Annotated in this window: 92 protein-coding genes and 1 tRNA gene (1 of these 93 running past the window's edge); 41 read left to right on the forward strand and 52 right to left on the reverse strand. The window is 59.1% G+C overall.

The features are described 5' to 3' along the window. The first annotated feature begins 63 nt into the window (after positions 1–63). The 3 genes from D1224_RS12375 to D1224_RS16875 all read left to right on the forward strand — a co-directional run bounded on the left by D1224_RS12375 (position 64) and on the right by D1224_RS16875 (position 2,121). A protein-coding gene (locus D1224_RS12375) for an IS3 family transposase (RefSeq protein ID WP_119377970.1) occupies positions 64–1,244 on the forward strand; the annotation gives its coding sequence in 2 pieces (ribosomal slippage) (positions 64–313 and positions 313–1,244; 1,182 coding nt in all). Between the two features lie 421 nt (positions 1,245–1,665). Continuing rightward, complete coding sequence (locus D1224_RS12380; RefSeq protein ID WP_119380280.1) at positions 1,666–1,920, forward strand: DUF1902 domain-containing protein; 255 nt, start codon at positions 1,666–1,668, stop codon at positions 1,918–1,920. Positions 1,921–1,923: 3 nt separating this feature from the next. Then, positions 1,924–2,121 carry a type II toxin-antitoxin system HicA family toxin gene (locus D1224_RS16875; RefSeq protein WP_119380281.1) on the forward strand — a complete coding sequence of 66 codons (198 nt, stop codon included), beginning with the start codon at positions 1,924–1,926 and terminating at the stop codon, positions 2,119–2,121. On the opposite strand, the gene D1224_RS16515 is transcribed toward D1224_RS16875, so the two are convergent. From D1224_RS16515 to D1224_RS12460, 16 genes are all read right to left on the reverse strand, one after another. Then, positions 2,118–2,267, reverse strand: a complete 150-nt coding sequence (locus tag D1224_RS16515; protein WP_182482284.1) for a hypothetical protein — start codon at positions 2,265–2,267, stop codon at positions 2,118–2,120. The two genes, D1224_RS16875 and D1224_RS16515, sit on opposite strands and share 4 nt — an antisense overlap. Before the next feature lie 5 nt (positions 2,268–2,272). Beyond that, positions 2,273–3,226 (reverse strand): IS1595 family transposase, encoded by a 954-nt coding sequence (locus tag D1224_RS12390; protein WP_119380282.1) that lies wholly within the window; start codon positions 3,224–3,226, stop codon positions 2,273–2,275. A 100-nt stretch (positions 3,227–3,326) separates the two neighbouring features. Next, positions 3,327–3,845, reverse strand: a complete 519-nt coding sequence (locus tag D1224_RS12395; RefSeq protein WP_119380283.1) for a PAS domain-containing protein — start codon at positions 3,843–3,845, stop codon at positions 3,327–3,329. Between the two features lie 151 nt (positions 3,846–3,996). Next, on the reverse strand, positions 3,997–4,410 hold the full coding sequence (locus D1224_RS12400; protein ID WP_119380377.1) for a MucR family transcriptional regulator: 414 nt from the start codon (positions 4,408–4,410) through the stop codon (positions 3,997–3,999). Between the two features lie 165 nt (positions 4,411–4,575). Beyond that, positions 4,576–6,324, reverse strand: coding sequence for a Na(+)/H(+) antiporter subunit D (locus tag D1224_RS12405; protein ID WP_119380284.1), 1,749 nt, complete (start codon positions 6,322–6,324; stop codon positions 4,576–4,578). Next, positions 6,321–6,704 carry a hypothetical protein gene (locus D1224_RS12410; protein ID WP_119380285.1) on the reverse strand — a complete coding sequence of 128 codons (384 nt, stop codon included), beginning with the start codon at positions 6,702–6,704 and terminating at the stop codon, positions 6,321–6,323. The genes D1224_RS12405 and D1224_RS12410 overlap by 4 nt, the downstream gene beginning before the upstream one ends. Further along, the gene (locus D1224_RS12415; protein ID WP_119380286.1) at positions 6,701–8,182 is read right to left on the reverse strand and encodes a proton-conducting transporter transmembrane domain-containing protein; all 1,482 of its coding nucleotides are present in this window, start codon (positions 8,180–8,182) and stop codon (positions 6,701–6,703) included. The genes D1224_RS12410 and D1224_RS12415 overlap by 4 nt, the downstream gene beginning before the upstream one ends. Beyond that, positions 8,179–9,711 (reverse strand): monovalent cation/H+ antiporter subunit D family protein, encoded by a 1,533-nt coding sequence (locus D1224_RS12420; RefSeq protein ID WP_119380378.1) that lies wholly within the window; start codon positions 9,709–9,711, stop codon positions 8,179–8,181. The genes D1224_RS12415 and D1224_RS12420 overlap by 4 nt, the downstream gene beginning before the upstream one ends. Then, positions 9,711–10,253, reverse strand: coding sequence for a cation:proton antiporter subunit C (locus D1224_RS12425; RefSeq protein WP_119380287.1), 543 nt, complete (start codon positions 10,251–10,253; stop codon positions 9,711–9,713). The genes D1224_RS12420 and D1224_RS12425 overlap by 1 nt, the downstream gene beginning before the upstream one ends. Further along, positions 10,253–10,714, reverse strand: coding sequence for a Na(+)/H(+) antiporter subunit B (locus D1224_RS12430; protein ID WP_119380288.1), 462 nt, complete (start codon positions 10,712–10,714; stop codon positions 10,253–10,255). Before D1224_RS12430 ends, D1224_RS12425 begins: the two co-directional genes overlap by 1 nt. Then, on the reverse strand, positions 10,714–11,310 hold the full coding sequence (locus D1224_RS12435; RefSeq protein ID WP_119380289.1) for a DUF4040 domain-containing protein: 597 nt from the start codon (positions 11,308–11,310) through the stop codon (positions 10,714–10,716). The genes D1224_RS12430 and D1224_RS12435 overlap by 1 nt, the downstream gene beginning before the upstream one ends. Further along, on the reverse strand, positions 11,307–11,669 hold the full coding sequence (gene mnhG / locus D1224_RS12440; protein ID WP_119380290.1) for a monovalent cation/H(+) antiporter subunit G: 363 nt from the start codon (positions 11,667–11,669) through the stop codon (positions 11,307–11,309). Before mnhG ends, D1224_RS12435 begins: the two co-directional genes overlap by 4 nt. After that, a complete protein-coding gene (locus D1224_RS12445) occupies positions 11,662–11,976 on the reverse strand; it encodes a monovalent cation/H+ antiporter complex subunit F (protein WP_119380291.1) in 315 nt (104 codons plus the stop codon). The genes mnhG and D1224_RS12445 overlap by 8 nt, the downstream gene beginning before the upstream one ends. After that, positions 11,973–12,470: a Na+/H+ antiporter subunit E gene (locus D1224_RS12450; RefSeq protein WP_119380292.1), complete on the reverse strand. Its 498-nt coding sequence runs from the start codon at positions 12,468–12,470 to the stop codon at positions 11,973–11,975. Before D1224_RS12450 ends, D1224_RS12445 begins: the two co-directional genes overlap by 4 nt. Before the next feature lie 85 nt (positions 12,471–12,555). Beyond that, positions 12,556–13,776 carry a DUF2336 domain-containing protein gene (locus D1224_RS12455; protein ID WP_119380293.1) on the reverse strand — a complete coding sequence of 407 codons (1,221 nt, stop codon included), beginning with the start codon at positions 13,774–13,776 and terminating at the stop codon, positions 12,556–12,558. A 71-nt stretch (positions 13,777–13,847) separates the two neighbouring features. Continuing rightward, positions 13,848–14,324 carry a hypothetical protein gene (locus D1224_RS12460; RefSeq protein WP_119380294.1) on the reverse strand — a complete coding sequence of 159 codons (477 nt, stop codon included), beginning with the start codon at positions 14,322–14,324 and terminating at the stop codon, positions 13,848–13,850. A gap of 181 nt (positions 14,325–14,505) precedes the next feature. Between D1224_RS12460 and D1224_RS12465 the strand changes: the two genes are divergently transcribed. Both D1224_RS12465 and D1224_RS12470 read left to right on the forward strand, forming a co-directional pair. Then, complete coding sequence (locus D1224_RS12465; protein WP_119380295.1) at positions 14,506–15,942, forward strand: MFS transporter; 1,437 nt, start codon at positions 14,506–14,508, stop codon at positions 15,940–15,942. A 329-nt stretch (positions 15,943–16,271) separates the two neighbouring features. Then, a complete protein-coding gene (locus D1224_RS12470; protein ID WP_147372385.1) occupies positions 16,272–16,625 on the forward strand; it encodes a hypothetical protein in 354 nt (117 codons plus the stop codon). An 81-nt stretch (positions 16,626–16,706) separates the two neighbouring features. Here D1224_RS12470 and D1224_RS12475 read toward each other — a convergent pair whose 3' ends face one another. Further along, on the reverse strand, positions 16,707–17,627 hold the full coding sequence (locus D1224_RS12475; RefSeq protein ID WP_119380379.1) for a crotonase/enoyl-CoA hydratase family protein: 921 nt from the start codon (positions 17,625–17,627) through the stop codon (positions 16,707–16,709). A gap of 189 nt (positions 17,628–17,816) precedes the next feature. On the opposite strand from D1224_RS12475, the gene D1224_RS12480 reads away from it, so the two are divergent. Both D1224_RS12480 and D1224_RS12485 read left to right on the forward strand, forming a co-directional pair. Next, positions 17,817–18,533, forward strand: a complete 717-nt coding sequence (locus tag D1224_RS12480; protein WP_147372386.1) for an SH3 domain-containing protein — start codon at positions 17,817–17,819, stop codon at positions 18,531–18,533. A 156-nt stretch (positions 18,534–18,689) separates the two neighbouring features. Further along, a complete protein-coding gene (locus tag D1224_RS12485) occupies positions 18,690–19,607 on the forward strand; it encodes a sterol desaturase family protein (protein WP_119380298.1) in 918 nt (305 codons plus the stop codon). 36 nt (positions 19,608–19,643) lie between these two features. Here D1224_RS12485 and D1224_RS16335 read toward each other — a convergent pair whose 3' ends face one another. Then, positions 19,644–20,012, reverse strand: coding sequence for a hypothetical protein (locus D1224_RS16335; protein ID WP_147372387.1), 369 nt, complete (start codon positions 20,010–20,012; stop codon positions 19,644–19,646). Positions 20,013–20,209: 197 nt separating this feature from the next. Between D1224_RS16335 and D1224_RS12495 the strand changes: the two genes are divergently transcribed. Continuing rightward, complete coding sequence (locus tag D1224_RS12495; protein WP_119380300.1) at positions 20,210–21,760, forward strand: acyl-CoA synthetase; 1,551 nt, start codon at positions 20,210–20,212, stop codon at positions 21,758–21,760. A gap of 21 nt (positions 21,761–21,781) precedes the next feature. Here the strand turns inward: D1224_RS12495 and D1224_RS12500 are convergent, their stop codons facing one another. Then, positions 21,782–22,135 (reverse strand): DUF4870 family protein, encoded by a 354-nt coding sequence (locus D1224_RS12500; protein ID WP_119380301.1) that lies wholly within the window; start codon positions 22,133–22,135, stop codon positions 21,782–21,784. 199 nt (positions 22,136–22,334) lie between these two features. Between D1224_RS12500 and D1224_RS12505 the strand changes: the two genes are divergently transcribed. From D1224_RS12505 to D1224_RS12520, 4 genes are all read left to right on the forward strand, one after another. Next, the gene (locus D1224_RS12505; protein ID WP_119380302.1) at positions 22,335–22,790 is read left to right on the forward strand and encodes a MaoC family dehydratase; all 456 of its coding nucleotides are present in this window, start codon (positions 22,335–22,337) and stop codon (positions 22,788–22,790) included. 224 nt (positions 22,791–23,014) lie between these two features. Further along, complete coding sequence (locus D1224_RS12510; RefSeq protein ID WP_119380303.1) at positions 23,015–25,054, forward strand: hypothetical protein; 2,040 nt, start codon at positions 23,015–23,017, stop codon at positions 25,052–25,054. 92 nt (positions 25,055–25,146) lie between these two features. Beyond that, positions 25,147–25,569, forward strand: coding sequence for a peptide-methionine (R)-S-oxide reductase MsrB (gene msrB / locus D1224_RS12515; protein ID WP_119380304.1), 423 nt, complete (start codon positions 25,147–25,149; stop codon positions 25,567–25,569). Positions 25,570–25,741: 172 nt separating this feature from the next. After that, positions 25,742–27,910: a S9 family peptidase gene (locus D1224_RS12520; RefSeq protein ID WP_119380305.1), complete on the forward strand. Its 2,169-nt coding sequence runs from the start codon at positions 25,742–25,744 to the stop codon at positions 27,908–27,910. Positions 27,911–28,094: 184 nt separating this feature from the next. Here D1224_RS12520 and D1224_RS12525 read toward each other — a convergent pair whose 3' ends face one another. From D1224_RS12525 to D1224_RS12550, 6 genes are all read right to left on the reverse strand, one after another. Next, a complete protein-coding gene (locus D1224_RS12525) occupies positions 28,095–29,306 on the reverse strand; it encodes an OmpA family protein (RefSeq protein WP_233350537.1) in 1,212 nt (403 codons plus the stop codon). Between the two features lie 267 nt (positions 29,307–29,573). Further along, positions 29,574–29,650, reverse strand: a tRNA-His gene (locus tag D1224_RS12530). A 74-nt stretch (positions 29,651–29,724) separates the two neighbouring features. Further along, the gene (locus tag D1224_RS12535) at positions 29,725–31,236 is read right to left on the reverse strand and encodes a flavin-containing monooxygenase (protein ID WP_119380307.1); all 1,512 of its coding nucleotides are present in this window, start codon (positions 31,234–31,236) and stop codon (positions 29,725–29,727) included. Between the two features lie 39 nt (positions 31,237–31,275). After that, complete coding sequence (locus D1224_RS12540) at positions 31,276–32,706, reverse strand: efflux transporter outer membrane subunit (RefSeq protein ID WP_119380308.1); 1,431 nt, start codon at positions 32,704–32,706, stop codon at positions 31,276–31,278. Then, positions 32,703–35,843, reverse strand: a complete 3,141-nt coding sequence (locus D1224_RS12545; RefSeq protein ID WP_119380309.1) for an efflux RND transporter permease subunit — start codon at positions 35,841–35,843, stop codon at positions 32,703–32,705. Before D1224_RS12545 ends, D1224_RS12540 begins: the two co-directional genes overlap by 4 nt. Positions 35,844–35,855: 12 nt before the next feature. Continuing rightward, a complete protein-coding gene (locus tag D1224_RS12550) occupies positions 35,856–37,115 on the reverse strand; it encodes an efflux RND transporter periplasmic adaptor subunit (RefSeq protein WP_182482285.1) in 1,260 nt (419 codons plus the stop codon). 115 nt (positions 37,116–37,230) lie between these two features. On the opposite strand from D1224_RS12550, the gene D1224_RS12555 reads away from it, so the two are divergent. Both D1224_RS12555 and D1224_RS12560 read left to right on the forward strand, forming a co-directional pair. Further along, a complete protein-coding gene (locus tag D1224_RS12555) occupies positions 37,231–37,851 on the forward strand; it encodes a TetR/AcrR family transcriptional regulator (protein ID WP_147372388.1) in 621 nt (206 codons plus the stop codon). Positions 37,852–37,912: 61 nt separating this feature from the next. Continuing rightward, positions 37,913–38,539, forward strand: coding sequence for an exopolysaccharide biosynthesis protein (locus D1224_RS12560; protein WP_119380312.1), 627 nt, complete (start codon positions 37,913–37,915; stop codon positions 38,537–38,539). Positions 38,540–38,542: 3 nt separating this feature from the next. Here D1224_RS12560 and D1224_RS12565 read toward each other — a convergent pair whose 3' ends face one another. After that, positions 38,543–40,000, reverse strand: coding sequence for a UdgX family uracil-DNA binding protein (locus tag D1224_RS12565; protein ID WP_119380313.1), 1,458 nt, complete (start codon positions 39,998–40,000; stop codon positions 38,543–38,545). After that, the gene (locus tag D1224_RS12570; RefSeq protein WP_119380314.1) at positions 40,000–41,241 is read right to left on the reverse strand and encodes a putative DNA modification/repair radical SAM protein; all 1,242 of its coding nucleotides are present in this window, start codon (positions 41,239–41,241) and stop codon (positions 40,000–40,002) included. The genes D1224_RS12565 and D1224_RS12570 overlap by 1 nt, the downstream gene beginning before the upstream one ends. Positions 41,242–41,457: 216 nt before the next feature. On the opposite strand from D1224_RS12570, the gene D1224_RS12575 reads away from it, so the two are divergent. The 10 genes from D1224_RS12575 (at position 41,458) to D1224_RS12620 (ending at position 53,024) form a co-directional block, all read left to right on the forward strand. Next, positions 41,458–41,646, forward strand: coding sequence for a NepR family anti-sigma factor (locus tag D1224_RS12575; protein WP_119380315.1), 189 nt, complete (start codon positions 41,458–41,460; stop codon positions 41,644–41,646). Between the two features lie 89 nt (positions 41,647–41,735). After that, positions 41,736–42,950 carry a N(2)-acetyl-L-2,4-diaminobutanoate deacetylase DoeB2 gene (gene doeB2 / locus D1224_RS12580; RefSeq protein ID WP_119380316.1) on the forward strand — a complete coding sequence of 405 codons (1,215 nt, stop codon included), beginning with the start codon at positions 41,736–41,738 and terminating at the stop codon, positions 42,948–42,950. A 30-nt stretch (positions 42,951–42,980) separates the two neighbouring features. Continuing rightward, the gene (locus tag D1224_RS12585) at positions 42,981–44,204 is read left to right on the forward strand and encodes an aspartate aminotransferase family protein (protein WP_119380317.1); all 1,224 of its coding nucleotides are present in this window, start codon (positions 42,981–42,983) and stop codon (positions 44,202–44,204) included. Next, complete coding sequence (gene doeA / locus D1224_RS12590) at positions 44,201–45,433, forward strand: ectoine hydrolase (RefSeq protein ID WP_119380318.1); 1,233 nt, start codon at positions 44,201–44,203, stop codon at positions 45,431–45,433. Before D1224_RS12585 ends, doeA begins: the two co-directional genes overlap by 4 nt. Before the next feature lie 33 nt (positions 45,434–45,466). After that, positions 45,467–46,840 (forward strand): NAD-dependent succinate-semialdehyde dehydrogenase, encoded by a 1,374-nt coding sequence (locus tag D1224_RS12595; protein ID WP_119380319.1) that lies wholly within the window; start codon positions 45,467–45,469, stop codon positions 46,838–46,840. A gap of 162 nt (positions 46,841–47,002) precedes the next feature. Continuing rightward, on the forward strand, positions 47,003–48,451 hold the full coding sequence (locus D1224_RS12600) for a type II and III secretion system protein family protein (RefSeq protein ID WP_119380320.1): 1,449 nt from the start codon (positions 47,003–47,005) through the stop codon (positions 48,449–48,451). A 2-nt stretch (positions 48,452–48,453) separates the two neighbouring features. Beyond that, on the forward strand, positions 48,454–49,641 hold the full coding sequence (locus D1224_RS12605) for an AAA family ATPase (protein WP_119380321.1): 1,188 nt from the start codon (positions 48,454–48,456) through the stop codon (positions 49,639–49,641). Beyond that, entirely contained in the window at positions 49,642–51,108 is a 1,467-nt protein-coding gene (locus tag D1224_RS12610) for a CpaF family protein (protein WP_233350538.1), read from the forward strand. Then, positions 51,109–52,062 carry a type II secretion system F family protein gene (locus D1224_RS12615; protein ID WP_119380322.1) on the forward strand — a complete coding sequence of 318 codons (954 nt, stop codon included), beginning with the start codon at positions 51,109–51,111 and terminating at the stop codon, positions 52,060–52,062. It begins immediately after the preceding gene. Positions 52,063–52,067: 5 nt separating this feature from the next. After that, entirely contained in the window at positions 52,068–53,024 is a 957-nt protein-coding gene (locus D1224_RS12620) for a type II secretion system F family protein (RefSeq protein WP_233350539.1), read from the forward strand. Positions 53,025–53,049: 25 nt separating this feature from the next. Here D1224_RS12620 and D1224_RS12625 read toward each other — a convergent pair whose 3' ends face one another. From D1224_RS12625 to D1224_RS16520, 7 genes are all read right to left on the reverse strand, one after another. Next, the gene (locus tag D1224_RS12625) at positions 53,050–53,409 is read right to left on the reverse strand and encodes a hypothetical protein (RefSeq protein WP_119380323.1); all 360 of its coding nucleotides are present in this window, start codon (positions 53,407–53,409) and stop codon (positions 53,050–53,052) included. Between the two features lie 90 nt (positions 53,410–53,499). Next, positions 53,500–54,378, reverse strand: coding sequence for a Flp pilus assembly protein CpaB (gene cpaB / locus D1224_RS12630; protein WP_119380324.1), 879 nt, complete (start codon positions 54,376–54,378; stop codon positions 53,500–53,502). A gap of 100 nt (positions 54,379–54,478) precedes the next feature. After that, positions 54,479–55,384: a transglutaminase family protein gene (locus D1224_RS12635; RefSeq protein WP_119380325.1), complete on the reverse strand. Its 906-nt coding sequence runs from the start codon at positions 55,382–55,384 to the stop codon at positions 54,479–54,481. Between the two features lie 14 nt (positions 55,385–55,398). Further along, positions 55,399–57,804 carry a circularly permuted type 2 ATP-grasp protein gene (locus D1224_RS12640; protein ID WP_119380326.1) on the reverse strand — a complete coding sequence of 802 codons (2,406 nt, stop codon included), beginning with the start codon at positions 57,802–57,804 and terminating at the stop codon, positions 55,399–55,401. Positions 57,805–57,807: 3 nt separating this feature from the next. Continuing rightward, complete coding sequence (locus tag D1224_RS12645) at positions 57,808–61,161, reverse strand: transglutaminase family protein (RefSeq protein WP_119380327.1); 3,354 nt, start codon at positions 61,159–61,161, stop codon at positions 57,808–57,810. Between the two features lie 134 nt (positions 61,162–61,295). After that, complete coding sequence (locus D1224_RS12650) at positions 61,296–62,474, reverse strand: alanine racemase (protein ID WP_119380328.1); 1,179 nt, start codon at positions 62,472–62,474, stop codon at positions 61,296–61,298. Continuing rightward, on the reverse strand, positions 62,474–63,781 hold the full coding sequence (locus tag D1224_RS16520) for a D-arabinono-1,4-lactone oxidase (protein WP_182482286.1): 1,308 nt from the start codon (positions 63,779–63,781) through the stop codon (positions 62,474–62,476). Before D1224_RS16520 ends, D1224_RS12650 begins: the two co-directional genes overlap by 1 nt. Positions 63,782–63,941: 160 nt before the next feature. Here D1224_RS16520 and D1224_RS16525 point away from each other — a divergent pair, with 160 nt between their 5' ends. The 5 genes from D1224_RS16525 (at position 63,942) to D1224_RS12675 (ending at position 74,159) form a co-directional block, all read left to right on the forward strand. Continuing rightward, positions 63,942–64,685: an ImuA family protein gene (locus D1224_RS16525; protein ID WP_182482287.1), complete on the forward strand. Its 744-nt coding sequence runs from the start codon at positions 63,942–63,944 to the stop codon at positions 64,683–64,685. Further along, positions 64,570–66,294, forward strand: coding sequence for a Y-family DNA polymerase (locus D1224_RS12660; RefSeq protein WP_233350540.1), 1,725 nt, complete (start codon positions 64,570–64,572; stop codon positions 66,292–66,294). Before D1224_RS16525 ends, D1224_RS12660 begins: the two co-directional genes overlap by 116 nt. After that, complete coding sequence (locus D1224_RS12665) at positions 66,291–69,773, forward strand: error-prone DNA polymerase (protein ID WP_119380330.1); 3,483 nt, start codon at positions 66,291–66,293, stop codon at positions 69,771–69,773. Before D1224_RS12660 ends, D1224_RS12665 begins: the two co-directional genes overlap by 4 nt. 133 nt (positions 69,774–69,906) lie before the next feature. Continuing rightward, a complete protein-coding gene (locus tag D1224_RS12670; protein WP_233350541.1) occupies positions 69,907–71,043 on the forward strand; it encodes an efflux RND transporter periplasmic adaptor subunit in 1,137 nt (378 codons plus the stop codon). Continuing rightward, positions 71,040–74,159, forward strand: a complete 3,120-nt coding sequence (locus D1224_RS12675; RefSeq protein ID WP_119380331.1) for an efflux RND transporter permease subunit — start codon at positions 71,040–71,042, stop codon at positions 74,157–74,159. Before D1224_RS12670 ends, D1224_RS12675 begins: the two co-directional genes overlap by 4 nt. Before the next feature lies 1 nt (position 74,160). On the opposite strand, the gene D1224_RS12680 is transcribed toward D1224_RS12675, so the two are convergent. Further along, positions 74,161–75,777, reverse strand: coding sequence for an alpha-glucosidase family protein (locus D1224_RS12680; RefSeq protein WP_119380383.1), 1,617 nt, complete (start codon positions 75,775–75,777; stop codon positions 74,161–74,163). A 184-nt stretch (positions 75,778–75,961) separates the two neighbouring features. Here D1224_RS12680 and D1224_RS12685 point away from each other — a divergent pair, with 184 nt between their 5' ends. From D1224_RS12685 to D1224_RS12695, 3 genes are all read left to right on the forward strand, one after another. Further along, positions 75,962–77,296 (forward strand): cytochrome P450, encoded by a 1,335-nt coding sequence (locus D1224_RS12685; RefSeq protein ID WP_119380332.1) that lies wholly within the window; start codon positions 75,962–75,964, stop codon positions 77,294–77,296. Positions 77,297–77,398: 102 nt separating this feature from the next. Next, positions 77,399–78,628, forward strand: a complete 1,230-nt coding sequence (locus tag D1224_RS12690; protein ID WP_119380333.1) for a GGDEF domain-containing protein — start codon at positions 77,399–77,401, stop codon at positions 78,626–78,628. Positions 78,629–78,729: 101 nt separating this feature from the next. Continuing rightward, positions 78,730–79,524: an enoyl-CoA hydratase-related protein gene (locus D1224_RS12695; RefSeq protein ID WP_119380334.1), complete on the forward strand. Its 795-nt coding sequence runs from the start codon at positions 78,730–78,732 to the stop codon at positions 79,522–79,524. 94 nt (positions 79,525–79,618) lie between these two features. On the opposite strand, the gene D1224_RS12700 is transcribed toward D1224_RS12695, so the two are convergent. Further along, positions 79,619–81,100: a YadA-like family protein gene (locus D1224_RS12700; RefSeq protein WP_119380335.1), complete on the reverse strand. Its 1,482-nt coding sequence runs from the start codon at positions 81,098–81,100 to the stop codon at positions 79,619–79,621. A gap of 281 nt (positions 81,101–81,381) precedes the next feature. Here D1224_RS12700 and D1224_RS12705 point away from each other — a divergent pair, with 281 nt between their 5' ends. Beyond that, complete coding sequence (locus tag D1224_RS12705; protein WP_119380336.1) at positions 81,382–81,963, forward strand: RNA polymerase sigma factor; 582 nt, start codon at positions 81,382–81,384, stop codon at positions 81,961–81,963. Between the two features lie 21 nt (positions 81,964–81,984). Here the strand turns inward: D1224_RS12705 and D1224_RS12710 are convergent, their stop codons facing one another. The 6 genes from D1224_RS12710 to D1224_RS12730 all read right to left on the reverse strand — a co-directional run bounded on the left by D1224_RS12710 (position 81,985) and on the right by D1224_RS12730 (position 87,523). Then, complete coding sequence (locus tag D1224_RS12710; RefSeq protein WP_119380337.1) at positions 81,985–82,773, reverse strand: anti-sigma factor; 789 nt, start codon at positions 82,771–82,773, stop codon at positions 81,985–81,987. Beyond that, the gene (locus tag D1224_RS12715; protein WP_147372390.1) at positions 82,770–83,246 is read right to left on the reverse strand and encodes an RNA polymerase sigma factor; all 477 of its coding nucleotides are present in this window, start codon (positions 83,244–83,246) and stop codon (positions 82,770–82,772) included. The genes D1224_RS12710 and D1224_RS12715 overlap by 4 nt, the downstream gene beginning before the upstream one ends. Positions 83,247–83,457: 211 nt before the next feature. Further along, on the reverse strand, positions 83,458–85,191 hold the full coding sequence (locus D1224_RS12720) for a sodium:solute symporter family protein (protein WP_119380339.1): 1,734 nt from the start codon (positions 85,189–85,191) through the stop codon (positions 83,458–83,460). 1 nt (position 85,192) lies between these two features. Further along, the gene (locus D1224_RS12725; RefSeq protein ID WP_119380340.1) at positions 85,193–85,459 is read right to left on the reverse strand and encodes a DUF4212 domain-containing protein; all 267 of its coding nucleotides are present in this window, start codon (positions 85,457–85,459) and stop codon (positions 85,193–85,195) included. A 159-nt stretch (positions 85,460–85,618) separates the two neighbouring features. After that, entirely contained in the window at positions 85,619–85,954 is a 336-nt protein-coding gene (locus D1224_RS16340; RefSeq protein ID WP_147372391.1) for a hypothetical protein, read from the reverse strand. Positions 85,955–85,966: 12 nt separating this feature from the next. Then, positions 85,967–87,523, reverse strand: coding sequence for a DUF4331 domain-containing protein (locus D1224_RS12730; RefSeq protein ID WP_119380341.1), 1,557 nt, complete (start codon positions 87,521–87,523; stop codon positions 85,967–85,969). A gap of 196 nt (positions 87,524–87,719) precedes the next feature. On the opposite strand from D1224_RS12730, the gene D1224_RS12735 reads away from it, so the two are divergent. Next, entirely contained in the window at positions 87,720–88,544 is an 825-nt protein-coding gene (locus D1224_RS12735; protein WP_119380342.1) for a DUF4198 domain-containing protein, read from the forward strand. A 15-nt stretch (positions 88,545–88,559) separates the two neighbouring features. Here the strand turns inward: D1224_RS12735 and D1224_RS12740 are convergent, their stop codons facing one another. Continuing rightward, positions 88,560–90,155: a BCCT family transporter gene (locus tag D1224_RS12740; RefSeq protein WP_119380343.1), complete on the reverse strand. Its 1,596-nt coding sequence runs from the start codon at positions 90,153–90,155 to the stop codon at positions 88,560–88,562. Positions 90,156–90,497: 342 nt separating this feature from the next. Here D1224_RS12740 and D1224_RS12745 point away from each other — a divergent pair, with 342 nt between their 5' ends. Together D1224_RS12745 and D1224_RS12750 are read left to right on the forward strand one after the other, a co-directional pair. Then, positions 90,498–93,077, forward strand: coding sequence for a TonB-dependent receptor (locus D1224_RS12745; protein WP_119380384.1), 2,580 nt, complete (start codon positions 90,498–90,500; stop codon positions 93,075–93,077). Between the two features lie 77 nt (positions 93,078–93,154). Next, the gene (locus tag D1224_RS12750; RefSeq protein ID WP_119380385.1) at positions 93,155–95,146 is read left to right on the forward strand and encodes a tetratricopeptide repeat-containing sulfotransferase family protein; all 1,992 of its coding nucleotides are present in this window, start codon (positions 93,155–93,157) and stop codon (positions 95,144–95,146) included. A 3-nt stretch (positions 95,147–95,149) separates the two neighbouring features. On the opposite strand, the gene D1224_RS12755 is transcribed toward D1224_RS12750, so the two are convergent. After that, positions 95,150–96,367: an alpha/beta fold hydrolase gene (locus D1224_RS12755; RefSeq protein ID WP_119380344.1), complete on the reverse strand. Its 1,218-nt coding sequence runs from the start codon at positions 96,365–96,367 to the stop codon at positions 95,150–95,152. Between the two features lie 223 nt (positions 96,368–96,590). Here D1224_RS12755 and D1224_RS12760 point away from each other — a divergent pair, with 223 nt between their 5' ends. Beyond that, positions 96,591–97,085, forward strand: a complete 495-nt coding sequence (locus D1224_RS12760; RefSeq protein WP_147372392.1) for a hypothetical protein — start codon at positions 96,591–96,593, stop codon at positions 97,083–97,085. Positions 97,086–97,101: 16 nt separating this feature from the next. Here D1224_RS12760 and D1224_RS12765 read toward each other — a convergent pair whose 3' ends face one another. Both D1224_RS12765 and D1224_RS12770 read right to left on the reverse strand, forming a co-directional pair. Then, on the reverse strand, positions 97,102–100,269 hold the full coding sequence (locus D1224_RS12765; RefSeq protein WP_119380346.1) for an efflux RND transporter permease subunit: 3,168 nt from the start codon (positions 100,267–100,269) through the stop codon (positions 97,102–97,104). Positions 100,270–100,274: 5 nt separating this feature from the next. Further along, entirely contained in the window at positions 100,275–101,465 is a 1,191-nt protein-coding gene (locus D1224_RS12770) for an efflux RND transporter periplasmic adaptor subunit (protein WP_119380347.1), read from the reverse strand. Positions 101,466–101,563: 98 nt separating this feature from the next. On the opposite strand from D1224_RS12770, the gene D1224_RS12775 reads away from it, so the two are divergent. Continuing rightward, positions 101,564–102,994: a TolC family protein gene (locus D1224_RS12775; RefSeq protein ID WP_182482288.1), complete on the forward strand. Its 1,431-nt coding sequence runs from the start codon at positions 101,564–101,566 to the stop codon at positions 102,992–102,994. 71 nt (positions 102,995–103,065) lie between these two features. Then, positions 103,066–104,757 (forward strand): class I adenylate-forming enzyme family protein, encoded by a 1,692-nt coding sequence (locus D1224_RS12780; RefSeq protein ID WP_119380349.1) that lies wholly within the window; start codon positions 103,066–103,068, stop codon positions 104,755–104,757. 38 nt (positions 104,758–104,795) lie between these two features. On the opposite strand, the gene D1224_RS12785 is transcribed toward D1224_RS12780, so the two are convergent. After that, positions 104,796–105,542, reverse strand: a complete 747-nt coding sequence (locus tag D1224_RS12785) for a helix-turn-helix transcriptional regulator (RefSeq protein ID WP_119380350.1) — start codon at positions 105,540–105,542, stop codon at positions 104,796–104,798. A gap of 104 nt (positions 105,543–105,646) precedes the next feature. Here D1224_RS12785 and D1224_RS12790 point away from each other — a divergent pair, with 104 nt between their 5' ends. Both D1224_RS12790 and D1224_RS12795 read left to right on the forward strand, forming a co-directional pair. Beyond that, on the forward strand, positions 105,647–106,849 hold the full coding sequence (locus D1224_RS12790; RefSeq protein ID WP_119380351.1) for an acyl-CoA dehydrogenase family protein: 1,203 nt from the start codon (positions 105,647–105,649) through the stop codon (positions 106,847–106,849). A 282-nt stretch (positions 106,850–107,131) separates the two neighbouring features. Further along, positions 107,132–109,603, forward strand: coding sequence for a TonB-dependent receptor (locus D1224_RS12795; protein WP_233350542.1), 2,472 nt, complete (start codon positions 107,132–107,134; stop codon positions 109,601–109,603). 114 nt (positions 109,604–109,717) lie between these two features. On the opposite strand, the gene D1224_RS12800 is transcribed toward D1224_RS12795, so the two are convergent. From D1224_RS12800 to D1224_RS12820, 5 genes are all read right to left on the reverse strand, one after another. Continuing rightward, positions 109,718–109,966 (reverse strand): hypothetical protein, encoded by a 249-nt coding sequence (locus D1224_RS12800; RefSeq protein ID WP_147372393.1) that lies wholly within the window; start codon positions 109,964–109,966, stop codon positions 109,718–109,720. Between the two features lie 97 nt (positions 109,967–110,063). After that, positions 110,064–111,365, reverse strand: a complete 1,302-nt coding sequence (locus D1224_RS12805; RefSeq protein ID WP_119380353.1) for a spinster family MFS transporter — start codon at positions 111,363–111,365, stop codon at positions 110,064–110,066. Next, the gene (locus tag D1224_RS12810) at positions 111,365–112,225 is read right to left on the reverse strand and encodes an alpha/beta fold hydrolase (RefSeq protein WP_119380354.1); all 861 of its coding nucleotides are present in this window, start codon (positions 112,223–112,225) and stop codon (positions 111,365–111,367) included. Before D1224_RS12810 ends, D1224_RS12805 begins: the two co-directional genes overlap by 1 nt. Positions 112,226–112,304: 79 nt before the next feature. Beyond that, positions 112,305–114,659 carry a TonB-dependent receptor gene (locus D1224_RS12815; protein ID WP_119380355.1) on the reverse strand — a complete coding sequence of 785 codons (2,355 nt, stop codon included), beginning with the start codon at positions 114,657–114,659 and terminating at the stop codon, positions 112,305–112,307. Between the two features lie 114 nt (positions 114,660–114,773). Continuing rightward, positions 114,774–115,343: the 3' portion of a helix-turn-helix domain-containing protein gene (locus tag D1224_RS12820; protein WP_119380356.1), read on the reverse strand. 453 nt of this gene lie beyond the right edge of the window; 570 of the gene's 1,023 nt are visible here — the last part of the coding sequence; its start codon lies off the right edge, out of view — the gene reads right to left on this strand; its stop codon occupies positions 114,774–114,776.

Raw genomic sequence — 115,343 nt, forward strand, 5'->3', positions numbered from 1 at the left:
TGACCCAGCCCCGTAATTTCCGGCCATGAATTTGCAGAGTCCTCGACACGAAGAGGATGACAGATGCGCAAATCACGATTTTCCGAAGAACAGATCATTGGGATGATCCGGGAGCACGAAGCTGGTGTGAAGACGGCCGATATCTGCCGCAAGTACGGCATCTCGGATGCGACCTTCTACAAGTACAAGGCGAAGTTCGGCGGCATGACGGTGTCGGACGCCCGGCGGTTGAAGACGCTGGAGGAGGAGAACTCGAAGCTGAAGCGCCTCCTGGCCGATGCCATGCTGGACAATGCCGCCCTGAAGGACCTGGCGACAAAAAACTTCTGACGCCCGATGCGAAGCGGAAGGCCGTGCACCACGTGATGGAAACGCATGGCCTGTCGGAGCGTCGGGCCTGCCTGCTGGCCGATCTCGATCGGTCCACCTTCCAGTATGAGAAACGCGATGGCGGTGACGAGAAGCTGCGCCAGAGGCTACGGGAGCTGGCTGGTGAACGCCGCCGGTTCGGCTATCGCAGGCTCGGCATCCTGCTGGACCGCGAGGGCCTCAGTGCCAATCACAAGAAGATCTACCGCATCTATGCCGAGGAGGGGTTGGCCGTGAAACGACGACGCGGGCGAAAGCGGGCGACAGGCACGCGTTCGCCCATGCTCCTGCCGGAACAGGCGAATGAGCGATGGAGCCTGGACTTCGTGTCGGATGCCCTCAGCGATGGCCGCCGGTTCCGCACGCTCTGTGTTGTCGACGACTTCTCCCGGGAAGCCCTGGCTGTGGTCGTCGATGTCTCCTTGTCCGGCGTGCGGGTCGCGAGGGAGCTGTCCCGCCTCATCGCCCAGCGGGGCGCTCCGAAGATGATCGTCTCCGACAATGGCACTGAGCTCACCAGTCATGCGATCCTGAAATGGGTCCGCGAGGTCGGCATCGAGTGGCATTACATCGCGCCGGGAAAGCCGACACAGAATGCCTTCGTCGAAAGCTTCAACGGCCGGCTGCGCGACGAGTGCCTGAACGAGCATCTCTTCGACAGTCTCGGTGACGCCCGGCGCATCATCGAAGCCTGGCGGATCGATTACAACACGACACGGCCGCACACCGCACTCGGCGGACTTGCTCCGTTGACCTATGCCGCTCAGCACCGCAGACACCGGCCCGGCTCGCTTGAGCGTCGCGGTGGCTCCGCTCGCCGGGCCTTGACCTCAAACCAACCAACAGAAAGAAAGGCGAACAGACTCTCCGAATGAACGGCCCGGATCACGGGGCTGGGTCAGATCAAGCATCCATGGCGCAATGGCACGATGCATGTGGAGGGGTTCTATACCTACCCAGAGGCCTACCAGCTTCTTACCTATGCGGCGTTCCTGATGCGCAAACTTGGCGCGTACTGCCAGCCTAACGAGGTTAGTGAAGAGCCTTCGGATGGAGTGCTGCAAGAGCAGTCCTGATGTTCGCAGATGTTTGCGAGAGCTACCAAAGGCCACAATTGCAACAAACTGCCGCGCTAAAAAGTTACATGTGGTGGAAGAAACTTCTTGCTACGACTAAGTTGGTAGTTAACTTATGACATATAGGAATCGGCGCGTTGACTCAGGCTGGCCTTCACGCTAGGGGCCGCCGCGCCTGATTCGGGTCTCTTCAGGGGCTGGAGGAACGAAGGGATTAATAATGCTGCAACGCTCATTCTTTGTACGCGCTTGCTGGGATGAGGAGGCGAAAGTCTTCTACTCGGAAAGCGATATAGAAGGGCTTCACATCGAGACCGAGACCATCGCAGAGTTTGAAGAGATTATGCGAGCGTCAGCTATTGAGCTGATTATTGCAAATCACGTATCTCCGCAGGAGATGTCATCAACTCCGATGAAAGATCTTGTGCCAAGCATCTTCTGGCAGCCGCCTCAAGGCGAACTCGTCTGCGCTTAACCAATGGCAGTAGGGTTTTATCGAGAGGTCACCAAGCACATAAAAAAAGCTGGTTACGCCTACGATGGAAACTTCAAAGGCTCTCACGAGCGCTGGAAACATAAAAAGACAGGGCACCTCGTTGAGGTGCCCTTTAATTTGAAAAGCCGTCATACAGCTAACGGCATTCTCAGCAGTGCTGGCGTAAAAAAGAAGCTCTAGTCGCCGTTCTCTTTCCTCTTAACGATCTTCCTAAACGCTCGTTCAAACTCTTCGCCAGACTCATCAGCCTCCGCCTCTTTAGCAGCGTCGACAAATCTTTGGCTTTGCGGCTTCTCGTCTTTCGACGGCTCTTTCTTTTTCGGCATACCACCTAGCCTCTTGCACGAGTTGTTTCGTAAGTGAGGCGCTTGCCCACGATACCGCAAATGAGATTGTCGGCGCGGGTCTTGTCGTCAATGCCTAGCCTCAAGCGGTTGTTGTGGCGGAAGTCGAACTCAGCGAGATAGCGGTGCAGGTGCTTCTCAGCGCAGTGCTGATAGGTGCCACGCATGCCGCGCTTGAACACCGAGAAGTAGCCCTCAGCGCTGTTGTTGTGAACGTCGCCGCGAACATACTCGCCAGCGGCATGGTCAACGGTTTCGTGGGTTGCGAAATGCTCGTCGCTGCCTTTGTAGAGGCGCGAGCCATCGGTGTGCAGGCGGCTTTCGCGGTCGATGTTCTCGCGCACGATTTTGGTCACAGTTACCTTGTCGGCGCGCGGGACATGGAAGCTACGAACCCGACCGCCACGCTCGACCAGAGAGACGATAGCGCGCTTGTTTGCGGGACCACGGCCACCCTTGGAGCCTTTGAACTTGCGGCCACTGGTGCGCTCTTTAAGCGGGTTTTCGACCTTGCCGTAATAGGTTTCGTCAGCCTCAACGACTTTGCCGCCGCCACCCATGGGAGCCAGCGCACCGGAGCGCATGGCTTCACGAATGCGGTGCGACATGAACCATGCGGTTTTCAGGGTCACGCCAAGGATGCGCGAAAGCTGGTTGGAGCTGACGCCCTTTTTGCTGGAAGCCATCAGATGAATGGCTTGAAGCCAGAGGTGCATCTTGACCTTCGATGCCTCAAAGATGGTGCCGACTTTCACGGTGAAAGGCTTGCGGCAGGCATAGCACTTGTAGACGCCGATGCGGGTAGACTTGCCCTTGAGCGCGCCGGAATTATCGACCACGCCGCAGTGTGGACATACGCGACCATCAGCCCAGACGCGGGCTTCCACAAATTTGTAAGCGGCCTTCTCGTCGTGGAAGTGGGGCGAAGAAAGGTAAGACATGGCTGAAACTCCTATGGTTATTAGGATACAGCCCGAATTGGGTACGTCAAGTATAATATTAGGATATTTTTCCTATTTCAGGAAATCAATCTCTTGTGGATCAAGCCGCTACGGCGCGCGATGCCAATGGATGCAGGGAAAAGACCGGCCGCGATATGCGAGTTTTTTTCCGCCGCAAAATATCGTGGCATAGCACCATGGACGGTGCCTCATCCGAGGCCATCTGGCGCAATGGCAGGCGGAGCCAGGCATGATGACCCTCGCCGAGATCGGTAACGCCCTGGTCCGGCCGGCAGGTTTCTGGCAGCGGCAGCCCGCCGCCCATGCGCCAGATTGAGGCGTACTCGTCAGGCAAATCGTCAACATGATAACCGCGCATATCGGCGCCAATCAGGTTTCTAAGCTGCGTTCCCATAAGGCGGAAGGTTGCGCCCCCCTGCCCGTCGAGTTCCAGAATTGAGATACAATGGAGATGCGCGCGCAGGGCGCCGGGGTCCAAGTCGCCTCGCAAAGGTACGGCGCCACTCTGCCTTCTGGAATTCCAGTAATCGACAATCTCTTTTTGAGCATCGATCAGGCTAAAAATATCTGATTGACTCGTCATCGTCAGCCACCCCAAGCGATTCGATAGAATCAGGTGTGTCTGAATTCGATTCGCGCGGCAAGAGTCAATCTAAGAAAAAATTAACCTAGATTGCCAAAGTATTTCATTTCGGAAACGCAACGACTTTGAATGTCAGTATTCGGTCGGCAGACTGAAAAGAACCGGCTTATTTCTTACCGGTCCCAAGACCCATCTTCTTTGCAAGCTGTGAACGTTTCCGTGCGTAACTTGGCGCGACCATCGGATAGTCGAACGGCAGGCCCCATTTTTCACGGTATTCATCCGGGGTCATGTCGTACTTGGCGCGAAGGTGGCGTTTCAGAGATTTGAACTTCTTCCCGTCTTCAAGACAGATCAGATAGTCGTCGGTGACAGACTTCTTCACCGGAATGGCCGGCTTGGCTTCCGGCACCTGGACTTCCTCAGTAGAGAGGTTGGTCAACGCATCGTGGACATTGCGAATCAGATTGGCGAGGTCGCTGCTTTGGACGGGATTGTTGCCGACATACGCTGCCACGATCTCTGTGGTCAGTTCCAGTGTGTCGACGCCAGGGGCTTTCTTGTCTGTGCCGGTATCCACATTGCTCTCCTTTACGCTCAAGCCCAATCAATTCATCTGAATGGGCTTGGTTCCAAGTACATTTCAATAAGTACAGCGACTTCCAGTAGAATACACTCACGGAGATTGCACTGATCTATATCAAGATCAGTGCATAGAATTTCGTTTCAGTAGTGGCGGATGTTCCTAGCGAATGAAGAACGCGATCAGCAGGGCGAGGCCCAGCAATACCGCTGTCCAGATCGCCATCCCGTTGAAGAGCCCGCCAGAAGCCAGCGTCCCCCGCGGGCTGAACGCCGCTTCAAGCCGTGAGAATGTCCGCGCGCTGATGCCGCCAAACACGCCGCTCATCGCCGGGCCGACCTTGGTCCAGACAAGACCCGCCCAGGTCGCAAGGCCGTAACCAGCCTTGCGGTAGATGATGTCGGTATCGATGATGATACCGCGTTTCTCTGGCGGATAGGCACCGAGGCGCTGCAGCAGGGCAAAAGCAAAGACCGCCAGCACGAGGAGCTGCATCTGTGTCAGGATATGATCGCCGGTATATGGCTCATACCGCACCGTATAAGGGTCGTTGGCGAATGGCAGGATCGAATAGAGCCAGTTGAAGCCAAAGCCCGGGAAGAAGGCTGGCAAGCCAACGGCTATACAGATGAAGGCGGCAAGCCCCATCGCGACGAGCATGTTGAACGGCGCTTCCTTGGGCCGCTTGCCGCTATCATGGCCAAAGAAGGCAAAGTACGGGATCTTGATGCCCGAATGCTCCAGCACACCAGCCGACGCGAAGAGAAGCATCAGCCATGGAATGAGGAACGCCCCGCCAGCGACCGCACTCATGGTCAGCGATTTCGACACGAAGCCAGAGAAGAGCGGGAAAGCCGAAATGGATGCCGCGCCGATCAGACAGAAAACCGTCGTCCACGGCATGGTCCGGAACAGGCCGCCCAGCTCAGTCGCCTTGGCCGTACCCGTCCTGTAGAGGACAGCGCCCATGCTCATGAAGAGCAGCGACTTGTACATGATGTGGCAGAAGGCGTGGGCCGCTGCGCCGTTCAGCGCCAGCGGCGTGCCGACACCGATTGCACAGACCATGAAGCCGAGCTGGTTGTTCAGTGAGAAGGACAGGACCTTGCGCAGGTCATTCTCGACGACGGCGAAGAAGACCGGGTAGATCGTCATGATCGCACCAATCCAGATAAGGCTCTGCTCGCCCGCAAAGGTGCGCGCCAGCGCATAGATGGCGAGCTTCGTGGTGAAGGCAGAGAGAATGACGGTGCCAACCACGGTCGCCTTTGGATAGGCATCGGCGATCCAGGTATGAAGGAACGGGAAGCCCGCCTTGATGCCGAAGGCGAGGAAGACCAGAAGCACGCCCGGATTACCAAGCTCCAGCGCGCGGATGCTCATATCGCCGGTATCGAAATAGATCTGCATCGCGCCGAACAGCAGCAACACGCCCGAAAGGACGTGCAGCCCAAGATAGCGCATGCCGGCCTTGTAGGCGGCCTGTGTCCCCGACCGGAAAATCAGGAAGACTGAGGTGATCGCCGTCAGTTCCCAGAAGACGAACAGGCTGATGAAGTCGCCGCAGAAAGCCGCCGCCACGGCCGCGCCCATATAGGTCAGCCCCATCGTGTCTTCGAACTGGCTATCCTGGTGCAGTGCGTAGACCGCATTGATGAAAGCCGCGATCAGGAAGGCGAGACCGAAGATGAAAGAAAGCGAGTCGACCCGGTAAAGCACCATGTCGAAGCCCATCATGGACAAGCTTGCGAGATCGGTCTCACGCGGCGCCGCAAGAAGGAGTGCAGTCGCGATAACCGGCGCCAGCAAGGCGAGCCCCTGCCGGATGCGCTGAACTGGAGTCACAGCGGCCAGCATCCCTGCAAGGATGAGCACCAGCCCCGGATTGATGGTTGCAAGAAGCCCGTTCATGGATGCGGCTCCGTTCCGGCAGGTTCCTGCTCATCCTCGTAATAGTCTTCTGAGCGGCGCATAAGGCGGCCAAGGGGCCAACCCGCAAGCACCACGAGCGTGAAGGCGCCGAAGCCCCAAAAGGCATTGAAGCCAAGCGTGCCGTCGATGCTGAAATAGGGATGGCGGAAATGCTCACCTTCCGGCGCCAGCATTTCGAGCACCGGCTCAATCGCGATCAGCAGGACCGATACGACGAGCAGCCCCCAGAAGATGGCCTTTCCTATCCACGGTTTGGTCGTCCAGCCGAACAAGGCACGTGCTGCTGGAACCGTCTGGCTCTCATCCGGCGCGTGTTCTCCGTGATCGCTCAGATGAGGCGGGGTTGCATGATCGCTCATGGCTGGCCTCCAATCGCTGGCAGAAGGAAATCGTAGAGCTCGCCCATGAAGAAGAACAGCACAAGCGTACCGACCGCCGTGAAGACAGGCGCAGCAACAGCAAGGGCCGGAGCTCCTTCTGGGCGTTTGTAGGGTGCAGGCTCTGGCGTACCGCGCGGCGGCATCAGGGCGAGGAACGCTATGGGCAGCAGATATGCGATGTTCAAAAGCGAGGAGATGATCAGCACCCAGGCGACATATGAATCGCCGCTTTCAGATGCGCCAAGCATCAGGAGGACTTTTGGCCAGCCCCCTGCAAGCGGCGGAAGACCGATGATCGACAGCGACCCGATAAGGAAGGCGGTGAACACCAGGGGCATACGCCGCCCAAGCCCGCGCATTTCCGAGATCGCCTTCTTGCCCGTCGCGACATAGATCGCGCCAGCGCACATGAAGAGCGTCATCTTGCCGAAGGCGTGTGCCGGGATCTGCAGTGCGCCGCCCATCATGCCAGCCTCATTCGCCAGCATCACGCCCGCCGTCACATAGGCCAGCTGCCCAACGGTCGAATAGGCGAGCCGGGCCTTCAGGTCGTCCTTCGTGAGAGCGATCAGCGAAGCCACAACAATGGTGAAACACGCCACGAAGAGGACGAAGTCACGCGCGGGGGTGTCAGCCAGAAGGTCTATGCCAAAGACGTAGATACCGACCTTGGCCATTGTGAAAACGCCTGCCTTCACGACTGCCACGGCATGGAGCAATGCGGAAACCGGCGTTGGCGCGACCATCGCATTCGGCAACCAGAAATGGACAGGCATCAAGGCTGCCTTGCCAATACCAAAGGCAAAGAGGATCAGAAGCGCGCTGGCGATCACCGGCGTTACACCCTCTACCCCGGCAAGTAGGCCGCCCGGCACGAAGTCCATGCTGCCAGCCAGCGTCGCCGTCCAGATAATGGCCACGAGAAGCAGGCCGATGGAGGTCGCGAGCAGCGTCATCAGATAGATACGGCCGCCGCGCAGCGCATTGGCGTCGCCCTTGTGCGCAACCAGCGGGAAGGTCGACAGGGTCAGCACTTCGTAGAAAACGAACAGCGTGAAAAGGTTTCCGGCCATGGCAACGCCCATGGCGCCCATCAGCGCAATGGCAAAGCACATGTAGAAGCGCGTCTGGTGGCGCTCCTTGTTCCCGCGCATATAACCGATGGAATAGAAGCTGTTCACGATCCAGAGGCCGCTGGCTACGAGCGCAAACATCGCGCCAAGCGGCTCTAGCTTGAATGCCAGATCAAGGCCCGGAACGACCGTACCGAGAACGTATTCTGCAGGCTCTCCGCCATTGATGGTCCCGGTCAGCAGGCAAGCGACAACAAAGAGCGCACCTGCGCCAACCAGCGTGACACCTTCGCGCACGTCAGGCAGTCGGCCGGTAAGGTAGATACCGGCCATGGTAACGAGCGGCAGGATAAGCGCCGCGAGGATCAGGAATTCACCGCTCATGACGCGCCTCCGATAAAGAGCGCCTCAGCTGCATCCGTTGCGAGGCCATAGACGAAGCCGCCATCGACACCGATCCAGATGTTCGCGATCGCGAGAATCCAGAGCGGAACGAGAATGAGGAGCGGCGCTTCGCCGTGTTCCTTGTGCGGATTGGCAGGCGCGCGGAAGAAGACCGCCTCGAGAATGCGGCCCATATAGATGACGGCCAGTACGCTGGAGAAGACCACGAGCAGCGCAGCCCACCACCAGCCGCTTTCGAGCAGCGCGGAGACGAGTGCGAACTTGGACTGGAAGCCTGCGGTCAGCGGCACGCCGATCAGCGAAAGACCTGCGATGGCAAAGGCCGTCATGGTCCAGGGGGCGCGGCGGCCGAGACCCGCAAAGTCGTGGATGCGCGTTCCCTGATAGGTCAGGACAGCGCCGGCGACGGCCATGAACAGCGCACCCTTCATCAGCGCGTGATTGACCAGATGGAACATGCCAGCGGAAACGCCCGCGGCGGTACCCAGCGAAATGCCGAGCAGCATGTAGCCGACCTGGGCAACCGATGAGTAAGCAAGCGTGCGGCGTATATCGGCCTGGAAGATCGCCTGGAAGGAACAGGCGAGCATGGCTGCAATGCCCATTGGCGCGAGGATCAGCGCGAGGCTCATGCCTTCAAAGGCAAAGTCGAGCGAGAAGACGCTGAACAGGAAGCGCACCATTGCGTAGATCGCGACTTTTGTCGCGGTCGCGGCAAGGAACGCGGTCACAAAGCTCGGGCTGTAGGAATAGGCGTTCGGCAGCCACTGATGCAGCGGAAACATCGCGGCTTTCAGGCCAAGCCCCACGAGGATGAAGGCAAAGCCAACCTGTACCGCACGGTTGCCGCCAACATCCTGAAGCTGGACCGCGAGGTCCGCCATGTTGAGCGTGCCGGTTGCCGCATAGAGGAAGCCTACACCAACGACATAGAAGCTCGCCCCGATTGTGCCCATCAGCAGGTAGTTGATCGCCGCTGGAAGCGCGCGCCGGTCGCGGCCTGACCCGAGCGCAACAAGGACATAGGTCGCGATGGACGAAAGCTCGAGGAAGACGAAGAGGTTAAACGCGTCGCCCGTCGCGGCCACGCCAAGCAGGCCCATGAAGCAGACCTGGAACGCGCCGAAGAACATGGCGCGCTTGCCGTCGGCGATCTCAGCTTTGATCGTCGGCCAGCCAAAGATGCTGGTCAGGAAGGCAATCACGCTGACGAGCAGCAGAATGAGCACATTGAGCGCATCTATTCGGAACTCGATACCATGCGGCGGCGCCCAGCCACCCATGGCATATGAGATGATCGCGCCGCCCTCGATGGAGCGGACCTGCGCCAGCAGGATCAGCGATAGCAGCGTACAGAGACCTGTGACGATAACCGTCATGCCCCATGCGACGCGGCCACCGCCCGGCAGGAATGCCGCAATCGGTCCGGCCAGCATCGGCAGCAGGATAAGCAGCGCGGGTGCGTGCGCTTCAGCGAATGCTGGCGCGATTTGAAGGATCCAGTCCATCATGCCGGGTTCGCCTCATCAGCCTGGTCGACAGCGTACTCGGCGCGTGCGACCTCAAGGTCAGTCTCGCGGATCTCGTCGCTTTCGATCGTACCGTACGCTTCCCTGATGCGCACCACGATGGCGAGGCCGACGGCAAGCGTCGCGACACCCACCACAATGGCTGTCAGCATAAGGACGTGCGGGAGCGGGTTGGAATAGACGTGCTCAAGCCCATGGCTGGCCGCGCCATGTGCAGCGTCGGCAGCCCCATGTGCTGCATCTGATGCGGCGTGAGCCGCTTCGCTGGCGGCACCGTGCGCGCCAGCTGCCTCATCATGACCGCCGCTATGTCCCTTGGCATCCTTGCCGTAGAGGATCGGCGCGGTACCGCCATCAATGCGGCTGAGCGAAATGTAGAAAAGGATGATCGATGTCTGGAAGATCGAAAGACCGACCAACTTCTTGATCAGGTTCGTTGCGGCGAAAAGCGTATAGAGGCCGATCATCATCAAACCGATGATCGCCCAGTAATTGCCGCGCTCGAGAACGAATTCCAGCATTACCAGTCCTCGTCCTTGATCTCTGTGACGCGGCCCGCAAACGCGTAGAAAATCGACAGCATCGACCCGGCAACGGCGAATAGCACGCCAACCTCAACAGCGATGATGCCGTAGTGCTGGCCCATATGGCCGCCCGGCTCTTCGTTGAACAGAACGTCGTAGTCCAGGAAGTTGCCGCCCATGATCAGCGCCCAGACACCAACGCCGGCGAAGATGATGAAGCCGAGCGCCGCAAGCGATCTTGCGAACACCGGCGGGACCGCGCGCATCGCAGGTGTGATCCCGAAGACCAGTGCGTAGAGCACGACGGCGACAACGATAATGACGCCCGCCTGGAACCCGCCGCCCGGGCTGTAGTCACCATGGAAATGAACATAGAGCGCAAACAGGGCGATGATCGGAATCAGCGGCTTTGCGACAACGCGCAGGATGACGTGATGATCTGAACGCGGGCCCGCCATTATTTCTTGTCCTTCTTGCGGTTGAAGGTCGCAGAAAGCGAGCGCTCACCGAAACCAAGCAGGAGGATCACAGCAAGCGCCGCAGTAAACACAACGCCCGTCTCACCCAGCGTATCGAAACCACGATAGCTTGCGAGAACGGCTGTCACGATGTTCGGAACGGCGATTTCCCTGGGCGTGCGCTCAAGATAATCGGTGCCGACATATGTATTGGCCGGACTGTCCGGGTCACCGAAGGCTGGCAAGTCAATCGTTGCATAGACGAGCATCGCGCCTGTCGCGAGGACGACCAGGATCGGTACGATCTGCATGGCGCCTTTTTCAGGCTTGGCCGTACGGGCGGTAAGCAGCATCGCGCCGAGAAGGAGCGCGGTGGAAATACCAGCGCCAACGGCAGCTTCGGTGAATGCCACATCGACCGCATCGAGCGCGACGAACCATGTCGCAGAGATGAGTGAGTAGATACCCGACAGCATCACGATGGCGAACAGGCTGCGCATACGCGCAATCGCTACGCCAACAACGAAAAGAAGGCCGAGCAAAAGAACGTTGATGAGAGCGATGGCGAGATCTGCGCCAGAATAACCAGCGATCATGCCTCCTCCTCTCTATTGTCTGGGCGCCTCAGGTCGCGGCCGAGGACGGGCTGAAGCCCTGCCGTATGGGCCGCGTTCGCGAGCGCGTGAGAACCAGTCGGGCTGGTCAGGAAAATGAAGAGCCAGATTGCTGCCAGCTTGAAGACGACCAGCCAGTTCGGCGCAAGAATTGCCATCCCGAGAAGGGAGAGCGTGACAGCGCTCGTGTCAGTGATACTGGCTGCATGCAAGCGGGTGAAGAAATCAGGAAAACGCAGCACGCCGATCGAGCCGATCAGGGCAAGCAGCGCGCCAATCACGCAAAGGATACCACCGACCCACGGTTTGAGAAACATGAGGATGTCGAGAAGCTCAGACACTATCGCCCCCCTGCTCTGTCGGCGTCTTCGTGACTGGCCTGCGATGGAGAGGTACCTGGAAGGAGCGGTAGCGGAAGAATTTCAGGATCGCGATCGTCGAGACGAAGTTGATGAGCGCATAAAGCACAGCAATATCAAGCCAGTCCGGACGACCCAGCACAAAGCCGAGAAAGCCGATGAAAAGCACGGTCTTGGTGCCGAGCGAGTTGACGGCCAGCACGCGGTCATAGAGCGTTGGCCCTAATAGCGCGCGGACAAGCGTCAGCCCGATCGCGATAATAATTGCGACAGCAGCGATCTCGGTCATGCGGCCAGCTCCTCCTCACGCTTGCCATCGGCAGCGCGATAGGAACGCAGATCCATCTCGTCAAACGAGTCCGGCGTGGCGTCTTCTTCGAAGAGCGCGTGGATCAGAAGCTTGTTACCCTCAACCTCAACCGTCACCGTTCCCGGCGTCAGCGTGATCGAGTTTGCAAAGATCGTTTTAGCGAGGTCACTTTCGCAGCGCGTCTTCACTCGCACAAAAGCCGGATTGATGTTCAGATTTGCACTGACGCATGCCTTGATGACCGGCCAGTTCGCCTTGAATATCTCAACCATGAGCCAGGCCCAGTAGGACAAAATCGGGATGGAACGGCCATATGGTGAGCCTTCCCGGTCAACAGTTTCGAGGCGAGAAGCCAGAACAACCGAGATGAGAATCGAAATGCCGGCAAGAATGAGCAGTAAAGGCTTGTAGATCCCCGAAAGGCCAAGCCAAAGTGCGGCAAGCACAAAGATCAGGCCTGCAAAATAACCCACGAGTTAGCCGCTCCCATTACGCCACAAGACAAGTATGGGTCGCTGTTACTCGCTCGACAGGAGTTTGGCCAGACCCTGTTCCAGTCTATGCGCCGAAAACGAGCTGAGCCGTCCGTCGAGACGTTGAGAAACGGGTTTCATTGGGCGATTCTGTCGCATCTTCAGCAGCTGCGCCAGTGCGTGGTGAGTAGGAAGAAGAGAGTGACCAGTTCCAGTAACGGAGCGTTGTCTGCGCCTTGGCCACCGCAAGAAGTTCATAGGTCTCGGACAGATACGCGAACTGTGGATGAAGTTTGCCGTCATCCAGTTTGAGTGGCCGGCGCAGCGCATGCCAGAGACGCGCCAGGTAAGGTCGTTTAAGCCCCGTTGCTTTGCAAAGGACAGCGAGACCTTCACCGCCCGCATCGCTCAAGATCTTCGCGATCGTTACTGGCTTCACGCCAGCCAGAAAACCGATTTCCTGCGCGAGTTCAGGCGTAAGCCCCTTCTCTGCCGCGACTTCGACAGCGTGCTCCAAGCTATCATAGGGGCTTTTTTCGATGGCGGCGCGGTTTCTCTGGCGCCGCTCAATCAGCTGAAGTGTCTTGCGGGCGACCGGGTCTGACCAGTTTTCCTGGGCAGCCACAGCAAAGACGTCCGAGCAAAGGTCGACAAGTTCGAGACGATCGGCGGCCTGCCTTTGCAGGATTATGCGACGGGTCGCGCCATCTGCCCACCAGAACATTGCCATGGCCTGACTTGGAATAAGCTCAAGACGCTTGATCAGCAGTGTTGTCAGGCCTTCCACAGTGCGCGAGTGCTGGACGAGAAGGTCCATACCGCGTTCTGAAATCTCGGCGCCCTTGTTCTGAAGAAGTGCCTTCAGGACCGCCGGCTCCTCGCGCTGGCAGAGGGCTTCGGCAGCGCAAGGGTCGATACGTTTGCGCTGGGCGATCAAAAGTCTGTGATCAAGTGAGGTTTCGTCTGCGATGGTCGCGAGGTCGGCCGCGTCGAAACCCTCATTCACCTCGAGAATCGGACGCGCGACCTCAAGGTCGGACATGGCGAGGTAACGCATCAGGCGACGCGGGGCTTCCTTGTTGACCTGTAGACGCTCTGCGCAGAACCGACGGTCATCCGGCGACGCGTGAAACAGCATTTCAAGAAGGATGTCGCCGCCCATTGAGCGGTCCTGCGGCGCCACCGCGGTCGCCGGCAGCGCCACGAAGTCGATAAGCCGCCGTAGCAGCAGCCGTCTGGCGCGCCCGTTCAATGCACCTTCGGGCTTGCGCGGTTCGTCTTCCGAAATCTCTTCCAATGCTGACATTGCCGCCTGTTCGCTCAGTGTCGTTCAAGCTCTCAGATTGCCAGCCTCAGGTTAACAGCGCGTTTGACGTATCAGACGTCTTCGATCTCCGGCGCCTTGCGCACGGGATGGGAGAAGAAAAGCAGTATGGAAACGGCCAGCATCGCAACCGCCAGCATGAAGACACGGCCGAAATCGGTGCCGCTTTCGAAAACAGCCATTGATGCGGGGAGCTCGCGGCCAAGTATGTCCGGCATGAGATGTACTGTTACGGCACCCATCATGAGCAGCGCCGAAAGCGCCGCACCGAACCGCCTCGAGGCTGGAATCAGCAGGAAGACGCAGAGCAGAAGCTCGAACACAGCAACGACGACCCGCCCGGTCGGCTCAAGCAGCGCGACCCCTGTCTTGTTCGCCATGGTCTGGAAAATAACATTATCCCCCGGCCGGTCGAACAGTTTGACAAAGCCCTCGGGCGGGTCTGGCAATGGGTGCACGGTCGCGTTGACGTAAACAAAGATCAGGAAAACCGCGAACAGCCAGCTGAGAAGCAGGCGCAAGGCAAACATCAGATTCTCCCGGAGGGTGGCGATAGTGCCGAAGCATAGTCAGCGTTCGCCTTACCTCAATGACAGGTCTGACGTAAGGCGACATTGAAACTGCGAATGCAGCCAACAGGGGAAAAACGCTTTTCTGAGGGGCCGCAGACAGTAAGGTCGCCCCTTCGCCGACAGGGAAACGGTATCACGTATGAATGAAGACGAGCGCCAGCTGGAAAGTCGCGGCGAAGACCGCACCGGTCAGGTGAAGTCGCCGGTCAGCGGCCTGGATAGCGCCACAACGGCGGGCGCCTCGGTCGAGTTCACAGCGCGCAGCCTGTTTACAAGGCGTACCCATCGGCGCGTCAGATCAGAGCTTCCAGCCTATCTATTGATCCAGTGTAGCTGGTTCACCGCGTTCGGCCTCCAGATGGTGCTGTTCCCTTACCTCATCACCAACCGGCTTGGTCTTGATGGGACCGAACTGGGCCTCGCCAACATGGCGCTGTCAGGCCCCTCGGTCATCTTCCTTCTGCTTGGCGGTGTCATTGCCGAACGCGCATCGGGCAAATCGCTGCTCATGCTGCTTCACCTCATGGCGGCCGTCCCGGCAGCGATTCTTGCCTTCGTCCTGGCGACCGGCAATCTCGCCTATGGCTATATGATCATCTATGGCGTCGCGATGGGAACGGTGGGCGCATTCATGATGCCTGCGCGCGATTCCATCATCAATGAAGTGGTCGACCGTCGCGCCCGCGTCGGCTCTGACGTTACTCTTCAGCAGGGTGTCGCCTTTGCCACGATCGCGCAGTTCGCGGCCCAGATTTGCGGCCTCATCATTGGGGGCTATGCCGACAAGCTGACCCGGATGCCGGACTGGCTGGGCGGTTTCTCCGTGGGCCCCATTCCCAGCTGGGAGCTTCTCGCCTTTCAGGCCATCATTGTCGGTCTAGGCGCTGGGTTCGCGCTGTTTCTCGCCCATGGCCGCAGGGTCAAGACTGGTCGCTCGGGCCTCGGCGCCGCCTTCGGCGACATCAAGGAAGGCTTTCAGGTCGTCAGTGCCGATGGAAAGCTTTGGGCAATGACCGTGCTCATGTTCGGGGTCGGCATTTTTGTTATCGGCTCCTTTCTCGTCGTTCTGCCGATTATCAACCGCGACATTTACGGCCTGTCGTCCGACGGCATTCGCGACATGTTCGTGACCTTCTGGCTCGGTGCGTTCGTCTCTTCGGTCACCCTCTCTCTCTTCAGGCACATCAAGCGGCAGGGCCGCCTTCTTCTGACCGCCCAGCTTCTCGGCTCGCTTGCCATCCTCATCATGCTGGCTAAGCCGCCGCACTATGTCTTTCTCGGCATTGTCTTCGCCTGGGGCCTCGCCGCGGGCATCTCCATCGCGATGAGCCGTTCTATCGTTCAGGACGCTGCGCCGAAGAACCATCTCTCCCGCGTTCTCTCCATCTACCAGCTTGGCTTCATGGCCGGTGCCCCGTTTGGCGCCGCCCTCATGGGCTGGCTGATCGACTTCTTCCCCGAGCAGCCCCAGCGCGTGGCGGTAGTTCCAGCGCTTGGCATGACCCTCCTCATCGCCTGGATGGTGGTCCGCACGCCGATCTGGAACATGAAGCATAAACCCGCCGCCGAAGGGTGAGGACAAAAAAAGTCTGCGGAGCCCATCTGACCAGAATTTAATGCGCTCCCCTAGACGGAAAAGACGCTGCGGTCCGTCCAAGCCTGTACCGACCGGCATTTAAGCGCCGGCGGGCAAGCTTGAAAGGATTTCAGATGAGCTCTCTTACCCCCCGGCAGGCAGCTGGGTGCATTGCAGCGTGCACCTTGCTCCTGGTCTCCGCCTGCGCAGGCCACCCTGACGGCCATGCCGGCGGCCCCCAGGGCCCAGGTCCGCGCCAGGTATCTGGCCCGGTTGCCCCGCCAACTGCACTGCTCTTCACTGGATTTGACGAGAACGGGGACATGTTTGTGAGCGAAGCAGAGTTGCATGCCGGGCTGAATAGCGCCTGGCCGACCTTTGCTGATGGTGAACATTCTACATCGACATTATCGCTGGATAACTGGCTGGAACGCGCACTCGGCTCAGCGGATACGGAGCTCTCGCCGATTGCTTTTGACAGCAATATCGACAGCGTCATATCGCGCCGCGAATTTGATGTGCGCTTTGCTGCCGTTTTTGAAAGGCTGGATAAGGACGAGAATGGTGAGCTCACGCGAGCGGAACTTTTGTTCACGCCGGCACGAGCCAGTCGGCAAAGCTCAAGTCAGTCCGGCGGTCGTGCCCGTGAGGGCCGACCGCGCGGACGCCCCCAGCGGCAATAGATAAATTCGCCAATTGGAGAACGAAGACGTAGAACCGGACGGGCCGCTGACGCCGTCCGTCCGGTTCCTGAATGAGGGCGATCAGCCGCCCTTCTTGGAAATCCACTTGAAGGACGGGTCCTTCCACCATGGGAAGAAGCTCGGCATGTCCTTGGAGACAGAGCCTTCATACTTCGCGGGGCGCTTTTCGAGGAAGCTCATCACGCCTTCCTTCGCGTCGGCAGACTGGCCGCGCTCATAGATGGAAGCTGAATCGACGATGTGAGCGTCCATCGGATGCTCTGCACCCAGCATGCGCCACATCATGTGACGGGTCACCGCGTTTGAGACCGGCGCTGTGTTGTCAGCGATTTCACGTGCGAGTTCCCTGGCGCGGGACATGAGGTCCGCCTGCGGCACGACCTCTGAAACAAGACCACCGGCGAGGGCTTCGGCAGCCGGGAAGACGCGGCCGGTATAACACCATTCCAGCGCCTTGGAGATACCGACGAGGCGCGGGAGGAACCAGCTGGACGCCGCTTCCGGGTTGATGCCGCGCTTATTGAACACGAAGCCGAAGCGAGCATTGTCCGAAGCGATCCGGATGTCCATTGGCAGTTGCATCGTCACACCGATACCGACGGCCGCGCCATTGATCGCCCCGATCACCGGCTTCAGGCTTTCGAAGATGCGCAGGGTGACGCGGCCGCCGCCATCGCGCTGAATGTCTTCCTTGTTGGTACGGCCGGCTTCGCCAGAGTCAGCGCGGGCATCATAGTCGAAGGTCTTTGCGCCCTCGGAAAGGTCGGCGCCGGCACAGAAAGCACGTTCGCCCGATCCGGTGACGATGACGGCCTTGATGTCGTCATCCTTGTCGGTCTCGTCGAAGGCGGCGATCATCTCCTGCATCATCTTGCCGGTGAAGGCATTCATCTTGTCAGGGCGATGCAGGGTCAGCACCGCAATGCCGTCTTCCTTCTCCAGTTTGATCTGTTCGAATTCCTTGATCACGGTCGCGCTCATCGGACGTGTCTCCCTTTTTGACTGCGGTTTCGCCAGCCAGTGAGGCGAGGTTCCCCCGCGTTCGTCAAGCGCGATTTCAATAACGTGCCCTTGCGAAACCTTTGGGCGCCGACTTGCGCCACCGAGCCCCATATGCTCTTCAAGAGTGCGCAAAACTGTACGATAACAGGGCGATGGGGGACGTTGATTATGCGGTTTGTATTCTTGTTTATGGCGATGACCGGACTGGCGGCCACGAGTTCGGCACAGACAGTCTGGGGCATTGAAGCCTATAGCGACGTTTGCCGGGTCGCTCTGATTGAAGATGACAACCGGATCGGACAGGGCATCATCGATCATCTTGATGAAGGCTGCCGTGTCGGACCGTTTGAGCGATATGCTGTAGGTAATCGCGGCGAGGTTCGTTTCCTCGGCGCAAGTGGTGACATCCTGATGTCGGTCATGCCCGACGGCCCTGGCTATGAAGGGTATGTCGGCGATGGAGAGCCGGTGACAATGACCGTCATGAGTAACGACGGTGCTAGACGCTATTCTGCACCGGAACGGCCACGTCCTCTGGCAAGACCACATCGCGCACCGGCGGGCGTCAGCAAACCGGCCGCGGCAGACTGCGTGCGCTATTACGACACCGGTCAATGCGCGCAGGATCACGATCTCGGTCTGCCGGGTAGCCGGTTCGATCTTTTGCCCATCGAGACCCGCGCGCGGATGAACAAGCGCTTCATGGCGAGCCTCAACTCCTCGATCGAAGGCCAGATTAATGCTGGCGTCTGCGTGGAGGTGCGCAACTGCACCGAGCGCATGATTGACGATGAGATCTGGTGCGAGATCGACCATGATGGCGACTGGTCCTGGATCCTGAAACAGGATGCGCAATTCGTATATGCTGGTGCCGGTTGCGGCTGAGCTTACCGGGACGGTTTGCCTGATCCATGCACGCCGGGACGATCTGGCGCTGCTGGCTGTTCTGGACTTCAGTCCGGAGCCGGGCAAGGTTTGAGCAAATCGATGCGTCCAACACGTATGAAGACGGTTGGGCGTCCCATCATCCGAGCTTGAGCCATGCCTGAATTTGCCTCCCCCACCACAATAGCGGCGCCCGCCTTCGTGCTGGCGGTGATCTGGGAATGGTGGGCGGTGAAATCGGGCCGCGCGGGCGGACGCTATGAGACGAAGGATGCGTTTGCCTCCATGGCGATGGGGATCGGCAATCTGGTCGTGAACACGATCACTGGCGCCATCGCCCTCTGGATGATGATGCTGGCCTGGCCCTATCGGATTATCGAAATCCCGGTCACCTGGTGGAGCTTTCTGATCCTCTTCGTGGCTTACGACTTCGTCTATTACTGGAAGCATCGCCTCGCCCACCGCGTGCGCTGGTTCTGGATGGAGCATGTCACGCACCATTCTTCGACCCATTACAATCTGACGACGGCGCTGCGTCAGCCCTGGTTCGGCCCGTTCACCGGCCTCATCCTGCTTGGCCTGCCGCTGGTGCTGGTGGGCTTTCACCCGCTTTTCATCTTCTTCGCGGGCGGTCTGAACCTGCTCTACCAGTTCTGGATCCATACTGAAGCCATCGGAAAGATGCCGCGCTGGTTCGAGGCGGTGATGAATACGCCGTCGCATCACCGGGTCCATCACGCGACCAATCCCAGATACCTCGATGCCAATTATGCAGGCGTCTTCATTGTCTGGGACAAGATGTTTGGCAGCTTTATCGAAGAACGCGAGGACGACCGCCCGATCTATGGCATCGTGAAACCGCTGGGCAGCTATAACCCCGTCCGTATTGCCTTTCATGAGTTCGGCGGACTTTTGAACGACTGTCGGCGCGACGGGTTCAGACCTGACCGCTGGGTGTGCCGGGCATTCAATCCCCCGGGCTGGAGCCCTGACGGCCAGCACAATCGAAGCGAAGACATTCGGGCCGCCTGGGCAGAGGCGCAGCAGTCGCGGCCGCAGGCCCTGAGGGACTGACGGCAAAAGCGACCGGTTTTTTTGAAAGCCTTGCGACTAGCCGCTATCAAAGGCGAATGGCACGCGCGCGTCTGTTCGCGAAAGCGTGGATTCCCCGACCTTGAAAATGAAGCAGGCAGGTCGAAAGCGCTTCACGCATGTGTCTGGCTTGAGCGCCACCAATAGGGAGAGCCAGGGCTGGTAAGGGGTATGCCCCCTCCAATCAGTTCTGACGGGCGCGATATCTTCGTAAACATCAACGATAATGAGCCGCCCATGACGCGAAACCGCGAGAGCAACATGACCGCGGATGTCGTCCGGCAGGTCTGCGCGCCACCTCAGATAAATCGCAACATCGTGCAGGAAGACCGGCCAGAGCCAGACCGGCAGAAGGCTGAGTGTGCGAAGGATGAAGGCGCGGTTCATGTCGATGATTGGACCACGGTCTGGCCGCTGTCGGACGAATTTATTCTGTCCATGAAATCAGTGCGGAAGGAGGGCCGGGTTTCCGCAACGTTGGGCATGGACGCATGAGGCCCGCTTGCTAGAAACCTCATCAACGACACGACGCCCGACAGTCATGGCCCGAGGCGCGCCCATACGCACGAGGAGAGGACCCCCGCATGCACCCTTTTCATTTCGCAAAGTCGAAGCCGAACCATCCCGCCTATATCATGGGAAGTTCCGGTGAGACCGTTACCTTCAAGCAGCTGGACGACCGCTCGAACCAGATCGCCCACCTGCTTCGCGAACACGGTATCAATCCGGGTGATACGATCGCCATCTTCGCCGAGAACAGCGCGCGCTATTTCGAGATTGCCTGGGCCGCGCAGCGTGCAGGTCTCTACTATGTGTGCATCTCTTCGCGCCTGACGGCGCCGGAAGTTCAGTACATCGTCGAGGATTCAGGCTCCAAGGTGCTGATCGCATCGGCGAGCCTCAGCTCTGTCGCGGCAGAAGTCACTGCGATTACAGAGCTTGAAGCCTACTGGTCCATCGATGGCGAAATCGTGACCTATCAGAAGCTTGAGGACCTTGTCGCAAAGAAGCCGACCACGCCCATCGCTGATGAGATGATGGGCACGGACATGCTCTATTCGTCTGGCACGACGGGACGTCCGAAAGGTATCCGCCCGGCGCTCGAACTGGGTATGCCGATCAATGAGCCGAGTGTGCTCGTCCAGCTCGCCCAGCTGCTGGCCAAGGCGCAGGGCGACGACATGGTCTACCTGTCGCCTGCTCCGCTTTATCATGCGGCCCCGCTGCGCTGGTGCATGTCCTTCACGCGCATGGGCGCGACGCTGGTCATCATGGAAAAGTTCGACCCGGAAAAGTATCTGGAGCTGGTCGAGAAGTACAAGGTCACGCACACCCAGCTAGTACCGACCATGTTCGTGAAGATGCTGAAACTGCCCGAAGAGGTCCGCACCAAGTATGATGTCTCGTCGCTGCGCGCCGCCATCCATGCGGCAGCCCCCTGCCCTGTGCCTGTCAAGCAGCAGATGATCGAATGGTGGGGTCCTGTGATCGAGGAGTATTATGCCGGGTCTGAGGGCAATGGCATGACCTGGATCAATTCGGAGCAATGGCTCCAGCACAAGGGCTCGGTCGGCCTGCCGGTCATGGGCGAGCTCCATATCTGCGACGAGGAAGGCAATGAGCTGCCCGTCGGCGAAGCTGGCACCATCTATTACAGCGGCACGACCCCGCCGAATTATCATAACGACCCGGAGAAGACGAAGGGCGCACTCAACCCCAAGCATGCTGACTGGTCGACGCTGGGCGATGTTGGCCGGCTCGACAAGGATGGATTTCTGTACCTCACCGACCGCAAGGCCTTCATGATCATTTCCGGCGGTGTGAACATCTATCCGCAGGAAGCCGAAAACGTGCTGATCACGCACCCGAAAGTGGCGGATGTCGCCGTCATCGGTGTGCCGAATGACGAGTTTGGCGAAGAAGTGAAGGCGGTTGTCCAGCCTGCCGAGGGCATTCCAGCCGATGAGGCGCTGAAGGACGAACTACTTGAGTTCTGCCGCTCACAACTCGCAAAGATCAAATGCCCGAAGACGGTCGATTTCGACCCGGCCCTGCCGCGTCACCCGACCGGCAAGCTCTATAAGCGTCTCGTCCGCGACCGCTATTGGGGCAAAAGCGATTCGACCATCGTCTAGAAACGGTGTGGCTGGGGTGTCCTAGATGCCCCAGCTCGCCGGATCGTCGATTGGCTGTTCCGCCAGAAGGGCCTGCATCCCCTTAACGACGCGGATCACATACCAGACGATCGCGGCCAAGATGATCAGGATGCCGATGATGATGATCGTCAGCACGGCGCCAACCACCATGAAGAGCAGCATCTTCCAGAAAATATTGATCTGGTTTTCATAGTGCGAGCGCACCAGCGGCGAGGCGCTATCCTTGCCGACATAAGCCATGATGACGCCAACAAGCGCCGATACCCCGATCAGGAAACTGCAGAGATAAAGAATATAGACCAGGTTGGCATTGCCCTTCTGGCCCGGATCTACGGTGACAACAGGGTCGGACACGGCAGAACCTCAGGCGGCTTAAGCGGGCGGTGATGTCAAGCTGTCGGTCGGGAGCGCCATTGGCAAGAGCTCTTTCAGTTCGCCGGGGCAATTGCCGTCAAACTGCCTCCCCTTGCGCCAAGGCTTGCAGATCGCGTCCAGTTTTCGCAAGAGTACCCGCCAACAGGCATTCCAATATCTGAGGAAGGAAACACACAAAATGGCTGATCCAATGAAAGTGCACTACAACGACCTGGAATCGATTGCCGGCAAGGAAGTCGGCGTCTCTGACTGGGTGACGATCGATCAGGACCGCGTGAACAAGTTCGCCGATGCAACCGGCGACCACCAGTGGATTCACGTTGATGTGGAGCGCGCGACGAAGGAAATGGGCGGCCCCATCGCGCACGGCTTCCTGACGCTGTCGCTGCTGCCGATGCTCGGTGCGCAAGTGATGCGCATCGAAGGCACGACGCGCGGCATCAATTACGGCTCTGACAAAGTGCGCTTCACGAATATGGTGCCTGTCGGCTCCAAGGTACGCCTGCGCCAGAAATGCCTCGCTGTTGAGGATAAAGCCGGCGGCAAGCAGACCCGTATGGAAGCCACGATTGAAGTCGAAGGCCAGGAGCGCCCGGCGCTCGTCGCTGAAACGCTGACGGTCGTCTACGGCTAGGCCTGAAAATCAGGTGCAATGACAAGGGGCTGGCGGAGTGATCTGCCGGCCCCTTTTTCGTGATTTTCGTCCTTAGAGGCACAAGTCTTGCAGACTCTGACGTTGAATTGCTGCACAGTTTTTGCGGTAACGGCATCGCACGGGCAAAAAAGAAAATTGCCTCGCAGTGCCTGACTGATGTTGAATAGCCTTTCGGCTGCTTCTTTCAAAAAGGGTTCCAAGCCATGCTCGTGAAACCAAAGTCCCTTTTCCTGTCGACCTCGGCCCTCGCCCTGCTCGCCCTGCCTGTCATCGCGCAAGGATCGATGCCGCGATTTGGTGCGATCGATGAGGCCTTTGCTGGTGATGGTGTCTGCAGCGACCCACGCTTTGAAGGCCCGGGCATGGCCGAGACGCCTTCAGAAGATGCGATCATGAGCGATGCGGGCGACTGTGTCGTCGCCTGGGAAGCCGGTGAGATCACGCTGATTGAGGTCGAGGCGGACGTGGAAGACGCCGCTGATGAGGTGATGGACGCGGACACTGAAACCGAGGTCGACGCTGAAGCAGGTACAGAGCCCGAATTGGAGGGCACGGTAGACCCCGCAGACGCAGAAGCTGCTGATGACGTCGTCGAAGAGACTGACATGGAGGCTGAAGGCGAAGCTGAAGCGGAAGGCAAAACGGCTGAAGGCGAAGCGGACGTAGACACAGACGCTGAGCTGGATACTGGCGTCGATCTTGAAGAGGCTGCAGGCGAGACCGAAGCAGACGCGGAGATGGAAGTCGCCGCCGATGATGAAGCTGAGACTGCCGAAACTGAAGAAGCTGTCGAAGCGGAGGATGTAGCTGCCGCCGACGACGTGGACGCAGAGGGGATGGAGCCGGACGCCGTAGCTGTAGTGGAAGAGGAAGTTCCCGCCCCAGAAGAGACCTCGGTCGAAGATGACGCCGCTGCGGAAGAAACCGAAGCGGCGGACCTCGATACTGAAGTTGAGACAGATGCTGAGAATGACGCAGACGCCGAGGCTGACGCTGAGATCGATCCGGCCGCCAACGAAGATGATGTTGCTGCCGGGGGAACAGAGGATCCAGCGCCTGATACCGTTGAGGCATCGGAAGCCGGCGACGCAGTGACCATGGATGAAGCGGCCGCCGAAGACGAAGAGGCCCTCGAACCAGTTGAGACAGACGAGACGGCTGGCGAAGACGAGGTGATGGCTGAAGATACGGTAGACGCCGCTGAAGCCCCGGTCGAAGACGCGGCAGACCTGGCAGACGACGCGCCTGTAGAGGCCGAAACTGAACTGGACGCTGATGACGCGGCAGATGAGGTCGACGCTGAAGCGGCAGAGGGCGAGACGGACGTCGCTGCACCTGCAGAAGACGCCGTCGAGGCCGCCGCCGAGGAAACCGATCCCCTCGAACCGGCTGAGACGGAAGCGGACGCTGAGGCTGAGGCTGAATTGGACGCTGGCGCCGAGGCTGATGTCGCGGAGGATACGTCCGCCGACGCAGCGCCGGACATGACCGCCGACCCTGCTAGTGATGAGGCGGCCGAGGTCGAAGACGCCGCCCCTGCCGAAACTGAAGACGAAGCTGTATCAGACGACGCTGCCGAGACTGAACCAGCAGAAGCAGCGCCAGTCGAGGATGTTACCGAGGACGCGGAACCTGTCGCCGATGCATCCGAAACGGACGAAACCGTGTCTGACGACGCAGCCGCTGAGACTGCGCAGGCTTTGCCCGTCACACCTGCTGATAGCGGTATCGATTTCGGCGATGATACCAGCGAGTTTGCCATGGACGGCGAGTGCGATGATGCCCGCTTCACCGGCGAAGGCATGACATCCACAGCGCTGATCCAGGACGATATCGGCCGCGACGCCACCGATTGCCGCGCGGCGTTCGAAGCAGGTCGGCTGGAACTGCGCGATGCGGCAGCCACCGCCATGCCGGGTGCAACTGAAGCGCCTGTCGCACCTGCGGTGCCGGAAGAGGAAGCAGAGACCGCTCCGGCGGCGTCTACGGCAACCACCCCACCGGCCGAAGATGATGTAACACCGCCGGCTGAGAGTTCGTCGTCAGGCGATAACATCTCCTTCAACGGGATCAATTTCGGCGACAATACCAGCGCGTGGGCAAATGATGGCGAATGCGACGACCCCCGCTTTGAAGGCGATGGGATGACGCAGACGCCGCTATTGGCCGAGGACGCCTATCGTGACGCGAATGACTGCCTCGCGGCCTGGCGAACGGGCGGCCTTCGCATCGCTGAGGAATAGCCGGTCTTGAGCAACATGTCGCCAGAGGCTGTTGAAAGCGGCCTTCGCCCCCATATCTCGACTAACAGATATCGAGACAGGAGTTGAACGACATGCTGCCCCCAAAGCCTGCTGACAATTTCAAGCGCGTGAGCCGTTCGGAGAAGGAATGGCGCGAACTCCTCACCGATGAACAGTATCGCGTGGGTGTCAGAGACGGGACGGAGCGCGCCTTCTCGCCCGGCAACCACAATGATGAAAAGCGCGATGGCATGTATCATTGCGTTGGGTGCGACACGCCGCTCTGGTCGTCGGAACACAAGTTCGACTCTGGCACGGGCTGGCCAAGCTTCTACAAGCCGGTGCGTGAAACCGCCGTTGACACCAAGACCGACTTCAAGATGATCATGCCGCGCAAGGAGTGCCATTGCGCGACCTGCGGGCTCCATATGGGGCACGTCTTCAAGGATGGCCCACCGCCGACCGGCGAGCGCTGGTGCATCAATGGTGTCGTGCTGGAATTCAAGCCCGCCTGACGCACAGATTTCTGGACAGCAGCAATGTAGCCGCTAGGGTTTCACGTTTCTCGATATGGAACGGAGATTTTCCCGAATGCGAATGAGCTTTCTGCTGGCCAGTGCCGCGAGTGCTGCCCTTCTAACAGGGTGCACGTCTCCCACCGGACCCACCGAACAGAGCGACAATACAATGACCGAATCTGCTTCTGACACGCAGACAGCAACCGACGCACGCGCCGAAACCCCGCCGATGGCCAAGCGCGTCCCGGTAGAGATCGAACAGGTCGGACGCACGCGTACCGATAATTACCAGTGGATGAAGGACGAAAACTGGCAGCAGGTCATGCGCGACCCGTCAGTCCTCCGCGAAGATATCCGCGAATACCTTGAGGCCGAGAACGCCTACACCAAGGCCTCGCTGGAAGACCCGACAGAAGAACTGCGCGAGACGCTGCTGGCGGAAATGCGCGGGCGCATCAAGGAGGATGACAGCTCTGTCCCCTCCAAGGATGGGCCATATGCCTATTATGTGCGCTACCGCGAAGGCGGTGAGTATCCGATCTTTGCGCGCAAGCCGGCTGAACAGGCCTTCGATGCCGATGCTCCTGAAACCGTACTGTTCGATGGCGACACAGAAGCAGAAGGCCAGTCCTACTTCTCGATCCGTGGACTGGAGCAGTCGCCAGACCATAAGCTGCTCGCGTCTGCGATCGACACGCAGGGCAGCGAGTATTACACCATCGCCGTACGTAATATCGAAACCGGCGAAGCTGTAGGTGTCCCGATCGAAGGCACTTATGGCAGCTTCGAATGGGGCGCCGATTCAAATCTTCTCTACTGGGTCGAACGCGACGATAATGGCCGACCGACTGCCGTTTTCCAGCGCGACCTGACAACGGGCGAAGATGTCGAGATTTATCGGGAAGAGGATCCAGGCTTCTTTGTTGGTGTCAGCAAATCAGAATCGGAAGAGTTCATCTTCGTGGAGAGCGGCGGTCACACATCCGGCGAAGTGTGGTTCTTCCCGGCGGATGCAAAGAGGCCAGAGCCGACCCTCGTGGCGCCGCGCAAGGAAGATGAAGAGTACGACGTAACACACTGGAATGATGCGTTTTACATTCTGACGAACGCCGAAGGTGCCGTTGATTTCAAAGTGATGAAGGCGCCCATCGAAAACCCTGGACGTGAGAACTGGGAGGAAGTCATTCCGCACCGCCCAGGTACGCTGGTCCTCGGCCTTGATCCTTATAAAGATCACCTCGTTCGGCTGGAGCGGGCCAACGCCCTGCCCCGCATCGTCGTCCGCGCCCGCGAAAGCGGCGACGAGCACACGATTGCGATGGACGAGAGCGCCTATGATCTTGGCCTCGGTTCAGGCGAGTATGACTCGACCGTGATGCGGTATGATTACGCCTCGCCTGCGCGTCCAAGCCAGGTTTTTGATTACGACATGGCAACCCGCGAACGCACGCTTCGCAAGACGCGTGAAGTACCGTCCGGTCACAATGCAGACGATTATGTGGTGGAACGGATCATGGCCCCGGCCTGGGACGGTGAGGAAATCCCCGTCACAATCCTGCGCCGAGCCGATACGCCTGTTGATGGCAGCGCGCCCCTGCTTCTGTATGGATATGGCTCCTACGGCATCACCATCCCGGCGAGCTTTTCTACTTCCCGCCTGTCATTGGTCGACCGGGGCTTTGTCTATGCCATTGCCCATATCCGGGGCTCCCAGGCCAAGGGTTACCAATGGTATCTCGATGGCAAGCTCGAGAAGAAGGCGAACACCTTCAAGGACTATGTTTCTGTGGGGCGCTATCTTATTGAGAACGGCTATGGCGCTGAAGGCCGCGTTGTTGGTCATGGCGGATCGGCTGGCGGACTTCTCATGGGCGCCGCGGCGAACATGGATCCGGAGCTTTTCGGCGGCATCATTGCGGCCGTCCCGTTTGTCGATGTGATCAACACCATGTCGGACGACACCCTTCCTCTGACGCCTCCGGAATGGCCCGAATGGGGGAACCCGATCACGGATGCCGAGGCTTACGACACGATCCTCGCCTATAGTCCCTATGAAAATGTGGCCGACAAGGACTATCCGGCCATGCTGATCACCGGCGGGCTGTCGGACCCGCGCGTGACTTACTGGGAGCCGTCGAAATGGGCCGCCCAGCTGCGCCATGAAGCGCCGGACGCTGGTCCATACTATCTGCGTATCAACATGGATGCCGGGCATGGCGGCTCCACCGGACGGTTTGAGGGTTTGAAAGAGACAGCAATCGAATACGCATTTGCCCTGGCCAGCGTTGGCTTGGTCGACGGCTATGACATTTCGCGTTCGGAGACGTCTTCCGACTAACCCGGCACGTCAAGCCAACAGAACAGAACGCCGGCCCCTCTAGGGGAGCCGGCGTTTTTTGTGCTGCCCCCGAAACCCTCCCCGGCAAGGATGCCGCCGAGGGCAACTTTCCTTCCGCGCAACGAAAATGGCCCGGCATTGCTGCCGGGCCATCATCAATTCTGAATGTCAGATCAGACCGTTCTTAGCGAACGATGATCGTGACTTCCGAACGACGGTTCAGAGGCTCACGCACACCGTCGCCGGTTTGCTTGGCCAGATCGTTCTCACCGCGGCCTTCCGTGGCGATCATGCTGGATGGGATGCCGCGCTCGTTAAGAGCCGTAGCAACCGCACCAGCGCGACGCTCGGAGAGACGTGCGTTGTAGGACTGTGCACCGGACGTGTCGGTGTGGCCGACGATCGTCACAGAGTTCGCAGCACACTCCTGGCGGCTACGGATGTTCGCCACAGCCTGATCGATCACAGCCGAAGCCTGGCTGGTGATGTTCGACTTGTCCCACTCGAAGTAGACCACGAACGCCTGGTTCAGCGTCGAGCACGACGGTGGTGGCGGAGGTGGTGGTGGTGGAGGCGGCGGCGGCGGTGGTGGCGGCGGCGGCGGTGGCGGTGGTGGCGGTGGAGGCGGCGGTGGCGGTGGAGCCGCTGGAGCCGCAAACTGATACCGCAGACCAACCGTCACGGAGTGATCTTCATACTCGCCGCTGTAAGGAACCGGCTGACCGAGCGGTGCGCGGCCATCGAGGTTCAGGTCGTCGACGAAGAAGTACTTGTAGCCGAGGTCAAGCGTCAGACGCTCGGTAAGGCCGTAACCGATACCACCGAGAAGCTGGTAGGCCATGCCGGTGTCGTCGTCGTTGAAGCCGTTGGCGTCGAACGTCTGAACGCCGCCTGCGGTAACAACGCCAGCGCGCAGGTTGGTCGCGCGAGCGTCAACCTTTGCCAGACCGATACCAGCACCGAGGTATGGCTGGACAGCGCCTGTCGGGTTGAAGTCGTACAGAGCGTTGAACATCAGCTCATAGATGCTGATGTTGCCGTCGCCACCAACCGAATAGCCACCATTGGCCAGCGGCGGGAGGTTCAGGATGCTTGCACCGGTGATCGTGGTGGACGGCTCAAGGTCGCCACCGCGGTAACCGAAGGTCGATTCCAGACGGAAGCCGTTGCCGAAGCCATAACCCAGGCCGATTTGAGCGCCGAGCAGGCCGTCGCCGTCGAGTTCCTGATCGCCACCAAGCGCGAATGGCGCATTGGTTGGCGGATCGGAGTCAAGCTCACCGTCGAAGCTGTAGCCCAGATCAGCGCGGCCATACCAGCCGTCCTGAGCGTTAGCGACAGACATTGCAGACGCCAAGGCGGCCGCGGCTGTCGCGCACATAAGAGTTCTTTTCATACTCATCCCCTATTGTGAGCCGAATAGGCACTATTACCCATCGACCGCAGAGACTAAACGGACCATTCCGTGTGGATACCCTCCTAGAACAACTTCGTTCCTGAGACGAGTGTACTAAGAAGGAAAATAGTTGAAACTTCGCGTTTTTTCTAGCAAGCGCGGCGTAAATGCAACATTTTTTCTTGCATGACAGCTCGGCGCCCGGACTTTGCCAGATTGCGGTCATATTTGCGCAACCAAGTCCGGAATAATCGAATCAGGGGGAAATGGTACCGCCTCTCCGGCTTGAACGGAGGACCTCTGGTTCCACAAACCAGCGCTCTAACCAACTGAGCTAAGGCGGCACGCCGGACGCACATACGCCCAAGCGGCTTTGCGTTCAAGACGCTTTCCCGAGTCTGATGCAGTCCCCTGTCCCCTATTCCGCAGCAAGGGGCTGCAGCGTTGTCTCCAAGGGGGTTTCGAAGGCAGCATCCCCCTGTTTCCGGTAGCGAAGGACGCCGTCATCCAGCTTGGCACGGCCGATCTCGAATATGTCCTGGACATAGTTCTGGTTGAGCCGCCAGGGCGCTTCCTGTCCCTGTTTTGGAAGACGGTGAAGCGCACGCGTGACGTAACCAGACGAGAAGTCGAGCCAGGGCGCATCGCCCGGATGCTGATCTGCGATGGGGCGAACCTCTACCGCGCCGGTCTTGTCCATATGCTTGATCAGGCGCGAAACGAATTTGGCGATGAGGTCCGCTTTCAGCGTCCAGGAGGCATTCGTATAGCCGAATGTCACCACGAGGTTGGGGACATTGTTGAACATGATCCCGCGATAGCCATGCAGGCTCGCCGGCTCGACCGGCTGGCCATCAATGTAAAGGTCTGCGCCGCCCATGAACTCCAGCTGGAGTCCTGTCGCTGAGACGACGATATCAGCGTCGAGCGTCTTTCCCGAGGTGAGTTTCAGGCCGGTCTCCGTGAACGTATCGATCGTATCGGTGGCAACGCTGGCCTCGCCAGCCTTGATCGACTGGAACAGGTCGCCATCCGGCACCAGGCAGAGACGCTGATCCCAGGGATTGTAGCTCGGCGTGAAATGCGTACCGACGTCGAAATCAGCGCCCAGTTCCTCCTGCGCCATGCCGACGATACGCGCTTTGACCTTATCTGGACGTCGACGCGCGAGCCTGAAGAACAGCATCTGAAGCAGCGTATTCTTCCAGCGGGTCAGCCCATAGGCTGCCTTTTCGGGCAGGACTTTCCGCAAGCCGAGAGCAACCTTGTCCTCAGCGGGGCGTGAAACGATGTAGGTCGGCGACCGCTGCAGCATGGTGACGTGCGCGGCTTTCTTCGCCATCTCCGGCACGAGCGTCACAGCCGTCGCGCCAGAGCCGATGACGACGACTTTCTTACCGCTATAATCAAGGTCTTCTGGCCAGGCCTGGGGATGTATCACCTGCCCCTTGAAGGTCACTTCCCCCGGGAAGTCCGGTTTGTAGCCGCCTTCATAGGAGTAGTAGCCCGCACACATGTGCAGGATGCGGCAGGTCAGCGTACGTTCAACGCCTTCGGCCTTGTCTTCGACCTTGAGCGACCATAGCGCGGCTTCGGAATCCCATCGCGCTTCGCGGACCAGGTGCTCGAACCTGATCTTGCGATCAATACCGTTCTCGGAAGCGGTCTCACGAACATAGTTCAGGATGGACGGCCCGTCGGCGATCGCCTTGCGCTCTTTCCACGGTTTGAAGTCGTAGCCGAGCGTATGCATGTCGCTATCGGATCGGATACCGGGATATCGAAAGAGATCCCACGTCCCGCCAATTGCCTCGCGGCCCTCAAGAATGGCGTAGGTTTTTCCGGGACAGCGTTCCTGCAGATAATAGGCGGCGCCGATGCCGGACAAACCCGCGCCTACGATCAGTACGTCGAAATCGGGATTTGCCATCCATAGAGAGAACCGCGAATCCGGGCGGCTGTCCAGTTATTATGACTCTGGCGTCACGATTTCATCGCTCTCTTCCACCTCGTCTCGTGGCCAGGCACCAAGGGCGCGATAAACAGCAATGGAGTTGAGGCTACGCACCAGGTTTGCGCGAATGAGCTGCTGGCGCGCATCGTAATAAAGCTGCTGGGAATCGAGAACAGAGAGATAGTCGTCAACGCCGACCCGAAATCGCTCCTCGGAAAGATCGCGTGTGATTTCAGTATCTTCTACCAGCCGGACCAGAGCGTCTACGCGCTGGTCGATGGTCCGACGGACGGCGAGCGCATCGGCTGTGTCACGAAAGGCCAGCTGGATCGCCTGCTCATAATTTGCGACGGCCAGCTGTTCCTGCGCCTCACGCACGTCGAGATTTGACTGACGCGCGCCTGCGTCAAAGATCGGCAGCGAGACGGATGGGCCGAACGACCAGCCAAGTGTACCGTCGAAGAGATCGCCAAGCTCATCGCTGGAATAACCGACCTGACCGGTCAGGGAGATGATTGGGAAGAAAGCGGCACGTGCCGCTGCGATGTTGGCATTGGCAGCCATGAGCTGGCGCTCCGCTGACTGAACATCAGGCCGTGAAAGCAGCACAAGAGAAGACTGGCCTATGGGGATGTCCTCAGCGAGCGGCGTCGGGTCGAGCTTTGCGGCGCCGAGCGTACCTGCTGGAAGGTCAGTACCGACAGCGAGACGAAGGGCGTTAAGGTCCTGTTCGACCTGGGCAGAGAACTCAGCGGCCTGAGCGCGCGCGGTTTCCACACTGGCCGATGCACGGCGAACATCGAGTTCGGTTGCGATGCCAGCGTTGAAAAGTTCCTGGGTGAGATCCAGCGATTCCGACTGGACATCGACCGTGTCTTCAGCGAGCGCGAGCAGCGCCTTGTCAGCGGCAAGCTGCATCCAGATTTCGCCCACCGTGGCGGCGATGGCGATCTTGGCAGCCCGCTCGCCCTCAGAAGAGGCGAGGTAGCTTTGCAGCGCGGCCTCATTCAGCGATGCGACGCGGCCGAAGAGGTCAAGCTCATAGGCCGTGATACCGATGCTGGCGGAGGCATTGTCGAAATTGCCGCCGCCGCCATTGTTGCCGCCAATCGTTCCCCCTTCGGAAAACCCGCCATTCGCGGTCACGGTCGGCAGACGCTGGGCGCGGCTGATTCCGTATTGCGCGCGGGCCAGCTGCACATTGGCTGCAGCGATGCGCAGGTCGCGGTTTTCAGCCAGCGAGAGACGGACAAGCTCGCGCAGTTCTTCGGAAATGAAGACGTCCTGCCAATAGAGCGGCTCCACGCGCTCTCCGTTTGCGTCAGTAACGGGCAGCGCGTCGGGTATTGGCGCAGCCGGTTGCTCATAGGGCTGCGAGATGACGGCGCAGCCGCTGAGCGCAGTGGCAGCCAGGGCGCCGAGGATCATACGGTTTGTCGAGATCATGCGACGGCTTCCTTATTACCAGGTTGTGTCAGGGGCTTCTGGCCCGTGAGTTTGCGGATCATGACATAGAAGAGCGGTGCAAACAGCAGACCGAGAATGACCGAAACGATAAGACCGCCAAGCACGGCTGTGCCGATAGCCTGACGACCAGCAGCGCCCGCACCGGTGCTGAGCGCGAGCGGCAACACACCGAAACCAAAGGCGAAACTCGTCATAAGGATCGGACGAAGGCGCATGCGGACAGCCTGTGAGACCGCTTCAAAAAGCTCTACGCCTTGCTGCTCAAGGTTACGGGCAAACTCGATGATGAGAATGGCGTTCTTTGAAGCCAGGCCCACCGTGGTGAGCAACGCCACCTGGAAGAAGACGTCATTGTCGAGCCCGCGAAGATGGGCCGCGAGTACGGCGCCAGCGACGCCGAGCGGCGCTGTCAGGAGGACGGCAACCGGAACGGTCCAGCTTTCATAGAGCGCTGCCAGGCAGAGGAACACGAACAGGATCGACATGATGTAGAGAAGCGTCGCCTGATTGCCGGCGTCGCGTTCCTGCGCACTGATACCTGTCCATTCCATGTCGAGGCCCTGTGGCAACTGTCCAACGAGAGCTTCCATTTGGTCCATCGCGACGCCGGAGCTCACACCCGGAGCTGGCGCGCCCTGAATGTTGAGCGCAGGCAGGCCGTTATAGCGCTGTAGCTGTGGTGAGCCATAGGTCCAGCCTGTCGTCACGACTTCCTCCAGCGGCGTCATTTCGGTCGAGCTATTGCGAATATACCAGCCGCCAAGATCATCGGGCTGCATGCGGTTGTCCGCCTGGCCCTGTACATAAACGCGCTTGATGCGCCCCCTGTCGAGAAAGTCGTTGACATAGGTGCCACCGAACGCCGTCGAGAGAAGACTTGTGATGCTAGAGACGTCGACGCCGAGCGCCTGCGCCTTCTGGTAGTCGATGTCGATATTGAACTGCGGGCCGTCGGCCTGACCATTGGGGCGCACGCCAGTCAGCTCTGCGCTCTGGTTTGCCATGCCGAGCAGCTGGCCTTGCGCCTGAACAAGTGCGTCGTGACCAACGCCGCCAGCATCCTGGAGGTACATGTCAAAGCCTGACGAATTACCAAGCTGCGGGATTGGCGGTGGGACGATCGCGAAAATCTGGGCTTCGGTACCCTGGGCAAAGTTGCCGCTGGCGGCGCCTGCGATTTCCATGGCGGACTCGCCCGGGCCACCGCGTTCAGACCAGTCAACAAGCGCGCCAAAGGCGATACCGTTATTCTGGCCTTGCCCCGCGAAGCTGAAACCAGCCAAGGTGAAAAGACCTTTGATATTCTCGCCCTGCGCACCGCGATAATATTTACCGACGGAGTCCATGACTTCGGTTGTGCGCTCAAGGCTAGAGCCCGGCGGGAGCTGAACGAGGGTGATGAACTGGCCTTGATCTTCCTGCGGCAGGAAGGAGGATGGCAGACGGACAAAGCCGGCGGCCATCACGGCGACGATCACCGCAAACACACCTGCGAAGATCCAGCGGCGGCGAAGGATGCGGTCAACGATGTTTCCGTAACCATCGCGCATCCGGTCAAAGCCATTGTTGAACCAGACGGCCGGCTTCTGGAGCATCCCCGGTTTCTTTTCGTTATCAGGCTTTTTGAGGATGGTCGCACAAAGAGCTGGCGACAGGATAAGCGCGATCAGGAGCGACAGCGCCATCGCCGAGACAATCGTCACGGAGAACTGGCGGTAGATGAGACCCGCCGAGCCTGGAAAGAACGCCATCGGCACAAAGACCGCAGATAGTGTCACCACGATGCCGATCAGCGCGCCGGTGATCTGACTCATCGACTTGCGTGTGGCCTCAACAGGGCCAAGTCCGTCTTCTTCCATGACGCGTTCGACGTTTTCGACCACGACGATCGCATCGTCCACGATAAGGCCGATTGCGAGCACCATGGCGAACATGGTCAGTGTATTGATCGAGAAACCAAGCGTCAGCAGACCGACCATAACGCCGAGAAGCACGACCGGCACCGCGATCATCGGGATGAAGGATGCGCGAAGGCTCTGAAGGAAAACGAAGATGACGAGGAAGACGAGGATGACGGCTTCGATCAGTGTTTTCTGGACCTCATGAATGGAGGTTTCGATGAAGGGCGTCGTATCGACGGGGAAGGCGTAATCAATATCTTGCGGAAAAGCTTCAGAAAGCCGTTCGACTTCTGCCTTTACGGCCTCCGCCGTTTCCAGCGCGTTCGCGCCCGTGGCAAGCGACACGCCAAAACCAGATGAAGGATAGCCGTTGAATTTCGAATTGAAGGCATAGTTTTCCGCGCCAAGCTCTACCGTGCCGACATCGCCAAGGCGGACCGAGCCACCTTCTGACGTGGTGCGAATGAGGAGTTCGCGAAACTCTTCCGGCGTATTGAGAAGCGACTGGAGTGTCACCGTTGCGTTGATTTCCTGACCGGGAACAGACGGCGCGCCACCAAGCGCGCCGGCAGAGACCTGCGTATTCTGTGCGCGGATCGCGGTGATTACGTCTGCTGGAACGAGGTCGAACTGAACGAGCTTGTCCGGATCGAGCCAGATTCGCATCGCATATTGCGAGCCGAATTGCTGAACCCGGCCGACACCATCAACCCGGCTGATCGAATCGTACATGTTCGAGCGGACATAATCGCCAAGATCGGTCTGGTCGTAAGTGCCGTTCGGCGAATAAAGCGCGGTGATGAGAAGGAAGCCGGTGCTCGCCTTGTCGACGGTTACACCTTGACGCTGCACCGGTTCAGGCAGGAGTGGTGTAGCCAGCGAGAGCTTGTTCTGGACCTGGACCTGCGCAATGTCAGGGTCCGTGCCGGTCTCGAAGGTGAGTGTCACAGACGCCTGCCCCGATGAGCTGGACGAGGACGAGATGTAATCAAGGCCATCAAGACCCGTCATCTGCTGCTCGATCACCTGCGTAACCGAATCCTCGACCGCCTTGGCCGAAGCCCCGGGATAGGAGGCATTCACCGATATCGTGGTCGGCGCGATATCAGGATATTGCGAGACCGGCAGAACGCGCAGCGCCATTGCGCCAGCGATCATGATGACGATCGCGATGACCCAGGCGAAGACCGGGCGGTCGATAAAGAAATTTGCCATGATTATAGAGCTTTATTCTGGCTGGACCAATGTCGCAGGCGACGCCACGGCCGCCATTTCTTCCTGACGCGAGGCGATCACCTGAACGGGCGCGCCGTTGCGAACATTCTGAAAGCCGCTGACGATGACCCGGTCGCCCGGCGATAGGCCATCAGTCACGATCCAGTTCGAGCCATTGGCTTCCTGAATTGTCAGAGGTTTCTGGATGGCCGTCCCATCATCGCCTGCAACGAAGACATAGCCGCCGCCCTGCGGGGTGCGCTGCACGGCGCGCTGTGGGATTGCGTACACATTGTTGTACGTACCTGCGGCGAAAGATGCCTTCAGGAACATGCCCGGCAGGATAAGATTGTCAGGGTTCGGGAACTGGGCCCGCACAATAACAGTGCCGGCTTCCTGATCAACACTGACTTCGGAAAACTCCAGCTGGCCGGAAAGCGGGTACTCATCACCGTTTTCAAACTCCAGCGTCACGGGGACAGCGGCAGAGCGACCAGACGTCGGTCCAAGCGTCTCGATCTTACCTTCTGAAACATCCCGCTTCCAGCGCAGAACCTGCGCGCTCGAAGCCGTCATGTCGACATAGATAGGATCAAGCTGAAGGACGCGGGCGAGTGTCGTTGGCTGGTTGGCAGTCACCAGTGCGCCTTCGGTTACGGCAGAGCGGCCGATACGGCCGGTAATCGGCGAGCGAACCTTTGTGCGCGCCAGGTCGATGCGCGCTCGTTGCAGGGCCGCCCGCTGAATGCCGACATCGGCTTCGGCCTGCTTCTGCGCGGCGACAGCTTCATCATAGGACTGCTGACTGACGGCATTGATGTTGGCGAGATGTTCAAAACGCCGCGCCGTTTCCGTTGCAGCGCCGACGGTTGCCTGCGCACGCGCAAGCGAGGCTTCTGCGCTCTGGACGGCAGCGACGTATTCGTCGGCATCAATCTGGTAAAGCGCCTGATCTTCGGTGACGACTTCGCCCTCCGTAAAAAGGCGGCTTTCAATCAGACCCGAAACCTGCGGGCGGATTTCTGCTTCGGCATATGGTGTGGCACGCCCCGGCAGCGTGCGAACGCTGCCAATCGACGTTGGCTGCACTGGCATGACCTCGACGCGCGCGGCCATTCGCTGTGGGGGTGCTGCCTCTTCAGAGGTCTGCTGACCCGAAGCGTTGCCGCCCTCACCGTTTCCGCAAGCTGCCAGAATGAGCAGCGTTGCACCGGCAGCCGCACCAAATCCCCTTCGGAGGGCCTGTGACGTGAACTTTGTGGATTGGGGCATGTGTTTCCTGCGCGCCGTCATGGGTTCGAAGTATTAAAGCGAAACCAGTTGATTTTCGAATGAACATTCTATTTGTTGCTGCATTGCACAAAGTCAATGACAGGATGTGAAATAGTTGGAACAAAAACCAATACCGATGACGGGCGCTGAGAAGCGGCGCACGGCGAGAATCTCGCAAATCCTTGACGCTGCGGCACATTGTTTTGTCGAAATGGGCTTTCACCGTGCAGGCATGGCGAAGATTGCCGCGCGCGCAAAAATGAGCCCCGGGCACATCTATCACTATTTTGAGAGCAAGGAGGCGATCATCGCGGCCATCGTGGACCGCGAGTCGGCGCGCGCCGCCGAACGCTTTGCCGAATTTGATGCGGTCGATTCAACCGAGCTTGCGTCCGTCATGACCGAACGGGCGGTCCAGTCCATCGCAGAGAAGACCGACATATTGCAGTCAGTACTGAACATGGAAATGCTGGCTGAGTGTCAGCGCAATCCGGAAATTGCCTGCATCATCCATAAGCATGACCGCTATGTCCGCGACCAGCTCACCCACCTTATCCGGGACAAGCTGGGCCTGGATCTCGCTGAAGCGCGCACGGACATGATGATGGTGCAGTTCTCAGGTCTGGCGAACCGGTTGCTTCGTAATCCGGATCTCGACCTCCAAAATATGGTTGTCCTGATGCGCCAGACGATGATGGCGATATTGTCCCCAACATTGGGCCATGAAGCCAAGTGAACCTTTTCTTCGATTGCACGCTATTGATGCATCTATCGACGGAAAAAAGGGACGCACCCCGATGGCAGACACAGCATCGCGGGATAACCCCCTCGAGAATGTCCTCGAGAGGGCTATCAAGGAAGTAGATGGCGACAAGGTTACGTTCGGCGACATTCTGGACTTGTTCGGATCGCGCTCATTCGGACCAATCATTGTCCTTCTGGGCCTGCTCGTAACAGTTCCGCCACTCGGCGCCGTTCCTGGCCTGCCAATGATTGTCGGCCTCGTCATCATCCTGTTCACCGTGCAGATCGTTTTCGGTGCGAAGCGGATCTGGGTCCCCGGTTTCATCGAGAAGCGGTCGATCTCGAAAGACAAGCTGGAAGCTGCAGACAAGAAGGCCAAGCCCTGGCTGAAACGCATCGATGGACTGGTTTCAGAGCGCATCACCATGTTGACCGGTGACTGGGCGGTCTATGCAGCCGCCATCATCATCATCTTTCTTGCCCTTCTGATGATCCCGCTTGAACTGGTGCCATTTGCGGTGGGTGTGCCCGGCGCGGCCATCACGCTCTATGGGCTCGCCATCATGGCACGGGATGGCGTGCTGATGCTGATCGGTTATTTTCTGGCGGCTATTACCACAGCAGTGACGATCGCATTTGTACCGTGGGACAAATTCGCGTCATTCCTCGGCATGGGATAGGCGTCAGGCTGCGTCCGGCCGGAGTAGTGATCGTGCGCGGGCAAGATCATCCACGAACCGGTCATATTCTTCTGCGGCGCGCTGCCTGTCCGGCAATCGCAACAGATAGGACGGGTGAATTGTCGCAATAAGGCGGGTGCCATTGTCCAGCTGAGTCAGGGCGCCGCGCATGTCCTTCAATGCAACCGCTTTGCCGAACACACCGCGAAGCGCGGTTGCACCCATAGTTAAGATAACGTCGGGCGCCACGAATTTCCGCTCCAGATCCAACCAGAAACGGCAGGTATCGATCTCGCCAGCGTTTGGTTTCTGGTGCATCCGCCGCTTGCCGCGCGGGGTAAATTTAAAGTGCTTTACTGCGTTGGTGACGTACGCCTTGCGCCGCTCGACATTCGCTTCGCCCATCGCCTTGTCGAAAAGTTGACCAGCCGGACCGACAAAGGGCTTGCCCGCTATATCCTCCTGATCGCCGGGCTGTTCGCCAATGATCATAAGACGGGCGTCTACCGGTCCCTCTCCGAAAATGGTCTGGCTAGCGCATTCATGGATTGGGCAGCGATCACACTTCGAAGCTGCGCGGCGCGCATCATCCAGTGAACTGATCTCTATGGCTTCGTCTTCAGCGAAGAAGTTCGACATACGCGAGCTTCTTATGTTCGCATCTGTCGATGGCGCCGAAAGGAGCGCGCCCGTGCGCTGTGAGGACTGGCGGATGAGATCAGGGATGAGCTCTGCCTCAGGTAAGTTCTTCCAGTATTTTGCGGGCATCTCCGACAGCATCGCGTCGACCTTGAGCCGGGCAGGATTGAAGATGGAAGCATAATAGGTGCGCCACTGGTCCTCGATGGCGTCTTCTGCCGGCATCTGAGAGCGGTCAGCCCCCGCCGCAAAGGTCAGTTTCTTGCCATCCCAACTGGCGCACGCCTCAGGTGTCAGGATCGTCCAGTCCATGCCGGTGAAACGGCGCATGAAGAAAGGCGCGGTCAGACCGACAATGCGGTTGTCTGGCTCAAACCAGCTCATGAAGACTTCCCGGCCGTCGCGTTCTCCGACTTTACGGAAGCGAACGAAGGCGTGCATCTTGTGAACGTCGCGGCGGATCTGCTTGTCTGCGCCTTTCACCCAGCGGGCAGCATCATTGAGCGGATCGGTCAGGGCCGCCCGGTTGGACTGCAGGTCCCAGAGCAACTGGTAAAGCCAGGCGAAGCGGGCCGGGTCGCGGTGACAGATGACCCGCTTTGCCATGTCGATGAAGGCTTTCGGGACCTTGACCTCTCGCGGTGCCCAGTGAGCGGGCGAAGCAGGTTCAGGCGCGCAAGCGGCGGCAAAGAGATCATCTCCGCCAGCAACACTTCCCGACCAATGGATCTTTGCGGGCGGTACGCCCTGCCCTGCCAGACGCCGAGCCGCATCTCGCCAGCCATCGAAATCCGTTTCGGAAGACAGGCTGATCTGGTGCATCAGAGGAGCTGGAGTTGTTGTGGCTGAGGCACGAACCTCTCACGCAGGGTCACAAGATCGAGCGCGCGGGATGGGTGCCAATCCACAGTTTCGATAAAGTCGCGGCAGATTTTCAGCGAGCGCACGATCCGCGCAATGTGGTCGAGCCGTAGCGTCGTATGCCGGCGCGCCGACAGAATGCGGTTCACCGATTTGGTCCCGAAGCCTGGCACGCGCAGGAGTTCTTCGCGGCTGGCGCGGTTCACATCAACCGGAAACCGTTCACGCCGCTCCAGCGCCCAGGCGAGCTTCGGGTCAAGCTCCAAGTCGAGCATGCCATCCTGGCGTGCCTCGAAGATCTCGTCCTTCTCAAAACCGTAGAAGCGCATCAGCCAATCGGCCTGATAGAGGCGGTGCTCTCTCATCAGTGGCGGCTTGATGAGGGGCAGGTCGCCGGAGCTGTCCTGGATGGGGCTGAAAGCAGAATAATAAACGCGGCGAAGCTTGTAACCTGAATAAAGCGATGCGCTGGTCGTCATGATATCGCTATCGGACGACTGGTCGGCCCCTACGATCATTTGTGTCGACTGACCGCCGGGGATGAAGCGCGGGGGACGCGCCTTGCCCCGCTCCTTGCGGTCAGGCTGGCGCGACTCGATGCCATAACGCACGTTTGCCATGGCCGAGCGGATCACTGTGCCAGACTTTTCAGGCGCATAGGATTTGAGCGAAGCTTCGCGCGGCAGCTCGATATTGATGGAGAGGCGGTCTGCGTGAAGCCCGGCCTGCTCGATCAGCGCCGGGTCAGCCTCCGGAATGGACTTGAGATGAATATAGCCGCCGAAATTATGCTCTACCCGCAGCTTGCGAGCGACCTCGACCATCTGCTCCATCGTATAATTCGATGAGCGGATAATACCTGAGGAGAGAAACAGGCCTTCAATATAATTGCGCTTGTAGAAATCGAGCGTCAGCTTGACGATTTCATCGACGCTGAAGCGGGCCCGTTCCACATTACTCGACACCCGGTTGATGCAATACTTGCAGTCATAGATACAGAAATTCGTCATCAGGATCTTCAGCAACGAGATGCATCGGCCATCAGGCGCATAGGCATGACAGATGCCCATTCCTTCAGTGGAACCTATCCCATTGGTAGAAAGAGAATTTCTCTTGGCCGACCCGGACGATGCACAGGATGCATCATACTTGGCGGCGTCCGCAAGGATGTCCAGACGATCAATTAAAGTACGCTTTCCCATGCGCGGAACATAGCAGGAACACCTAATGAGTAAAAGCAATTCAGCAGCTGTTCCCCTCGACCGAGAAAGCGCGCAGAAAGGATCGTTGGTGATCCAATAGCGCGTGTTGCGCGCTAGCAACGTCAACGGTTCACTGCCAAATGTTAACCATTGCACAGCTAGAAAATCGGAACGCTCGGCACGCGTGTTTGTTTACAGGTTGAGCAACGAGACAGAATGATGACCAATAGACACGAACATAAGCGATCAATGCAGGGCAGCGCCGAGGACCGGCACGCACGACGTGCATTTCGCAATGCGATGTCGGCAGGTCTCAAGCGGACCTATGACCGCGTCTCCGAAAAATCAGTTCCGGACGAGTTCATGCAGCTCCTTCAAGCAGCTGACCAGAAAGCCAAAGCCTAGCACTGAACAAAATCAGGGCAGTCGGCAAATTTTGATGTTGTCAGCAGTCGCCCCATTGCAGTGAAGACGCCAATAGCTACGCTCATGGCATGTCGAGACAGGGCTTCACCTTGCCCCGAGGGATGCAGACGGACTGGCCGACACTCGTCGCCGCCTCTACCGATTTCCGTCGTGATTTGCATCGTCACCCTGAACTGACCTGGCAGGAGAAAGACACGTCCGAAGTTATTCGGACGTCGCTTGATGCGCTTGGCATTCCATATCGTATCTGTGCAGGAACGGGCACTGTCGCAACACTGGCCCCCAAAGCGACGGGCAGGCATGTCGGCTTGCGCGCTGACATTGATGCATTGCCGATCAATGAGGCTACCGGTCTCGATTATAGCTCATCCCATAGCGGGTGCATGCACGCATGCGGGCATGACGGTCATGCCGCAGCGCTGATGTCGACGGCCGCTTGGCTGAAACGCCACGAAACGAGCCTGCCGGGCCCTGTCACCCTTCTTTTCCAGCCTGCCGAAGAAGGCGGGCACGGCGCTAAAAGGATGATCGAAGACGGTGCATTGGCGGGGCTCGATTGTATTTTTGGCTGGCATAACTGGCCTGCCATTCCGTTTGGCAAGGCCGTCTGCCCTGATGGCGCCGTCATGGCGGGCAATGGAACGTTCAGAATAACGCTTCGTGGTGCGGGCGGTCATGCAAGTCAGCCTGAAAATACGCGTGATCCCGTCCTGGCAGCCTCTGCCGTCACCATGGCTTTGCAGCAGATCATCTCGCGCCGGATTACGCCGCAGAATGCCGCCGTTGTCAGCGTGACCTCCATCGAGGCCCCGAGCGGCGAGACCGTCATTCCGGACAGCGCTAAAATGGCGGGTAGCATCCGTCTAGCCAATGCCAATGACCGTCCGCTTATCGAAGGTCTCATCAGGGAAATTACTATTTCACAGGCCAAAGCGTACGGGGTCGAGGCGGACGTCGAGGTTTTCCCTCGTTACGACGCAACTGTGAATCACCCGTCTGAAGCGGCCCATATGCGTGAAGCGATCGCGGCAGATCTGGGCGACGGCTGGTACTTCGACCAGATCCCGCTGCCGATCATGGCGTCTGAAGACTTCTCCTATTATCTGAAGGAAATACCGGGTGCCTTCGCCTTGATTGGCGCCGATGACGGCAAGGGCCATCATGAGCCCTGCCATTCACCCCGATACGATTTCAATGACAGGCTGCTGCCGATCGTGACCCGCATTTATGCGCGTCTCGCCGGCGCGCCCCTACCCGACCAAGCCAATTATCTGAACGACTAACCCTAAACACGAATTCGAGGAGAGACCGTCATGGACCTGTTTGAGCGCTGGGAATCGAATGTCAGGGGTTACGCACGGACTTACCCCACCGTGTTCAAATCCGCGTCCAATGCCCGTCAGACTGATGAGGCCGGCAAATCCTATATCGACTTTTTTGGCGGCGCAGGCGTGCTGAATTTCGGGCACAATAATCCACGTATGAAGGAAGCGATCATCAAGTTCATCGAGGCCGATGGCATTCCCCACAGCCTCGATATGATGACGACGACCAAGCGGGATTTCATCAAGGCTTTCACGGAGACAATCCTTGCCCCGCGTGGCTGGGATTACCGGATGCAATTCACCGGGCCTACCGGCACGAACGCCGTCGAAGCCGCGCTGAAGCTTGCGCGCCGCGTGACGGGGCGCAAGCAGGTCATCGCCTTCACCAATGGCTTTCACGGCATGACGCTCGGCGCGCTCGCAGCCACAGCCAATGCCTATTTCCGCAATGCCGCCGGCGTACCGCTGAACCATGTCGAGCGCTTGCCATTTGGCCACCCGCTGGAAGGGATGGAAGAAGTTTATGCCGATCCCTCGTCAGGCTATGAACCGCCAGCAGCGATCCTTGTAGAGCCGATCCAGGCCGAAGGCGGCGTGAATGTCGCCGACGCGGAATGGCTGAAAGCAATCCGCAAGTTCGCGAAAGACCGCGGCGCGCTCTTCATCCTCGATGACATCCAGGCAGGATGTGGACGTACGGGTTCGTATTTCAGCTTCGACGAAATGGATCTCGATCCGGACATCATCACGCTCGCCAAGGGCATTGGCGGTTTCGGCACGCCGCTCGCGATGAATTTGAATAAGCCGGAATTCGACAAACACTGGTCGCCCGGCGAGCATACGGGCACGTTCCGCGGACAGGGCATTTCCTTCATCGCAGGCATGGTCGCCATGGATTATTTCAAGGACGACACCTTCATGGCCGACGTCCGGCGCAAGGGCGAAATCATGGAAAAACGCCTGCAGAAGATGGCGCGCCCGGGCATGGAAGTGCGCGGCAAAGGCATGATGCAGGGTCTCGACACCAAGGACGGCGCATACGCCAAGAAAGTCGTCGCCGAGTGTTTCGAGAACGGGCTGCTACTCGGCGGCTGTGGCAGCGAAGGGCGCGTCGCCAAGCTGATCCCACCTCTGACGATTGACGATGCAGACCTGAATGAAGGCCTCGACATTATGGAGGCGGCCATGGAAGCCGCTCTGGTGCGCGCATGAGACATCGCGATGACATGACGTTTCCACCTGAAGAGTATGCTCGCCGGCTGGAAGACCTGCGCGACCGGATGAAAAGCCGCCGCCTGGATGCCGTGGTTATCTCGGACCCTGAGAACCTCATGTACCTTACTGACTATCAGACGACGGGGTACTCCTTCTTCCAGGCGCTGGTTGTCCCGCTTGACGGTGACTGCTTCATGGTCACGCGGAATATGGAAGAGTCGAACGTCCATGCCCGCACATGGGTTGAGAAGACACGGCCGTATGCGGATAATGGCGACGCTATTCAGCGCCTGATCGAAGCGCTGCGTGAGGCAGGGCTGTATAATTCGACCGTCGGGTATGAGCGTAACTCATACTTCCTGCCAGCCTATCAACAGGACCGCTTCCATTCGGCTTATACAGGCGGACGCCTGCTCGACTGCTTCGGCATCGTCGAAGAAGGCCGCGTCTGCAAATCCAAACATGAAATCGAGATCATGAAGCGGGCCGCACGGGCGACCGAGGCCGGGATGAAAGCCGGTATCGAGATTGCCGAACCTGGCGTCAGCGAAAACGAGATTGGTGCTGCTATCTCGGCCGCCATGTTTGAAGCGGGTGGTGAGCCACCTGCCGTCATGCCTTACGTGACGTCCGGGCCGCGCTCGATGATCGGACATGCGACCTGGGAAGGCCGCACGGTTCAGGAAGGCGAACATGTCTTCCTCGAGGTTGGAGGCTGCTACAGACGCTATCACACAGCCATGATGCGCACGATCGTCATGCAGGAAGAGCTGTCGCCGTCTATGCGCAGTGCAGAAGAGCAAATGCAGAAAGCGCTATTTGAGCTGCGCGACCGGGTTCAACCGGGCCTGACCGTATCGGATGCCGACAAGATCGTGCGGGACATCATCTCGGCCGGTTCTCATGGTGGGTCACTCATCACCCGCTCTGGCTATTCGATCGGCATCGCATTCCCGCCAAGCTGGGACGAAGGCTATATCCTGTCGCTCATGCAGGGCGATCCGCAGATCCTGAAGGAAGGCATGACCTTCCACATCATTCCATGGGTCTGGGGCGTGGACGGCGACAAGACGGTCGGCATTTCCGACACGTTCTACGTGACCGAAACAGGGTGCGAGAGTTTCTTCTCCCTCCCAGAAGAGTTCACGCTTAAACCCGGGAAGGGAAAGCCTTCCGCGCCGACTGCGAAGAAAGCCAATGGCGAGCAGGCTCAACCGGCGAGCTAGCGCCTGTCCAATATTCGAGATCAGGAGATATCCATGCTGAAAGCCGTCAATCCGGCGACCGGCGAGACCGTTCGTGAAGTTGCGCTCGACAGCGAGGCAGACGTCAACGCCAAGATCGAGGCGTCGCTGGCCGCCTTCCATGAGTGGAAGGCCAAGTCCTACGCTGAACGTGCAAAGCTGCTCAGAGCCGTCGCAGCCCATATGCGCAAGCATGTCGAGACGCTTGCCCCCATTATGACCGAGGAGATGGGCAAACCCATCAAGGAAGGTCGCGGCGAAGTCGAGAAGTCAGCCTGGTGTGCAGAGCATTACGCAGACCACGCAGAAGGCTATCTCTCCCGGCAGGTTCTAGAGTCCGATGCGAGCCTGTCCTATGTGCAGCACCTGCCGATTGGTCCCATTCTAGGCATCCTGCCTTGGAATGCACCGTTCTGGCTCGCCTTCCGCTTCGCCGCCCCCGCCCTGATGGCGGGCAATTCCTGTTTGATGAAGCATGACCCGCATGTGCCGGGCTGCGCAGAAGCCATCGAAACATGTTTCCGTGAGGCAGGCGCGCCTGAAGGCTTGTTCCAGGCGCTTTACCTGGAGACGCCGAGCGTCGAGGCGGTCATCCGCGATGACAGAGTGCGCGGTGTCTCCTTCACTGGCTCTTCGCGCGGCGGATCAGCGGTTGCCGGGATTGCGGGGTCGGCGATCAAGCCTGCCGTGCTGGAGCTTGGCGGGTCCGATCCGTCTATCGTCCTGGCCGACGCCGATCTCGACAAGGCAGCGGACGTGCTGACCCTCTCGCGCATCATCAACGCAGGCCAGTCCTGCATCGCGGCCAAGCGGATCATTGTTGAGGAGAGCGTCTACGATAAGGTAGAAGCATTGATGAAGCAGAAGCTGGCCGCGCTGCAGCTGGGTGATCCGCGCAGTGCTGAGACCGATGTCGGACCGATTGCCCGCTCGGACCTTCGTGATGAGCTGCACCGGCAGGTTCAGGAGACAATCGAACAGGGCGCGACCTGCGTTCTGGGCGGAGAGTTGCCTGACGGTGATGGCTATTTCTATCCGGTCACTCTGCTGTCGAATGTCACACCGGACATGTGCGCCTTCAATGAGGAGACGTTCGGGCCGGTCGGTGTGCTGGTGAAGGCGCGCGACGCAGACCACGCCGTAGAGCTGGCGAATGACACGCGCTACGGCCTTGCGGCCAGCATCTGGACTGAGACCAGCCGCGGCGAAGCGATGGCAAGTTCTCTCGACACCGGTCAGGTCAGCGTCAACGGGATCGTGAAAACCGACCCGCGCCTGCCAAGCGGCGGCACCAAGGCGTCTGGCCTCGGCCGGGAACTTGGGCCACATGGCATCCTCGAATTCGTGAATGCCCAACAGGTCTGGATCGGTCCTGCAAAGCCTGCGTGACCAAAGGCTTGGGCGAAAGTCCTGACACAACTTAATCAGGACACGGCAAATTTGTTTCAAGTTTGCCGGGCGCATTTCAGTCGGACTTCAAATCTCGCTCTTAGGCCTGCTTATTGATCGCCCGCAAAAATGCGGGCCCAGTAAGCAGTCAAGAGGGTCAGAATGACGTCCTCCATCTTGCAGGCCTTTACCTTTGCCTCTCTTCTCTGCGGGCTGTCCACAGGTGCGATGGCAGACCCCGCGCCTCGTCAGACCGGTAGTGCCGTCTACCACGCGGCTACATCGCCGGCAGGTCCGGCACAGACCGATCTGACAGTGGTGGTGAACAGGTCTACGCCCATCGCCGTAGGCCGCCCCTTTGCGCGCATTGCGATCTCACAGCCCGAAATCGCTGATGCAGCGCCGACCTCTGACAACCGTCTTTATGTCCGTGGACGCACGATCGGCTCTACCAACATTCTTGTCTATGACGATGATGGTGACCTGATCGAGATCATTGATGTGCGAGTCGAACACGATCTTAGCGCGATCCAGGGCGACATCGCGGCCCTGTTTCCGGAGATAGACCTTGAGCTGCGCACCGTGGCGCAGCGGCTTCACGTGCGCGGCAATGTGCCGGATGATGAAACCGCCGCAGAGATCATGCAGATTGCGGCGAGCTATGCGCCCGACGCCGTGATTGACGCGCTCGACGTAAACAGCCCGCAGCAGGTGATGCTGGAAGTGCGTTTCGTAGAGGCCTCGCGTGAAGACGTGAAGGAACTCGGTATTGGCGGCGAAGTCAGCCGTGCGGGGGACTTCCTCTTTGCGACAGGCTCTGAGCTACTCTCTGGCGGCGCACCGAAATCCATCCTCAGCCTGCTCGGCGCTTCTGGCGGGGTGAATATCGATTTCTTTCTTGAAGCCCTGGAAGAGCGCGGCGTTATCCGCACCCTGGCCGAACCGAACCTTGTCGCTCGCTCTGGGGAGACTGCGAGCTTTCTCGCTGGCGGCGAGTTTCCAGTGCCGGTTGCCGCCGATGAAGACACGATCAGCATCGAGTTTCGCGAGTTCGGTGTGAGCCTCGAGTTTACGCCGCGCATTCTGTCGAACAACCGGATGAGCCTCGAAGTCAGCCCTGAGGTTAGCCAGCTCGATCCGCGCAACTCGGTTCGTCTTGCAAGCGTCGAGATACCGGCGCTGAGCGTTCGCCGTGCGAACACGATCATCGAGCTTGCCGATGGCGAAAGCTTTGCGATCGCCGGCCTGATCCAGAATACGGTAGACACGACATCAGTTCAGACGCCGTGGCTGGGCGATGTGCCTGTGCTCGGCGCACTCTTCCGGTCCAACCGTTTCCGCGAGAATGAGACCGAGCTGATCATTATCATTACCCCGCGCCTCGTCCTGCCGACACCGGCTGGGACGCGCATCCCGGATCCGCTGACGAACAATCCCATGCCTTCCGAGGCTGAACGTCTGCTTCTGGGAAACCTTGATAACGACGAAGGCCCAAGCCGCGCGTCGGCTGGGACAAGCACGCTTCGCGCCCCCTCTCCTGTGGCGGCCCAGCCTGTCGCCCAGTCTTCACGCCCGGATCTTGGCTATGTGCCGGGCATGGGAGGCGAGTAGGCATGAGCGCCACACCGCTTCAGGCGACAGGGCCAGTGCGCCTTCATGTCTTTGCGCCCGGTGGGCACGAGGCATTGGTGGCGGCTAGCGCAAACCTGCCGACCGTCACCGTTACCAGCCATGTGAGCCCGGGCGCCGCGCTTGAAGCGGCGCAGGCTGAGCGCGGCGGCGTTCTGGTACTAGAGAATGCCGGCACGTTCGATCTTGTCGAACTACTGATCCGCGTCTCTGAAACCGCCTCCAGCCTGCCGGGCATCGTGATTGGTGAGAATATTCCGATCCTCGCGGTAAAGCGGCTGATGTCACTGCAGCGCTGGGACATGCTGCCCCCGCCGATTGCACCTGCTTCACTGATCGAGGCGCTGGAGCTGGTCTGCAAGCAGGACAGTTCCGGGGCTGATAGCGCTTCTGGCAAGTGCTGGACGGTGACCTCATCTGTAGGCGGAGCCGGAGCAACGCTGGTCGCTGTTGAGCTTGCCTATCAGCTCAGCCAGCGCGAGACGCGCGGCAAAGTCTGCCTGATCGATCTCGATTTCTTCGATGGGGCCTGCGCCTCCTATCTCAATTGCCCGGCCAATCTCAATCAGAGCGCGCTGACGCAGTCCGCTGACCGCATTGATGAGGCCCTGCTGCAGGCTTTCATCACCCATCACAAGAACGGGATCGACCTGCTTGCCGCACCGCGTTCGCATCGGTTGTGGAATGCGATCAAGCCGGAATCGATCCTCAAGATGCTCGAGGTTGCATGCAGCCTCTATGATCATGTGATCGTTGACCTGCCCCGCTGGCCATCGCCCTGGATGGCGTCTGTGGTGACGGGCGCGGACGAGAATATCGTGATGAGCGAGCTGACCGTCCCGGCGCTCCATGCCGCACGCAGCCGAGCCGAGGATCTCGAAGACGCCTCCGAAGGCATCGTTCAGCCACGCATCGTGCTGAACCGGATGTCGAAGAAGCTGTTTGGCGGCACCGTGACGGTAGCACAGGCAGAAGAAGCGATCGGCCGCCCCGTCTTTGCGACGATCGTTTCTGAATGGGAGGCAGCGCTCGCCGCCGTCAATTTCGGCCAGGCAGTTAGCGAAGCCAAGCCCGGAAATCGCCTCACGAAGGATATCAGCCGCCTCATCGACCTCCTCGAGGCAGGCAACGACCCCATGGTTCAGTCGCCCCCGCGCAAAAAGAAAGCCTAGATGGCCCGCTTTTCCCTTCTTTCCCGAAATAACTCAGCTGCTGCAGAAAAACCTGAGCATGAAACCGCAACGCCCGATCGAAGCACGGTCGAGACAGCAGCGGAGAACGGACCACTTTTCTCGGCCGATGATGCCGATGAGGAAGAGGTCGAGCCGGAAGAAAATTCAGCCTCGACCTCGTTCGACCTTCTCGACGCAAAACTGCGCGTGCACAACAAGCTGATCGACGAGCTGGACCTCTCGGTTCTCGACAAGCTCGACGAAGCGGAGATGAAGAAGCAGGTCGGCCGACTGGTTTCAGAGATCGTTCGCGATGAGCGGATCCCGATGAACCAGGCCGAAGTGCTGGATTTTGCGGACTCCGTCTATCATGAGATGACAGGTCTCGGGCCGCTGGAGCCACTACTTGCCGACCCAACAATCTCTGACATCCTGATCAATGGCGCCAAACAGGTCTATGTGGAGCGGCGCGGTGAGCTCGAGCTTTCCGAAGCCAAGTTCCGCGACAATGCCCACCTTCGCCGTATCGTTTCGCGCATCGTGTCTGCCGTTGGCCGCCGCGTCGATGAAAGCCAGCCGCTGGTCGATGCGCGGCTTCTGGATGGCTCGCGTGTTAACGCAGCGGTCGAGCCTGTGGCGATCGATGGCCCTCTCGTCTCCATACGGAAGTTCTCAAAGAAACCTCTCACTCTGGAAAAGCTGATTGGTTTCGGCGCGATGCCGGAAGAGGTCGCCGAGTTTCTGTTTAACGCCGTGAAGTGCCGCGTAACCTGCATCATTTCAGGTGGTACCGGTTCAGGCAAGACCACGCTACTGAATGCCCTCTCCAAGGCGATTAGCCACAAGGAACGCCTGATCACGATCGAGGACGCCGCAGAACTTCAACTGCAGCAGCCGCACGTGGCCCGCATGGAGACGCGTCCGCCCAACCTGGAAGGCAAGGGCGAGATCCGCCAGCGGGAACTGGTCAAGAACGCTCTTCGTATGCGCCCTGACCGGGTGATCCTGGGTGAGGTGCGTTCCGAAGAGGCCTTCGACATGCTTCAGGCCATGAATACCGGCCATGAAGGATCAATGGCGACGATTCATGCCAACAATCCGCGCGAGGCGATCAGCCGACTTGAACAGATGGTGGCGATGGGCGGCCTGCGTATCTCGTCTGAAGCCGTTCGCGGCCAGATCGCATCCGCCATCGGCATCATCATCCAGGCCCAGCGCCTCTCCGACGGCTCGCGCCGTATCACCCATGTAACCGAAGTGACGGGCATGGAAGGCGACATCATACAGATGCAGGACATCTTCCTGTTCAATCGACTACGCACTGGCGAAGACGGCACCGTTATCGGCGAGTTCCGCGCCACCGGCCTCCGCCCCAAATGCCTCGATGAAATGCAAAGGCGCGGCGTCCAGCTTCCCATGGAGTATTTCGACCCATCCAAGCCGCTTCTCGAAGTGCCGGGGAAATAGATGGAGACTTCGGTCGTCATCTATGTGCTGGCTTTCGCTTCGGCGTTTCTTGCCGCTCAGTCAGTCCTCGGTTTTGGTCAGGGCGCGGTAGAAAAGACGCGACTGAACCGGCGGCTGCGCGTGCAGGAAAAACAGGCAAGTGTTGCCGACCTCATCGTCGAACTTCGACGTCAGCGTGGACAGGACAGGGAGGGCAATGGCCGCCTGTCGCTTCGCTGGTTCAACGACCTCGTGACTCGTTCTGGACTGCCCTATGACCCGGTCACCTGGTCGATGATTGCACTAGCGGTCGGCGTCGTGACGGCGGCTGCCGTGTTCTATTTCACTGCCAGTCTTATGCTGACGCCTGTGACAGGCATTCTGGCATCGACCGTACTGCCAGTCTTTTTCCTCAAGATGAAAGCCGCTGCCCGCGATCGCCAGCTGGGCGAGCAATTGCCAGATGCCCTTGAAATCATTGTCCGCAGTCTTGAAGCTGGCCATCCGGTTCCGACAGCCGTCTCGCTCGTCGGCCGCGAAATGCCAGACCCGATCGGGTCTGAATTCGGCATGGCCGCCGATGAGATCGCCTATGGCTCCAGCCTTGAAGAAGCGGTGAAGAAACTCGCCGAGCGCACACAGCAGCCGGATGTCGAGCTCTTCGCTGCAACCGTGCGCCTGCAAGCGCGCACCGGGGGCAATCTGGCAAGCCTTCTGAAGGTGAACGCATCGACGGTTCGCGCGCGCCAGAAAATGCGCCTGAAGGTCAAGGCAGCCTCATCCGAAGGGCGTGCTTCCGCGCTGATTCTGACCTCGGCGCCATTCATCGTCATGGGCGCGATGCACATGCTGACCCCCCATTTCTATGGCAGCGTCATCGATGAGAAGCTCGTCCAGTATGGCCTCGGAGGCTGCCTTGTTTGGATGGCCATTGGCAATCTCGTCATGCGCAAGATGATCAGTTTCAAGGTCTGAGGGGAATGATGCCGCTCAGCCTCCTGCAGAATGCAGACTTCGCGCTCGTCTCAATTCTTGCGATTGTGACGCTGTCTGCGCTTGCATTTGTCTGCGTGAAACTGATCCGGGGCCTGAAAGCCAAAAAGAAGATGGCCCAGCGGCTTGAAAGCGATGCGGCACGCCGCGTTCGGGCACAGGCCCAGACTGCCAGCCAGAAACGCGACCAGATGATCGAGGAAATCGGACGGCGCTTTTCTGACCCGAATTCCGAAGCGCTGAGCAAGCTGCGCGCCCGCCTGTTCAAGGCTGGCTATTATTCGAAAGCTGCGCCCTACCTGTTCATCGGTATCCGTTTTATCGCGCTGATCGTACCGCAACTCCTCCTCCTCGCGACGTGGCCACTTTATGGTCATATGCTGCCGGGCAATGGCCTCATGCTCGCTTCGGGCGGTCTGGCCGTGATCAGCTTCGTGGCCCCGTCCTTCCTGTTGGACAAAAAGCTTTCAGGTCTTCAGGACCAGTATCGTGAAGGATTTCCCGACATGATGGACCTGATGGTGGCCTGCGTCGAGGCTGGCCTCAGTCTCGATGGCGCGGTCCAGCGCGTGTCCGAAGAACTGACGCAGCGCTATCCGAACCTCGCCGATCACCTGAAAATCATGAACCTCGAAACCCGCGCCGGGAGAGCCCGCACCGAAGCGTGGAAGCATTTCGCAGACCGCCTTGGCCTCGATGAGGCGCGCGCGCTCGCCACCATGCTGCGCCAATCCGAAGAGCTCGGCACTAGTGTGGGGGAAACATTGCGCGTCTTCGCGACCGACATGCGCGAGAAGCGGATGCTGTATGCAGAGGAGAAGGCGCTCGCCCTGCCCGCCAAGCTGGTCGTTCCGCTGATCCTGTTCGTTTTTCCATCGCTGCTGACCGTGCTCATGCTGCCTGCGGTGGTTCGCATGATGGATGTCATGGCGGCGACGGCCTGAGTACATCCAAGACACGGTAAAGCTGTCAATGCCGGCGGCGCACGAGAATGATTTCGGTATACTGAACGTAAGTGACCCGCGCTGACAACGAAGCAGAGGCGGTAAGCTGAGCCGCAGCCGCTACGGGCGCGCGCTCCGGCTCGAACATATCTGACATCAGTACGGACAAAGGCACGGATGGGTGGGTCAGAACAGGTTCACTGATGGACATGGCCGGGCTACCGGCAGGCTCCAAAGGCGCTGCCTCTGCCAGTAGCATGACAGCATCGGGCGTTTGGACTCCTGCCTTGCTGGGCGCACTTTTCTCAGCCGCCCAACATGCATTGACGAGCGCGACCACGAGGACTGCCCCGACGCACAAAACAATGATCAGTGTCAGGCTCATGAACACATCCCGCTTGCCGCGCTTCCATATGAAACGCGAAAGCCGGATTTTCCGCAAGATACGGTTTCGAGGCTGGGAACCGCCTGCAGGTTATTGGCTGGACGGCACCCGGACCTTTGATTCCTGATCGCCCATGATGATGGCGACCTGGGTACCAGATGGCTGACGCGGCGCAGCTGGTTTCGGGGACGATGCGACCTGGCGGGGCGCTGGCGCGGGTGAACGAAGCCGCACTGCCTCTGCCATCTCATAGGCGTCATCGGCGCTGCCGCGAAGGGCTAGTGAGAGCGTGCCGGACTTTCCGGCGACAGAAAGCGTCTGGGCCTGTTCCAGTGTGACGGCGAGCGTTGCGGTGCGGAATGGCGAAGGGTCGTTGCCCGCGACATCATCGTTCAGATCCAGTGCCATGACTTCGATATTCTGGAGCAGGACTTCGGCGCTGGCTCCGCCTGAACGGACTGGCAGGTCGTCCACGAGCGCTGCGCCATCATTGGCCATAAAGATGATATCGACCATGTCGCCCGGAAGGACAAAGCCAGCCACGCCGGACACGTCAGTCATCTGGATTGTATAGGCGCGCATGCCGGGACGGATCTTTGACGACAGCGACGCGCGCATACCGATGGCGAGCAGCATTTTTTCCGACAGGATTTCCCCGCTGGAGATCTCAATCAGTGTCGGACGTTCCAACCCTGTCTCTTCAAGCTCGTCGCGCGTCTCGAAGGCCCCGCGAGGGAGATCTGTCACCGGGATCGCTTCGGTCTCGAACCAGGCCGGGTCCAGCGCGACGCCGCGCGGAATATCGCGCACAGCCACGAGAACATCGCGGGTTTCGATCACCACGGGTTGGGTCTCGACCATCTCGGCGGGCGCCGCATCCTTATCACCGCCGCCAAGCCAAAGACGCGCCCCAAGGACTGCGGCCCCGCCAAAGACGAGAGACAGCACAAGCGAGACGATCGGAGACATTTTCACGAGGCGGGCCCTCCAGATAGCTATTTCCAGCTGAAGGTAGCTCGGCGGGGTTTAAACCTTCCGCAAATGCAAAGCCGTCATTTCACCCGACCGCTTAACCAAGAACCTCGCCCGCTGTTTCTTCCTCTACCGGCACGAGATCGACAGCCTGCGACCCGGCCTGTCCGGACGCCGACTTCAGGACGCCCTTGACCGGCGAGACGTCCGAATAGTCCCGGCCATAGGCGATCACGATATGGTTTGTCGCAACTTCGCACGCATTGGTGGGGTCGTACTCAATCCAGCCAAGCGCCGGCCCGCACCAGGCCCGGACCCAGGCGTGCATGGCGTCTGCGCCTTCGAGGCGCGGTTTGCCAGGCGGCGGTTCGGTACGCAGGCATCCGCTGACATAGCCCGCCGGAATGCCGACGCTACGCAGCGCGGCGATCATGATGTGGCTGAAATCCTGACAGACGCCCTTGCGCGCGGCAAATGCGTCTTCGTGGCGCGTATCGACCGACGTCGCAGAAGCATCGAAGGTCATCTCCTCATGCAGGCGTTCGCCTAGCCGGTGCACGACATGACGTGTCGGCGCGTCCAGCGGAACGAGGTCCCGAACATAGTCCTGCAGGACGAAGTCTGGCCGGATCCGCGGCGTGGTACCGAGAAAGTGAAGCGGCGAGTCCGGCGCCAGGCTTGTTATCCCGCTGATGATTTCAGGCATCGTTTCGAGGTTGGTTGACACCGACTGCGGCGCGGGCGGCTTGTAGCGCTGTACGCGAGCGGTAAGGCAGGCTTCAAAGCGCTGATGGGCCTCTGCGAAAACGACTTCACTCGTCCAGTTGCCGAAGAAGTCCCGAAAGCCACTGCGTTCAGCAGGTTCAGGCGACACGGTGAGAACCTGCTCGGTCACCGACTGAACGCCCGGCAACTCCAGCGGCCAGAGGTGAAGCAGGTGCCGTCCCGCGAGTACCATGCCGCCATAGCGATAGGAAATGCTGAGTTTGAGATCATAGAGCATGGGAGGACTGCTTTTTAGCTCATGAATATTCGCGTGAGGCCATCAGAAATCGCCGCTACCTTTTTACGGAACTGGGCGAGATAATCAGAGCGGATATCGTCCGGCGCAAGCGCCGCGAACGTCTCACGCAGCGTGGTGCAATCGCGGAGTAATTCCTCGCTCCCGGCCGATTTCATCAAGTCCGCGAGTGGGTTCATCTGCCGCTCAAGTTCATTGAGGTGGAAGATAAGCGAGCGCGGGTTCAGCTCGTCCAGAGCGGCCAGCTCGGCAACTGATGGCCTGCTCGCCTGAAATCCGTAACGGCGTCGATGCGAGATGGAGCTGTCGGCGTATTCCAGCGCAAGGTCCAGACTGCCGAGCGGGGCGTCCTCGGCGAGGAAGCTTGCGAGCGCGGAAGACAGCGCCATAAGACGTTCGATGGACCTTCCGAGACTGAGGAAGCGCCACTCGGTGAAGCGGTACATGTTGTCCTGCAGCAGGCCAGTAAAGGCACTCGACTGGCGCAACAGGACGCCCATTTCCTGCGCTGCGCCATCACCGGGCGGCACATTACGTGACAAGGCGTCATCCAGCCGATCGCTTAGCTGGTTAATCGCGGCCCAACCGTCCGGCGAAAGCCGGTCGCGCACGCTTTCGGCCGCGCGTAGCGCAGACCGGATCGTACCTTCCAGCGCTGGAGGAATGGAGACCTGCGTGTCGAGACCGATAAAAGTGCCATAGCGAGTGAGGTGAACTAGAAGCGGAGATTGCGGCGATGCCGCCTCGGCAAGCCGTTCGTGGCGGGCGCGGTTCAGACGCGTGAATCCTTCCGCGCGCTCCATATAGCGGGCGAGCCAATAGAGGTTTTCAGCCGCCTTACTCGGCAGTGCCCCCTGTTTCGCACGCGGTTCCTTCGCCTGCCCGCTTGCGAGGCGTGTGACCGTGTCCACCGGATCGTCGCTGACAATCCAGACATCGGCCACTGAGCTACCGGCCTGCATGCTGAGGCCATTCGAATTCGTCTTTGAGCCGATACGGGCAAAGCCACCGGGCATGACGCACCAGCCATCTGTCGTGCGCACCATGAAGACACGAAGGCTCATGGGACGCGGAACGAGCACGCCATCAACCCAGGCCGGTGAGGTTGAGAACGACACAGTTTCCTGCCCGACCAGAAGTTCGCCTTCGGTATCCATCAGGCGTTTCGCGAAGTCAGCACCCTGCTTTCGAAGCTGGCTGCCCATAATCGTGGACTCGTCAGGGTCGAACATCTGCCGGGTCGACAGCGCCGGTCCGATAAGCATGTTCTCGAGCCTTGAGAGCACGTGCTCGCGCTCGGCTGGCTGTCCGCACCACCACGTCGCAATATTGGGCATTGCGAGCGGTTTACCCGCCAGACGTCTCGATATGCGGGGCAGGAATGCAAGCAGCGCGCGCGATTCAAGTATGCCTGCACCAAGTGCGTTCACGACGGAAACATTACCCCGGCGTACAGCCCCGACCAGCCCCGCCGTACCGATCTGTGAATCTTCGTCCAGCTCAAGTGGGTCGGCATAAAGCGTGTCTAACCTGCGCCAGAGGACGTCCACCGGCTGTAGGCCCGATACCGTCCGCACAAAGACCTTACCCTGTTTGATAGTGAGGTCTTCCCCCTCGACCAGTAACAGGCCGAGATAGCGAGCGATGTAGGACTGCTCGAAATAGGTCTCGCTGAAGGGGCCGGGCGTCAGGATTGCTACATGCGCCTCCTGCGAGGCTCGCATGTTCAACAAGGCCGTGCGGAACTCGGAGAAGAAACCGGACAGGCGGTAAACCTTTGCGTCGGCATAGTGTTCAGCGAAGATGCGGGAAGTCGCAACGCGGGTTTCGAGTGCGTAGCCTGCCCCCGATGGCGCCTGCGTCCTGTCATTCATGACCCACCACCTGCCGTCCGGGCCGCGACTGATCTCGAAGGCAACAAAGTTGAGATGATAACCACCGCGCGGCTTCACCCCGACGAGCGGGCGGATCCATTCGGGGCTCTGAGCAATAAGCTGTCCGGGCAATGCGCCATCCGCAACGAGCTGGTTCGGACCGTAGAGGTCTGCAGCCACCGCCTCCAGCAGGTCGGCACGTTGCTTCAACGACCCGGCGATCTCCTCCCATTCCGTGGTATCAATCAGTACGGGCATATGACTGAGTGGCCATGGCCGCTCTGTTGCACTATCTTCAGTGTACTGACGAAGAAAAACGCCGGAGTTTCTGAGGTAGGCATCGCCTCTCGAAAACATCTGGCGAAGCGTGTCGGGGTCGTGCTCGGATAGGTGCGAGATGAAGTTCTGCCAGACTGGCCGGATGCGGCCATCACTGTCGAGCAGTTCATCCGGGACGCCCGGCACAGGCCTGTACTGCGCCAGCAGACGAAATAGCGTTTCTTCTGCTGCCTTCCGGGGCCGTGACATGATTTAGACGCCCTGCGGCCTGCGCAGGTCCAGCGTCAGAGGAAACTCTGGGTGAACCCTTTCGGTTTCTGGCACAAAGCTTCCCGGCTTGTGTCCTTGCGGCTCGAACCGGGCGAGCCTTCGGGCTTCAGCCTCATTCGAGTTGACTGGGAAGGTCTCATAATTGCGGCCACCCGGATGCGCGACATGATAGACGCAGCCGCCAATCGCATGCCCGCTCCAGGTATCAAAGATGTCGAAAGTAAGCGGTGTATTCACCGGCAAGGTCGGGTGAAGCGACTCTGGCGGCGCCCATGCCTTGTAGCGCACGCCGGCGACTTCGCTTGCGCTGCCAGCTGACTGGGTCAGCGGCATGCGCCGACCATTGCAGGTTACCGCAAACCGGCCGGGCGCGCCTGATTGTAATTTGACCTGCAAGCGCTCCGCCGAACTATCCGTATACCGAACAGTGCCGCCGATAGCGCCCGTTTCACCAAGAACGTGCCATGGTTCGATCGCCTGACGCAGCTCCAGCGTGGTACCTTCATAGGTAACCTCACCACAGAACGGGAAGCGGAATTCGAACTGGGCTTCATACCATTCAGGTTTGAGGTCGAAGCCGTGCGTCTTGAGGTCTGCCAGCACTTCCATGAAGTCCTGCCAGACAAATTCCGGCAGCATGAACCGATCATGCAGCCGCGTACCCCAGCGCACCGGCGTGCCCTCTACAGGGCTCTTCCAGAAGCGCGCAATCAGGGCGCGGATCAATAGCTGCTGAGCAAGGCTCATCCGCGCATTGGGCGGCATCTCGAATGCCCGGAACTCAACAAGGCCAAGACGGCCGGTTGGCCCATCGGGTGAGAACAGCTTGTCGATGCAGATTTCTGTGCGGTGCGTATTGCCCGTTACATCGATCAGCGCATTCCGAAGCAGCCGGTCGATCAGCCATGGGGGAATGCTCCCCTGCCCCGGCGCGGGTATCTGCGACAGAGCAATCTCAAGTTCGTAAAGCGTGTCATTGCGCGCCTCATCGATGCGCGGTGCCTGACTGGTCGGGCCGACGAACAGGCCGGAGAAGAGGTAGGAAAGGCTCGGATGCCTCTGCCAATGAAGGATGAGGCTTTTGAGAAGATCCGGCCGGCGAAGGAACGGGCTGTCGTTCACATTCGCGCCGCCGACGACGACATGATTGCCGCCACCCGTGCCGGTATGGCGGCCATCAATCATGAACTTGTCTGTGCCAAGACGCGTCTGGCGCGCCTCTTCATAGATGGCTTCGGTGGTCGCGACGCACTCTTCCCAGTTATGAGCCGGATGAATGTTCACTTCGATGACGCCCGGGTCCGGCGCAACGCGGATCACGTTCAGGCGCTCGTCCGATGGCGGAGCATAGCCCTCAATATGGACAGGCTTGCCGACGGCCTTTGCCGCTTTTTCGGCTGTCGAAACCAGCTCCAGATAGTCCTCGAGCGCTTCGGTCGGCGGGATGAAGACGCAGAGATGGCCATCACGCGCCTCGACGCTGAGCGCGGTGCGAACGCTGGCGCCTTCCTGCGAAGTCATTTGCTGCTGGCGCACATCCTGTCCCTTTGCCGCCTCGGTGCGGCTGGACACGTTCTGGCGTGCGTCGGGCGCTGCATTGCGCTGCTCGACTGCCTCATTGATCGAGTATTCCGGCAGCGGCCCGCGCGGCTCTGCCGGATCGGTCACATGCATATAGGGATAGATGGAGGGAGCGAGATGAGGCAGCGCTTCCAGCGGAAGGCGATACCCCGCCGCGCTGTCGCCCGGTACCAGGAACAGCCTGCCGCGCCGGAATGACCATTTCTCAGTGCGCCAGCGTGCGGTCGCCGCCTTGGCCTGCCAGCGCTGAACGGGAAGAACGAAGGCCACCGGTTCTGTCAGCCCGCGTTCGAAGACCTTGGCGATGCGCTGGCGCTCCTCAGGGTCTTTCAGCTTTGAGTTTTCAGGTGTGACATTGTCTGGCAGCCGGCCTTCGCGAAGGATCCACTCTGCAGGGTCTTCATAGGCAGGTTGAACCACCTCATCAGGCAGGCCGAGTTCGGCCGCCATCGCTTCGGTCATCTTGCGCGCATCATCTGCCGTCGCTCCGGTGTCTTCACCTTCATGGGCGATGAGGTCAGCGTCGCGCCAGACCGGCTTGCGGTCGCCGCGCCAGTAGAGTGAGAAAGTCCAGCGCGGCAGGCTTTCGCCCGGATACCACTTGCCCTGGCCGTAATGCAGCATGCCGCCCGGCGCGAAGCGGTCACGCAGCCTGCGGATCAACTGGTCTGCCAGGGCGCGCTTGGTCGGGCCAACGGCAGCGGTATTCCATTCGGCGCTTTCGAAATCATCGATGGAAACGAAGGTCGGCTCACCCCCCATTGTCAGGCGCACATCCTCTTCCTGGAGGACGGCGTCGACCTTCTGACCCAATGCATCGAGATCCGACCAGCTCTCATCAGAGAAGGGTTTGGTGATGCGCGGATGCTCTGCCACGCGGTTGATCTTCATGTCGAAGTCGAACGTGGTCTCCGTCTCAGGGTCGCCGCTGAAGCCGCCGGAGATTGGTGCCGCGTTCTGGTAGTGCGGTGTCGCCGCCAACGGAATGTGACTTTCACCGGTCATAAGGCCGGACGTCGGATCAAGTCCGACCCAACCGGCGCCCGGAATGTAGGCTTCGACCCAGGCATGAAGGTCGGTAAAGTCATGGTCAGTGCCAGCAGGCCCATCAAGGGAAGCAAGATCTGGCTTCAGCTGGATGAGATAGCCAGAAACGAAACGGGCCGCGAAACCAAGCCGGCGCAGCACCTGCACCAGCAACCATGAGGAATCCCGGCAGGAACCAGAACCCTTACGAAGCGTGGCTTCAGGTGTCTGAACACCCGGCTCCAGACGCACGATATAATCAACGACCTGCTCTACCCGCCGGTTCACGTCGACAAGGAAGTCGACCGTGTTCATCGGGTCTTCGGGAATAGTGTCGAGGAAGGCTTTCAGCAGTGGCGTCAGCCGGTCAGGTCGCCGGTAGATTTCAAGGTCAGGCGCATATTCGTCAGCGTACTCGAACGGCCAGGTCTCGGCCCGCTCCTCGACGAAGAAGTCGAAGGGGTTGTAGACCGTCATGTCGGCGACAAGGTCGACTTCCACCTTCAGCTCACGCACGGGCTCAGGAAATACGAAACGCGCCAGCCAGTTGCCGTACGGATCCTGCTGGTGGTTCACGAAATGCTTGGTCGGCGAGACCTTGAGGCTATGCGACACGATCCGGGTGCGCGACTGCGGCGCAGGCCGCAGACGGATGATCTGCGGTCCCAGCGTGACCGGCCGGTCGTATTTATAATGCGTGAGGTGATAGATGCTGGCGAGAATGGCCATGAGGAAACTGCCTTACCTGTATTCCCCTCTTCTCTAGCCTACATGTTGAGGTTTCGCGAACGGGAAAGCGGAAACGCTGCCCAAGGCGCGGCAGATGCACAGGCTGCAGGCATACGGCCCACATCGTCCAGGGTTCAGGCGGAGGCTTTGAAGACGGGCCAGCGCTCCGCGATCTTCTCTCCGTCGAAGACAGCGATGTCGCCAAACTGCAGGAAGACCGCCTCCGATTGGGTGGGGCGAAAAAACACGAAATCGTCAGGACTGATATTCACGCCCTCTGGCGCTGTCAGCATTTGCTGGTTGCTTGATCGGCCGTATTCTTCATTCACCACAAGCTTCTGCGGCCAGACAGGTCTGGCCATCCAGTTGCCGCCAAACGTGTAGATCGTCTTTGAATGCCCCTCTGGCATTTCCGGCTCGCGGCCTTCCAGGAAATCGAAACCGGCAACGTTGATTCCGTCCAGAACCTTCAGAGCCGGCGCTGCGATAAAGCTGGATGGCAGGTGGTCTTCCAGAAGATCGGTATCGAAATCAGTCGGCTTCACCAGCACTGACCCTGCCGACACCTCGTTTGCCATGCTCGTATCGGGGTAGAGACGGTATGTCGGACTGCCGGCCGTATTCAGTGTCAGGAACTGCCCGTTCTCTGGCGTCTCAGTGCACCCTGTCAGTGATTTTGCCGCTTCATAGGTTTCCCTTGCATAGGTCCGGGCCTTGTCTCGAAGCCCATGCTTCTCGGGCATCTTGGCGATATGCGGCTCGTATCCCATCAGGCCGGTAAAGCTCGCCCGGTTCGAAGCTTCCAGCTTCTGCCAAGCCTGCCTGATGCTCTCATCAGCAGGGAAACCGCCGCGATGAAGGCCGACATCGATTTCAAACACGATGTCGAGATGGACAGAAAGTTCAGCAGCCAGCGCCAGATACTGATCGAGGCGTTCTGGTGTATCGATCAGCCACTGCACCGCCGCGTCCGGCGGTGCATGGCGGTAAAAGGCGCGCGCCGCGGCAACCGGCATCGGCTTGCCAAGCAGTTGCTTCACATCCGGCATGGCGTGGGCAATCTCAAGCAGCATGTCGAGATTGAAGGTCATCATGCGGTCCGTGCCCGTCTTGTGCCGGATATGGGAGAGGAGCGGCAGGCTGGGCAGCGACTTTGCAACGATACGATAACCCATGCCTGTCGGCAGATGGCTATTGAACGTCGCGATATTCGAGTCGAGGCGCTCACGGTCGATGATGAGCGTCGGCTGGGCGATACCCGCCTCGACAAGAGCGGTCTGTAGCTTTGCGAAGTATGTGGGTGAGCCAGGCATCACGCTTCCGGCTCGAACAGGGTACGAAGATAGGGTGTCATGAAGCGTCCCTCCGGATCGATTTCGCGGCGAACAGCGCAGAAGCGGTCGAATTGCGGATAGAGACTTCGCAGGTCCCGGTGGCGAAGATTGTGCAGCTTGCCCCAGTGAGGCCGGCCACCTGCGCGCCGGAAGATCGGCTCTATATGCGAGAAGAAGAAATCATACGCATCTTCAGCGAAAGCATGCACCGCCACCGAGATACGCCCTTCTCCGTTGAAAGGGCTCAGCCAGATGTCATCGCCGGCTGATTTGCGAACCTCAATGGGGAAGAAGACGTCAGGCCGCTCACGCTCGATATAAGTGATGACCTCATCAAGCGCATCGAGCGCCGTCTCTACTGGCAGGTGGTACTCCATCTCGTTGAAGGGGACGTTCCGCTCGCTGGCGAGCAGTTGCCAGCTATTGCCGATGACGTCTTCGCCGTCGAATTGCTCAAAGGCGCCGGCAAGGAATTCACGACGTGAGCTGACATTGTCCCCGGCATAGTCACGTGCGCGCTTCAGCCCAAGGACGGCGTCGTCGTCATCGCTTTCCGGCCGGGGTGTGGCAGGCGCATCTGTCTCTTCATGCGCAATCGAGATGCCGTAGCCGGAAAACGGTACATAGAAGAACTCGTAGTTTCGAAGCGTCTGCCAGCGTGTCCCTGCCGCTGAGAGAAGGTCATCAACCGGCTCGGCCCAGGTGCGCCGGTGGAGGTTGTAAGGCGCGACCAGCTGGATTTCGGCTTCGACCAGAATTCCGATCGCGCCGAGCGATACGCGACAGGCTTCAAACACCTCCCGGTCTTTATCGCGTGAGACTGTCATGACATCGCCGCTGGCCGTCAGCAGTTTGAAAGCAAGCGTTTCGGCAGATAGGCAGGCGAGCCCTTCGCCTGTGCCATGGGTCGCGGTCGAGATCGCCCCGGCGAGCGACTGGGCGTTGATGTCCCCGAGATTCCTGAAAGCGAGGCCATGGTCTTCAAGCGCGGGAGAGAGATCCTTCAGACGCGCGCCCGCATTGACCCAGGCGGTTTTTCTCTCACTGTCGGCGGATCGGACCAGGCCCATCCTGTCCAGCCGGACCAGTGTGCCATCCGTGCAGGCAAGCGGCGTAAAGGAATGTCCCGCGCCGACTACCCGCACCGGACCGGGCGCAGTCTTCAGAAGTGTTTTCAGCTGATCCGCACCGACAGGCTCTATCACCTTCATCGGCTTCGCGATCTGGTTGCCGGACCAGTTGGTCCAGGTATCGCCAATTTCGGCGTTTTCTTTTGTGTCCGTCATTTGCGTGACGCCTCCCCAGGAAAAGAAGAGACCATAATTTCCGCTCGCCTGGCAACGCTTCACCCGGCGCCAGCTTCTGGCTGTCTCGAAATTCACAAGCTCTGTGCCCGACAAAGACGGCCGAGCTTGACTCTTTTGCTCCAGAACAAAATAAGAACATATGGAGTCCAGAGCCCTCGATATCCCCGGCGTCTTCCGGCTTGGTGAGACGTGCAGAAAGCCCGACCAGAGCTTTCCGCTCAACCTTGGTCGTGAGGGCGTGCATGAAATCTGCGAAGCGCGGCATGGGGACATGGCCGCGATGACAGGTTTTGCCCTCGCCGCAGCGCGCCCGCCCGCAGGCGCTATTTTCTGGATCCGCCAGTTCGGCCTTGCCCGAGAACATGGCGACCTGCTCCATGCCGGGCTTCCCAGTCTCACCCACTGCCCGGCAGGCCTGCTTTCCGTCCAGACCCGGAAGGCCAGCGATGCCCTCTGGGCCAGTGAGGAAGCAATATCATCAGGCGCTGTCGGCCTCGTCATCGCAGAAATCGAAACGCTGGACTTTACCTCATCCCGCCGCCTGACGCTCGCCGCCAGCCGGCATGGCATCCCGCTTATCCTGCTCCTGCCCTGGCGACGGGAGGGAACAAGCGCAGCGACCGCCCGATGGCGGATCGCCTCGCGGCCATCGGGACCTAATGCCTTTGATGCCCGCGCTCCAGGCGCCAGCCGCTGGCAGGCCGTTCTGGAGAAGTCCAGACAAGCCCCGCAAATGGCGGGGCGCGTGTTCAACATCGAGCTCGACCATGAAACGCTATCTCTCCGTGTGGTTTCCGGGCTGGCCGCTCACGCGCCTTCGCCGCGCGCGGCACCAGCCGACATCGGCCTCAGCCAGGATACGCCCCGGCGAAAAACAGGCTGAACCGGCCCGTAAACCCTTCGTCCTCGTCGAGGATGGCGGCCACGGCTTGCGCGTCGCAGCGGCCAACGCTTCCGCACGCACACTCGGCATATCGGCAGGACTTGGCTTTACCGACGCCCGCGCCCGCTGCCCGGACCTGTTGCACGAAGATATCGACCGGGAGGCCGACCGCGCCGCGCTGGAACGGATCGGTGACTGGATGGTGCGTCTTTCCCCTATTGTCGCTATCGACGGCGATGACGGGCTAATGATTGAGACCACGGGCTGCGACCATCTTCATGGCGGTGAAGAAGCCATGATGGAGACTGTGGCTGACCTGCTTGAGAAGAATGCCATTCCGCACCGGCTTGGCCTTGCCAGCACACCGGGGGCCGCAAGCGCTCTTGCCCGTGATTGGCCAGGCCACATTCTTGCCGACGGCAAAGAAGCTTCAGATCTCGCTGAGCTTCCTATCAGCGCGCTGCGCCTCTCTGAAGAGGCTGAGACCCTGCTCAAGCGGTTTGGCCTTCGCCGGATCGGCCAGCTTTATGGGATCGACCGCAAGGCGCTGGGACGGCGTTTCCAGTCACGCGCGGCAGGCGATGCAGTCCTGCTACGGCTCGATCAAGCGCTTGGTCTTCGCCGGGAACCGCTCACGCCGCTGAAAGAAGCCCCCTCGCATATCACCCGCCTGCCCTGCCCGGAGCCATTGCTGGCGACCGAAGGCGTCCAGAGCGGGCTCGAACAGCTTGCAGATGAGCTTTGTATGAAGCTGACCGGGCTTGGACAGGGCGCGCGCGCCTTTGCCTTTCACGCTTTTCGCGCCGATGGCGAGGTGAGCTCTGTGTCGGTCACGCTCGCCCGGCCCGTGCGCACCCCCAAACATATCCTGCGGCTTTTTTCGGAAAAGCTGGACCAGATCGACCCCGGCTTCGGCATTGATCTTCTGATGCTGGAGGCAAGGCGGACAGGGCCGATGGATATCAGCGCGCCCGCGCTTTCAGGTGATCTTGCCGCCAGCGATACAGACCCTGTGCTCCTTTCGGCCCTCGCAGACAGGATTACTGCCAAGCTTGGCGAAGGCACCGTCAAAGTCACTGAGGCGCATGAAAGCCATTTGCCGGAACAGGCAGAGCGCAAGGCAGGCTTTGACGGTGAGCTGCCAGCCCCTGCCATTGCTCCTCCCGATCACGGGCCAAGACCGATCCGCCTGATAGACCCGCCGGAGGAAATAAAAGTTCTCGCCGAAGTGCCCGATGGGCCGCCCTTGCGCTTTATCTGGCGCCGTGTGCCGCATGCGGTGACCCGTGCTGATGGGCCGGAACGGTTGGCACCTGAATGGTGGACATGGACGGCCCCGCCGCCGCCCTCTGCCAGCCCTGAAGGCATTGACCGCAAATGGCTGAAGCCAAAGCTCGACCCGCGCGCCGATGCAGCGCTGATTGCGAAAATCCGGGCAGAGCTGGAAGCTGCCGACCCGGGCGAACCTGTCTCCAACCTGCCGCGGGCACGGGACTATTACCGGATTGAGGATGAGGAGGGCCGCCGTTTCTGGCTGTTCAGGCAGGGCCTCTATGAAGATGGCCGGGGCGGTGCGCCGCTCTGGTTCATGCATGGGCTGTTCGCATGAACGGATATGCAGAACTGGCCGTCACCACCAATTTCTCCTTCCTGCAAGGCGCCAGCCACCCGGAAGAGCTGGTTGCGCAGGCAAAAGGGCTTGGGCTTGCCGCGATCGGCGTTGCTGACCGCAACACCCTTGCCGGTGTCGTGCGGGCCCATCTTGCAGCGAAAGACTATGAGATGCGCCTTCTGGTTGGCGCGCGCCTTATCACAACAGACGGGTTCGACCTTATTGCCTATCCGCAGGACCGGGACGCTTATGGGCGGCTTTCGCGGCTTCTCTCCGAAGGCAAGCTGCGGGCAGAGAAAGGCGAGTGCCATATCACGCTGGAAGATGTGCTCGCCCATTCCGAAGGCCAGATTTTTATCGCCATGCCACCAGCCCGCCCTGATGAGGGTTACAGGCTGCGGCTGGAATGGCTGCACGCCCAGTGGGGGGACCGGCTCTATCTTGGCGCCCGCTATGGATTTCAGGGCCAGAACCGCGAGCGGGTCGCCCGCCTCGCAGACCTCGGATTCAAGGCTGGCGGGGTGCCGATTGTGGCGGTGAATGATGTTCTCTATCACGCTGCTGAGCGCCGCCCGCTACAGGATGTGGTGACCTGTATTCGCGGGCATTGCACCGTGGATGAGGCAGGCTTCCAGCTGGAGGCCAATGCTGAGCGTCACTTAAAGCCTGCAGAAGAAATGGCACGCCTTTTCAAGGGCTTTGAGCCAGCTCTTCGCAGGACAGTTGAGATTTCAGAACGCTGTACATTCTCGCTTGACGAGCTTGCCTATGAGTATCCGGACGAGCCTGTGCCGCCGGGAAAGACGCCGCAAGAACATATCGAAACACTCGCCTGGGACGGTGCAGCCTGGCGGTATCCTGACGGTGTTCCAGAGGGTGTAAAAAAAGCTATCCGAAAAGAGCTCAAGCTGATCGGCGAGCTCAATTACGCGCCCTACTTCCTGACGGTCCATGACATCGTCGCCTGGGCAAAAGACAAGGGCATCCTCTGTCAGGGTCGCGGCTCTGCGGCCAACTCAGCAGTCTGTTACTGTCTTGGCATCACCAGCGTCGATCCGTCTGTGACGAGCCTGCTTTTCGAACGCTTCCTGACCAAGGAAAGACGTGAGCCGCCAGACATTGATGTCGACTTCGAGCATGAGCGGCGCGAGGAAGTCATCCAGTATGTTTATCGCCGCTATGGCCGCCACAAGGCGGCGCTGACCGCCACGGTGATCTCTTACCGGCCGCGCTCAGCCGTGCGTGAAGTCTGCAAAGCGCTGGGCCTGTCGCAGGATATTGCCTCTGCGCTGGCGGGCACGGTCTGGGGCAGTTTCGGGTCGGACGTAAAGGAAAAGCAGATCCGGCAGGCAGGTCTCGACCCCACCAATCCTGTGATCCGCCGTGCGGTCCAGCTGACCCGGCAGCTGATCGGCTTTCCGCGCCACCTTTCACAGCATGTCGGCGGGTTTGTCCTGACGCGCGGCCCGCTGGTCGAGACCGTGCCTATCGGCAATGCGGCGATGGCGGAGCGCACCTTCATCGAATGGGACAAGGACGACATCAGCGCCCTGAACATCATGAAAGTAGATGTGCTGGCGCTTGGCATGCTGACCTGTATCCGCAAGGCGTTCGACCTGCTGCGCCTTCACAAGGGGCTGGATTATTCACTGGCCACCGTCCCGCAGGAGGATAAGGCGACTTATGACATGCTGTGCAAGGGCGACAGTCTGGGCGTCTTCCAGGTCGAAAGCCGGGCGCAGATGAACATGCTGCCGCGTCTTCGCCCGCGCGTTTTTTATGATCTTGTCATCGAGGTCGCCATCGTCCGGCCTGGCCCCATACAGGGCGATATGGTCCACCCGTATCTGCGCCGCCGCAACGGACAGGAGACGGTGACCTATCCGTCCCCCTCCCCCAGGCATGGCCCTGCCAATGAGCTGGAGACCATCCTGAAGCGAACCAATGGCGTCCCGCTTTTCCAGGAGCAGGCGATGCAGATCGCCATGGATGCGGCCAAGTTCTCTGCTGATGAAGCCAATGGCCTCCGCCGGGCCATGGCGACCTTCAGGAAGGTCGGGACGATCCAGAACTATGAAGAGCTTATGGTCGAGCGCATGGTCGCGCGCGGTTATGAACGGACATTCGCCCAACGCTGTTTCGATCAGGTGAAGGGGTTTGGCGAGTATGGCTTTCCTGAAAGCCATGCAGCCTCGTTCGCGCTTCTGGTCTATGTCTCTTCCTGGCTGAAATGCCATCACCCGGACGTCTTCTGCGCCGCGCTCCTCAACAGCCAGCCCATGGGCTTCTACGCCCCGGCCCAGATCGTCCGCTGCGCGCGCGAGCATGGCGTTGAGGTGCGCGAAGCGGATGTGAACCTGTCGGATTGGGATAATATTTTGGAGCCTTGTGGGTTTTCTGCTCAGGGCTGTTCGCCGCCTGACGGCGGCTGCGCCTGCGCGGTCGCTTGTGAGGGGAATGATTTGAAAGGTGCGGGCGAAGCCTCTTGCCCTCCCCCGTTCACGGGGGAGGTGAGCGGCGAAGCCGCTCGGAGGGGGGAGCCAGAAAACGCAGCGCCTACCGCTTCCCCCCTTCGACCCGCTCCGCGTGCCACTTCCCCCGCTTGCGGGGGAAGAAAGAACACGCGCCTCGCCGTACGCTTGGGCTTCAGGCAGATCGACGGGCTTCGCGAGGATGAGATGGAAGCCATGATGGAGGTGCGCGGCGGCGGCTTCGAGCAACCTGAAGATATCCGCCGCCGCACAGGTATCACCCGCCGCGCCATGGAGCTGCTGGCCGCGGCGGATGCCTTCCGGTCGATGGGACTGGACAGACGCGAAGCGCTCTGGGCCTCACGCGGGGAGGCCGCCGGCAAGACACTGCCCCTGTTCGCCGCCGCCGACACGGCCGAACAGGGCAGAGAAGCGGCAACACCCCTGCCCCGGATGCCATCTTCCGAACACGTATTGCAGGATTACCAGACCACGCGCCTGTCGCTGAAGGCCCATCCTATGTCTTTCTTGCGCGATCATTATGCGTCCATGCGCACGCTGAGCACGCGTGAAGCCTCTGACCTGCCAAACGGCGCGCGGGTCCAGACCGCCGGTATCGTGCTGGTACGCCAGAGGCCCGGCTCTGCCAGCGGGGTCTGTTTCATCACGATTGAGGATGAGACCGGCATTGCCAACCTCGTCGTCTGGCCGAACGTATTCGAGCGGTTCCGGGCGGTTGTCATGGGCGCACGGATCATCCTGGTCAAAGGGCGTATCCAGCGGGCCGAAGGGGTAACCCATCTTGTGGCAGAACAGCTTATCGACCGTACCGAAGATCTGAGGCTGCTGTCCGAAAATACCCTTCGCGACCCGATGAAGGGCGTGCTCTCCAATGCCGACGAAGTGGTCAAACCCATCCCTGAAAGGCGTGGGCCGGGACGAAGAACGGTGCACACCCATCCACGTAACGTGCGCATTATTCCCAATAGCCGCGATTTCCATTGATATGACTGTAGAATAGGTCGACCACCGTCTGGTCTTCTGGCAGAGTCGGCCTATTTCGCGGTAAGGGTGCAAGGCGCAGGGCGTTGCGCCGACTTTTGCCGTGCAAGCAAGTATCTCCGCGCGACCTCCCGGTATGGGCAGCCGCGCGGTCTACTCAGGGTCAGCCGTGTTCGAAAACTCGATCAGAATTACCGCTATCGCAACCATGCTCGTCCTCGGCGCGTGTCAGGGCGAAGACGCGCAGACGCCGCCTGAACGCAGAGCGCCGCAGGCCGTCAAGATTGTCCCCCATCAGGTCGGTTATGCCACGGACACGGTGCGCGTCGAAGCGGTCGGCACCGCGAGAGCGCGGGCCTCTGCGACGATACAGGCCGAGGTGGCTGGCGAAGTCATCGCGGTAAACTTCACTTCAGGCGACAAGGTCTCACGAGGCGATGTGCTGATCCGTCTGGAGTCGCGGGCTGAACAATTGGCCGTCGAGCAGGCCGAGGTGTCACGCGCCGACGCACAGCGGCTTATCGACCGCTACAACACTGTTTCCACTCCCGGCGTGATTGCGGGCAATGAACTCGACCGCGCTGAAGCCGCCTATGATGCCGCCGAGATCAGCCTCAGCATCGCGCGCGATGCGCTGGGCGACCGCACAATCCGCGCACCCTTCAGCGGCTATGTCGGCCTCACCGATGTCGATCCGGGCGCGCGCATTACACCAGATACCGTCCTCACACGCCTCGACGACCGCGACGTTCTCTATGTCGATTTTCCGGTACCCGAGCAGACATTCGGCCGGATCACGGCCGGCGATGTCTTCGAAGTCGAACCATTTTCGAATCCGGAAGCCTCTTATGAGGCGGAGGTCCTGACCATCGACAGCGCCATCGATACGCAGACGCGCGCTTATACGGTGCGGACAGCCATCGATAATTCCGAAGACCAGCTTCGCCCAGGCATGAGCTTTCGCATCGGGTTCGAATTGCCAGGCCAGCAATACCCATCGGTTCCAGAAGCTTCCATCGTCTGGGGCGGTGATGGCGCTTTTGTCTGGGCTGTACGGAATGGTGAGACCGCACGCGTTCCCGTGACCATCGTCAACCGGATGGAGGGCATGGTGCTGATTCGGGGGGATATCCCCGAAGGTAGCTGGATCGTCGAGGAAGGTGTGCAGAAAGTGCGGCAGGGCACACCGGTCGAGATGCCTGCCTCACGCGATACCCGTCCGGTCGCAACAAATGGGCTCGCATCTGGCGGTCAGGCCGCCGCCCAGCCATGACACCGCCGGGCCAGGGCCTTCCAGGACTCGCCGTCCGTCGCCCGATGATGGCGGCCGTCCTGAACCTGTTGATCGTGATTGCTGGTCTTGCCGCCATTCTAGGCGTGGAGGTGCGTGAACTGCCAGACGTCGACCGGCCAGTCGTGTCGGTCCGCGCAACACTCCCTGGCGCCGCGCCGGAGACTATCGACGCAGAAGTGACGAGCATCATTGAAGGCGCCGTCGCAACAGTGTCAGGCGTCAAGGAGATCCGCTCTTCAAGCGAGGAGAACAGCTCTCGCATGAGGATCGAGTTCAATCCGGGCGTTGATCTCGATACGGCAGCGTCTGATGTGCGCGAAGCCGTCAGCCGTGTGACACGGGAACTGCCCGACCGGACCGAAAACCTGTTCGTGACCAAGGCCGACGATCAGGGCCAATCTGTGCTGACCGTCGCCGTCATCAGCGATGCCTATAGCGAAGAAGAACTTTCAAGGATCGTCGAGAACGATATCATGCCGGAATTCCTGGCGATTGATGGTGTCGCAACGGTGCAGCAGTTTGGCACGCGTGAACGCCAGATGCGCGTGCTTGTCGACCCGCTCCGGCTTAATCGTTTTGGCCTGACAATCGCTGATGTTGCCAACGCCCTGCGCGAGGCACCTTTCGATGTCCCTGTGGGCAGCTTCCGGTCCGATAGCCAGGAGCTGATTGTGCGTGCTGAGGCAACGGCTGCAACGCCCGAACTCATCAAGGACATCTATATTCAAGGCAATACAAAGGTCGGCGATGTTGCTGAAGCTGTGCTAGGCCCCGCAGATGCCAACAACTTTCTGCGGCTCAACGGTGCCCCGATTATCGGGCTTGGCATTATCCGACAGGCGTCGTCGAATACGATACAGATATCCGATGCGGCCAAAGAAAAGCTGCGCCAGCTCAATCGCCGTTTTGACGACATCGAGCTTCGCGTAACTTCCGATGAAGCGGTCTTTATCGAAAAGTCCGTTGAGGAAGTGCTGACCAGCCTCGCGATCACGGTCCTCATCGTGGTGATCACTATCTGGGTCTTCCTCGGCTCAATGAAGGCCACCATCATACCTGCCGTCGCCATCCCGGTCTCATTGATCGGAACGGTTGCAGGCATCTGGCTGCTGGGCTTCTCGATCAATCTACTGACGCTGCTCGCGCTTGTGCTTGCCACCGGCCTCATCGTCGACGATGCCATCGTCGTTCTGGAGAATATCCAGCGACGCCAGTCAGAAGGCATACGAAGACGCGCTGCGGCGGTGCTGGGCACCCAGCAAGTCTTCTTTGCCGTTATCGCGACAACCGCCGTGCTGATCGCCGTCTTCGTGCCGATCTCGTTCCTGCCCTCGACAACTGGCCGACTGTTTCGTGAATTCGGCTTCGTGCTGTCGGTGGCCGTGCTGATCTCGTCCTTCGTGGCGCTGACGCTTGCGCCCGCGATCGCTTCCAAGTTCCGTTTCATCCCAAGGGATCCGGCTGAACGGAAAGATAGCTGGCTCGAAAAGCGTGGACGCACGATTTCAAATGCCTATGGGGCGGCCCTCAGCGCATGCCTTGCCCACCCGATCGTGGTCGGACTGGTTTGCCTTGGTGCGGCGGGCGCGGCCGGCATTCTCTATACATCTGTTCCTCAAGAACTGGTGCCGCCAGAAGACCGCGGTGTGGTTGAGGTGTTTGCGACCGGGCCTGATGGGGTCGGCCTTGCATTCATGGAGCAGGAAGCAGACGAGATCGAGCAAATCCTCCGACCCTACGTCGAAGACGGCACGATCGAGTCGCTCTTTACCATTGTCGGTCGCTATGACCCGAACCGTGTCGGTGTGACCGCCTGGCTCGCCCCGTGGGAAGAACGGACGCTTAGCCAGGAAGATATAATCTCGCAGCTTCAAGGACCGATGTCGGAGATACCAGGCTCGAGGGTTTCGGTATTCGGCCGATCCAGCCTGTCCAACCGCGGCGGCGGCCGGGGCGGCGGCCTTCAGATTGCTCTGACCGGCAGCGACTATAGCGAGATATACGCCGTCGCGCGGGAGCTTTCATCCGCGATTGAAGACAGCGAAATTCTCTCTAATCCGGAAATTTCCTACCAGCCGACCCAGCCGCAGCTTTCGATACAGGTTGACCGCAGGCGCGCCGCAGATCTCAACGTGCCGCTGGATGAGCTGTCGGTGACCCTGCGCGCCATGGTGGACGGTGAGGACCTGATCGACTTGAACGTGAATGATCAGGCCATCCCGATCATTCTGGAATCCGAAACCGGCACGATCCGCGACCCGGGTGACCTTCAGAACCTGTATGTTCGCTCTGATAATGGCGGTCTTGTACCGATCTCCACGCTGACCACCATTCGTGAGGAAGGTGTTGCCGCAGAACTCGACCGGACCGAGCAACGCCGGGCCATCGAGGTCGAGATGGATACACCGCCTGGCCTGCCGCTCGCCGATGCGATTGCGGAAATTGAACGGCTGACGGACGAGATATTGCCGCCCGGCTTCGGCATGATCCTGCAAGGCGAAGCCGCAACGCTGGAGGAGAGCAATCAGGACCTCCTTCTGACTTATGGCTTTGCCTTCGTGATCGTCTTCCTTGTCCTTGTCGCCCAATTCGAAAGCCTGACCAGCCCAGTTGTTATCCTGCTCAGCGTGCCATTCGCGCTGGCGGCCGCGATCTATGCGCTGTTTCTCACAGGCACATCGCTCAATATCTATTCGCAGATTGGCCTGATCATGCTGATCGGCCTGATGGCGAAGAATGGCATCCTGCTCGTCGAGTTTGCGGACCAGCTGCGCGGCATGGGGCGTAGCGTACGCGAAGCTGTTTTCGAAGCGGCAACCATTCGCCTGCGCCCGATTGCGATGACGCTCATTTCGACGGTGCTCGGTGCTGTGCCTTTGATTGTGTCGAGCGGCGCTGGCGCAGAAGCACGCAACTCCATCGGTTGGGTCGTGTTCGGCGGACTTGGTATCGCGGCGCTGTTCACGCTCTTCCTGACGCCGGTCATCTATCTCGGCGTGGCGCAGCTCTCCAAGGCCCGCACCGTTGAAACGCGGGCGCTCGAGGATGAGCTGGAAGAAGCGCGCGAAAAGACCAGCGGCCAGCCTGCCGAATAGGTCAGAAGAGCCGGGCCCAGAAGCCAGCCCACGGGCCGAGCGCGCCCGGCAGGTCATTTTCCGGATCTACCAGGTTGCACGACGCCATCAGTGTGGCGGACGCCGCAAAGAGATGATCCGGTATATCGGCTTGCGTGTCTGACAAGTTGAACATGCAAAGGATTTCTTCGCCTTCATACCGGCGCCTGAAAGCCAGAACGGGTGCCTCGTCGTGCAGGAAGTCGATCTCTCCCCAGCGTAGCGCGGGTGAAGCTTTGCGCAGCTTTGTGAGTTTCCGGGTCAGGTTAAGACTGGAAGCCGGGTCATTGGCCTGTGTGTCGAGCGCCAGCGCCTGATGGGCGGCGTCGACAGGTAGCCATGGCCGTGCAGGAGAGAAGCCTGCATTAGGTTCAGTAGACGTCCATGGGAAAGGCGTGCGCGCACCATCCCGGCCGAGTGTACGCGGCCAGTTGGCGATGGCTTCAGGGTCCTGCAGGTCCTCAAAGCCGACCTGCCCCTGTGGCAGGCCAAGCTCTTCGCCCTGGTACAGAAATGCGTTCCCTCGCAGCGAAAGCAGGAGGAGGAGAAGGAGGTCTGCTGCCGCCTTGCGGTGTGGTGGGCTTGCCCAGCGCGAGACGGCGCGCGGTGCGTCATGGTTGGAGAAGGCCCAGCTTGGCCAGCCTTCGCCCGCTTCACCGCTCCATTGTTCGAGCGAGCGGCGCACGCGTGCAGGGCTGATCGTCTGGGCGTAGAGGAAATCGAAATTATAGGCGGAATGAAGCCGCCCCTCCCCCTCGGTGAAGGACTTCATCTCTGGCACCGGGTTTGGGCCGACAACTTCTGCAACCGAGAACCGAGCCGGATAGGCGTCGAGGCGCTCGCGCACGCGTTCGAGAAATGCAGGAATTTCCGGCTGGGACATGTTGTAGAGGTGGTCCTGCATGTCGAAGGGGCGGGTCACCTTTTCCATGGCCAGACCGGAAGGCGGATTATCCCGCAATTCCGCATTATGGATGGCAAAATTGATGGCATCGAGCCGGAAGCCATCAACACCCCTGTCCAGCCAGAAGGCCGCCGCATCGAGAAGCGCATCCTGGACGTCCCTGTTCCGGACATTGAGGTCCGGTTGGGAGGCGAGGAAGTTGTGCATGTAATATTGCTGGCGCCGCCCGTCCCATTCCCATGAAGGCCCGCCAAACACGGCCTGCCAGTTATTGGGCGGCGAGCCGTCCGGCATCGGGTCTGCCCAGACATACCAGTCGGATTTCTCGCCATCCCTGCTTTCCCGGCTCTGCCTGAACCAGTCATGTGCGTCGGACGTGTGCGAATACACCTGATCGATGATCACTTTGAGACCGAGGCCATGTGCCTTCGCGATCAGACGGTCGAAGTCTTCGAGCGTGCCGAAGAGCGGATCCACGCCGCAATAGTCCGCAACGTCATAGCCAAAGTCCTTCATCGGCGACGTGAAAAAGGGCGATAGCCAGATCGCATCGACACCGAGGGATGCAACATGGTCCAGCCCACCAATGATGCCTACAAGGTCACCGACGCCATCGTCATTGCTGTCGGCAAAGCTGCGCGGATAGATCTGGTAGATCGTAGCGCCCTTCCACCAGGGCTGTCTGTCTTCGGTCATGACGTAAGCGATAGCCTTTTCATCGAGCAATGGGCGATCTCTCTCATTTCGTGCGAAATCGGCCAAGGTAAAGCCAGCCAAAAATGTCTGTCTGGTTGACGTTGGGTCCGGCCCCGATGGCGCTTCACGCGTGCGCAGAATTCTGAGACGATGAGGTTAAATATAAAATTGGGAGGACAAGGCGATGCTCATCAATGTCAGCGAGACCGCGCAGGAAGAGGTTAGTGTCCACCGCGGCCACAAATTCGAGCGGGCCTATCCAGTCGCCCCGGCGGCAGACCTTACCGACCTCGATCTCTTCACCAAGGGACAACCCTTCGGGGCATTCGCCGAGATGCGCGAGAAAGCTCCTGTCTGCTGGCATGAAGAGGCCGAAGGTGCCGGCTTCTGGGCGCTGACTGGCTATCATGATATCCGCGCGACGGAGCTGAACACCAAGGTGTTCTCCTCGCAAAAGGGCGGCATCCTGATGAATTACGGACACGCCGATGCGCGCCACCCCCTGCTGCACCGGGCATCGCTAGACGCCATGATCAACCTTGATCAACCCTATCATATGCCGCTTCGCCGCGAGCATATGCCCTTCTTCACGCCCGGCTATGTCGCAGAGTTACGTGAGCGCGTTGATACCAAAGTAGGTTCGCTTCTCGATGCGATGGAGGCGAAGGCGCGCGACACAGGTAAGCCGATCGACATGGTGGAAACCTTCTCGGCCGAGCTTCCCCTCTTTACCCTGTGCGAGATCCTTGGCGTTGCAGAAGCTGACAGGCCGAAGCTGATCAAGTGGATGCATTATCTGGAGGTTTCTGCCGATACGATGCGCAAGGGAGAAGCGATTGACCCGCAATTCTTCGGCGACTTCGTCAACAACGTGCTGGAAATGTTCGAATACGGCAAACAGGTGCTTCACGACCGCCGGAAGAACCCGAAATCAGACCTTCTGTCCGCTATCGCGAATGCGAAGGTGGACGGCGAGCTTCTGTCTGATGAGATGCTGGACGGGTCGTGGTTGCTGATCGTGTTTGCTGGCAATGACACGACCCGAAATTCGCTGTCGGGTACGATGAAGTTGCTGAGCGAGTTTCCAGAGCAAAAACAGGCCCTGATCAAGGATTCCACAAAGATAACGAACATGGTGCATGAGGCGATCAGGATGGTTTCGCCAGTTATCTATATGCGCCGCACAGCAACCGAGAACGCCGAGATCAATGGCCAGAAAATCGCGGAAGGCGAGAAAGTCGTTATGTACTACGGAGCGGCCAACCGTGACCCGGCTGTGTTTGCAGAGCCTGACAGGTTCGATGTCGATCGCGCCAACGCCAAGGAGCACCTCGCATTCGGCATGGGCCCACACGTCTGTCTTGGTCAGCGTGTGGCGAATATGCAGCTTGAGTCTGCCTACCGACAGATCCTCGCACGCTTTCCGGATGTGGAGTGGACAGGAGAGATCGACATCGCGCCCAATAACTTTGTCCACGCGATTTCCCGCCTCGGGGTCGACCTTGGGCTTTCCCGGTAGAGAAACAGAACTTGTGGTAATAAAATAATTTATCTTGTTAAGATTTGATTTCCACCAAACTGATAGAAATTGAAACTTCACAGGGGTGGGGACAACCAGGTTTTGGACCAGGCTATTGCAATCGGCTTTACGGTGCCGGCCATCGCAACAGCGATGTGCGCAATATTTCTATGCTTCTGGCACTATAACCGCGAAGATCGGGCAGCGCTGGTTTTCGCGGCCGCTTTTGTCATGTGTGCGGTCGGTTTCCTGCTCAACCACTTTATCCTGGCCAAGGAATCTGTCGCGAATGCGATCGGTCATAATGCCTGCTATGCGGCCGGCCTCTATCTGCTAGGCGACGGCATCCACCGTGCCTTTGAAAAGCAGCCCCCGCGCCTGGCGCTGATCACGCTGGGTGCTTTCAGCGTTATAGCTGCGGGCATCATACAGCTCAGCTTTGTCGGCTTGTCGGTCCGGATCATCACGATCAACTTTGTTCACGGCTTGATGCTGATGGTCACAGCCTGGTCTCTACGGGACATCTGGAACAGATCGTGGACCGGTACAGCTGTGCTGGCTGCCCTGGCACTTTGCATCATTAACTTCATTCTCGTCTCGCCCATTACCGTTACGGGCAATACGATCCGGGACGAGACATTCTTCCAGTCGGCCTACTGGCAGATCATCAACCTGATCAGCATCTTTTCCGTTCTTGGCATGGGTGGCGCGTTGGTGTCAGTCTGCGTGATGCAGCGCCTCGACGCCCTGCGTGATGATGCCGAGAGCGATTTCCTGACCGGGCTGAAGAGCCGCCGCGCCTTCGAACAAGCCGCTCGTCATTATTGTGAAGCCCGCTCGGGTGATTATGCAGCAAGCGTCATCATCATCGATCTCGACCACTTCAAGAATGTGAATGACGCTTACGGACACGCCGTTGGCGACAAAGTCATTCGGGGCGTCGGCGCGCTTCTTTCTGCCAAGACGCGGATGAGCGATATGGCTGGCCGCATGGGGGGTGAAGAGTTCTGTCTCGTTCTTCCGGGAACCGACATGTCTGGCGCGAAAACACTGGGGGAGCGTCTTCGTCGCGCCATTTCGGAACTTCCCATGGAAGGCGTTCCGGAAGGACTGAAAGTAACAGCGAGCTTTGGTGTGGCCGAGCTTGGGCGCGACATGCTCTTCGAAGATGTCTATCCAATTGCGGACGCAGCGCTTTACGCCGCCAAATCACTCGGCCGTAATCGCGTCGAATGCGCAGAACTTCCGTCCGCTATTGGCAAGCCGGTTCACCGGAAAAAGCTGAAAAGCGTTCCGGCGCAGGACCCAAATGGACAACGGCTCGCCTCCTGACATTGGTCTGATCTGAACCGACCAGCCCTGACCCGAGGTTAGACCTGTTCAGCGCCTGCCTCCCATGCTCTTTCAGGCGAAAGACAACCGAGGAGGATATTATGTCAGACAAGCCGGAAAGCGTTGGCAATGAAGTCACCTATGAGGTGAAGGACCACGTCGCCGTGGTCACGCTGAACCGTCCCGACAAACGCAATGCGGTGAACGGCGCTGTTGCGTCCGCGCTGGGCTGGATCTGTGAAGAAACCGAGCGCGATGACGATGTGCGGGCCTGTATACTGACCTCGTCGCTGGAATCGACCTTCTGCGCAGGCGCGGACCTTTCTGAAATTTCCAAAGGCAATGCTGGCGCGCTGTCGACCAAGAAGGGCGGCTTTGCCGGCTTTGTGAAGTTCCCGCGCACCAAGCCATGGATTGCGGCAGTTCGCGGCAATGCGCTCGCAGGTGGCTGTGAACTTCCGCTCTCCTGCGACATGATCGTGGCTGCAGACAATTCGCGCTTCGGCCTGCCAGAGGTAAAGCGCGGCATCTTTGCCGGTGCAGGCGGCGTGTTCCGCTTGCCGCGTGCCCTGCCCCGCAATATCGCACTGGAGATCGTCGCGACGGGTGACCCGCTTCCGGCAGAACGGCTTTACCAGCTCGGCCTGGTCAATCGGATGGTGACTTCTGACAAGGTTCTGGACGAAGCAAAATCGCTGGCGGCGCAGATTGGCGTGAATGCGCCACTGGCTGTCCGCAAAAGCCTGGAAGTTGCCCGCCAGGCCTATGACGGCACTGAAAGCGATCTATGGAAAGCTTCCAATGAGGCCTCGGCCATCGTGTTCTCCAGCGAAGACGCCAAGGAAGGTCCGCGCGCCTTTCTTGAGAAACGCGCACCTGTCTGGAAAGGCAAATAAGCGCCAAGGCCTCACCGGCGCTGTAAACAAAAACCCCCGCACCACCGATGCGGGGGTTTCTTCGTGGCTGGGCGTATAAAGGCCGCCTATAAAGCTACCAGGCGGCCTGGAAGCCGACGCGGGCACCCGTGCCACCGCGGTCCACACCTTTGGCAACACCGGCATTTAGTTGCCAGGTCGGATTGAGGCGGAAAGCCGCCGCCATGGAGAGCGCGCCTTCGTCTTCATAGTGGCCATAGCCACCGCTGAGGGCGAACTGCTTGCCTTCCGGCACGAACGGCGTATCGAGCGCGATCGCCGCGGCGATACCGCCGCGATTCTCGCGGATGTCGTCGCTGTTGCGGCCGATCAGGCGGGTATTGGCGGCGATGAGGCCCGTGTTCTGCGCCAGACCAGACGACAGGCTATAATCTGCTGCGAGGTTGCCATTACGGTCGGTCGTCACGACGCCAACTTCGCCCGATTGAGCGGCAGTGCTGGCAGCGGAGTTCAGGCCAGCCAAATTATAGGTGGCATCAGATCCGCCAATCGCGACCTGGTTGTCGGCCATCGCCGTTGCGCCGTTACCGATGGCGATGGAGTTCGCGCCTATAGCAGATGTCTGGTTGCCGAGAGCAACCGAACCCGCGCCGCTAGCCGTAGCAGCTTCACCGACCGCCGTGGAGCGAACACCAGATGCGGTGGCGAGGTGACCGAAAGCATGCGCGCGTTCTGCCGTGGCGGCGGAGCGCCAGCCATAAGCGGTTGCTGCAGTCGCATTCGCGATAGATTCGCCGCCAACGGCCGTTGAGGATGTACCGCTAGCAATCGCCTCGGTGCCCATGGCAACCGCGTCTTGCCCGGATGCGACGGCAAGGTTGCCCTGCGCGATGCTTTCCAGACCTGATGCTGTCGCCGCTTCACCAACGGCGAGCGAGCGAACCCCAGATGCATTTGCAAGGTGGCCAAAGGCCTGGGCACGTTCTGCGGTGGCCTCTGAACGCCAGCCATAGGCGCTTGCACCTGGGCCCATTGCGACAGCCTGGCCTCCAACGGAGGTCGTGGACGGACCGCTCGCGACAGTTGCGCGGCCTGTGGCACCGTCGCGGTTCCCACCGATGGCAATTGCGTCGCCGCCATTCGCCTCAGCGGCGTTACCAATGGCGATCGCGTTCGTATCAGTGGCCGAAGCGAGATTGCCAACAGCTATGGACTGCTGACCAGATGCCGTAGCGGCTTCACCCACAGCGGTCGATCTGACGCCCGAAGCGGTCGCCAGATGTCCGATCGCGTGTGCGCGTTCTGCGGTGGCAGAGGCCTGCCAGCCGAATGCCGTGGCCGCCGTACCCGTAGCATTAGATTCTCCACCGACAGCCGTGCTCGATGTGCCGTCTGCGTTTGCTTCGGTGCCTACTGCAAGGGCGTCGGAGCCGTCTGCGTCGGCATCGACGCCGCATTCGAGAGACGTCGCATCGACGGCACCCGCGTTACAATCTGGCGTTGCATCTGCTGAAGCTGTGGAAATTGGCAGCACCGCCCAGCTTGCACCTGCAAGCGTTAGTGCACTGACGGTTTTTTTTAGATTGGAGAGTCGCATGAATTGCCTTCCCTGTTTCCTCTTTGGCCCGGCATGGTCGAGGTAACATGCCGGCTTCAGGCGCGCGCCTGACGCAACAGCTACGAACCTTCGATGTGTCAGGGTGCAGGCAGTTGAGAAAACTTGGGCTCTTCTCAAGGTTGCAACAGCCCGGGATATAGTCATGAAGGTTGTAGAAAACCGGAGGTGCACGAACCAGCACCACCTCACCCGAACGTGATCGTTTGCGGGTTTACTTTTCACGCAACGAACTAAATCACTGGACAACATCAGGGGTGTGCATGAGTAAACCAGAGTTCGTGAAGCTTAATATGGACCTGAGGGCGGCGCTGGCGGCCTGTGCAGTAGGTGACTCTGCCGCGTTCAAAGAAGTTTATCGGCTTACCGCCCCGAAGTTCTTCGCCATTCTGAAAAACCAGTTGAAGGATGCCGAGGCCGCCAAGGACGTGCTTCAGGAGGCCTATGTATCCATCTGGAAGAATGCCCATCGGTTTGATGCCTACAAGGGCAACGCCTTTACCTGGATGCTGGTTATCATGCGCAACCGCGGGCTTGATCGGCTTCGATCAAAAGCGCGTACGCCCGTGACGGAAGAGATCGCGGAAACAATTCCGGACGACGCTGCGCGCCCGGAACAGGAAGCACGCACCCGCAATCTTGGACGTATTCTCGACACCCATCTGGCAAAATTGCCTGAGCAGGTCTCGCTTTCGATTTCGCTGAATGTTGTCCAAGGCATGACGTGCCGTGAGATCGGCCACATTCTGGAAGTGTCACCCAATACGGTGAAAGCCTGGGTCCGGCGCGGCCTGAAGAAGCTGCGCGCGGACATGCCAGTCGATAGCGTCAGCGCGGTCCTCTAAAAACTTCAAAAATTGCAGAGATCAGATCGGGCTGACAGCGCCGGTGAACACGACCGGTCCGGTCGGCCCTGCCTCCGGCGAACCGCCTTCCGGCTCCACACTTATTGCCAGCGTGTCAGACCCGGCTGCAAGCTCAGTCGCGATGGAGAGGTTGATAACGCCATCGTCCGAGAGATCGGTCAAAAGCCCGAGTGATTGTGGCGCATCCAGCCCGTCTCGCAACAGCCAGAGCTGCCAGACGCCATCTGCCGGCGGCTGAGCATTCGTAAGTCTGCCCGTGATCTGGTTGCTGTCCTTGTCATAGAGAAGCACCACGACTGTGGGCGCCTCCCCGCCTGACGTCATCAGGGTCAACAATTCTTCCTGCACGCTAGCAACTTCAACGGGCGCTGGGGCCGGTGTTTCCGCGTCCGGGATCGAGTGCACCGCGAGCGAACCAACGGCCAGGATCATCGAGGCGGCTGTCGCATATTGCCAGGGCCGCTCTGGATGGCGGCGGGATTTGGAGCTGCTGCGTCGCCTTACGCGCTGGGGCGCCTCTGGAGCGGGGGTCGGAGCGACAGCTTTTGTGCTGGGTTCCGGGCCTGAAATCTGAACCATGATGTCGTCGAGAACACCTTCCGGCGGCTCGGCATCCTCGCTTATCGTGCTGAGCGGCGACAGGAATTCTTCCATTTCCGCAACAAGCGTCTGGAAACTCTGATCCTCGGCGTAGAGGCGCTTGAACTGTGCGAGCTCGGCTTCGTCCGCATGGCCGAGAATGACAGCGCTCGCCAGTTCCTGCCGCTTATTCGGGGTCGTATCGCTCATTGTGCGCCCCCCGATCTAATAGATACGATTTGGGTAAGCCGGGCGCGCACGTCTGAAGCTGATACACCTGTCCTGCTGGCGATCTGTTCGATGTTCTCGAATTTCAGATACGCTGCAGTCAGCATGTCTCGGTCGGCCTCGCTCAATTCGTTCAGGGCTGACGAGCCCATGAGCCCCGCCGCATCCGAAGGCGGATTTGGCACATGGGGCAAGAGTTCGCCATTGCTTGTATCACTGAAACGAATATCGATCGCTGCCTGGTGCGCCATAGCCGCAATAAAATGCATGTAATCGCAGCCGGTGGGCGGTATCGATGCGTGGTTTTTCCATAGTTTCAAATAGGTGGCGGATAGAGCGCGTTGCGCAAGTTCCGGCGTTTTCAGGAGTGCGACGACCTTTCCATAGATCTTAGGCGAGGTCAGGGCGAACACCTGCCTCATGGCTTCGCCATGGCCTTCGCCCAACGCCCGCATGGCGTCATTCAGCTGCTGGCGCTCTCCAGAATTCATAAACCTACCGCTATTAAGGTCATGCGTCTCAACTATGGCGGCCGCATCGCCGATCCAGTTCGAATGAAACTGATGTGGCTAAAGCTTTGTTCCACCTTTCATTTTGCATCGCCCGGCCGCTTACATTTCCAGACAGCACAGCGTATTTTCACCGGACTGGATTCGGGAAGTTCACTTACGATACCGGTACGCGAATTTTCTGAACAAGCTCCAGAATTTCTTTCGGCGGCGGCTTGGTGGCGAGCGTGATGACAACGCCTACACCTGCTGCAAGCCACATGAACACGAACCCTATACCTTCCGGCGAGACACCAAATAGCCAGTTCTTCGGGTCTGTATCGACGAACTTGAACCAGTAAATATAGCCAAATGTCGTGATCAGGCCGGTCAGCATGGACGCGACAGCACCTTCCTTGTTCATCCGCTTCCAGAAAATTCCGAGAAAGATGACCGGGAACAGAGAGGCCGCCGCGAGCCCGAAGGCGAACGCGACCACCTGCGCGACAAAGCCGAGGCTATTGGAGAATATGCCAAGCAGACCCGCGGCAAACACGGCGCCGGCAGCCGCCCCGCGGGCAACCCGAAGCTCTGTCTTGTCGTCCATCGATTTGAACAGTGTCCGGCGGCACAGGTCATGGCTGACGGCAGAACTGATCACCATGAGCAGGCCGGCTGCGGTCGACAGGGCCGCGGCGAGACCGCCCGCGACAACAAGGCCGATCACCCAGCCCGGCAGATTGGCGATCTGCGGATTAGCGAGAACGAAGATGTCATTGTTCGGGCTGACTTCATTCTCAATACCATCCGGAGCGTTCGGCCCACGATACTGCATGACACCGTCGCCATTCTTGTCTTCGAAGGCGACAAGGCCGGTCGGCTCCCAGTCCTTATACCATTGAGGCACCGGCTTCCCGCCTGCAGCCTCGATCTCGGCTGAGCGGGCTTCATAATCCTCATCGTCGGCGATATAGGTCGCCTCATTCACAGTATCGATGAAATTGATCCGCGCGAACGCGCCGACCGCTGGAGCCGTGGTATACAGGATAGCGATAAAGATCAGCGCCCACCCGGCCGAAACACGTGCCGCATCGGCGCTTTTCACGGTGAAGAAGCGGATGATGACGTGCGGCAGCCCCGCCGTCCCAAACATCAGCGCGGCGGTAATGCAGAACACGTCGATCATCGACTTGTTGGTTTCTGTGTATTCCAGAAAGCCGAGATCGGTGATCACGGTGTTCAGCTTCGCGAGCATGGAAACGCCCTCGCCTTTCGCTTCGCCAATGAAGCCAAGCTGAGGCACAGGGTTTCCCGTGATAATCAGCGACATGAAGATCGCAGGCACGGTGAAAGCGAAGATCAGCACGCAATACTGCGCAACCTGCGTGTAGGTGACGCCCTTCATTCCGCCGAGCACCGCGTAGAAGAAAACGATCACCATGCCGATAATGATGCCCCACTCGAACGGCACACCGAGGAAACCGGAGAAGGCAACGCCAACGCCTTTCATCTGACCGGCGATATAGGTGAATGATACGAACAGCGCGCAGACTACGGCAATCACGCGAGCGGTCGTAGAGTAATACCGGTCGCCGACGAAGTCCGGCACGGTGAACTTCCCGAATTCTCTCAGGAATGGCGCAAGCAAAAGCGCGAGCAGCACATAGCCACCCGTCCAGCCCATAAGGTAGACAGAGCCGCCATAGCCCATGAAGGCGATAAGTCCTGCCATGGAGAGGAAGCTTGCCGCCGACATCCAGTCAGCTGCCGTCGCCATGCCGTTTACCGTTGGATGAACGTCATGGCCCGCGACGTAGAAGTCATCGGTTGAGCCGGCGCGTGCCCAGATCGCAATGCCGATATAAAGGGCAAAAGTCGTGACGACGAAAAAGAGTGTCCACGGATCAAGCATATCAGGCCCTCACCCCATGCTTTTTCTCTATCCGTCGCATCGCCCAGCAATACACGAAAATGAGAACCACGAAGACGTAGATTGCCCCCTGCTGGGCGAACCAGAAACCGAGTGGCGCGCCGCCGAGCGACCATTGATCAAGAAAGTCGCGAAGCAGGATACCCGCGCCGAACGAAACGGCGAACCATATGACCAGCAGACCTATAGTCAGCCTGATCGTTGCCTGCCAGTAGGCGCGGCCTTCATCTGCGCTCGACTTCTCCTGCACGGCGCCCTCCCTCTTTTATTTTGGATGAGCCTGCCGCCTTAGGCGCCGCTTTGCAATCATTATGGCGAAAGCTTTCGCGAGGTTTATTACTACGGCGCGAAATGAAAACGGCGAGGCCAAAGCCTCGCCGTCTCTTTTCCGGTCAACCAGCCGAACGTTCTAATTATTTGGAACGTCGAGGGGGTCGCTGGTCCGATCGATCGGTGTGATCGTGATCGTGTCCGGATCAATTGGCGCGCCGAAGCGGGCCGTACTGAATGCCGCGCCAAAACCTGCTCCAAAGCTCGACGCTGGGTCCACCTGACCTCCGGGTGGAGGCGGCGGCGGAGGAGGTGGTGGTGGTGGTGGTGGCGGTGGAGGCGGCGGAGGTGGTGCTGGGGGAGGCACGGTCGAGCCGCCACCACCATTATCGCCCCCACCGCAAGCGCTGATGCCCATGGCGGCAACGCCAGCGAGCAAGGCAAGCTTCAGATAGGAGTGTCTATGGGTTCTCATTATCTCGCCTCCCTAATTGTTCGGTGAGCCGGCGATCGGCGTATTGAGGTATGGGAACTGGTTCTGCAGTTCGAGCGCGGTAATTGGAGCGCCATCGGTAAACGCAGCCGTCCCCACATTGGCGTCAGAAGGATCGCAGAAGCCAAGATCAGTTGACTGACCGCCAATCGTCACTGGATGGCAGAGTCGGCCCATGGTCACACGAAGCGCGATGTCGACAGTATCGTCGCCCGGCCTGCGACCGTTCGGGAAACCTGCGAGGTCATCGGCAAGCACACCGAGATTGCTCTGCGCATTTCGAGGCGTTGGCGAAATACCCATATTGAGGCGCATCATTTCCGACGGCGTGACACCAGCTGGCTGGTTGAGCCCTTCTATACCCGTCAGGAAGGCAGCGACGAGGTCCTGGCGAGGCAGATTGGTTGGTGCGATTGTGTCGAAATCAGTGCCCAGTGTGCCGTTCACCGCATCACGAAACAGAATATCGAGCAGAACCGGCAGCGTCGGGTTCGTTACGTAGTCGGCAAGCGCGGAATCCTGGGTCGGCTCAGCTGCGTTGAAAAGGTCCTTGTCCGGCAGGCCGATGACAACTTCATTCACCAGCGGTGCAGACAGGCGCGACTGTTGAACGAACGCGCCTCCGTAAAGCGATGTCTGCTTATAGGTCGGGGAGGGATCTTCGATCTCGGCCTGTGGCAGGCTGGCCGTCGTCCAACCGCCGATGATGCCATCGCCGTCATCATCAAGGCAGCTGATCGGCACTTCAAGCGCAAGCGACGTTACGTTCGCCTTGCCGACAAGATCGTCATTGGCGCGGTCCTGGGTAATGCCGCCTGGAAAGCCATTGCCATCGCCGTTGCCGGCGCTGCTGTCGCCATCGATTGGCACAAGGTTCACGAGGTCGAACACTTCGCCAAGGTTGACCGCGAAGGCTTCGGCTCGCTGGCCTGCAAAGACGCGCCCTGTACCACAGCCCGGAAAGTCGACTGTAGAAATGAAGCTGTTCGCGTAGCCAGCATAGTCCGGTAAGGTCTTGTTGCCGATATTGTCGACAGGCTTTGTGAATCTGCCAAGCTCAGTGCGTGTGCCCTCACGGCGGTCGCCGGTCACAAGAGAAAGCTCATAGGTCTCCAGTTCCCCGAGCGCGCCTTGGTTGCCTGCACCAATCTGTCCGGCCTGACGAAGCGGGATCGCAAGCTCCTTATCGCCAACTGGGACGGTAATGCCCGTGCCATCGCGCAGCGTGTTCTCGAAGTCGAACTGGAAGGTCAGGTCCTCTACGGCATCCCCGTCGACGTCAACGTGGATCTCGTAGATCGCGTCCGGGTCCATCGTAAAATAGTTCGGCCCGCCATATGGCGCCTGCAGCGGCTGATAGTTGGCGATGAAGGTAACATAATCCGAACGGCCATTTTCGTAGCTTCGGAACATATAGAAATCGGTGCCGTCGACTTTCGGCTGCTCGGTGATGCCTGGCGCTTCACGGTGGCTGGAGGCCAGCGCAGGCGCAAGCAACGCCCCGGCCGCAGCGATCGTGAGCGCTGCTATGGAGACATGGGTCAGTTTCATTTTGGCGTTCCCTCTCAAGAAGAATGTCTGGCGTCGTTTCGTGTCAGACGCGGGGACAGTTACGAACTGGACAGAATTGGGGGTGCGCCCACGCAAAAAAACTTTTCATCCGTGCCGTTCGGACCAGAGTTAATAGCGGCTGCACCCATTCCGCCCCGCCAGCCGTAACTGTTTTGAATTTTGGAGGAGGACGATTATGAACCGCATGATTTCACTGTCGATTTTAGCTGCTGCCTTGACCGCAGGCACCGCGCACGCACACGACTTCTGGGTTCAGCCAGATACATTCACGCCTGAGGACAGCGGCGCTCTGCTAGTCAGTCTTTTTGTCGGGCACGGCTCTGACAAGTCGGACTGGCCCCTGCGTCCGCACCGGATCGTGGGATTTCAGAGCTTCGGACCTGAAGGTCAGAACAATCAGGCACGTGGGGCAGAAAGCCTGTCAGGCGACCTGTCTGTCGTGCTCGACGAGATCGGTACGCATCTCATCCTTGTCGAAACAACCAATAGTTTCAGCGAACTCGATGCTGACAAGTTTACTTCTTACGTCGAGGATGAAGGCATTCGTCCAATCATGCTGGACCGCGCGGCAAATCGCGCTGAAGACCATCCGGGCAAGGAGCTCTACTCGCGACGCGGCAAAGCATTGGTTCAGGTCGGTTGCCCCGATGAAGCTTCAGACAACTGGGGCAAGGAGCTCGGTCTAACGCTTGAGATCGTCCCTGGCGCAAACCCAATCGACTGGAATGTCGGCGCCACCATGCCAATCAATGTGCACTATCACGGTGTTCCGGTTTCCGGCGCGACACTTCACATCACCAATCTCGACGATGATACGGTGCATTTCAGCGCCGAAACGGATGTCGATGGAGTTGTCGATATCTCATCTTCGCTGACTGAAGGCCGCTGGTTAGTGCACACTGTCTGGGCCGAAGCCGCAGACGGTTTGCTTGAAGGTGCTGACTATCAGACGATCTTTTCCAGTCTGACATTCGACACTGAAAGCCCCTGCCCCCGTTAAGGGGCAGGCCGCCGGCTAGGCGTCGATATCTTCCAGACCCTTCATCGCCCGGTGTTCATGTCGCATGCCCAGGAACAGGCTGATGCAGCTTGCCAGCAATATAGACGTGAATGGCAGCGCGGCCGTGATCGTGCCTGCTTGCAATGAATTCAGTGTGTCACGTCCCCCGCCATAGAGCAGCATTGAAGCCGTAACGCCGAGCATACATGCCCAGAAGACCCGTTGAGGGACTGGCGCGTCGGTCTTTCCGCCTGAGGTGATGCTGTCAATGACAAGCGCGCCTGAGTCGGCGGACGTCACGATAAATACGACGAGCAGGAAGATCGCTGCGCAGGACGTGATAATCGAGAATGGAAGGCTGTCCAGCATATGGAAAAGCGTCAGCGCGGCAGTCGTCATGCCTTCACCAAGTTCGCCCTGACCATTTTCGTATTGCTGGATCGCGGTTTCACCAAAAGTCGTGAACCAGAGCACGCAGATCGCGACCGGCGCCAGCAGGACCACAGAGAAATACTCCCGGACCGTGCGACCTTTGGAAATACGCGCGATGAACATGCCTACGAAAGGCGACCAGGAAATCCACCAAGCCCAATAGAATATGGTCCAGTCGTGGAACCAGGCAGTATCCTCGCGCCCGAACCAGTTGGTGAGAGCTGGAGTGTCGGTCAGATAGGCCAGGAAATTTTCGCCAAGCCCCATTACGATGGCCAGTGTTGGCCCAGCGATCAGAACGAAAAGCATCAATATGACGGCGATGGTCATGTTGATGTCCGATAGAAGCTTTACGCCGCCGTCGAGCCCCCGCAGGACCGAGATGACGGCGAGGCCCGTGATCGCTGCAATCAAGAGGGTCTGAAGACCAACGCTCACCTGAACGCCGGTCAGGAAACCGATACCGCTGCTGGCCTGGGCTGCACCAATTCCTATCGTCGTGGCCAGGCCGAAGACGGTCGAGATGACAGCGAAGGTGTCGATCACATGCCCCCAGAAGCCCCATACGCGATCACCGAGAATTGGGTAGAAGGCCGACCGGATCGTAAGTGGCAGGCCCTTATTGTAGGCGAAGAAGCCGAGGGCCAGACCGACCACGGCATACACGCCCCATGGCGCCACGCCCCAGTGAAACAATGTGGCACTGAATGCGAGCTTCCGGGCCACTTCGGTGTCGGCCTCAACGTTGAGCGGCGTGCCGAACCAATCAGAATAATAAGCAAGCGGCTCTGCCGAGCCATAGAACATAAAACCGATCCCGACACCGGCCGCGAAAAGCATGGCGATCCACGAAGGTATGCTGAATTCAGGTTTCGCATCCGGTCCGCCAAGCCGGATTTTTCCGAGAGGCGAGAAGGCGAGCGCAAGGCAGAACAAAAGTATGAGCGGGGGCGTTAAAGCAAAGAGCCAGTCAAAGGTCTCCAGCGTCCAGGTTCTCGAAGCTTGCAGGGCAAATCCGGTTGCTTGCGGAAACACGAGTGATGTGACGGCGAACACAAGAACAAGGCCGGCGCTGAGAAAGAATACAGGGTTGTGAATATCGAGGCCGAGCCATTCGACATTGTCTTGACCGACTTCATAGTCAGTCGTGTACTCAGCATCACCCTCAGGTTCGCTCATATTCAACTTCTCCGTAGCGGCAAATCCCGCTGATTGTTTGCAGATCGAATGGTTAAGTCATCTTTGATCTTCATACTCAGGGATAACTTTCAAGGTTTGAACAAATTTGCAAACATGTTGCAAAGCTGCAACCATGGTAAAACACACTGTAAATATTACGTTTTTTTGTGTATTAGCGTCGGCGCGGGCCTCAGCCGTGTCAAAAGTTTGACTATTTTATTTTATTTGCCGAACTATCGCCTTATGTGAGGTCGGTGCCCGGGCGCGATCTGGCTTCTGCCTGAAGCTCGCGATGGGGCCTTTCGCATGATCACACGCGACCACATAAAGATGGGGAAATTCATGAACAAGCTTTTCGGCGGAGCTTCGCTGCTCGCCATCGGCGCTATTGTAGCTGCCACTCCGGCAATGGCGCAGTCTCAGGAAGAGACTGCCCAGGACAATAGACGTCTTTCAACCGTAACGGTGACGGCCACCAAACGTTCCGAAAGCGCGCAGGACATTCCTGTGACGGTGAACGCGCTGGGCGAGCAGGAACTTGACCAGCTCGGCGTCAAGAACTTCAGCGACTACCTGGTTCAGCTGCCAGGCGTCACCGCTGGCGGTTCCGGCCCAGGCCAGAACACGATCTATATTCGCGGCCTCGCGTCCACGACACCAAACCTGACGGTTGCCGGTGTGGCGGGCCTCGCACCGAACGTTTCCTTCTATCTCGACGAACAACCACTGGCGCAGCCAGGCCGTAACCTCGACGTATACGCAGCCGACCTTGAGCGCGTAGAGGTTCTTTCAGGCCCGCAGGGCACGCTTTTCGGTGCAAGCTCCCAGGCTGGTACGGTTCGTCTCATCACCAACAAGCCATCGCTGTCCGGCTTTGATGCTGGTTTCAAGGCATCGACCGCGTTCACGGATGGCGGCGAGATGAGCAATAGCGTTGAAGCGATGCTCAACCTTCCAGTCACCGACAAGCTCGCGCTTCGCGGTGTCGTCTACACCGACACGCAGGGTGGCTACATCGACAATGTCGGCGGCACGCTTTCGGTTCGCGAGTCGGCTCGCTTCCGCGCGCAAGGCACAGTCCGTGACAATGGCGTACCGGTGAATGCTGCCCGCGCTGGCTTTCAGGCCGGCGCTGACCTTTCCGGCGTGACCTTCATCGACGCAAACAATGGCACGATCGTCGAGAACGATATCAACGACGTCACCTATCAGGGCTTCCGCCTGAGCGGTTATTACGAATTCAACGAAGATTGGGACCTGCTGGTCCAGCATTCCCAACAAGGAATTGAATCCGACGGCGTTTTCTTTGCCGACCCTGAGCTCGACGATTATGACATCGTTCGCTTCACGCCTGAGGAGATCGAAGACGATTTCCACTCCACCGCGTGGACGCTCGAAGGCCGCCTCGGCATGCTTGAGGCCGTTTACACGGGTGCATACACCGAACGGACCACCGACCAGGTCGTCGATTACTCTGACTACCTCTTCGTCGGCCAGTACCTGCCTTATTACATCTGTGACTATGACGTGACCTATCCGACGGGCGCTGCGCCTGCCGGTACGTGTTACGCGCCGAACCTTTCGGTAAAATCGCATTCGGAAACGAAGGTTCAGACGCACGAGCTGCGCTTCAACACGCCGGATGAGTATCGCTGGCGCGCAACCTTCGGTGCGTTCTACAGCGACCTCGAACTCGCAGAGCGCAATGACTTCATCTATCCAGGCTCGACGCAGGTCGTTTACACAGACGGCTCTGTCGGATTTGCCCCGAACTTCCCGCTGACCAATGGCGCGGCAACGCCGGGTGACGTCGGGAATGAAAGTCAGGGCTATTTCAGCCAGCCGGGTCCGTTCCCGCCAGGCGTGATCTTCCGCAATGACGTGCTTCGCACGGACGAGCAGATCGGCATCTTCGGTGAGACGACTTTCGACCTCACCGACCAGTTCGCTATCACGCTCGGCGCGCGCTACTATGACGTCGAAGTCGATCTTGAAGGTTCAGCGAACTCGTCGTTCTTCAACCTCTTTGCTGATACTGACCAGCAGGTTTTCGGCACGAACATCTCGCAGCTTTATGGACCGAACGGCCCAGCAGAGGCCCCGGACACGGCAGCGACCGATGGCGTCATTCTGAAAGCAACTGGTGAGTGGACGCCGACAGAGAACACGCTGTTCTATGCGACCTATTCTGAAGGTTACCGTGCCGGGCTTCTGAACCGTCCAGGCGGCGCATCAGGCCCGAACAACTACACGGTGCCCTATGCTGTCGATACAGACGAAATTCAGAACTACGAACTCGGTTGGAAAACCGAGCTGTTCGACAATTCGCTCCGCTTCAACGGCGCGGCTTTCTTCGTCGACATTGAAGGTCTTCAGACGACGATCTTCGACCCGTCCATCGTGAACCTGTTCTTCTCCGATAATGCTGCAAATGCAGAGCTTAAAGGTATCGAAGGCGACTTCACCTGGCTGCCGGAGAGCATTGATGGTCTGACGATTGCTGGTGCATTCTCGCTCCTGGATTCGGAGATCACCGATGTCCTCGTCCCGACGGATGACGTTTTGGTCGGCTCGGAACTGGCATTCGCGCCAGCATATCAGGGCAATCTGCGCGTGCGTTACGAATGGGATCTCGAGCAGGAGATCGCTGGACAGCGCGTGCGAGCTCACATCATGCCGCAAATGGTCTTCTCTGATGAGTCTGTCACCGACGTGGTAGAGATCAACAAGATGGACCTTGATGGTTACGTAACCTTCGGTGCTACCGCTGGCATCACGGGCGACAATTGGGGCGCAGAACTCTTCGCCACCAACCTGACGAATGAATATGCCGAGCTTAGCGGTAGCTTCGTCTTCGACCGTGAGCGGGTCACCCCGATCCGTCCGCGTACGATCGGCATTCGTCTGAAGTACGACTACTAGTCGATACCGAAGACAAACTTGCTTCTATCGCAGCGTCCCGGTTATTCGGGACGCTGCACTAGTTTTGAATGGATGAAATGACTGAAGCCGAGACGACTGCCGATCAGCTGAAACAGGTTCGCGCCTTGATGCAGCGAGGGCAGTTCAAGGCGGCTTCGGATGCATTGGATATCATCCTCAAAAACACACCGGACCATCAGGACGCCGTTTATATGGCTGCGGCTTGTGCACGGTATCTCGGCGAGACCGCCACCGCTTTCCGTCATCTTGACCACCTCAAACGCCTGGCACCTGATTTTGGACGCGCCTATCAGGAGGAAGGCCACCTTCATCGCAAGAGGGGCAATCTTGATGCCGCCGTCACGGCCTATCAGCGCGCCGTTCGGTACAATCCCGCGCTGGTCGCAAGCTGGACAGCGCAAGCTGAAATGCTCTCGGCTTCCGGGCGCGCAGAGGATGCGGCCCACGCACGGGCACAGGCCGACCGGCTGAAGCGATTGCCACCAGAGCTTCTGGCCGTGACGAATTATATTCATGAAGGTCGCGTCATTCATGCAGAGCGTATCGCGAGAGCTTTTCTGCAAAAGAACCCGCGCCACATCGAGGGTATGCGTCTTCTCGCCGATATCGGTACACGGCTTGGCGTGCACGAGGATGCAGACTTCCTGCTCGAAACGGCCATTGAACTCGATCCAGACAATCCGCAGCTGCGCATTGATCATGTTCAAGTGCTTCGAAAACGCCAGAAATACGAAGCGGCTCTCGCGCAGGCGGAAACGCTTCTGAAGCATGACCCTGACAGCCCGGTCTTCAAATCAATCTATGCGATCGAAGCCATGCAGGCGGGAAATTATGACGAAGCGCTCGAAATTTTCGAGGAGGTCCTTCGCACCCTGCCAGACGATCTTGCGACCCTGACGTCACAGGGGCACGCTTTGAAGACTGCGGGTCGCACCGAAGAAGCGATCAAGTCCTACCGCCGCGCGGTCGAGGTGAACCCGCTGCATGGCGATGCCTGGTACGCGCTCGCAAATCTCAAGACCTACAAGTTCAGCGCTGCCGATATCGAAATTATGCGAAAGGCGCTCGATAATCCGAACTTGCATTTCATGGGGCGCGTGCACCTTGCCTTTGCGCTCGGCAAGGCGCTGGAGGACACCAAATCATTTGATGAAGCCTTTGAGGCCTATAGCGGCGGAAATGCGCTGAAGAAGTCGCAGATCCGGTACACGACAGAGCAGATGCGAGCTGAAGCCGATGGCCAGATCGAGCATTGCACGCGTGATTTGTTTGAGAAGCGGGCTGGCGCTGGCCACGACGACCCTGCCCCGATCTTCATCGTCGGTCTACCGCGCGCGGGCTCCACGCTGATCGAGCAGATCCTTGCTTCCCACAGTCAGGTCGATGGCACGCTGGAGCTACCAAATATCCTGTCACTGGCGCACCGGCTGCGCGGACGTAAGCAGATTTCTGATCGCGAACGCTATCCGCGTATCCTGCATGAATTGCCAGATGAGGAACTCGCCGCGCTTGGACAGGACTATATCGCAAATACCGCGATCCACCGTCAGGGCGCACCATTCTTTACCGACAAGATGCCCAACAATTTCAGGCATATCGGACTGATCCACCTGATCCTGCCGAACGCGAAAATCATCGACGCCCGCCGTGAGCCGATGGCCTGCTGCTTTTCCGGCTTCAAGCAGCTCTTCGCGGAAGGTCAGGAGTTCAGCTACAGCCTCGAAGATATCGGTAATTACTACCGCATCTATATCGAGATGATGGCCCACTGGGACAGTGTGTTTCCCGGCAAGGTTCTACGCGTACAGCACGAGGACGTCGTTGACGATCTGGAAGGCCAGGTCCGCCGGATCCTCAATCACTGCGAATTGCCATTCGAGCAATCTTGCGTCGACTTCCACAAGACCGAGCGCGCGGTTCGTACGGCAAGCTCTGAACAAGTGCGGCAGCCGATCAGCCGCTCCGGTGTTGATCAGTGGCGCAATTTCGAAGCCCATCTCGGACCGCTCCAGGACGCTCTCGGCCCTGCCCTGAAAGATTATCGCTAGCCATCAGGCGAAATGAAGCCGGCGGTACTTGCCCTTGAAATAGAGGAGCGGGTCGCGCCGAGGCTCGTATTTTGCGCGCTCTACCTTACCGATGAGGATGACATGATCGCCGCCATCGTGGAGATCAGACTTGATGCATTCAAAATTCGCGAGCGCACCTGAGATCAGCGGTGAGCCATACTGGCCTTCCTCCCATGGCGTCTGCGAGAACCTGTCCTCGCCCGGCATGGCGAAAGTATTCGAGACTGGCTGTTGGCCGATGTGAAGGACATTGACGGCAAAGCGTTCAGAGGCCTCGAGCGCCTCAAGGCTCGAAGAGCTTTTGGCGATACAGACGAGCAGCAGCGGTGGATCGAGCGAGACAGAGGTGAAAGAGTTCGCTGTCAAGCCAACAGGTTCCCCTTGCGCTGACATGGTGGTCACAACCGTTACCCCAGTCGCAAAGCAACCAAGCGCATCGCGCAGCGTGCGTGCATCTGACCCCTGTTTGTAATCGGGCATCATGCGCGGAACCCGGCGCTCGAGAAAGTCGAGCAGGACCGCGCTGAACGCGTCGGAGCGATCGAATACTGCCAGATGACCGGCGTCTTCAATCTCGGCGAATTCCGCGGTCGCAACCTTCTCGACGAAACGGTTGGCCGCATCCCGGTTACCAAAGCTGCTGAGCGCACCTCGGACGAAAAGAACGGGGACCTTCAGGCCTGACGCAGCGACCGAAATGCGCTCGCTCGACTTCTCGACATCGATCACCTCTCCGAAGACCGGGTCGACATGTTCTGTCTGGGCGGGCGCCGACCGGATTGAGGCAGCAAGCGCGGCTGCTGTACGCAAATCGATTTCAGGCGGCGCATCAGCGAGGACGAGACCGGATGCAAGATGGGCGCCCTCCTCGCCTATTGCCGTCAGCGCGATCCAGCCACCAAGCCCTGCCCCGACGACGACAGGGCGTGAGGCAAGCTGCGCCAGAACCGCACGCAGGTCTTCAACGCAGGCATCAAATTCATAGCGGCTATCCTCTGAGCGCGCGCTGCGGCCATGACCGCGCAAGTCGAGGCTGATGACGTGACGCCCTGCCTTCACGAGTGCCTCGGCCGTCTCCTGCCAGACGTGGCGGGTCTGTCCACCGCCATGAAGCAACAGGACGGACGGATCTTCTTCAGCACCGCGTACATCTGCGCTGAGGAGTAGACCGCCGAAGCCTTTGAATTTGCGTTCTGCCATCTGTCCTGCCCGTTACCGCTTGAGAGGTTGGTCACTGCCTCATTTAGGGCGCTTTACCAATCCGCGAAGGGTAGAAACATTGGCGGAAACAGTCGACTGCCCCGAAGAGGCGCCCCCCGGGATATTCGCTTAATCGGCGACATGCATCGACGCCCCCGGCAAGTTTGGTTACAAACTTGCGCAGGGCTGCGCATGAGACGCCGTTACTGGAAAGGATATCAGAATGAGCGATCAAACAGGATCACGCAGATCCCGGCCAAAAATGGGGACTTTCAGACGGATCGAGACGATCACACCGCTGCTCGTTTTTCCACTGATTGCCTATGTCATCATCGCCGTTATTGCTGGCGGTCAGCACATGGATGAGACACCAGCAATTGCTGGCAACCTCAATGCAACGCTGTTTTCTGTGCCAATGGTATCAGGAGTCAGCTGGAAGATGAGGTTGGGCGATGTGCTGCTACTGGTCTCGCTGGTACTGCTGTCGATTGAAATCATCAAGGCCACCAGTTCGCGCTCCAGCGCCATGGTCAATCACATGGCGTCCATGGCCGTACTCCTGACCTGCATCGTGTGCTTCATCCTGTTCGCCAATTTCGCGACAGCAACCTTCTTCCTCTTTACCTGCATCGCGCTGATCGACGTGATGGTGGGCGTCATCGTGAGCATCGTCTCGGCGCGCCGCGACTTCGGCGTGGGCGACGGCTTCGGCAGCTAGGTTCTCAGACCTCAGATCATGATGTGGGCGCAGCGTTTTCGCTGCGCCCCTTTTTGTTGTCAGTGCGCATGTCAGGCACACCAAATATCCGCAGGTGGACCATCAGAAGAGCCGGCAGCATGAAGACCAGAAGGAAGGTCCCGATCAGGATGCCGAAGCCAAGCGAAATTGCTGTCGGGATCAGGAACTGGGCCTGAATGCTCGTCTCAAGAATGATTGGCGTCACACCCAGGAAGGTCGTGAGCGTCGTTAGCAGGATGGCCCTGAATCGATCCAGCATTGCCGACACGACAGCCTCTACGGGCGCTTCGCCATTTTCGAGCCGCTCATTCAGGAAGTCTGTCACCATCAGGGACGCGTTGATGATGACGCCTGAGAGACCGATGATACCGAAGAAGGACAGGAGTGTCAGATCTGCGCCCAGCAGGCCATGGCCGATCAGGGCACCGACATAGCCAAACGGGATCGCGCCCATGATGACGAGTGGCTGGCTATATGACCGGAAATTGAGCGCCAGCAAGCTGTAGATCACGATGAGTGCCAGCATGAAGTTACGAGCCAGAACGGGCTGCGCTTCTGCCTGATCCTCCTGATCGCCAGAAACCTGCATGGTGAGGTTTTCGTACTCCTGCTGGAGCTCTGGCAAGGCCTGCTCGAACATGTAGGCGGAAACCGTGTCTGCCGTTGCGATATCCTCATCAACAAACGCATTCAGTGAGTAGATCCGACGTCCATTCACGCGGTTGATAGAAGCAGGCGCTGGCGCAATTGTCAGATCGGCGAGTGCATCCATGGGGATGTACCCGTCTCTGACTTTTACCCGCAGGCTCTTCAGTGTCTCGAGCGAGGCCCGTTCGTTCTCTGGAAGACGCACGCGAACTGGAATTTCCTCCCGGTCACGCTGAATACGGACAGCCTCAGCGCCAAAAAATGCCGCGCGGACCTCTCTGGCGAGGTCGTTCTGCGTCAGGCCGTAATTGCGTGCGAGCGGCTTTAGCTGGATGCGGACTTCCTCTGTCGTACGGAAGCGGTCGTCACGCACATCGTATACGCCGGGACGGCTCTCCAGCGCGCGCCGAAGCTCCAGTACTGCTTCGCGTGTTTTCTCATCCGTTCGCGCAGATATCTGAAGCTGTATAGGCGCGCCGGGGCTGACAAGGTCAGATGTGAAGGTCAGCTTTTCGGCACCTGGTATGCGACCAACCCGGTCACGCCAGGCACGCTCGAAATCGCGCGCAGCAAAATCGCGGCTGCTGGACTCCTTGAGTTGTGCGACGACAAAGGCACGGTTTCCAGAAGCAGCCCCTGCCCCCCCGCCGGTCGCGTTTGCTTCGTTCCCACCAAGCGGTTCTGCGATCTGCCAGAGAACGCCGAGCAAACCATCCTCCGCCCCGATAACATCCTTCATGGCGGCAGAAGCGGCCTCTTCGATCTGCATTGCAAATCGGCGCGTTTGCTCTTCCGAACTGCCCTCCGCAAGCTCAAGTTCTGCGGTGACGTAGTCACCCTCCACGGCCGGAAAGAAGATGAATTTGACATAGCCGCTGGCCGTCAGCGCCTGCGTGGCGAACAGGATGCCGAACCCCATCATCAGAACCATGGCCGGGCGCAGCACCACGAACTGGATCGCTTTCTTGAGCGGACCGGCAGAAAACTTGCGCAGCGCTCCGGCAACGCGGTCACGAACCGGGTCAGCAAGGCGCCGGGGAGAGTAACGGCCCGGCGGCTCATCACTGAGGTGAGAGAGGTGACGCGGCAGGACGAAGAGGCTTTCCACCAGCGAAATGAACAGCAGCACAATCACGACAGCCGATACCTGGCCGAGAAACTGACCGAAAAGCCCCGGCACGAGCAGGATCGGGACAAAGGCCGTCATGGTCGTGGAAACCGAGAACAATACGGGCCGCGCGACACGCGTCACGCCGAGCCGCGCCGCCTCCATTTGCCCTGCCCCGGCGCGCCAGTTGGCATGGATGTTTTCACCCACCACGATTGCGTCATCGACAATTATACCGATGGCCAGAATGAAGCCGAAAAGCGAGAGCTGGTTGATGGTGATGCCGAAGATGAGCATCGGGAAAAACGCCCCGACGAAACTGACGCCCACCCCAAGCGCCACCCAGAACGCGATCCGGATATCGAGAAACAGAAGCAGCAACAGCGTTACCAGGATTAGACCGAGCACCGCATTTCGCACCAGAAGGTCAATTCGCGAGCGAAGGTTTACCGCCTCATCTCGCCAGAGAACATACTGCACGTTCCCGGGCAGCGCGGCGTCAATTTCCGTTTCGATATAGTTGCGGACGATGCGCGCATTATCGAGCGTCTTCTCGCGTCCAACACGGAAGACGGAGACAGTAACGGCAGGCTCTCCGGCATAATTCGCCTCGACCGGATCGTCTGACAGACCATCATGGATGACTGCGATGTCTGAGAGATAGATGGGGCCGCCATTGACCCCTGCGCCCACCACAATGTTCTCAAACTCCGCGCCCGTGCGGCGTTCTCCAACTGCTCGCACCCTCAGAAGTTGACGATCGTTTTCGATCTCGCCCGCCGAAAGGTCGACGCTTTGCTGGGAGATGATCTGGGCAATCGACGTCAGGCTGAGATTTCGCGCGCGAAGCTCTTCCTCAGGTATGGCGATTTCGATCAGGTAATCTGCGACGCCGCCAATCTCGACGAGGGAGAGACCATCCTTCGCGGCGAGTTCGCGCCTGACCCGGTCGGCAGCCTGCTTAAGTGTCTGGCGATCAACTTCACCGTGCAGAATGATCTGAGAGACAAGCTCATCCGGCTCAACCTCGCTTATTTGCGGGGCTTCTGCAGCTTGCGGAAAAACAGTGATGCGCCCGATCTCGTTCTTCACCTCATCGAGCATTTCCGACAAGTCCTCGCTTTCGGGAATGTCGACGACGACATTGCCAACGCCGGAAGCCGCAAGGCTTGTGATCTTGTCGATCCCCTCGAGACCTTCCAGTCTCTCTTCGATCGGTCTGACGATCGAGGTTTCGACATCTTCGGGCGTCGCGCCCGGATACGGCACGGTGATCGAAATATTATAGGTCTCGATAGGGGGAAAGACGCGCACATTGAGCGCCGACAGCGATGCAATGCCGGAGATGACAAGGAATACCATCAGGAGGTTTGCAGCCACCCGGTTGGCAAGAACGCCTTCAATCATCCGGATCAAGGCTGGGACTCCGCAAGATGCACCCGCATCCCTTCGATTTCTTCAGCGAGGACTGTCAGCATTAACCTGTCGCCGGATGACAATTGCGGTGCGCGTAGAAGAACACCGCCTTCGACGCGATCGACAGTCTCGACATCAATACGGCGCAGTTGTTCATTGCCGGTAACGACCCACACGAAGGCGTCCTGTCGGACGGCGCCGTCCGGTACGCGCCACATCGGTGTATCTGAACGGCCCTCGATCAGCAGGTCCATATAATCACCTGCGAAGATGTCTCCCTGGTTCTCTGGTGCAAAGGCATCGGGGAACACGGCAATCACCGTCGCGGTGCGCGACTGCTGGTCTATTTCTGGTGAGAATTCAGCGAGGTAGCCCTCTATATCTGTGGCACCAAGTGAACTTGAGTTTGTCACTGCCCTAACCGGCAGACGCCCGTCTTCCCGCGCTGCCAATGCACCGCGCACAGCCCTGACATCCTTGGCAGGCAAGCCAGCCTGTATCTCGCCCTCGCCGGCGCTAATCAGTCTGGCGAGGGGCTGGCCCGGCGAGACAAAAGTGCCTGGCGCGACCGTTTCAGATACAACAATGGCATCAAATGGGGATTCAATCGCGGATTTCTGTAGGTTCCGGCGCGCGATTGCGAGCTGTGACCGAGCCTGCCTGACACCTGCTTCGGCGTCTTCGTAGGCAGCGATAGCCTGCTCAGCGGCCTTTTCAGGCGATGCACCGATATCTGCCAAATTGATCTGTCGATCACGCTCTGCTTCGGCCTGGCTTCGGCGCGCTTCCGCCGTGGCGAGCTGCGCCTGTGCTCGCTCCAGATTGGCGCGAAGATCGCCATCATCAATCTGCAGGATCGTTTCACCCTTACCGATCCGCCCTCCGGCCTGAAGATCCGGATTGATGTTTGTTACTTTGCCCGACACTTCACCGACGAGGTCAAGTCGCTCCCGTGGCTGGATGCGACCCGGAGCCCTCACGACGAACGTTGAGCCAGCCTGCTCAGCCTGAACTGTCTCCACGTAGGGAATGCTGTCTTCCCGCGCGACCGCGCCTTCTTGAGGAGCGTTCGCGGCGCCTGCCAATGTCATGATTACAAAGCCAAGAACGAGTACTCCAAGGCCAGCGATAATCCATATCCAGCTCGGGCGTTTGCTGGATTCCTGTGATCGATATTCATCAGACATGGAGGTTTTGATCTCGCTGGGGCATTAGGTGTCTTGTTCGATTGGATATAGATCGACAGGGTAAGGGCAAGATGTCAGCCAACCGCAGAACAGTGATCATGAAAAACCTGCTTCAGATGTCGGCGGTTGCCGCTTGCGTACTCTCCCTCTCCGCATGCCTGACCGTTGGATCCGAATATGAACCACCAGAGACAGAAGTCTATCAGGATAGTTGGATCGCCGGAGAATTGGCCGTTCTTGCGCCCGGCGAGGTCCCACGTTCAGACTGGTGGACCTCATTCGACGATGCTCTGCTGACCGCGCTGATCGAGGATGCAAGAGCGCGCAATCCCAGCATCGATGAGGCGGCGGCGAACGTTGCAAATGCTCAGGCAGCTCTCGGTGCGGCGAGAGCTGCCAGGCTGCCAATGGGCGCGCTTAATGCATCTGTGGTGCGCCAGAAACAGTCCGCGGCGAGCCTGGGCGCCAATGTACCGTTCGAGTTTGAAGCGCAGACGCTGTATTCGGCGGGCAGCGAACTAAGCTGGCAGGCTGACCTGTTTGGTCGCACTGCGAATAGTATCGCACAGGCCGATGCCGCGCTCGGTGGCCGAGAGGCGATTGCAGCCGACGCGGCACGCGCCATTCTCGCGGAAACGGCTCGGGCCTACCTCACCCTTCGAGAGCTCGACGCCCGCATTCTGGTGAATGACAGCAATGTTGAGCGTCAGGAAGATGTTCTTGCCCTGACGGTGCGCCTCCGCGAAGCAGGCGAGGTGGCGGACATCGATGTAGAACGCCAGACCAATCTCGTTCAGACAACGAAAGCAGCGATCAGCGCGCTGAAAGCTGCCCGCGCGCAAACCGTCACGGGACTCGCCCGTCTGACAGGCCGCACGCTGCCTGACTTCTACGAAGCATACCCAGCACTTCAGCCAGGTGGCACCGAAACACTCGACGCGGTTCAGGCTTTTGGGCCTATAGAAATCGGAGAACCAAAAGACCTGCTTCGTCGACGGCCAGACATTCGCGCCGCTGAACGCCAGCTGGCGGCTGCCACCTACAGGGTCGGCATCGAAACAGCTGATCTCTATCCCAGCCTGAAGGTTTCGGGGCAAGCGAACTATCAGGCCGGAGAAGTCGGAGAGCTCTTCAGCGCTGACGCCCTCGGCTATAACTTCGGTCCGCGGCTGAGCTGGGGCATTTTCAATCTGCCGCTTACCCGCGCGCAGATTGAACAGGCCGAGGCGGATGTGGAAGCTGCGCGCGCAAACTTCGAAGGTACTGTCCTCGATGCACTTACCGAAGCAGATGCTGCGCTGCTTGCCTACAACTATGCGGTTGAGGAAACCGCCTTCCGCACAGGCGCCTTCAACGCAGCAAAGCGGGCCCGCGACCTCACCGAGATCCGTTATCGCGAAGGCGCTGAAAGCCTGCTCAGTCTCATAGACGCTCAACGCCAGACGCTATCGGCCGAGGATGCGGAAATCCAGGCACGCTATGAGGCGCTTCGCCGCCGGGTCGGTATCTACGCTGCCTTCGGAGGCTGACGCCGCGTCCGGTGTTTTCGAGTCTGCAACTCAGTGTAAGAGTGGCGAAAACAGCGAACACAGGGCGGAAAATGTATTACGCGGAACTGAAGCGGGCCAATAATGAGCTCACCGGCCCCGGCGGCGACTTCGAGATTGTCGAGCAGGAAATCCTTGGCAACAGGATCCGGGCCTGGAAAAACGCACCGCCCAGCGTGCGCGAAGTCTGGCTTGCGACGCTTGAATTCGCTGACCGCGATTATCTTGTCTACCATGATGAGAAGCTCACCTACGGCGAGACACACGCACTCACCAACTCAGTTGCGAACTGGCTATTTCAGCAGGGCGTCAAACCCGGAGACCGCGTCGCGATCTCTATGCGCAATTACCCCGAGTGGATGATCATCTACTGGGCTTGTTGCGCCGTCGGCATCACTGTCGTTGGGATGAACGCCTGGTGGACAGCCGAAGAAATGGCCTACGCGCTGGAAGATTCCGATCCGGCTATCCTGTTTCTCGATGCTGAGCGCCTCGCCCGCGTCCGTCAGAAGCCAGACATGGTGAAAGGCACAAAACTCGTCGGTGTACGCCTTGATGACGTGCCTGAAGATGTCATCGACTGGAAAGATGTAATTGCAACAGGCGGCGACCTGCCAGATATCGCCGTCGATCCTGATAGCGATGCCTGCATTTTCTACACGTCCGGCACGACCGGCTTTCCGAAAGGCGCCCAGCTTACCCATCGCGGCTGTGTGTCGAACCTTTTCAACATGCTCTATGCACGCGCATCATCAGCGCTTGCGGTCATGTATGCGACGGGTGAAGTGCCGCCCGATCCGGCACCTGTCCCCGTCACGCTGATCAATACGCCGCTCTTCCACGTGACGGCGAACAATTGCGCGGCCTATGCCGTGACCGCCGCTGGCGGGACTATGGTGCTGATGTACAAATGGGAGGCGGGCGAAGCGCTGCGCCTTATCGAAAAGCATCGCGTAATGACAGTGAGCGGCGTGCCCGTCATGGCGCGCGAGCTGATCAACCATCCTGACTTCGAGAAGACAGACACGTCGAGCCTCCTGGCGCTTGGCGGGGGCGGTGCGCAGGTGCCCCCGGACCTTGTTCTGGCCATCGAGGAGAAAGTGTCCACTGCGCGGCCGAACACCGGATATGGCATGACGGAAACCTGCGGGATCATCACCTCCGTCGCTGCCGATTTCTATGTCGACAGGCCAGATAGCGTTGGCCCGGCCATGCCGAGCTATGAGGCCAAATGCGTCGATCCCGACGGCAATGATGTGCCATTGGGCGAGCGCGGTGAGCTTTGGGTGCGTGGCTCATCGGTCATCAAAGGATATATCAACCGCCCTGACGCGACTGCTGAATCCATTACAGATGGCGGTTGGCTGCACACCGGCGACATCGCCAAGATCGATGAGGATGGCTTCATCTATATCGTCGACCGCAAGAAGGACATGGTTCTGCGAGGCGGCGAGAACATCTACTGCGCCGAAGTTGAGGCCGCGCTCTATCGTCACAATGACGTTGCAGAATGCTCGGTATTCGGCATTCCCGATGAGCGGCTGGGCGAGGAAGTCGGCGCAGCGATTGTCGCAAAACCAGGCAAGCAGGTCAGCGAAGACACGATCCGCGAACATTGCGGAGCTATCATGGCGAAGCATAAAGTGCCCCGCTACATCTGGATCCTGGATGAGCCCCTGCCCCGTAATGCGAGCGGCAAATTCCTCAAACGCGAGCTTCGCGACCGGCTTAGCGCCAAGGTCTGAGTTATTTGACCAGGCCGGACCTTCCAGGTCCGGCCAGTCTATTCGTGCCCGATATATCCCAGCGTGGAGGCGCGCTGGATTGCTCTCGCCTTGCCGGCCACACCGAGCTTCGTCGCACTATTGGTGATGTGAAACCGAACGGTTGGCACTGAAATATGCATAATGGTGGCGATCTCTGCATCCGTCTTGCCGGCAGCAGCCCATTTCAGGCACTGAATTTCGCGCCGCGTCAGATAGACGGCAGGCCCCTGCGGGCCGAGGTCCCGGGCATCATGATAGGTTGCCACGAACCGGAGTGCGAGCGCGTGAAGATTTGCTGCGTTGGCAGCGAAGGTGTCGGAGAGGTCGATTTTCTCGTCTGATGCCCAAACAACCGCACCGATTGATCCGCCGGGCAGGTGCACCGGAGAAATGATGGCCGCACCGATGTTCGCCGCAGCATACTGTTCAGGCTTGGTTGCAGCGATCAGCGCCTCATTTCGGCGCCAGCTCATCACCTTGCCCCTGGAATAATAGAATGGTTCCGCACACGTCCGAGTCGCGTGGACCAAGGTGGAGCGGAGCGCGAACATCCGATCTTTCCAGTATTCGAAACTCGGATCAATCCAGCGAAAGATTGTTTCAGCGAACGGCCTGCCCGCTGTGTCGCACATGGGCAGAGGGCTGGAGATGTCCGCGCTTACGGCGTTGAATGGCAGCCCTATCTGCTTGCCGGCTTCGGCAACGGATCTGGCAAGCTTGAGCACATCGTCTTCAAGCGACTGGGAGGAGCAATTTTTGGGCATGATCTGACCTATTATTAGTATTAGCTTGTCGCTCACCGAATGAGTCTGCAAGCTTGCCGCAGAGACAGGTCGACACCTGCAAACAGAAGAGAAGGGTACGAGGGATGAAGCTGGCACTGGAAAAGAAACACGAGCTATTTCGTGAAGAAGTCCGCACCTTTCTTGCTGAAAAGCTTCCACCAGAGCTCGCCGAGGCGGGCCGCCTGACCACGAGTTCATTCAGCGAACCCCAGCATAACCTGCCATGGCTCAAAATCCTGAATGAGAAGGGCTGGGCGGCGCCGCATTGGCCGAAAGAATATGGTGGCCCCGGTTGGGACGAGATGCAGAAGTACATCTTCGCATCCGAGTGCGCCAAGGCGGGCACACCGCCCCTCTCTCCGATGGGCCTGCAAATGGTCGGGCCCTGCATCATGGGCTACGGCACCGAAGAGCAGAAAGCCTACTACCTCCCCCGCATCCTGAATGGTGAGGATTATTGGTGCCAGGGCTACTCAGAGCCAGGTTCAGGGTCTGACCTTGCGAGCCTGCAGATGCGCGCCGTCTCCGACGGCGATGACTATGTCCTCAACGGTTCGAAAATCTGGACGACGCAAGCCCACCACGCCAACAAGATGTTCTGCCTCGTCCGGACGTCGACAGACGGTAAGCCGCAACAGGGCATCACCTTCCTCCTGCTGGACATGAATACGCCGGGTATTCGAGTCGAACCCATTATTACCATCGCTGGTGAGCATGAAGTGAACCAGGTTTTCTTCGATGATGTCCGCGTGCCTAAATCCGGGCGTCTTGGCGAAGAAAATGACGGATGGACAGTTGCGAAGTACCTTCTTGAGTTTGAACGTGGCGGTGGCTCATCAGCCGGAATCGAAGCGGCCCTCGAACGCGTCCGTGTGATGGCCCATGCCGAGGCCGGTACGGATGGAAAGCCGCTTGCGAGCGATCCGGCGTTCAAGCGCCGTTTCTCCGATACCAAAATTGCGCTGGAAGCCATCACCGTCACCGAGCAGCGGGTCGCCTCTGCGCTCGCAGGGGGCCAAAATCCAGGCGCAGCCTCATCGATGCTCAAGACAGCCCGAACCGAGATGATGCAGAGAATTGATACGCTCGGCATTGAGGCGGCCGGTTTCTACGGCAATGTCGACCAGATGGCAGCACGTCAGCCCGGCTCAAATGTTGAACCTGTCGGGCCTGCGCATAGCCTGACAGCCATGCCGCGTTATCTCAACAATCGCGCCGCTTCCATTTATGGCGGTTCGAACGAAGTGCAGAGGAACGTCATGGCGAAGCTGCTTCTGAACCTTTAGGGCGTGTTGCAGATTTGCATCCCCTGTCACTTTCGATAGCTTGTTTGGGAATGGCAGTTTGACGACCCTCTCTGGGTAAAAACAACCGGTCAGAAGCCGGAATCCCAGGGAGGAAAATTTGATCCAACGAGCAACCTTACGCCACACCCTCATCTCGAGCACAGCCATCGCGCTCGAGCGGGTCTGTCACCAGCCTTTGCGCAGGACACTGCGACCGATGAGGCGGTAACGACCACACAGCCTGCGCCGGAGGAATCGCAGCGCCGCCTCACCTCCATCCAGGTGACGGCGCAGCGGCGCGAAGAATCTGTGCTCGATGTTCCGATGTCGATCCAGGCGTTTGGCGAAGACCAGATTGAAGACCTTCGGGTCGACAGCGTCGATGACCTGCAATCGGTTATCCCGAGTTTCTCTGTCTCCCAATCCTATCAGGGCGTGCCGACCTACACGCTTCGCGGCATTGGTTTTAACACGATCAATGTGTCGGCGACCTCCACCGTTGGTACCTATGTCGACGAAGTCGCCTATCCGTTTCCGTTCATGAACTCCGGCCCGGTCTTCGACGTGAACCGCGTCGAAGTTCTCAAAGGTCCGCAAGGCACCCTCTTCGGTCGCAACACCACGGCTGGCCTGATCAACGTCGTCACCAACAAGCCGTCCGATGAGTTTGAAGCCTTTGCTGTGGCCGATGTCGGCAATTACGAGACCTTCAACTATGAAGGCATGATCAACCTGCCAATCGCTGACACGCTCCAGTTCCGTCTGGCCGCCCGTCAGGAAACGAGCGACGAGGGCTGGCAGCGTTCGGACACTCGCCCGAATGAAGAGCGCGGCAAGATCGACAAGCTAGGCTTCCGCGCCGCTCTCGCCTGGCAGCCTACGAGCAATCTCGATGTGGACCTTTCATGGAATGGCTGGACGAACCAGTCCGACACGATTGGCGGCCAGGCTATCGGTCTGACCCCGGCCACCAATCCCTTCAGCCCGTTTGCAGGTGGCGGCGCGGGTGCGAACGCCCCTGGCGTAGTCGACTATGTGCTGAACAATAATCCAACCTCTGCCGAGCAGGCGGACTGGGCCCCGCTTGGTGCCCGCGCCAATAGCGAGTTTGGTATCTCCGGTCTCAATGGGCCGCTTGAGGAAGACTCGACCTTCAATGCCTACAAACTTGGCATCGACTGGGGTCTTGATAACGGCATGCGCATCGTTTCGCTGACCGGATACAATGAACTGGAACGTGAAGCACTTCTGGACTGGTCCGGCGCGCCTGCTGCGGTCCTGCTGCAGGACATCGAAGCTGAAATCGAATCGTTCAGCCAGGAAATCCGCCTCGAAGGATCGAACGGAATCGCGGACTGGATGGTGGGCGCATACTACTCCAAGGACGAAATCACCGACTCGAACCAGACTCTGTTGCGGGATAACGCCAACAGTAACTTCATCAGTTCTGTTGCGACAGGCCTCGCCTACGATACAGAGAACACGCTGCGGCTTCTCAACCCTGCCCTTATTCAGCTTGAACAGGCAAACCCTGCGGCCTATGCGGCAGCGATTGCGCAACAGACTGCGTTTATAAACTCCCTCAACGTTGATCCGGAAACTGGCCTGCCATACTCGCCGGGCGAAATCCTTGGCTCGTTCCAGAAGTACCGCGACATCGGCCAGTTCGAGTCGACGAGTGCGAGCATTTTCGCCAATGCCAACTGGCGCCTGACCAATGAGTGGGAGCTCATTACCGGCATCCGCTACACAGAGGATGAGCAGGACTATATCGGCTGCTCCGCTGATATTGACGGCTCAATGCAGCCGAACGTGAATATCTTCAACCGGTTCTTCTTTGTCGGTTTCTATCCGGATGTGAACACGCCGCCAGCGCCGCTGCTGGAGAATGGCTGTAACACCTACAGCAACATCCAGAACACTTTCGGCCCGGTCGACTCAAATGTGAAAGAAGACAATGTCTCCTGGCGCGTCGTGGCAAACTACACGCCAGAGCGTTTTGAGGACCTCCTGCTCTTCGCGTCTGTTTCGAAAGGCTACAAGTCGGCTGCGACGCCTGTAAACGCCGCCTCCAAGGCAGAGCAGAACTTTCCTGCCACGCAGGAGAGCCTGCTGGCCTATGAAGTCGGCATGAAGGCAGGTCTTCTCGACGGCCGCATGCAGGCAAACGCTGCCCTGTTCTACTATGACTACACGGACAAGCAGGGCGCCCAGTTCTTCCCGGATCCAATCTACACGGCGCTTTCTCAGCTCCAGAACGCCCCGGAAGCTGAAGCCTATGGCCTTGATGCTGAAATCACATGGTTGCTGACAGATGATCTGACGGCAATTGGTGGCCTGACCCTACTCAACACGGAGTATGGCAGCTTCGAAACGTTCGATTTTGCGGGGCGTCCAACTAACGTCCAAGGCGACCCATTCCTGTACAGCCCCGAAACGGCGGCCAGCCTGACCTTCCTGTATGATCGTCCGCTGAATGACAGCCTCGGCTTCTCAGCGGCGCTCAACGGCCGCTGGCAGAGCGACTCTACGGCAGGCGACCCGGACAATGAGCTCTACAACATCGACTCCTATGGCGTGCTCAATGGCTCCATCGCCCTTTATTCCATCAATGATGGCTGGGAAGTCTCGCTCTGGGGCAAGAACCTCACCGACGAGTATTACTGGCAACAGATCACCTCAAATGCGAACGTGATCATGCGCTTTGCCGGCAAGCCGCGGACCTATGGTGCGAGCCTATCTTACCGGTTCTAAACCAGTAGCGTTTCAACTACTCACAAACGAGAAGTGCCGACCTCACGAGGTCGGCACTTTTGTATTGATCTAATGAAAAATGAACGCACGACGCCGGCTCAAGAGCTGACTAGCTTAATGCCTGGTCTTTTCGATAATCTCGTCGGCGCGGACGCGAACCGTCATGCTCGCGCGAATTGAATCGCTCATTTCGGAAGCAGCCTGCTCGATCGCATCGGCTTCACAGGCATTTGCAAGCAGCACGAGCGCTTCGCTCAAAAGCATCATCGATGTCGCCCGGTCACGTTCAGTTCCCGGCAGATCAACGCGATGATCTTCGAGATTAAGCAGGACGGTCTCACCGTCCATAATACAGAGCTTCATTGAACTCCCCCCTTCCCCACATGTACGCTAACCAGTGGTTTGAGGCCTTGTCCAGTCCTGTTCTCCCGTCGCGCGAAATGTCCGTGTCCGGAACAGCTCAAGTGTCGATGCTCGCTTTCATCGCTCGCGCGGCGTCGTCGCGATAATAGCGCGCGGCGAGCAAAAGGCAGATAACACTCGCCGCGTTGAATCCGAGGATCACCTTCAGCGCGCTTGCGAGCGGGCTTTCATGCCCAGTAGCGGCGAAATAATCACTGATTGTACCTGCGATCAGCGGTCCGCCGCCAATACCGATAAGGGTCAGGCAGAAAAGCGTAAACGCCGCCCCGACCGAGCGCATCCGTACGCGCACCAGTTCCTGCGTCGCTGTATAAGCGATAGACGCGTAGATAAGGCCGACTAAGCTCGGCACGATGTTCCAGACATAGGCCATCTCGACAGTACGGGCGCTCAGGAACATCCACGCGAACGGCAGCGCAATCGCACTCGTTGCGGCAATTATCCAGGGCCGCCAGCGTAAATCTTTGGTAGAGAGGCGGTCGCAGGCTGCCCCGATGATCATGGCCCCCGCACCGCCAACACCGCCAATCAGAAGACCTAGCGGCAGCGAAACATCCTGAGGCTGCAAGTCGAATGTGCGTTGCAGATAGCTGGATGTGAATGCGACGAACGCATTCGCCGAAATGCAGATGAGAAGGCAGCCGAGCAGGATCAGCATGTAGCTGCGCTGGCTCAGCATGAATTTCACCGTCTCGCCGAAACCCGGCGCGTCCTCTGTCGGCTGGCTCGCGTCGGAAAATCCACGGACTGGTTCTCTGACCGTAAACCGAACCAGAAGCGCGAGCAGAAGGCCCGGAATCCCGGCCGCGAAGAATGCCGCACGCCAGCCGAAGTGTGCGTAGACATAAGCACCGAGGATGTAGCCAATCATGATCCCGAAGCCGATACCACACGTGTATACGCCAAGTGCGAAGGCCCGTTGTTGAGGCGGATATAGGTCGGCGATCATGCTCGTGGCTGGTGGTGTGCCACCGGACTCCCCTATGCCCACCCCCATACGCGCGAAGAAAAGATGCCAGAAGTTTTGCGCAAAACCCGAAAGCGCCGTCATGCCTGACCATATGGTGAGCGCCAGAGCGATGATATTTCGCCGGTTGCCCCTATCCGCCCACATGGCAACCGGAATGCCGAGCGTTGCATAGAGGGCGGCAAACGCAAGGCCCGTGAGCCAGCCGATCTGGCCATCAGAGAAGCCGAACTCGGCTTTGATCGGCTCGATCACGGTGATGAGGATTTGCCGGTCGACATGGTTGAATGTGTAGACAAGAGTCAGGACAGCAAGCACCCAGGCTCGCCCGGGAACAGATCTGGTGCTCGGGGCGGCTGCTTGCTGGTTCATCACTTTGATTCCAATAGCTGAAGGAAGGTGGAAATGGCGCTGACGGAGGTCGGCTCATCAAGGATCGGTGTGTGACCGCGGTTCGGGATCGTCACCAATTCGCTGGCAGGATGCCTGCGCGCCATCCGCCGGGCCGTTGATTTAGAAAGAATGTCTGAGGTTTCACCGCGAAGGATCAGCAGCGGCACCGATCTAAGCGATCCGAACATTCGCCACATCGCGAACTTTGTCAGCGGCCCTGCCTTCGCCTCACCGAGCGATCGCGTGATGGCCGGGTCGTAGTCTGCGCGCACGGAGCCATCCTCTTGCTCGCGCCAGGTCCGCTTTGCAAATGCCATCCAGTCTTTACCGGTGAAGTCCGGAAAAGCGTCGGCTTGCGCGGCTTTCACCTTTTCGGCTGCTGCCTGCCATGTTGGGACTGGCTTTGGGTCCTGCGAATAGGCTGCAATGCGTGCAAGTCCCGCTGGATTTACCACGGGGCCGACATCGTTGAGAACCATGCCAGAAACGCGCTCGGGCGCAACCTTCGCCATGATCATGGCCATCAAGCCGCCCATGGAAGTTCCGATCAGCGCCATGCGGGAAAGCTGAAGCTGGTCAGCAAGCGCGAACATGTCCTGGGCGTAAATTTGCGGCGAGTAGGTGTCGGGATTTGTGGTCCAGTCGGACTGGCCCCGGCCTCGAACGTCGACTGCGATGAACCGGTAGCGATCACCGAGCCGCTCAATCATCGGCTCGAAATCCTTATGGTTGCGGGTTAGCCCATGCATGCAAAGCACGCTGAGCGGCGCATCCTCAGGGCCATAGGATTTCGCAAACAGGTCGAGACCGTCAGCAGACTTGTAATGAATATCGCTCAAAGCGCATCCCTGCCGTAAAAATCGGGGTACGGCCGGCACGAAACAGCGCCCGCCGCACCCCTTGGGAGGAGAGATCTGGCTAGAACCGGTAGTCGATACCGGCCGTTACCGTACGCGGGTCGCCATAGAAGGCCGTCAGCGTGCCTTCGAGACCAAGCGTCGGCGTGAACGTGCCGTTCGGGTTCACCGTCACGAAGTTGTAGCCTGCAACAATGTACTCTTCATCGGTAAGGTTCTTGCCAGTCAGGCTGAAACCCCAGCGGCCATCCTCCGTTTCCCAGCGAATGCTGGCATCCCAGAGCGTGAAGGCTTCCTGGTCGAGGAATGGGTTTGGCACTTCGAACTGGCTCGACTCACCGCGATAGGAGAGCTGCGTGTTAAGAAGCAGATTGCCCCCGGCAAACGGCGTGTCGTAGGAAATCCGGCCGTTCGCGGTCCAGTCTGGCGTGTTCTGAATAACGCGCTGGTCAGAGACATCGTTGCCGAAAGCGTCAATGAACTCGTCATACTGTGCGTCGAGATAGCCGACAGACCAGCCCAGGTTCAGAAGGTCGCCCGGGCGGGCCATGTCTTCAGCCAGCGTGGCGGTGCCCTCAAATTCGACGCCCCAGATTGTCGCTGCACCGGCATTGGTCGTCACACCGGAGAAGGAGTCGTTGACCCCATCGCCATCGGTATCGACACCGATTGAGCCCGGCACCTGCACGTCCTTATAATCGGAATAGAAACCGGCGAGGCTGTAGTTTACGCGGCCGTCAAGCTGGCTTGCCTTGTAGCCGACTTCGTAAGAGTCGACCTCTTCCGGGTCGAACTGCATGAAGGTGTAGATTTCGTCCTGCGAAACGACACCGTCTTGGTTGAGGTCGGGCGCTGCCGTTGTCTGGCCGCGTGGATCGAAGGAGCCGCCTTTGAACCCTTGCGAATAGGTCGCGTAGACGTTGGACTCCGGCGTCACCGCATAGCTTAGCGAGACGCGCGGGCTGAAGTCGTCGAAGGTTGCTTCGCCTTCAAAGTCCGACGTGGTCGCAATCGGAATGCCGGCGCCGCCGAAGAATTCGGAGAAGCCACCGATATAGGTGCGACGCTGTATGAGAGAGGTCCGTGTATCCTCAGTGTAGCGACCGCCGAGCGAGAGCGACCAGCGGTCCGTCAGGTCGTAGGTGAAGTCACCGAAAATCGACCAGGTTTCCGTCCCAACATCGCCAAAGGTCTGTGCATTGAGACCCGGCAGGCTGAGCAGATCACCAGTCGTTGCCAGCAGCACGTCAAAGACGGTCGAGGCGTTTGCGTCGAGATAGTAGACACCGATCAGGCCGTTCAGCCGATCACCCGAATAGAGGAACTGAAGCTCTTCGGAGAACTGGTCATTCTCATAGATTGCCGGCACGTCGACATCGGCTTCAGGCAGAGAATCGAAGTCAATCGGCGAAGTGCTCTCGTCCTCGCGATAAGCCAGGATGTTCTTGATGGTCCAGTTATCGTTGAGATTCCATTCAGCGACGAGCGAACCGCCATAAGCTTCTACGCGCTGGTCGACCGCATTCAGGCCGGCGCGCGTGTCAAACACATCACCGAGCACGGGATAGGTGAATGGCGGGAACTGGTCGGGGATAAGGCGATGGCCCTGGCGGGCGTTTGATTTGTCGAGGGAATAATCAGCTGCGGCGCGAAGCTGAAAATTCTCTGCAAGGTCGAGCTCAGCCGACACTCGGGCGCCGAAGAGTTCCTTGTTATAGTTCTCTTCGCCGGTGATCCGGTTCTCACCGAAGCCATCCCGGTTGAAGCTGGCGATCGCCGCGCCGACACGGAAACTGTCAGTCACTGGCAGCGACGTTGTCAGCGTACCGTCTAGCCGGCTGTAGCTACCGACTTTCACATTGGCTTCGAAGGTCGGCTCATCGGTCAGGCCGCGCGTAACGTACTTGATCGCGCCGCCGATCGTGTTGCGACCATAAAGCGTGCCTTGGGGACCGCGAAGGACCTCAACGCGCTCTACATCATAGACGTCAAGAACGGCACCCTGCGGGCGATTGAGATAGACATCATCAACGTAGAGGCCGACGCCGGCTTCAAAGCCTGCAACCGGGTCCTGCTGTCCGACACCGCGGATAAATGCAGACAATGTGGTGTTCGTGCCGCGGGAAACCTCCAGCGTCACGTTCGGCGAAATTTTGGCAACTTCAGTCAGGTCGGCAACGCCGAGATCTGCCAGAAGATCACCGTCGAAAGCCGAAACAGAAAGCGGCACATCGACGAGGCTCTGCTCGCGGCGTTGGGCGGTGACCGTGACCGTGTTGAAGCGGCGCTGGTCCTGTGCCTTTTCAGGCGTATCGGAAGCGACCGCGTCGGTCTGGGCATTTGCTGCCATCCCAGCCGTCAGTGCAATGACCGAGGCAAGTGCCAGGCGAGCGGTATGCGGGGTACAAAGTTTCATGATATCCTCCCTTCATGCATCTTCGCGCATTGCAGGCAGGTGTCTCACTTTACGGAAAGGCCGCCATGACACTTAACGTCAAGGCCAGTGAACACTTTCGCTCAGACCGGGCCTTCAGGACTGAAATTCCTGCGCAAAAGCAGCAGGCGTCTTGCCCTTCCAGCGCTTGAAAGCGCGGTTGAAGGCGCGGACATCGGAATAGTCCAGCGCCTCTGTCGCCTGGGCTACCGACGCCCCGCGCTTCAGCATGCCTTCTGCACGCTGAAGGCGCGTCTCCAGAAGAAGATCACGAAACTGCAGCCCTTCTTCCGCCAGTCGGCGGCGCAGGGTTGCTACACTGATATCAAGCTTGCGAGCCACGTCTGACTGGCGCGAAAGCCCGTCTTCGAGCAGGTCGCGTGTACGTGCGCCGATGCTGATCTCCCCGTCCGAAACATCGTTCGCATCAAGATGGCCGATAACCCGGGAGAAGACCCCGTCGGTGCTCATGTCTACGGTTTGCCGTATCTGTAGCGGCGCACAGGCAAGATCGAAATCGTAGATAAGTTCATAGGCTGGCGCGCCATACTCCAGCGGCACGGACCAGAATGCATTTTGCGGCCGGCGCGTCTCCCCCCTCTTTCGCTTAAGCTTGATGCGCCGCAAAGCTTCGCTAGCCGCGCCCTCCGTCAGACTATCGAGCAG

Source organism: Henriciella barbarensis (genome assembly GCF_003576345.1).
GTDB lineage: Bacteria > Pseudomonadota > Alphaproteobacteria > Caulobacterales > Hyphomonadaceae > Henriciella > Henriciella barbarensis.

Excerpts from the sequence above, each read along its gene's own strand:
- D1224_RS12425 (WP_119380287.1), bottom strand. The coding sequence starts at position 10,253 with ATGCTGGAATTCGTTCTCGAGCGCGGCAATTACTGGGCGATCATCGGT.
- D1224_RS12595 (WP_119380319.1), top strand. The coding sequence starts at position 45,467 with ATGCTGAAAGCCGTCAATCCGGCGACCGGCGAGACCGTTCGTGAAGTT.
- D1224_RS16525 (WP_182482287.1), top strand. The coding sequence starts at position 63,942 with ATGGAGTCCAGAGCCCTCGATATCCCCGGCGTCTTCCGGCTTGGTGAG.
- D1224_RS16340 (WP_147372391.1), bottom strand. The coding sequence starts at position 85,954 with ATGAGAACCCATAGACACTCCTATCTGAAGCTTGCCTTGCTCGCTGGC.
- D1224_RS12535 (WP_119380307.1), bottom strand. The coding sequence starts at position 31,236 with ATGGCAAATCCCGATTTCGACGTACTGATCGTAGGCGCGGGTTTGTCC.
- D1224_RS12640 (WP_119380326.1), bottom strand. The coding sequence starts at position 57,804 with ATGTCACGGCCCCGGAAGGCAGCAGAAGAAACGCTATTTCGTCTGCTG.
- D1224_RS12550 (WP_182482285.1), bottom strand. The coding sequence starts at position 37,115 with ATGCCCCAATCCACAAAGTTCACGTCACAGGCCCTCCGAAGGGGATTT.
- D1224_RS12510 (WP_119380303.1), top strand. The coding sequence starts at position 23,015 with ATGCTCGTGAAACCAAAGTCCCTTTTCCTGTCGACCTCGGCCCTCGCC.
- D1224_RS12465 (WP_119380295.1), top strand. The coding sequence starts at position 14,506 with ATGAATGAAGACGAGCGCCAGCTGGAAAGTCGCGGCGAAGACCGCACC.
- D1224_RS12485 (WP_119380298.1), top strand. The coding sequence starts at position 18,690 with ATGCCTGAATTTGCCTCCCCCACCACAATAGCGGCGCCCGCCTTCGTG.
- D1224_RS16875 (WP_119380281.1), top strand. The coding sequence starts at position 1,924 with ATGGCAGTAGGGTTTTATCGAGAGGTCACCAAGCACATAAAAAAAGCT.
- D1224_RS12645 (WP_119380327.1), bottom strand. The coding sequence starts at position 61,161 with ATGGCCATTCTCGCCAGCATCTATCACCTCACGCATTATAAATACGAC.
- D1224_RS12525 (WP_233350537.1), bottom strand. The coding sequence starts at position 29,306 with ATGAAAAGAACTCTTATGTGCGCGACAGCCGCGGCCGCCTTGGCGTCT.
- D1224_RS12785 (WP_119380350.1), bottom strand. The coding sequence starts at position 105,542 with ATGCCCAAAAATTGCTCCTCCCAGTCGCTTGAAGACGATGTGCTCAAG.
- D1224_RS12685 (WP_119380332.1), top strand. The coding sequence starts at position 75,962 with ATGCTCATCAATGTCAGCGAGACCGCGCAGGAAGAGGTTAGTGTCCAC.
- D1224_RS12620 (WP_233350539.1), top strand. The coding sequence starts at position 52,068 with ATGATGCCGCTCAGCCTCCTGCAGAATGCAGACTTCGCGCTCGTCTCA.
- D1224_RS12460 (WP_119380294.1), bottom strand. The coding sequence starts at position 14,324 with ATGTTTGCCTTGCGCCTGCTTCTCAGCTGGCTGTTCGCGGTTTTCCTG.
- D1224_RS12585 (WP_119380317.1), top strand. The coding sequence starts at position 42,981 with ATGGACCTGTTTGAGCGCTGGGAATCGAATGTCAGGGGTTACGCACGG.
- doeB2 (WP_119380316.1), top strand. The coding sequence starts at position 41,736 with ATGTCGAGACAGGGCTTCACCTTGCCCCGAGGGATGCAGACGGACTGG.
- D1224_RS12520 (WP_119380305.1), top strand. The coding sequence starts at position 25,742 with ATGACCGAATCTGCTTCTGACACGCAGACAGCAACCGACGCACGCGCC.
- D1224_RS12730 (WP_119380341.1), bottom strand. The coding sequence starts at position 87,523 with ATGAAACTGACCCATGTCTCCATAGCAGCGCTCACGATCGCTGCGGCC.
- D1224_RS12750 (WP_119380385.1), top strand. The coding sequence starts at position 93,155 with ATGACTGAAGCCGAGACGACTGCCGATCAGCTGAAACAGGTTCGCGCC.
- D1224_RS12455 (WP_119380293.1), bottom strand. The coding sequence starts at position 13,776 with ATGTCAGCATTGGAAGAGATTTCGGAAGACGAACCGCGCAAGCCCGAA.
- D1224_RS12565 (WP_119380313.1), bottom strand. The coding sequence starts at position 40,000 with ATGCACCAGATCAGCCTGTCTTCCGAAACGGATTTCGATGGCTGGCGA.
- D1224_RS12715 (WP_147372390.1), bottom strand. The coding sequence starts at position 83,246 with ATGCGGGCGTTGGGCGAAGGCCATGGCGAAGCCATGAGGCAGGTGTTC.
- D1224_RS12380 (WP_119380280.1), top strand. The coding sequence starts at position 1,666 with ATGCTGCAACGCTCATTCTTTGTACGCGCTTGCTGGGATGAGGAGGCG.
- D1224_RS12650 (WP_119380328.1), bottom strand. The coding sequence starts at position 62,474 with ATGCCTGGCTCACCCACATACTTCGCAAAGCTACAGACCGCTCTTGTC.
- D1224_RS12800 (WP_147372393.1), bottom strand. The coding sequence starts at position 109,966 with ATGAAGCTCTGTATTATGGACGGTGAGACCGTCCTGCTTAATCTCGAA.
- D1224_RS12415 (WP_119380286.1), bottom strand. The coding sequence starts at position 8,182 with ATGAGCGGTGAATTCCTGATCCTCGCGGCGCTTATCCTGCCGCTCGTT.
- doeA (WP_119380318.1), top strand. The coding sequence starts at position 44,201 with ATGAGACATCGCGATGACATGACGTTTCCACCTGAAGAGTATGCTCGC.
- D1224_RS12760 (WP_147372392.1), top strand. The coding sequence starts at position 96,591 with ATGAGCGATCAAACAGGATCACGCAGATCCCGGCCAAAAATGGGGACT.
- D1224_RS12775 (WP_182482288.1), top strand. The coding sequence starts at position 101,564 with ATGAAAAACCTGCTTCAGATGTCGGCGGTTGCCGCTTGCGTACTCTCC.
- D1224_RS12710 (WP_119380337.1), bottom strand. The coding sequence starts at position 82,773 with ATGAGCGATACGACCCCGAATAAGCGGCAGGAACTGGCGAGCGCTGTC.
- D1224_RS12545 (WP_119380309.1), bottom strand. The coding sequence starts at position 35,843 with ATGGCAAATTTCTTTATCGACCGCCCGGTCTTCGCCTGGGTCATCGCG.
- D1224_RS12405 (WP_119380284.1), bottom strand. The coding sequence starts at position 6,324 with ATGAACGGGCTTCTTGCAACCATCAATCCGGGGCTGGTGCTCATCCTT.
- D1224_RS12505 (WP_119380302.1), top strand. The coding sequence starts at position 22,335 with ATGGCTGATCCAATGAAAGTGCACTACAACGACCTGGAATCGATTGCC.
- D1224_RS12670 (WP_233350541.1), top strand. The coding sequence starts at position 69,907 with ATGGGCAGCCGCGCGGTCTACTCAGGGTCAGCCGTGTTCGAAAACTCG.
- D1224_RS12720 (WP_119380339.1), bottom strand. The coding sequence starts at position 85,191 with ATGCTTGATCCGTGGACACTCTTTTTCGTCGTCACGACTTTTGCCCTT.
- D1224_RS12660 (WP_233350540.1), top strand. The coding sequence starts at position 64,570 with ATGAAACGCTATCTCTCCGTGTGGTTTCCGGGCTGGCCGCTCACGCGC.
- D1224_RS12445 (WP_119380291.1), bottom strand. The coding sequence starts at position 11,976 with ATGACCGAGATCGCTGCTGTCGCAATTATTATCGCGATCGGGCTGACG.
- D1224_RS12695 (WP_119380334.1), top strand. The coding sequence starts at position 78,730 with ATGTCAGACAAGCCGGAAAGCGTTGGCAATGAAGTCACCTATGAGGTG.
- D1224_RS12735 (WP_119380342.1), top strand. The coding sequence starts at position 87,720 with ATGAACCGCATGATTTCACTGTCGATTTTAGCTGCTGCCTTGACCGCA.
- D1224_RS12780 (WP_119380349.1), top strand. The coding sequence starts at position 103,066 with ATGTATTACGCGGAACTGAAGCGGGCCAATAATGAGCTCACCGGCCCC.
- D1224_RS12540 (WP_119380308.1), bottom strand. The coding sequence starts at position 32,706 with ATGATCTCGACAAACCGTATGATCCTCGGCGCCCTGGCTGCCACTGCG.
- D1224_RS12665 (WP_119380330.1), top strand. The coding sequence starts at position 66,291 with ATGAACGGATATGCAGAACTGGCCGTCACCACCAATTTCTCCTTCCTG.
- msrB (WP_119380304.1), top strand. The coding sequence starts at position 25,147 with ATGCTGCCCCCAAAGCCTGCTGACAATTTCAAGCGCGTGAGCCGTTCG.
- D1224_RS12770 (WP_119380347.1), bottom strand. The coding sequence starts at position 101,465 with ATGTCTGATGAATATCGATCACAGGAATCCAGCAAACGCCCGAGCTGG.
- D1224_RS12390 (WP_119380282.1), bottom strand. The coding sequence starts at position 3,226 with ATGTCTTACCTTTCTTCGCCCCACTTCCACGACGAGAAGGCCGCTTAC.
- D1224_RS12610 (WP_233350538.1), top strand. The coding sequence starts at position 49,642 with ATGGCCCGCTTTTCCCTTCTTTCCCGAAATAACTCAGCTGCTGCAGAA.
- D1224_RS12605 (WP_119380321.1), top strand. The coding sequence starts at position 48,454 with ATGAGCGCCACACCGCTTCAGGCGACAGGGCCAGTGCGCCTTCATGTC.
- D1224_RS12680 (WP_119380383.1), bottom strand. The coding sequence starts at position 75,777 with ATGACCGAAGACAGACAGCCCTGGTGGAAGGGCGCTACGATCTACCAG.
- D1224_RS12570 (WP_119380314.1), bottom strand. The coding sequence starts at position 41,241 with ATGGGAAAGCGTACTTTAATTGATCGTCTGGACATCCTTGCGGACGCC.
- D1224_RS12745 (WP_119380384.1), top strand. The coding sequence starts at position 90,498 with ATGAACAAGCTTTTCGGCGGAGCTTCGCTGCTCGCCATCGGCGCTATT.
- D1224_RS12480 (WP_147372386.1), top strand. The coding sequence starts at position 17,817 with ATGCGGTTTGTATTCTTGTTTATGGCGATGACCGGACTGGCGGCCACG.
- D1224_RS16515 (WP_182482284.1), bottom strand. The coding sequence starts at position 2,267 with ATGCCGAAAAAGAAAGAGCCGTCGAAAGACGAGAAGCCGCAAAGCCAA.
- D1224_RS12575 (WP_119380315.1), top strand. The coding sequence starts at position 41,458 with ATGATGACCAATAGACACGAACATAAGCGATCAATGCAGGGCAGCGCC.
- D1224_RS12675 (WP_119380331.1), top strand. The coding sequence starts at position 71,040 with ATGACACCGCCGGGCCAGGGCCTTCCAGGACTCGCCGTCCGTCGCCCG.
- cpaB (WP_119380324.1), bottom strand. The coding sequence starts at position 54,378 with ATGTCTCCGATCGTCTCGCTTGTGCTGTCTCTCGTCTTTGGCGGGGCC.
- D1224_RS12635 (WP_119380325.1), bottom strand. The coding sequence starts at position 55,384 with ATGCTCTATGATCTCAAACTCAGCATTTCCTATCGCTATGGCGGCATG.
- D1224_RS16335 (WP_147372387.1), bottom strand. The coding sequence starts at position 20,012 with ATGAACCGCGCCTTCATCCTTCGCACACTCAGCCTTCTGCCGGTCTGG.
- D1224_RS12495 (WP_119380300.1), top strand. The coding sequence starts at position 20,210 with ATGCACCCTTTTCATTTCGCAAAGTCGAAGCCGAACCATCCCGCCTAT.
- D1224_RS12700 (WP_119380335.1), bottom strand. The coding sequence starts at position 81,100 with ATGCGACTCTCCAATCTAAAAAAAACCGTCAGTGCACTAACGCTTGCA.
- D1224_RS12430 (WP_119380288.1), bottom strand. The coding sequence starts at position 10,714 with ATGGCGGGCCCGCGTTCAGATCATCACGTCATCCTGCGCGTTGTCGCA.
- D1224_RS12705 (WP_119380336.1), top strand. The coding sequence starts at position 81,382 with ATGAGTAAACCAGAGTTCGTGAAGCTTAATATGGACCTGAGGGCGGCG.
- D1224_RS12600 (WP_119380320.1), top strand. The coding sequence starts at position 47,003 with ATGACGTCCTCCATCTTGCAGGCCTTTACCTTTGCCTCTCTTCTCTGC.
- D1224_RS12560 (WP_119380312.1), top strand. The coding sequence starts at position 37,913 with ATGGCAGACACAGCATCGCGGGATAACCCCCTCGAGAATGTCCTCGAG.
- D1224_RS12420 (WP_119380378.1), bottom strand. The coding sequence starts at position 9,711 with ATGGACTGGATCCTTCAAATCGCGCCAGCATTCGCTGAAGCGCACGCA.
- D1224_RS12410 (WP_119380285.1), bottom strand. The coding sequence starts at position 6,704 with ATGAGCGATCATGCAACCCCGCCTCATCTGAGCGATCACGGAGAACAC.
- D1224_RS12740 (WP_119380343.1), bottom strand. The coding sequence starts at position 90,155 with ATGAGCGAACCTGAGGGTGATGCTGAGTACACGACTGACTATGAAGTC.
- D1224_RS12615 (WP_119380322.1), top strand. The coding sequence starts at position 51,109 with ATGGAGACTTCGGTCGTCATCTATGTGCTGGCTTTCGCTTCGGCGTTT.
- D1224_RS12755 (WP_119380344.1), bottom strand. The coding sequence starts at position 96,367 with ATGGCAGAACGCAAATTCAAAGGCTTCGGCGGTCTACTCCTCAGCGCA.
- D1224_RS12475 (WP_119380379.1), bottom strand. The coding sequence starts at position 17,627 with ATGAGCGCGACCGTGATCAAGGAATTCGAACAGATCAAACTGGAGAAG.
- D1224_RS12815 (WP_119380355.1), bottom strand. The coding sequence starts at position 114,659 with ATGAAACTTTGTACCCCGCATACCGCTCGCCTGGCACTTGCCTCGGTC.
- D1224_RS12805 (WP_119380353.1), bottom strand. The coding sequence starts at position 111,365 with ATGAACCAGCAAGCAGCCGCCCCGAGCACCAGATCTGTTCCCGGGCGA.
- D1224_RS12765 (WP_119380346.1), bottom strand. The coding sequence starts at position 100,269 with ATGATTGAAGGCGTTCTTGCCAACCGGGTGGCTGCAAACCTCCTGATG.
- D1224_RS12790 (WP_119380351.1), top strand. The coding sequence starts at position 105,647 with ATGAAGCTGGCACTGGAAAAGAAACACGAGCTATTTCGTGAAGAAGTC.
- D1224_RS12435 (WP_119380289.1), bottom strand. The coding sequence starts at position 11,310 with ATGATCGCTGGTTATTCTGGCGCAGATCTCGCCATCGCTCTCATCAAC.
- D1224_RS16520 (WP_182482286.1), bottom strand. The coding sequence starts at position 63,781 with ATGACGGACACAAAAGAAAACGCCGAAATTGGCGATACCTGGACCAAC.
- D1224_RS12625 (WP_119380323.1), bottom strand. The coding sequence starts at position 53,409 with ATGAGCCTGACACTGATCATTGTTTTGTGCGTCGGGGCAGTCCTCGTG.